This window comes from Streptomyces sp. NPDC020489 (assembly GCF_044386545.1).
Lineage (GTDB): Bacteria > Actinomycetota > Actinomycetes > Streptomycetales > Streptomycetaceae > Streptomyces.
Window position 1 is genome coordinate 57183 of record NZ_JBIRUZ010000006.1, and the last position, 114264, is coordinate 171446.

98 protein-coding genes, 2 tRNA genes, 1 pseudogene and 1 riboswitch (1 of these 102 cut by a window edge) are annotated in these 114264 nt (G+C 71.9%); of the genes and pseudogenes, 40 read left to right on the forward strand and 61 right to left on the reverse strand.

Annotation, left to right across the window (positions count from 1 at the left end; translation table 11 throughout):
- Positions 1-30 precede the first annotated feature (30 nt).
- From ACH41F_RS17385 to ACH41F_RS17405, 5 genes are all read right to left on the reverse strand, one after another.
- On the reverse strand, positions 31-1305 hold the full coding sequence (locus ACH41F_RS17385; protein WP_391231618.1) for a hypothetical protein: 1275 nt from the start codon (positions 1303-1305) through the stop codon (positions 31-33).
- Positions 1302-2363 carry a hypothetical protein gene (locus ACH41F_RS17390; RefSeq protein WP_391232327.1) on the reverse strand — a complete coding sequence of 354 codons (1062 nt, stop codon included), beginning with the start codon at positions 2361-2363 and terminating at the stop codon, positions 1302-1304. The genes ACH41F_RS17385 and ACH41F_RS17390 overlap by 4 nt, the downstream gene beginning before the upstream one ends.
- A 281-nt stretch (positions 2364-2644) precedes the next feature.
- Positions 2645-3331: an LPXTG cell wall anchor domain-containing protein gene (locus tag ACH41F_RS17395; RefSeq protein WP_391231619.1), complete on the reverse strand. Its 687-nt coding sequence runs from the start codon at positions 3329-3331 to the stop codon at positions 2645-2647.
- 297 nt (positions 3332-3628) lie between these two features.
- Complete coding sequence (locus tag ACH41F_RS17400; protein WP_391231620.1) at positions 3629-4144, reverse strand: ATP-binding protein; 516 nt, start codon at positions 4142-4144, stop codon at positions 3629-3631.
- A gap of 246 nt (positions 4145-4390) precedes the next feature.
- The gene (locus ACH41F_RS17405) at positions 4391-4768 is read right to left on the reverse strand and encodes an anti-sigma factor antagonist (protein ID WP_391231621.1); all 378 of its coding nucleotides are present in this window, start codon (positions 4766-4768) and stop codon (positions 4391-4393) included.
- Positions 4769-5007: 239 nt separating this feature from the next.
- On the opposite strand from ACH41F_RS17405, the gene ACH41F_RS17410 reads away from it, so the two are divergent.
- A complete protein-coding gene (locus ACH41F_RS17410; protein ID WP_391231623.1) occupies positions 5008-5922 on the forward strand; it encodes a SigB/SigF/SigG family RNA polymerase sigma factor in 915 nt (304 codons plus the stop codon).
- 36 nt (positions 5923-5958) lie between these two features.
- Here ACH41F_RS17410 and hutI read toward each other — a convergent pair whose 3' ends face one another.
- The 4 genes from hutI to hutU all read right to left on the reverse strand — a co-directional run bounded on the left by hutI (position 5959) and on the right by hutU (position 11457).
- Positions 5959-7131 carry an imidazolonepropionase gene (gene hutI, locus ACH41F_RS17415; protein WP_391231624.1) on the reverse strand — a complete coding sequence of 391 codons (1173 nt, stop codon included), beginning with the start codon at positions 7129-7131 and terminating at the stop codon, positions 5959-5961.
- A 20-nt stretch (positions 7132-7151) separates the two neighbouring features.
- Positions 7152-8498, reverse strand: a complete 1347-nt coding sequence (locus tag ACH41F_RS17420; protein ID WP_391231626.1) for a formimidoylglutamate deiminase — start codon at positions 8496-8498, stop codon at positions 7152-7154.
- Complete coding sequence (locus ACH41F_RS17425) at positions 8495-9697, reverse strand: allantoate amidohydrolase (RefSeq protein WP_391232328.1); 1203 nt, start codon at positions 9695-9697, stop codon at positions 8495-8497. The genes ACH41F_RS17420 and ACH41F_RS17425 overlap by 4 nt, the downstream gene beginning before the upstream one ends.
- A 95-nt stretch (positions 9698-9792) precedes the next feature.
- Positions 9793-11457: a urocanate hydratase gene (hutU, locus tag ACH41F_RS17430; RefSeq protein WP_391231627.1), complete on the reverse strand. Its 1665-nt coding sequence runs from the start codon at positions 11455-11457 to the stop codon at positions 9793-9795.
- A 188-nt stretch (positions 11458-11645) separates the two neighbouring features.
- On the opposite strand from hutU, the gene ACH41F_RS17435 reads away from it, so the two are divergent.
- The 5 genes from ACH41F_RS17435 to ACH41F_RS17455 all read left to right on the forward strand — a co-directional run bounded on the left by ACH41F_RS17435 (position 11646) and on the right by ACH41F_RS17455 (position 15413).
- A complete protein-coding gene (locus tag ACH41F_RS17435; RefSeq protein ID WP_398836457.1) occupies positions 11646-13031 on the forward strand; it encodes a diaminopimelate decarboxylase in 1386 nt (461 codons plus the stop codon).
- A gap of 188 nt (positions 13032-13219) precedes the next feature.
- Complete coding sequence (locus ACH41F_RS17440) at positions 13220-13606, forward strand: hypothetical protein (protein ID WP_391231629.1); 387 nt, start codon at positions 13220-13222, stop codon at positions 13604-13606.
- Positions 13603-14496 carry a transcriptional regulator gene (locus ACH41F_RS17445; RefSeq protein WP_391231631.1) on the forward strand — a complete coding sequence of 298 codons (894 nt, stop codon included), beginning with the start codon at positions 13603-13605 and terminating at the stop codon, positions 14494-14496. Before ACH41F_RS17440 ends, ACH41F_RS17445 begins: the two co-directional genes overlap by 4 nt.
- A 34-nt stretch (positions 14497-14530) precedes the next feature.
- A complete protein-coding gene (locus ACH41F_RS17450) occupies positions 14531-15004 on the forward strand; it encodes a roadblock/LC7 domain-containing protein (RefSeq protein WP_391231633.1) in 474 nt (157 codons plus the stop codon).
- Between the two features lie 34 nt (positions 15005-15038).
- Positions 15039-15413 carry a hypothetical protein gene (locus ACH41F_RS17455; protein WP_391231635.1) on the forward strand — a complete coding sequence of 125 codons (375 nt, stop codon included), beginning with the start codon at positions 15039-15041 and terminating at the stop codon, positions 15411-15413.
- 11 nt (positions 15414-15424) lie between these two features.
- Here ACH41F_RS17455 and ACH41F_RS17460 read toward each other — a convergent pair whose 3' ends face one another.
- The 3 genes from ACH41F_RS17460 to ACH41F_RS17470 form a co-directional block, all read right to left on the reverse strand.
- Positions 15425-16009, reverse strand: coding sequence for a hypothetical protein (locus ACH41F_RS17460; protein ID WP_391231636.1), 585 nt, complete (start codon positions 16007-16009; stop codon positions 15425-15427).
- A gap of 90 nt (positions 16010-16099) precedes the next feature.
- Positions 16100-16972: a MurR/RpiR family transcriptional regulator gene (locus tag ACH41F_RS17465; protein WP_398836462.1), complete on the reverse strand. Its 873-nt coding sequence runs from the start codon at positions 16970-16972 to the stop codon at positions 16100-16102.
- Positions 16969-18474, reverse strand: coding sequence for an aromatic amino acid ammonia-lyase (locus tag ACH41F_RS17470; RefSeq protein ID WP_398836464.1), 1506 nt, complete (start codon positions 18472-18474; stop codon positions 16969-16971). The genes ACH41F_RS17465 and ACH41F_RS17470 overlap by 4 nt, the downstream gene beginning before the upstream one ends.
- A 246-nt stretch (positions 18475-18720) precedes the next feature.
- Here ACH41F_RS17470 and ACH41F_RS17475 point away from each other — a divergent pair, with 246 nt between their 5' ends.
- Positions 18721-19158: a hypothetical protein gene (locus tag ACH41F_RS17475; RefSeq protein ID WP_391231639.1), complete on the forward strand. Its 438-nt coding sequence runs from the start codon at positions 18721-18723 to the stop codon at positions 19156-19158.
- Between the two features lie 9 nt (positions 19159-19167).
- Here the strand turns inward: ACH41F_RS17475 and ACH41F_RS17480 are convergent, their stop codons facing one another.
- Positions 19168-19929, reverse strand: a complete 762-nt coding sequence (locus ACH41F_RS17480; protein WP_398836467.1) for an SDR family oxidoreductase — start codon at positions 19927-19929, stop codon at positions 19168-19170.
- Between the two features lie 149 nt (positions 19930-20078).
- Here ACH41F_RS17480 and ACH41F_RS17485 point away from each other — a divergent pair, with 149 nt between their 5' ends.
- On the forward strand, positions 20079-20942 hold the full coding sequence (locus tag ACH41F_RS17485; protein WP_398836470.1) for a helix-turn-helix transcriptional regulator: 864 nt from the start codon (positions 20079-20081) through the stop codon (positions 20940-20942).
- Between the two features lie 295 nt (positions 20943-21237).
- Entirely contained in the window at positions 21238-23073 is a 1836-nt protein-coding gene (locus tag ACH41F_RS17490) for a recombinase family protein (RefSeq protein WP_398836472.1), read from the forward strand.
- Positions 23074-23123: 50 nt separating this feature from the next.
- Here the strand turns inward: ACH41F_RS17490 and ACH41F_RS17495 are convergent, their stop codons facing one another.
- On the reverse strand, positions 23124-24509 hold the full coding sequence (locus ACH41F_RS17495; RefSeq protein WP_398836475.1) for a cystathionine beta-synthase: 1386 nt from the start codon (positions 24507-24509) through the stop codon (positions 23124-23126).
- A 149-nt stretch (positions 24510-24658) separates the two neighbouring features.
- Here ACH41F_RS17495 and ACH41F_RS17500 point away from each other — a divergent pair, with 149 nt between their 5' ends.
- The 3 genes from ACH41F_RS17500 to ACH41F_RS17510 all read left to right on the forward strand — a co-directional run bounded on the left by ACH41F_RS17500 (position 24659) and on the right by ACH41F_RS17510 (position 28170).
- The gene (locus ACH41F_RS17500; RefSeq protein WP_391231644.1) at positions 24659-25699 is read left to right on the forward strand and encodes a GDSL-type esterase/lipase family protein; all 1041 of its coding nucleotides are present in this window, start codon (positions 24659-24661) and stop codon (positions 25697-25699) included.
- A 160-nt stretch (positions 25700-25859) separates the two neighbouring features.
- The gene (locus ACH41F_RS17505; protein WP_398836478.1) at positions 25860-27080 is read left to right on the forward strand and encodes an acetyl-CoA C-acetyltransferase; all 1221 of its coding nucleotides are present in this window, start codon (positions 25860-25862) and stop codon (positions 27078-27080) included.
- Between the two features lie 307 nt (positions 27081-27387).
- On the forward strand, positions 27388-28170 hold the full coding sequence (locus ACH41F_RS17510) for a hypothetical protein (RefSeq protein ID WP_391232329.1): 783 nt from the start codon (positions 27388-27390) through the stop codon (positions 28168-28170).
- A 1-nt stretch (position 28171) separates the two neighbouring features.
- Here the strand turns inward: ACH41F_RS17510 and ACH41F_RS17515 are convergent, their stop codons facing one another.
- On the reverse strand, positions 28172-28483 hold the full coding sequence (locus tag ACH41F_RS17515) for a hypothetical protein (RefSeq protein WP_391231646.1): 312 nt from the start codon (positions 28481-28483) through the stop codon (positions 28172-28174).
- 103 nt (positions 28484-28586) lie between these two features.
- Here ACH41F_RS17515 and ACH41F_RS17520 point away from each other — a divergent pair, with 103 nt between their 5' ends.
- Positions 28587-28817, forward strand: coding sequence for a DUF4287 domain-containing protein (locus tag ACH41F_RS17520; RefSeq protein ID WP_391231647.1), 231 nt, complete (start codon positions 28587-28589; stop codon positions 28815-28817).
- 79 nt (positions 28818-28896) lie between these two features.
- Here the strand turns inward: ACH41F_RS17520 and ACH41F_RS17525 are convergent, their stop codons facing one another.
- From ACH41F_RS17525 to ACH41F_RS17535, 3 genes are all read right to left on the reverse strand, one after another.
- Positions 28897-29808 carry a Bax inhibitor-1/YccA family protein gene (locus ACH41F_RS17525; protein ID WP_391231648.1) on the reverse strand — a complete coding sequence of 304 codons (912 nt, stop codon included), beginning with the start codon at positions 29806-29808 and terminating at the stop codon, positions 28897-28899.
- A gap of 222 nt (positions 29809-30030) precedes the next feature.
- Positions 30031-31206: a 4-hydroxybenzoate 3-monooxygenase gene (locus ACH41F_RS17530; protein ID WP_391231649.1), complete on the reverse strand. Its 1176-nt coding sequence runs from the start codon at positions 31204-31206 to the stop codon at positions 30031-30033.
- A gap of 137 nt (positions 31207-31343) precedes the next feature.
- Positions 31344-31426 (reverse strand) — tRNA-Leu (locus tag ACH41F_RS17535).
- A 417-nt stretch (positions 31427-31843) separates the two neighbouring features.
- On the opposite strand from ACH41F_RS17535, the gene ACH41F_RS17540 reads away from it, so the two are divergent.
- Together ACH41F_RS17540 and ACH41F_RS17545 are read left to right on the forward strand one after the other, a co-directional pair.
- Entirely contained in the window at positions 31844-32614 is a 771-nt protein-coding gene (locus ACH41F_RS17540) for an ATP-binding cassette domain-containing protein (protein WP_391231650.1), read from the forward strand.
- Positions 32614-35145, forward strand: coding sequence for an ABC transporter permease (locus ACH41F_RS17545; protein WP_398836482.1), 2532 nt, complete (start codon positions 32614-32616; stop codon positions 35143-35145). Before ACH41F_RS17540 ends, ACH41F_RS17545 begins: the two co-directional genes overlap by 1 nt.
- Before the next feature lie 67 nt (positions 35146-35212).
- Here the strand turns inward: ACH41F_RS17545 and ACH41F_RS17550 are convergent, their stop codons facing one another.
- The 14 genes and pseudogenes from ACH41F_RS17550 to ACH41F_RS17615 form a co-directional block, all read right to left on the reverse strand.
- The gene (locus ACH41F_RS17550) at positions 35213-36523 is read right to left on the reverse strand and encodes a class I SAM-dependent methyltransferase (RefSeq protein WP_391231652.1); all 1311 of its coding nucleotides are present in this window, start codon (positions 36521-36523) and stop codon (positions 35213-35215) included.
- A 144-nt stretch (positions 36524-36667) separates the two neighbouring features.
- Positions 36668-38050: an FAD-dependent oxidoreductase gene (locus ACH41F_RS17555; protein WP_391231653.1), complete on the reverse strand. Its 1383-nt coding sequence runs from the start codon at positions 38048-38050 to the stop codon at positions 36668-36670.
- Between the two features lie 420 nt (positions 38051-38470).
- Positions 38471-39397, reverse strand: coding sequence for an exopolyphosphatase (locus tag ACH41F_RS17560; RefSeq protein ID WP_391232330.1), 927 nt, complete (start codon positions 39395-39397; stop codon positions 38471-38473).
- Positions 39398-39655: 258 nt separating this feature from the next.
- A pseudogene (locus tag ACH41F_RS17565) lies at positions 39656-40057 on the reverse strand (DUF501 domain-containing protein); the annotation flags it as partial.
- Between the two features lie 23 nt (positions 40058-40080).
- Entirely contained in the window at positions 40081-40557 is a 477-nt protein-coding gene (locus tag ACH41F_RS17570; RefSeq protein WP_391231654.1) for a septum formation initiator family protein, read from the reverse strand.
- An 86-nt stretch (positions 40558-40643) separates the two neighbouring features.
- The gene (gene eno / locus ACH41F_RS17575; RefSeq protein ID WP_391231655.1) at positions 40644-41924 is read right to left on the reverse strand and encodes a phosphopyruvate hydratase; all 1281 of its coding nucleotides are present in this window, start codon (positions 41922-41924) and stop codon (positions 40644-40646) included.
- A gap of 362 nt (positions 41925-42286) precedes the next feature.
- Positions 42287-42979, reverse strand: coding sequence for a transglycosylase family protein (locus ACH41F_RS17580; RefSeq protein WP_391231656.1), 693 nt, complete (start codon positions 42977-42979; stop codon positions 42287-42289).
- A gap of 3 nt (positions 42980-42982) precedes the next feature.
- Positions 42983-43190: riboswitch (cyclic di-AMP (ydaO/yuaA leader) on the reverse strand.
- Positions 43191-43395: 205 nt separating this feature from the next.
- The gene (locus tag ACH41F_RS17585; RefSeq protein WP_398836485.1) at positions 43396-44355 is read right to left on the reverse strand and encodes a transglycosylase family protein; all 960 of its coding nucleotides are present in this window, start codon (positions 44353-44355) and stop codon (positions 43396-43398) included.
- A 200-nt stretch (positions 44356-44555) separates the two neighbouring features.
- Positions 44556-45818 (reverse strand): cytochrome P450, encoded by a 1263-nt coding sequence (locus ACH41F_RS17590; protein ID WP_398836487.1) that lies wholly within the window; start codon positions 45816-45818, stop codon positions 44556-44558.
- Positions 45819-46228: 410 nt separating this feature from the next.
- Positions 46229-47224 (reverse strand): nucleoside triphosphate pyrophosphohydrolase, encoded by a 996-nt coding sequence (locus tag ACH41F_RS17595; protein ID WP_398836489.1) that lies wholly within the window; start codon positions 47222-47224, stop codon positions 46229-46231.
- A gap of 88 nt (positions 47225-47312) precedes the next feature.
- Positions 47313-47957, reverse strand: coding sequence for a SurA N-terminal domain-containing protein (locus tag ACH41F_RS17600; RefSeq protein ID WP_391231660.1), 645 nt, complete (start codon positions 47955-47957; stop codon positions 47313-47315).
- A 156-nt stretch (positions 47958-48113) separates the two neighbouring features.
- Entirely contained in the window at positions 48114-49595 is a 1482-nt protein-coding gene (locus ACH41F_RS17605) for a protein kinase (protein WP_391232333.1), read from the reverse strand.
- A 50-nt stretch (positions 49596-49645) separates the two neighbouring features.
- The gene (locus tag ACH41F_RS17610; protein WP_391231661.1) at positions 49646-50290 is read right to left on the reverse strand and encodes a hypothetical protein; all 645 of its coding nucleotides are present in this window, start codon (positions 50288-50290) and stop codon (positions 49646-49648) included.
- 214 nt (positions 50291-50504) lie between these two features.
- The gene (locus ACH41F_RS17615; protein WP_398836491.1) at positions 50505-52727 is read right to left on the reverse strand and encodes an N-6 DNA methylase; all 2223 of its coding nucleotides are present in this window, start codon (positions 52725-52727) and stop codon (positions 50505-50507) included.
- A gap of 270 nt (positions 52728-52997) precedes the next feature.
- Between ACH41F_RS17615 and ACH41F_RS17620 the strand changes: the two genes are divergently transcribed.
- Both ACH41F_RS17620 and ACH41F_RS17625 read left to right on the forward strand, forming a co-directional pair.
- A complete protein-coding gene (locus ACH41F_RS17620) occupies positions 52998-53693 on the forward strand; it encodes a hypothetical protein (RefSeq protein WP_391231663.1) in 696 nt (231 codons plus the stop codon).
- 221 nt (positions 53694-53914) lie between these two features.
- Positions 53915-54691, forward strand: a complete 777-nt coding sequence (locus tag ACH41F_RS17625; RefSeq protein WP_398836493.1) for a hypothetical protein — start codon at positions 53915-53917, stop codon at positions 54689-54691.
- Positions 54692-54739: 48 nt separating this feature from the next.
- On the opposite strand, the gene ACH41F_RS17630 is transcribed toward ACH41F_RS17625, so the two are convergent.
- Positions 54740-55483, reverse strand: a complete 744-nt coding sequence (locus ACH41F_RS17630; protein WP_398836495.1) for a GNAT family N-acetyltransferase — start codon at positions 55481-55483, stop codon at positions 54740-54742.
- Between the two features lie 43 nt (positions 55484-55526).
- Complete coding sequence (locus ACH41F_RS17635) at positions 55527-56297, reverse strand: HNH endonuclease family protein (RefSeq protein ID WP_398836497.1); 771 nt, start codon at positions 56295-56297, stop codon at positions 55527-55529.
- Between the two features lie 187 nt (positions 56298-56484).
- Here ACH41F_RS17635 and ACH41F_RS17640 point away from each other — a divergent pair, with 187 nt between their 5' ends.
- Positions 56485-56670, forward strand: coding sequence for an Rv0909 family putative TA system antitoxin (locus tag ACH41F_RS17640; RefSeq protein ID WP_391231668.1), 186 nt, complete (start codon positions 56485-56487; stop codon positions 56668-56670).
- A gap of 230 nt (positions 56671-56900) precedes the next feature.
- Here the strand turns inward: ACH41F_RS17640 and ACH41F_RS17645 are convergent, their stop codons facing one another.
- On the reverse strand, positions 56901-57806 hold the full coding sequence (locus ACH41F_RS17645) for a hypothetical protein (protein WP_391231669.1): 906 nt from the start codon (positions 57804-57806) through the stop codon (positions 56901-56903).
- A 140-nt stretch (positions 57807-57946) separates the two neighbouring features.
- On the opposite strand from ACH41F_RS17645, the gene ACH41F_RS17650 reads away from it, so the two are divergent.
- Positions 57947-58540 (forward strand): WHG domain-containing protein, encoded by a 594-nt coding sequence (locus ACH41F_RS17650; RefSeq protein WP_391231670.1) that lies wholly within the window; start codon positions 57947-57949, stop codon positions 58538-58540.
- Between the two features lie 423 nt (positions 58541-58963).
- Here ACH41F_RS17650 and mfd read toward each other — a convergent pair whose 3' ends face one another.
- The 3 genes from mfd to ACH41F_RS17665 all read right to left on the reverse strand — a co-directional run bounded on the left by mfd (position 58964) and on the right by ACH41F_RS17665 (position 66052).
- On the reverse strand, positions 58964-62494 hold the full coding sequence (gene mfd / locus ACH41F_RS17655; RefSeq protein WP_391231671.1) for a transcription-repair coupling factor: 3531 nt from the start codon (positions 62492-62494) through the stop codon (positions 58964-58966).
- Between the two features lie 208 nt (positions 62495-62702).
- Positions 62703-65267 carry an FtsX-like permease family protein gene (locus ACH41F_RS17660; protein WP_391231672.1) on the reverse strand — a complete coding sequence of 855 codons (2565 nt, stop codon included), beginning with the start codon at positions 65265-65267 and terminating at the stop codon, positions 62703-62705.
- Positions 65264-66052 carry an ATP-binding cassette domain-containing protein gene (locus ACH41F_RS17665; protein ID WP_391231673.1) on the reverse strand — a complete coding sequence of 263 codons (789 nt, stop codon included), beginning with the start codon at positions 66050-66052 and terminating at the stop codon, positions 65264-65266. The genes ACH41F_RS17660 and ACH41F_RS17665 overlap by 4 nt, the downstream gene beginning before the upstream one ends.
- A gap of 476 nt (positions 66053-66528) precedes the next feature.
- On the opposite strand from ACH41F_RS17665, the gene ACH41F_RS17670 reads away from it, so the two are divergent.
- A complete protein-coding gene (locus ACH41F_RS17670; RefSeq protein WP_398836499.1) occupies positions 66529-68109 on the forward strand; it encodes an MFS transporter in 1581 nt (526 codons plus the stop codon).
- Complete coding sequence (locus tag ACH41F_RS17675; RefSeq protein ID WP_391231675.1) at positions 68106-68624, forward strand: GNAT family N-acetyltransferase; 519 nt, start codon at positions 68106-68108, stop codon at positions 68622-68624. The genes ACH41F_RS17670 and ACH41F_RS17675 overlap by 4 nt, the downstream gene beginning before the upstream one ends.
- Before the next feature lie 135 nt (positions 68625-68759).
- Here the strand turns inward: ACH41F_RS17675 and ACH41F_RS17680 are convergent, their stop codons facing one another.
- The gene (locus ACH41F_RS17680) at positions 68760-69149 is read right to left on the reverse strand and encodes a hypothetical protein (RefSeq protein ID WP_391231676.1); all 390 of its coding nucleotides are present in this window, start codon (positions 69147-69149) and stop codon (positions 68760-68762) included.
- A gap of 290 nt (positions 69150-69439) precedes the next feature.
- Here ACH41F_RS17680 and ACH41F_RS17685 point away from each other — a divergent pair, with 290 nt between their 5' ends.
- The gene (locus ACH41F_RS17685) at positions 69440-69844 is read left to right on the forward strand and encodes a DUF485 domain-containing protein (RefSeq protein ID WP_398836501.1); all 405 of its coding nucleotides are present in this window, start codon (positions 69440-69442) and stop codon (positions 69842-69844) included.
- The gene (locus tag ACH41F_RS17690; protein WP_391231679.1) at positions 69841-71451 is read left to right on the forward strand and encodes a cation acetate symporter; all 1611 of its coding nucleotides are present in this window, start codon (positions 69841-69843) and stop codon (positions 71449-71451) included. The genes ACH41F_RS17685 and ACH41F_RS17690 overlap by 4 nt, the downstream gene beginning before the upstream one ends.
- A 57-nt stretch (positions 71452-71508) precedes the next feature.
- Here ACH41F_RS17690 and ACH41F_RS17695 read toward each other — a convergent pair whose 3' ends face one another.
- From ACH41F_RS17695 to ACH41F_RS17705, 3 genes are all read right to left on the reverse strand, one after another.
- Entirely contained in the window at positions 71509-72393 is an 885-nt protein-coding gene (locus ACH41F_RS17695; protein WP_398836503.1) for a cellulose-binding protein, read from the reverse strand.
- Between the two features lie 229 nt (positions 72394-72622).
- Positions 72623-75412: an SUKH-4 family immunity protein gene (locus ACH41F_RS17700; RefSeq protein ID WP_398836504.1), complete on the reverse strand. Its 2790-nt coding sequence runs from the start codon at positions 75410-75412 to the stop codon at positions 72623-72625.
- Positions 75413-75420: 8 nt separating this feature from the next.
- Positions 75421-76446 (reverse strand): HNH endonuclease, encoded by a 1026-nt coding sequence (locus tag ACH41F_RS17705; RefSeq protein WP_391231682.1) that lies wholly within the window; start codon positions 76444-76446, stop codon positions 75421-75423.
- A gap of 312 nt (positions 76447-76758) precedes the next feature.
- Between ACH41F_RS17705 and ACH41F_RS17710 the strand changes: the two genes are divergently transcribed.
- Together ACH41F_RS17710 and ACH41F_RS17715 are read left to right on the forward strand one after the other, a co-directional pair.
- A complete protein-coding gene (locus tag ACH41F_RS17710; RefSeq protein ID WP_391231683.1) occupies positions 76759-77283 on the forward strand; it encodes a YwqJ-related putative deaminase in 525 nt (174 codons plus the stop codon).
- An 88-nt stretch (positions 77284-77371) separates the two neighbouring features.
- Entirely contained in the window at positions 77372-77866 is a 495-nt protein-coding gene (locus ACH41F_RS17715) for an SUKH-3 domain-containing protein (RefSeq protein ID WP_398836734.1), read from the forward strand.
- 173 nt (positions 77867-78039) lie between these two features.
- On the opposite strand, the gene ACH41F_RS17720 is transcribed toward ACH41F_RS17715, so the two are convergent.
- On the reverse strand, positions 78040-79347 hold the full coding sequence (locus tag ACH41F_RS17720; RefSeq protein WP_398836507.1) for a sensor histidine kinase: 1308 nt from the start codon (positions 79345-79347) through the stop codon (positions 78040-78042).
- 292 nt (positions 79348-79639) lie between these two features.
- Between ACH41F_RS17720 and ACH41F_RS17725 the strand changes: the two genes are divergently transcribed.
- From ACH41F_RS17725 to ACH41F_RS17755, 7 genes are all read left to right on the forward strand, one after another.
- Positions 79640-79713, forward strand: a tRNA-Gln gene (locus ACH41F_RS17725).
- A gap of 111 nt (positions 79714-79824) precedes the next feature.
- Positions 79825-81273 carry a bifunctional UDP-N-acetylglucosamine diphosphorylase/glucosamine-1-phosphate N-acetyltransferase GlmU gene (glmU, locus tag ACH41F_RS17730; RefSeq protein ID WP_398836509.1) on the forward strand — a complete coding sequence of 483 codons (1449 nt, stop codon included), beginning with the start codon at positions 79825-79827 and terminating at the stop codon, positions 81271-81273.
- A 133-nt stretch (positions 81274-81406) separates the two neighbouring features.
- Positions 81407-82387 carry a ribose-phosphate diphosphokinase gene (locus tag ACH41F_RS17735; RefSeq protein ID WP_398836510.1) on the forward strand — a complete coding sequence of 327 codons (981 nt, stop codon included), beginning with the start codon at positions 81407-81409 and terminating at the stop codon, positions 82385-82387.
- A 236-nt stretch (positions 82388-82623) separates the two neighbouring features.
- The gene (locus tag ACH41F_RS17740; RefSeq protein WP_391231687.1) at positions 82624-83217 is read left to right on the forward strand and encodes a 50S ribosomal protein L25/general stress protein Ctc; all 594 of its coding nucleotides are present in this window, start codon (positions 82624-82626) and stop codon (positions 83215-83217) included.
- A 72-nt stretch (positions 83218-83289) separates the two neighbouring features.
- Entirely contained in the window at positions 83290-83907 is a 618-nt protein-coding gene (gene pth / locus ACH41F_RS17745; protein WP_391231688.1) for an aminoacyl-tRNA hydrolase, read from the forward strand.
- Positions 83908-83948: 41 nt separating this feature from the next.
- Positions 83949-84452 carry a hypothetical protein gene (locus ACH41F_RS17750; protein WP_391231689.1) on the forward strand — a complete coding sequence of 168 codons (504 nt, stop codon included), beginning with the start codon at positions 83949-83951 and terminating at the stop codon, positions 84450-84452.
- A gap of 134 nt (positions 84453-84586) precedes the next feature.
- Positions 84587-85270 (forward strand): LPXTG cell wall anchor domain-containing protein, encoded by a 684-nt coding sequence (locus ACH41F_RS17755; RefSeq protein WP_398836513.1) that lies wholly within the window; start codon positions 84587-84589, stop codon positions 85268-85270.
- 70 nt (positions 85271-85340) lie between these two features.
- Here the strand turns inward: ACH41F_RS17755 and ppc are convergent, their stop codons facing one another.
- Complete coding sequence (gene ppc, locus ACH41F_RS17760) at positions 85341-88085, reverse strand: phosphoenolpyruvate carboxylase (RefSeq protein WP_391231691.1); 2745 nt, start codon at positions 88083-88085, stop codon at positions 85341-85343.
- A gap of 301 nt (positions 88086-88386) precedes the next feature.
- Here ppc and ACH41F_RS17765 point away from each other — a divergent pair, with 301 nt between their 5' ends.
- Both ACH41F_RS17765 and ACH41F_RS17770 read left to right on the forward strand, forming a co-directional pair.
- Positions 88387-89394 (forward strand): fatty acid desaturase, encoded by a 1008-nt coding sequence (locus ACH41F_RS17765; protein WP_391231692.1) that lies wholly within the window; start codon positions 88387-88389, stop codon positions 89392-89394.
- A complete protein-coding gene (locus tag ACH41F_RS17770; protein ID WP_391231693.1) occupies positions 89391-90068 on the forward strand; it encodes a TetR family transcriptional regulator in 678 nt (225 codons plus the stop codon). Before ACH41F_RS17765 ends, ACH41F_RS17770 begins: the two co-directional genes overlap by 4 nt.
- A gap of 30 nt (positions 90069-90098) precedes the next feature.
- On the opposite strand, the gene ACH41F_RS17775 is transcribed toward ACH41F_RS17770, so the two are convergent.
- From ACH41F_RS17775 to ACH41F_RS17785, 3 genes are all read right to left on the reverse strand, one after another.
- Complete coding sequence (locus tag ACH41F_RS17775) at positions 90099-90272, reverse strand: CsbD family protein (RefSeq protein ID WP_391231694.1); 174 nt, start codon at positions 90270-90272, stop codon at positions 90099-90101.
- Between the two features lie 62 nt (positions 90273-90334).
- Positions 90335-90697 (reverse strand): glyoxalase, encoded by a 363-nt coding sequence (locus ACH41F_RS17780; protein ID WP_391231695.1) that lies wholly within the window; start codon positions 90695-90697, stop codon positions 90335-90337.
- 3 nt (positions 90698-90700) lie between these two features.
- A complete protein-coding gene (locus tag ACH41F_RS17785; RefSeq protein WP_398836515.1) occupies positions 90701-91516 on the reverse strand; it encodes a trans-aconitate 2-methyltransferase in 816 nt (271 codons plus the stop codon).
- 89 nt (positions 91517-91605) lie between these two features.
- Here ACH41F_RS17785 and tamR point away from each other — a divergent pair, with 89 nt between their 5' ends.
- The gene (gene tamR, locus ACH41F_RS17790) at positions 91606-92103 is read left to right on the forward strand and encodes a MarR family transcriptional regulator TamR (RefSeq protein ID WP_391231698.1); all 498 of its coding nucleotides are present in this window, start codon (positions 91606-91608) and stop codon (positions 92101-92103) included.
- Here tamR and ACH41F_RS17795 read toward each other — a convergent pair.
- Positions 92062-92829: a LuxR C-terminal-related transcriptional regulator gene (locus tag ACH41F_RS17795; protein WP_391231699.1), complete on the reverse strand. Its 768-nt coding sequence runs from the start codon at positions 92827-92829 to the stop codon at positions 92062-92064. The two genes, tamR and ACH41F_RS17795, sit on opposite strands and share 42 nt — an antisense overlap.
- Positions 92830-93087: 258 nt before the next feature.
- Here ACH41F_RS17795 and ACH41F_RS17800 point away from each other — a divergent pair, with 258 nt between their 5' ends.
- Positions 93088-93543 (forward strand): GNAT family N-acetyltransferase, encoded by a 456-nt coding sequence (locus ACH41F_RS17800; RefSeq protein ID WP_398836517.1) that lies wholly within the window; start codon positions 93088-93090, stop codon positions 93541-93543.
- Between the two features lie 46 nt (positions 93544-93589).
- Here ACH41F_RS17800 and galK read toward each other — a convergent pair whose 3' ends face one another.
- The 3 genes from galK to galT are packed head-to-tail and all read right to left on the reverse strand — an operon-like array spanning position 93590 to position 96767.
- Positions 93590-94741 (reverse strand): galactokinase, encoded by a 1152-nt coding sequence (gene galK / locus ACH41F_RS17805; protein ID WP_391231700.1) that lies wholly within the window; start codon positions 94739-94741, stop codon positions 93590-93592.
- Entirely contained in the window at positions 94741-95709 is a 969-nt protein-coding gene (gene galE / locus ACH41F_RS17810) for a UDP-glucose 4-epimerase GalE (RefSeq protein WP_391231701.1), read from the reverse strand. The genes galK and galE overlap by 1 nt, the downstream gene beginning before the upstream one ends.
- Complete coding sequence (gene galT, locus ACH41F_RS17815) at positions 95706-96767, reverse strand: galactose-1-phosphate uridylyltransferase (protein WP_398836519.1); 1062 nt, start codon at positions 96765-96767, stop codon at positions 95706-95708. Before galT ends, galE begins: the two co-directional genes overlap by 4 nt.
- Positions 96768-96930: 163 nt before the next feature.
- Between galT and ACH41F_RS17820 the strand changes: the two genes are divergently transcribed.
- Positions 96931-98619: a sodium/solute symporter gene (locus tag ACH41F_RS17820; RefSeq protein WP_391231703.1), complete on the forward strand. Its 1689-nt coding sequence runs from the start codon at positions 96931-96933 to the stop codon at positions 98617-98619.
- 20 nt (positions 98620-98639) lie between these two features.
- On the forward strand, positions 98640-98963 hold the full coding sequence (locus ACH41F_RS17825; RefSeq protein ID WP_398836520.1) for a hypothetical protein: 324 nt from the start codon (positions 98640-98642) through the stop codon (positions 98961-98963).
- A 36-nt stretch (positions 98964-98999) separates the two neighbouring features.
- Here ACH41F_RS17825 and ACH41F_RS17830 read toward each other — a convergent pair whose 3' ends face one another.
- The 10 genes from ACH41F_RS17830 to rsmI form a co-directional block, all read right to left on the reverse strand.
- Positions 99000-99707 (reverse strand): LuxR C-terminal-related transcriptional regulator, encoded by a 708-nt coding sequence (locus ACH41F_RS17830; RefSeq protein ID WP_391231705.1) that lies wholly within the window; start codon positions 99705-99707, stop codon positions 99000-99002.
- A gap of 253 nt (positions 99708-99960) precedes the next feature.
- Positions 99961-101757, reverse strand: coding sequence for a PQQ-binding-like beta-propeller repeat protein (locus tag ACH41F_RS17835; protein WP_398836522.1), 1797 nt, complete (start codon positions 101755-101757; stop codon positions 99961-99963).
- Between the two features lie 54 nt (positions 101758-101811).
- The gene (locus ACH41F_RS17840) at positions 101812-103599 is read right to left on the reverse strand and encodes a PQQ-binding-like beta-propeller repeat protein (protein ID WP_391231707.1); all 1788 of its coding nucleotides are present in this window, start codon (positions 103597-103599) and stop codon (positions 101812-101814) included.
- A 189-nt stretch (positions 103600-103788) separates the two neighbouring features.
- The gene (locus ACH41F_RS17845) at positions 103789-105591 is read right to left on the reverse strand and encodes an ABC-F family ATP-binding cassette domain-containing protein (RefSeq protein WP_398836524.1); all 1803 of its coding nucleotides are present in this window, start codon (positions 105589-105591) and stop codon (positions 103789-103791) included.
- A gap of 135 nt (positions 105592-105726) precedes the next feature.
- The gene (locus ACH41F_RS17850) at positions 105727-106629 is read right to left on the reverse strand and encodes a 4-(cytidine 5'-diphospho)-2-C-methyl-D-erythritol kinase (protein ID WP_398836526.1); all 903 of its coding nucleotides are present in this window, start codon (positions 106627-106629) and stop codon (positions 105727-105729) included.
- A complete protein-coding gene (rsmA, locus tag ACH41F_RS17855; protein WP_391231710.1) occupies positions 106626-107531 on the reverse strand; it encodes a 16S rRNA (adenine(1518)-N(6)/adenine(1519)-N(6))-dimethyltransferase RsmA in 906 nt (301 codons plus the stop codon). The genes ACH41F_RS17850 and rsmA overlap by 4 nt, the downstream gene beginning before the upstream one ends.
- A 57-nt stretch (positions 107532-107588) precedes the next feature.
- Positions 107589-108953: a ubiquitin-like domain-containing protein gene (locus ACH41F_RS17860; protein WP_391231711.1), complete on the reverse strand. Its 1365-nt coding sequence runs from the start codon at positions 108951-108953 to the stop codon at positions 107589-107591.
- A gap of 75 nt (positions 108954-109028) precedes the next feature.
- Complete coding sequence (locus tag ACH41F_RS17865) at positions 109029-109931, reverse strand: TatD family hydrolase (RefSeq protein ID WP_398836529.1); 903 nt, start codon at positions 109929-109931, stop codon at positions 109029-109031.
- 79 nt (positions 109932-110010) lie between these two features.
- Entirely contained in the window at positions 110011-110421 is a 411-nt protein-coding gene (locus ACH41F_RS17870) for a hypothetical protein (protein WP_398836530.1), read from the reverse strand.
- Positions 110422-110669: 248 nt separating this feature from the next.
- Positions 110670-111518 (reverse strand): 16S rRNA (cytidine(1402)-2'-O)-methyltransferase, encoded by an 849-nt coding sequence (gene rsmI / locus ACH41F_RS17875; RefSeq protein ID WP_391231714.1) that lies wholly within the window; start codon positions 111516-111518, stop codon positions 110670-110672.
- Between the two features lie 62 nt (positions 111519-111580).
- On the opposite strand from rsmI, the gene ACH41F_RS17880 reads away from it, so the two are divergent.
- Positions 111581-113332 carry a phospholipid carrier-dependent glycosyltransferase gene (locus tag ACH41F_RS17880; protein WP_391231715.1) on the forward strand — a complete coding sequence of 584 codons (1752 nt, stop codon included), beginning with the start codon at positions 111581-111583 and terminating at the stop codon, positions 113330-113332.
- 107 nt (positions 113333-113439) lie between these two features.
- On the forward strand, positions 113440-114264 hold the 5' portion of the coding sequence (locus ACH41F_RS17885; protein WP_391231716.1) for a penicillin-binding transpeptidase domain-containing protein. 804 nt of this gene lie beyond the right edge of the window; the window shows 825 of its 1629 coding nt (coding positions 1-825); it begins with the start codon at positions 113440-113442; the stop codon falls past the right edge of the window.

The following is a 114264-nucleotide window of genomic DNA, read 5'->3' on the forward strand; positions in this document are numbered from 1 at the left end:
GTCACCCCCCACCCCCGGCCCCGCTGAGCCCTACCGCAGCCGACCCCGTCCCGGCAGGAAGGTGAAGACCGCCGCGCCCAGCAGGACGGTCGTGCCGGCGACCAGGGACAGCGCCTTGAGCGCGTCGTGGTCCTCGGCGCCGGTGTCGGCGAGGCCGCCGGACGAGGATGCGCCGGACGAGGAACCGCCGGTGGTGGACGAGCCGCCGGACGCTCCGCCCGCCTGTTCGGTCGTGTCCAGGGTCAGTGACACCGACGTGCTGTCCGGCGTGCAGGTCGTCGTCGTACCGAGCGCCTCGATCGTCAGCACACCCGGCGACAGCGTCGACTCCCCCGTCGCCCCCGGCTTGTAGGTGCCGGTCATGTCCGGGATCTCGATCGGGTCCCCGGCCGTGATCTCCTCGGCGTTGGTGGGGCCCTCCACCCGCACGGAACCCTGGTCGTCGCCGCCCAGGACCACCTGCATCGACGGCTTGATGGAGTCCTTCGGGAGGTTGGCCGGGCTGTCCATCGGCGACTTCTTGAACTGGACGGTGAGCCCGTAGTTCCCGCCGTCCTTCTCGGCGTTGATCTGGATCGTGGAGGTCGCCTTCTGCGTGCCGATGGGCGAGGCGCAGGTGTAGGGGATGTCGACGACCTTCCCGGTGAACGCGGTCTGCCCGCCACCGGTGTCGGACGGACTCGCGGAGGGGCTCTGCGTGGCACTCTGCGTCGGCGTGGGGGACGCGCTCCCGCTCCCCGTCGGACTCGGAGTCGGAGTCGGTGACGAACTCCCGTCCCCCGCCTCGACCTTGATGGTCGCCGCCGGCTGCACGGTCTCCGTCGGCGTGCAGTTCGTGTCCGTGCCGAAGGCGGTGATCTTGTACGCGTCCGGCGTCAGCGTCACGTCACCGGCGGTCGTCAGCTTCAGCTTGCCCTTCATCGCGGAGAGCACCATGGCACCGCCCTTGGGGATGGGCGGGTTCTCCTGCGGCCCCTCCATGGGGACGGCGGCGGTCTGGGCGCCGGCCGCCCTGAGCGTGCCGGACGGCTTCACGGAGTTGGCCGGCAGGTCGATGAGGTCGGGGTTCTTGGAGGCGGCCTGGACGAACGTCCACACCACCTCGACCTCGTCCCCGACCGTCGCGGTGGCGGGCGCGGTGATCTCCACCTTGCTGGTGCCCTCGACGGGGTCGAGCCCGGAGGCGGCGGGCGGTACGCACCTGGTGGCGAACGACACCTCGGCGGCCTGCGCGGGCGACGCGGCGGCGCCCAGGACGACACCGGCACACACGAGTACCGGTACGGCTCTCCATCGCTGTCTCACGTGGATCCCTTTCTGGTGGGGGGCGTCGGGCTGTCGTCGTGCGGTGCGGAGAGCCGACCTGCCGCGCCCGGATCGGCGTCCGGGGTGAACCACGGCAGGGTCGAGGAGGTGGGCGGCTCCTGGTCCGGGGTGCGCAACCCCGGCAGCCGCAGGGTGAGTTCGGGCCTCCGGAGCCGGGCCGGGCTCCGGCCGTGGCCGGTCCCGTGCGGTCGGCGGGGCGAGTGGGGCCGACGGATCCGGCGGGGCCGGCGGGGCCGTGTCCGGTCGACCACGGCCATCCCGGTCCGGAACAGGGCGGCGGGCACGACCAGGCAGACCAGGACCCAGAACAGGGTCACGCCCCAGGGCCGGCCCACGCCCCAGGGCTGCTCGGCGAGGACCTTGCCGCCGTACTTCAGCGACACCGTGTAGTCGCCGTGCGCGCCGCCCGCGAGCTCGACGGGCAGTTCGATGCGCGCCTTGCCGCCGGGGGCGATCGTGCCCCGCCACTGCTGCTCCTCCCAGCGGGGCGCGAACACCCCGTGCGAGGTGCCGATCTGGAAGAGGGGGTTCTTGATCTCGGAGGTGCCGGCATTGCCGACGGTGAGGACGAGGGTGCGGGCGGGCGGCGCCCCGAACCAGGTCAACAGCCCGTCGGAGCCGTCCAGTCGGGTGTCGGCGAGGACCGACAGGCGTCCGCCGGAGGCCTCCACGGGCAGCGGTTCCACGGCGTGCCCGGCGACCTGGAAGATGGCGTCGGCCTCGGCCTTCGCCCCGGTCACCGTCGCCACGTGCACCACGCACGGGCAGGGCACGGGTGGTTCGGTGACCGGAAGTCGCCTGCGGAACCGGCCGTCGGCGTCGGTGGTGACGGCCCGGCCGTCGGCGTTGGCACAGGAGTCGGTGCCCCCGGGCACCCCCCGCGACGGCACGGCCTGGCCGCAGATCAGCACCGTCAGCAGGGTCTTCGCCCGCCAGCCGCTGCCGGTGACGGTGACCGAGCCGCCGGTCCCGGCCTGCGAGGCGGAGAGCCTGACGGTCGGTCGCTCGGCGGCCGGGGCGACCGACGGCGAGGCCATGACCGACACCAGCGCCAGGAGCACCGTCAGCACCGCCACACGCACCTTCACGACACCGCTCCCGTCAACTCGTCCGCCCGGCAGCCCGGTTCGCCCGCACCGGCCCCGCGGCACCTGTGCCGTCGTACGACAAGCAGCGCGCCCCGGGCGGAGAACATCGGCGGCTCCGTGAATCCGGCGGTGCGGTACCGCCCCCGGAAGGGGCGCGGGGAACTGCGCGACAAGCCCTCACGGCGCCGCAGCCACGAGAAACCCCGGCGCGGCTGCCTCGAAGGCGCGTCTCAACCAGCGGTACGCCGATGCCTGCGGGAGAGCCACAGCGTGCCCGCCGCCCCCGCGAGCAGCACCGTGCCCCCGAGCGTCCCGAGCGCGATCGCCGAGTCCTCGGGTCCGGTCTGCGGCAGCGACGCCCCCGACCCGGAGTCGGAGCCGCTCGGGGCGGACCCGCCGGATCCGCCCGCCGCCGTCACGTCGAGGGTGAGCGAGGGTCCGGGGCTGCTGGTCGGCGTGCACGTGGTCGTCGTACCGAGGGCGATGATGGTCAGCACCCCCGCGGTGAAGGTGACCTCGCCGGACTTCGCCGGGGTGTACGTGCCGCTCAGGTCATTGATCTTGATGGGGGTGTTGGCGGGCACCACGGCCTGGTTCGCCGGTCCGGTCACCTTCAGCGTGCCCTTGTCCGCGCCGCCCAGCTGGATGACCGCGCTCGGTTTCATCGCCCCCTTGCCGAGGTCGACGGGGCTGGAGGAGACGCCCTTCTGCCAGGACATGGTGATCGTCCAGCCGCTGCCGCTCTTGACGCCCTTGATGTCGATGGGCGAGACGGCGCTCTTGTCGCCGATCGGTGTCTTGCACTGGTACGTGACGTCGACGACCTCGGCCCGGGCGGCGGGGGCGGCCATCAGCACCGCCGAGCCGGCCAGGGCCGCGGTGGACGCGAGCGCGGCGGTTCGTTTCCGGTACGACACGGTTCCGCTCCCTCTTGCTCGTTGCTGGGTTCCCTTGACTGGTTCCTGACGGCACATCAGATCGGCCGTCAAGGTACGCCCGGGCTCGCAAGGAAGGAAGACAAGAGGCGCGCCGGAGTTGTGACGATCCGTCGCGCGCGGAAGGGGCCCTGGGCAGAGGGCAGCCCTGGGTGACTCTCAGGGGGAGGTTCTCGGGCACTGCCCGGCGAAACGGAGGCAATGAGGGAACCGGGAAACGGGTCCGCCGCACAGCCGCCTCACGGGTGAGCGAGTGAGCGGGTGCGGCGGCGGGGCGGGTCAGGCCGGTGCGCCCAGTTCCGCCCAGACCTTCTTGCCCGCGGTGCCGGGACTGCGGACCACGCCCCAGTCGAGGCAGAGGCGCTGGACGATGAACATGCCGTGTCCGCCGGGGCGGCCCGCGCGGTGCGGGGTGCGGGGTGCCGGCTGGCCGGCGCCCTTGTCGGAGACCTCGACGCGGATCACCTTGTTGTCGAGGGCGATCCACAGCTCGTCCGGGCCCTCGGCGTGCAGACAGGCGTTGGTGACCAGCTCGGAGACGACGAGCAGCACGTCCTCGGCGGCGGCCCGCTGGTCGGCGGTGGCGGCGGGCAGCCAGCCCCACGCGTACAGCGCCTGGCGGGCGAAGTCGCGCGCGAGTGGCACGACACCGCTCGCGTCGTCGAAGCTCAGCCTGCGGACCTGCCGGCCCGCCGACGACTCGGGCGGCACGGCCGCACCCCCTTCGGACACCCCGGAAGCGCCGTCGGCCTCCGGGCCGCGGTCGCCCGGCGAGAAAGGCCGGGTGCTGCTCATCAGCGCTTCACCTCACCGATTCACCAGTTCACGATTCAATCGTCAGATCATTGGATCAGAGGGCAGTACGCGGCTCGACGGTGGATCCGCGACCGCGCCCGACTCCTGCTCCTGGAATGTCTCCTGCCCGACCGAACCGGCAGAACACCCCCTGTTTCGGCACACGTCCTCCGGCGAGGGGCGTGACGCGTGGGAAACCCCGGCCGCGCTGGGGCGTCCGGGGCGCCACACACCCGTCGGACCGGCTCAGCCGGTCTCGTCGGCCAAGGCCGCCTCGAGCGTGTCGTGGACCGTGAAGACCGCATCGGCCCCCGTGATCTCGAAGACACGCGCCACCACAGGCAGCATCCCGGCGAGATGCACCCCGCCGCCTGCGGCCTCCGCCTTCAGTCGTGCGCCGAGAAGTACGTTGAGCCCCGTGGAGTCGCAGAACTCCAGACGCGAGCAATCCACCACCAGCCGACTGAAGCCGTCCTCGAGGCAAGCCTCGAGTGGCTCCCGCAACAAATCGGCGGTGTGGTGATCCAACTCACCCGCCGGAGTCACGACGGCGCTGGCGCCCTCTTTCCGCACCTCGACCAGAAGCCGGCCAGACTGTGCGCTGCCGACCGTCCCGCGGTCCATGCCGTCTCTCTCTCCCGACGTCCGTGGCTGCTACTGACGCCCACGAACACTACGCCTTCTCCACACCCTTCGACACCCGAACAATCACCCACAAACAGACATAACCGCACAGAACACACTTGCGGTCGTGTCAGGAAACCGGGTAGGGCTAGTAGAGACACGTACTCGACAGGGCCGGCTTTGGAGGCGCCGCACACCGCAGTGCACGAACTGGCTTCGGCAGCCATATGCCGAGAACGATGGAGGACATCATGTCACCCCGGCTCGACGCATCGCCTACCCCGCAAGCGACGTCGGCATCCCCCACGGAACATCTGAATCCCATCGAGCAGGACGCCGAAGGCGATGTGCTCGCCGGTCTCCCGGAGATCCCGCCCTTCGAAGAGGTGGGGGCCGTCGACGCGCGCGCCCTCTCCAAGACCCTCTTCGCGCGGCTGGAGTCGCTGGAGGAGGGCACGCACGAATACTCGTACGTCCGCAACACGCTCGTCGAACTGAACCTCGCCCTGGTCAAGTTCGCCGCCTCCCGCTTCCGCTCCCGCAGTGAGCCGATGGAGGACATCATCCAGGTCGGCACCATCGGCCTGATCAAGGCGATCGACCGCTTCGAACTGAGCCGTGGTGTGGAGTTCCCCACCTTCGCGATGCCAACCATCGTCGGAGAGATCAAGCGCTTCTTCCGCGACACCTCGTGGTCCGTACGGGTGCCGCGCAGGCTCCAGGAGCTCCGGCTCGACCTGGCCAAGGCCGGTGACGAGCTGGCCCAGCAGCTGGACCGGGCCCCCACCGTCGGCGAGCTCGCCGAACGCCTCGGCCTCAGCAAGGACGAGGTCGTCGAGGGCATGGCCGCCTCCAACGCCTACACGGCCTCCTCCCTGGACGCCCAGCCCGAGGACGACGACACCGAGGGCGCCCTGGCCGACCGGATCGGCTACGAGGACCACGGCATCGAGGGCATCGAGTACGTCGAGTCCCTGAAGCCCCTGATCGCCGACCTCCCGCCCCGGGACCGCACGATCCTCTCCCTGCGGTTCGTGGCGGGCATGACCCAGTCGGAGATCGGCGACGAGCTCGGGATCTCCCAGATGCACGTGTCGCGGCTGCTGTCCCGCACGCTGGTGCGGCTGCGCAAGGGACTGACGCTGGAGGAGTGACCTCGCCCGGGCGAACTCGGAAACGGGGCGTGCGGATCAGATCTCGCGCACGCCCCGTCGCCATACCCCGGCGACCAGCGGCACGCCCGGCCGGTAGGCCAGGTGCACATGGCTCGGCGCGTCCAGCAGCAGCAGATCCGCGCGGGCGCCCGGCGTGAGACGGCCGATGTCGTCCCGGCGCAGGGCCGCAGCGCCGCCCGCCGTGGCCGACCAGACCGCCTCGTCCGGGGTCATGCCCATGTCCCGTACGGCGAGGGCGACGCAGAACGGCACCGAGGACGTGTAGGACGAGCCCGGGTTGCAGTCGGTGGACAGGGCCACGGTCACGCCGGCGTCCAGGAGACGGCGGGCGTCGGGCCACTGGGCCCGGGTGGAGAACTCGGCGCCCGGGAGCAGGGTGGCGACGGTGTCACCGCCGGCGAGGGCGTCCACGTCCGCGTCGGTGAGGTGGGTGCAGTGGTCGGCGCTGGCGGCGTCGAGTTCCACGGCCAGCTGGACGCCGGGGCCGTAGGAGAGCTGGTTGGCGTGGATGCGCGGGAGCAGCCCCTTCGCCCGGCCCGCGGTGAGGATCGCCCGGGCCTGGTCGCCGTCGAAGGCGCCCTTCTCGCAGAACACGTCGATCCAGCGGGCGTACGGGGCACAGGCGTCCAGCATCTCCCCGGTGACGAGGTCGACGTAGGCCGCCGGGTCCTCGGCGTGGTCCGGCGGGACGATGTGCGCGCCCAGGTAGGTGACCTCGTCGGTGTGCGCGGCGGCGATGCGCAGGGCTCGGGACTCGTCCTCGACGGTCAGCCCGTAGCCGGACTTCGTCTCGAAGGTCGTGGTGCCCTGGCGCAGGGCCTCGGCGAGGTGGCGGGTGAGGTTGGCCTCCAGGGCCTCGTCGCTCGCCGCCCGGGTCGCGGCGACCGTGGTGCGGATGCCGCCCGCGGTGTAGGGGCGCCCGGACATGCGGGCGTTGAACTCCTCGGTCCGGTCACCCGCGAAGACGAGGTGGGAGTGGGAGTCGACGAACCCGGGCAGGACCGCCCGGCCGCCCGCGTCGACCCGGTGGTCGGTGGCGGGTGCTCTGCTCGACTCACCGGCCCACACGACACGGTCGCCCTCGATGACGACGGCCGCGTCCCGGACCAGGCCCAGGGGGGAGCCGTCGCCGAGGGCGGGGTCGTTGGTGACCAGCGTGGCGATGTCGGTGATGACGGTGCTGCTCATGGCGTCCTTGTCGGTCGTCTTCAGGCGCGGAGGGCGTCGACGGCCCGCGCCAGCGCTTGCGGCACATCCGGTACGAGGGTGTGGGCCCCGTCGCGCACGACGTGCCGTCCGCCCACGATCGTGTGCCGTACGTCCGCCGCCGTCGCCGCGAAGACGGCCGTCTCGGCGCCGAGCCGGGGCAGCGGTCCCGCGGTCCTGACCGAGTCGAGTGTGATCGTCGTCAGGTCGGCGAGCGCGCCGGGCTCGATGGTGCCCGCCTCCTCCCAGCCGAGGGCCGCGTGTCCGTCGGCGGAGGCGGCGCGCAGGAGGGCGGCCGCCGTCCAGTGGCCCCGGGTGCGGGTGCGCAGCCGTTCGTCCAGCTCCATCGCGCGGGCCTCTTCGAGGAGGTCGATGACGGCGTGGCTGTCGGAGCCGAGGCAGAGCGGGGAGCCCGCCCTCTGGAGGGCGAGCGCGGGTCCGATGCCGTCGGCGAGGTCCCGTTCCGTCGTCGGGCACATGCAGGTGCCGGTGCCGGAGCCGCCGAGCAGGGCGATGTCCTCGTCGGTGAGGTGGGTGTTGTGGACGCCGGTGGTGCGCGGGCCGAGGACGCCGTGCTCGGCGAGCAGCCGGGTGGGCGTGCAGCCGTGGGCCTCGCGGCAGGCGTCGTTCTCGGCGGTCTGCTCGGACAGGTGCACATGGAGCGGGGCCCGCCGCTCCTCGGCCCACCGGGCGACGGTGGCCAACTGGTCGGCGGGCACGGCCCGTACGGAGTGCACGGCCGCGCCGATCCGCGCGTGGTCCCGGTCCTTGAGCGCGGCGCAGCGTTCGGCCCAGGCGTCCGCGCTGCCGTCGGAGAAGCGCAGCTGGTGGGTGTTCGGGGGCTGCCCGAAGCCGGAGGAGAGGTAGACGGTGTCGAGGAGGGTGATGCGGATGCCGGCGTCGGCCGCGGCGGCGAGGAGGGCCTCGCCCATGGCGTTGGGGTCGGCGTAGGGGGTGCCGCCGGGGGCGTGGTGCACGTAGTGGAACTCGCCGACGCTCGTCACGCCGGCCAGCGCCATCTCGGCGTAGACCGCGCGGGCGAGGGCGTGGTAGCTCTCCGGGGTCAGCCGGTCGGCCGTGGCGTACATGACCTCGCGCCAGGTCCAGAAGGTGCCGGAGCCGACCTGGACGGTGGAGCGCAGGGCGCGGTGGAAGGCGTGCGAGTGGGCGTTGGCCAGGCCCGGGAGGGTCAGGCCGCGCAGGATCTCGGCGCCGGGGGGCGGGGTGGGCGCGTCGGTGCGGACGGCGGTGAGACGGCCGTCCGCGACGTCGACCGCGACGCCCGGCTCGACGTGGGTGCCGAGCCAGGCGTGCTCGAGCCAGTACGTCCGCGTGCGCTGCTGGGTCACGTGCAGGCCAGTCCTTCCAGTACGTCGGCGAGGGCGAGCACCCCGGCCACGCAGTCGTCCTCGGCGGCGAACTCCGCCGGGGAGTGCGAGACGCCGGTGGGGTTGCGTACGAACAGCATGGCGGTCGGGATGTGCCCGGAGAGGATCCCGGCGTCGTGTCCGGCGCCGGTTCCGAGGACCGGGACGCTCAAGGGCGTGTCCGTGCCGAGGATCCGGGCGAGTTCGTCGCGCAGCGCGTGGTCGAACTCCACGACCGGGGTGAAGGACTCCCGGACCACGTCGAGGTCGATGCCGCTCTTGTGGGCGTACGCGCGGGCCGCCTCCTCGATGCCGGTGACCACGCTGTCGAGGGTCTCCTGCTCCGGCGCGCGGGAGTCGAGCCACCCGCGCACCAGGGACGGGATCGCGTTGACGCCGTTGGGCTCGACGGAGATCTTGCCGAAGGTGGCGACCGCACCGGCGAGTTCGGCCTCGCGGCGGGCGGCGAGCACGGTCTCGGCGTACGACATCATCGGGTCGCGCCGGTCGGCCAGCCGGGTGGTGCCGGCGTGGTTGGCCTCGCCCCGGAAGTCGAACCGCCACCGCCCGTGCGGCCAGATGGCACTGGCGAGCCCGACCGGGTCGCCGGAGAGGTCCAGCGCCCGCCCCTGCTCGACGTGCAGTTCGACGAAGGCGCCAATGCGCGCCAGCCGCTCGGGATCGGCGCCGAGGGCGTCGGGGTCGTAGCCGGCGGCCTCCATGGCCCTCGGGAGCGTCACCCCGTCCCCGTCGGTCAGCCGGTGCGCCTGCTCGGCGGTGAGCTGCCCGGAGGTGAGCCGTGAACCGACGCAGGCGAGGCCGAAGCGGGCGCCCTCCTCGTCACCGAAGTTGACCAGGGCGAGGGGCTTGGTGAACGTGACGTCACGGGAGCGGAGTTCGTCGAGCGCGGCGAAGGAGGACACCACCCCGAGGGGCCCGTCGAAGGCGCCCCCGTCCGGCACGGAGTCCAGGTGCGACCCGGTGACGACGGCGTCCCCGGCGGCGGGGTCTCCGAGCCAGGCCCACTGGTTGCCGTTGCGGTCCACCTCGTAGGCCAGGCCGCGGCTGTCGGCCTGCTCCTTGAACCAGGCCCGGCATTCGGCGTCGGCGCCGGTCCAGGCGTAGCGGCGGTAGCCGTGGGAGTCGGGGTGGCGGCCGATGGGGGCGAGGTCGCGCCACATGGAGTGGAAGGAGGCGCCGGGCCGCACGGCCCGCGGGCCCGCACCCCCGCCCGCTGACGAGACCTCGGCCTCCACCGGGGGTGTGCCGCGTTCCGTCACGCCGAGTCACCCTCACGCATCGGAACCCGCACACCGCGCTCGTCCGCCACCGACTCCGCGATGTCGTACCCGGCGTCCACGTGCCGGATGACGCCCATGCCGGGGTCGTTCGTCAGGACCCGGCGCACCTTCTCGCCGCCCAGCTTCGTGCCGTCGGCCACCGTGACCTGACCGGCGTGGATGGAGCGGCCCATGCCCACGCCGCCACCGTGGTGGAGGGACACCCAGGACGCCCCCGACGCCACGTTCACCATGGCGTTGAGCAGCGGCCAGTCGGCGATCGCGTCGGACCCGTCGAGCATGCCCTCGGTCTCCCGGTAGGGGGAGGCGACGGACCCGGCGTCCAGGTGGTCGCGCCCGATCGCCAGGGGCGCCGCCAGCTCGCCGCTCGCGACCATGTCGTTGAACCGCTCGCCGGCCTTGTCCCGCTCGCCGTAGCCGAGCCAGCAGATCCGGGCGGGCAGGCCCTGGAAGTGGACGCGCTCGCCGGCCATCTTGATCCAGCGGGCGAGGGACTCGTTCTCGGGGAACAGCTCCAGGATCGCCTTGTCGGTCTTGGCGATGTCGGAGGCCTCGCCCGAGAGCGCGGCCCAGCGGAAGGGGCCCTTGCCCTCGCAGAACAGCGGGCGGATGTAGGCGGGGACGAAGCCGGGGAAGGCGAAGGCGCGGTCGTAGCCGGCGAGCCGGGCCTCGCCGCGGATGGAGTTGCCGTAGTCGAAGACCTCGGCGCCGGCGTCCATGAAGCCGACCATCGCCTCGACGTGCCGGGCCATCGACTCGCGGGCGCGGGTGGTGAAGCCCGCCGGGTCCTTGGCCGCCGCGTCCGCCATGTCCTCGAAGGCCATGCCGGTCGGGAGGTAGGCCAGCGGGTCGTGCGCCGAGGTCTGGTCGGTGACGATGTCGATGGGCGCGCCTTCGGCGAGCATGCGCGGCAGCAGCTCGGCGGCGTTGCCCAGCAGGCCGATGGAGAGCGGGCGGCGGGCGTCACGGGCCTCGACGGCGAGCTGGAGGGCGTGCTCCAGGCTGTCGGCCCGCACGTCCAGGTAGCGGTGTTCGATGCGCCGCTCGATGGCGCGCGGGTCGCAGTCGATGCAGATCGCCACGCCGTCGTTCATGGTGACCGCGAGGGGCTGGGCGCCGCCCATGCCGCCGAGGCCGGCGGTGAGGGTGATGGTCCCGGCGAGGGTGCCGCCGAACTTCTTGGCGGCGACGGCGGAGAACGTCTCGTAGGTGCCCTGGAGGATGCCCTGGGTGCCGATGTAGATCCAGGAACCGGCGGTCATCTGGCCGTACATGGTCAGGCCGAGGGCCTCCAGGCGGCGGAACTCCTCCCAGTTCGCCCAGTCGCCGACGAGGTTGGAGTTGGCGATGAGGACGCGCGGGGCCCATTCGTGGGTCTGCATGACGCCGACCGGGCGGCCGGACTGGACGAGCATGGTCTCGTCCTGCTTGAGGGTGCGCAGGGTGCGGACCATGGCGTCGAAGGAGCGCCAGTCGCGGGCCGCCTTGCCGGTGCCGCCGTAGACGACGAGCTTGTCGGGGTGCTCGGCGACCTCGGGGTCGAGGTTGTTCTGGAGCATCCGCAGGGCGGCTTCCTGCTGCCATCCCAGGGCGCTCAGTTCCGTACCGCGGGGCGCTCGGACGGGGCGGGGTCCTGACATGGTCTGCCTCCTGGCGGATCGGGCTGCCGTGGATGTGGTGCCTGGGGTCGCGCGGTCGCGGGCCGTCCGGCCGGGCACGGTCCAGCCGCGCATTGTGTGGCTGTTATTCACATCCTGACTTTCTGAATAGACCTAGTCAATAGGGCGGTCCCGCGGCGCGGGCGCGGAACGGGTGTTTGGCTGGACGCATGGGCGCGGACAACGACCTCACGGGGGACGGCGTGGACGACGGCAACGGGGCGGGCAGGGCGCGCGCGGCGCGACGGGACGAGGCGGTGCGGGCCGCGGTGGAGCAGCGGCTGCTGGGCCCGGACTCCCCCATCGTGGGCCTGCTGGACGTGACGGGCATCCGGGAGTCGGCGGCGGAGCTGCGGGCGGCGTTCGACGCGGTCACCGCGCCCGGCACCCCGGTGCTGCACGCCTTCGCGGTCAAGGCCTCCCCACTGGTGCCGGTGCTGCGGCTGTTGCGGGAGGCCGGGATCGGGGCGGAGGTGGCGAGCCCCGGCGAGCTGGCGCTGGCACGGGCGGCGGGGCTGCGTCCCGAGGCGACCGTCCTGGACTCGCCCGCCAAGACGCCGGCCGAGCTGCGGGAGGCGCTGGCGCTGGGGATCGCCGTGAACGCGGACAACCCGCAGGAGCTGGCCCGCATCGACGCCCTCATGCGGTCGGCGACCAGCCGCTCACCGCTCGGGATCCGGGTCAACCCGCAGGTCGGCGGGGGCTCCATCGGGGCGACGTCGACGGCCACGGCGACCTCGAAGTTCGGGGTGGGCCTGCGGGACGCGGGCGCCCGGGAGTGGCTGGTGCGCGCCTACGCGGACCGCCCCTGGCTCACCCGACTGCACACCCACACCGGCTCCCAGGGCGTGCCGCTGTCCCTGATGGCGCGGGGCGTCGCCGAGGCGTACGCGCTCGCCGAGGAGATCAACCTCCGCCTCGGGCGGCGCCAGATCGACACGCTCGACATCGGCGGCGGGCTGCCGGTGAACTTCGGCTCGGAGGCGACGACGCCGACGTACGCGCAGTACGCGCGCCTGCTGAGCGAGGCGGTGCCGGGGCTGTTCGACGGGCGGTACGGGCTGGTGACCGAGTTCGGCCGGTCACTGCTGGCCAAGCACGGGACCGTGGTGGCCCGGGTCGAGTACACCAAGAGCGCGGGCGGCCGGCAGGTGGCGGTGACGCACGCCGGCGTGCAGGTGGCGACGCGGACCGTGTACGCGCCGGGCTCGTGGCCGCTCAGGATCGCGGCCTACGACGCGAAGGGGCGGCCCAAGGAGGGGCCCGAGGTGGTGCAGGACATCGCCGGGCCCGCCTGCTTCTCGGGCGACCTCCTCGCCGAAGGGCGCGCGCTGCCGCTCCTGGAGCAGGGCGACCACGCGGCGGCGCTGGACACGGGGGCGTACTACGTCGCGCACCACTACGCGTACAACTCCCTCGCCCGGCCCGGGATCTACGGTTTCGCGCCCGACGGGGGCGGCGGGGTCGCCTTCGCGACCGTACGGGCGCCGCAGACGCTCGACGAGATCGTGGCCGAATCGGGCGGGGCGCACGCCTCCGCGCTCACCACCCTCTGAGCAACCGCGCGCCCTTGACGCACGCCGATGGACGTATGGGTCAACTGGTCGCTGAACGAGCTCAGTTGACCCACCTTAGCCGTCGCGCGCATGTTCCACCGGAAAATGCCAGAACCCTCACCTCCCGCGCACACACTGCGTAGCTTCGGCGTCACTCAGCCGAACCCCATGCGGGAGGGGAACACGCGGTGCCCGGAATCGACGAGTGTCTACTCGAAGCCATGCAACTGCCCGGCGCCCGGGGCGTCGCCCTGGTCGACTGGACGAGCGGGCTGGCCCTGGGCACCGCAGGGGAGTCACCGGGCGGTGACCACGAGGCGGCCGCGGCGGAGGCCGCCGAGCTGGCCCGACTGGCCGCCGAACACCGGGCGTTCGCCGCCGACGACGACCTGGCCGACCCCCCGGTCGAGGACGTGATCATCAGCAACCAGGACAGCTACCACATCCTGCGTTTCGTACGGACCTCCTTCGACAGCAGCGTCTTCTTGCACCTGTGGCTGGCCCGCGTGGACGGCAACCTCGCGCTGGCCCGCATCCGGCTCGGCGAGATGACCGGACGGCTGGTGCTGGGATGACCGCGCTGAGAACGACACCGCCGCCCCGGCTGCCGGTGCGGGACAAGGCCGAGGCCCACGTCCGGGCATGGGGCGGCGTCTCCCCGATGCTGACCCGGCTCGCCGCCGAGCGGGCCACCGGCGTGCTGGTCCGCGAACGCGGCACCCTGCACCTGTCCGAGGGCCGGGTGGTGCACGCCGACAGCCCCCTCGCACCGGGCCTCGACGTGCTCCTCACCGCCCGCGGCACCCTCGACGGCGACACCTGGCGGCAGGCGGTCGCCGAGGCCGACGGCCCACCCGGCGCCGGCCTGCTGCTGGCCGGGCGCGGCCAGCTCACCCGGGGCGCCCTGGAGCTGTGCCACCTGGAGGCGCTGTACGACGCGGCCTACTTCGCCCTGGCGCCCAGCAGCAGCCCCGGACACTTCCGGTACACCGGCGCCGGCCGCCTCGGCGCCGTGCACCCGGTCACGGTCACCGCCCTGGAGCACGAGACGCTGCGCCGCCGGGACCTGCTGCACCGCATATGGCCCGACCCGGGCACCGACGAGGCGGCCCTGCTGCGCGCCGACACCCTCGCGGCCCCCGGCCTCAGCGCCCGGCAGCGGGCGGTGCTGGACCTGATCGACGGCTCCCGCACCGGGCCGGACATCGCCCGCGCGCTGGGCCGCCCGGCCTTTCACACCCTGGTGGACCTCCGGCGGATGGCGGCGGCCGGGGTCGTGACCCGCGACCCGCGGACCCCGGCCCCGGCCCCCCCGCCCCGCCCCCGCGCCGTCCCGGCCGGCGACGCCCCGATCCCCCTGGCCGTCCGCGGCCCCGCCCCGCACTCCGCGGCGACCTCACCCGAGGTCGCCGACCCCGACATCGCGTTGTTGAAGAGGCTCAGGGATGCGCTGGAGTCCCTTTGAACGGCAGCGGACACGCGCCGAGAGGAGAGACCTGATGGCCACCGACCCCGAGGTCCTCGACGAGCTGCGCCGGCTGCGCAGCCGCGTCCCGCAGCTCACCGGCGCCCTGGCGGCGAGCGTCGACGGCCTCGTGATCGCCCAGGACACCCCCGGTGTCGAGCCCGAGGGCATGGCCGCCCTGACCGCGGCCGCGCTCGGCGTCGCGCTGCGGCTGGCGGACGCCACCGGCCAGGGCGACTTCCGCGAACTGCTGGTGCGCGGGTCGTACGGCTATGTGTCGACGTACGCCGCGGGCCGTACCGCGGTCCTCACCCTGCTCGCCCCGGACGGGGTGAGCGTCGGACGCCTCCATCTGGAGGGCCGGCGCGCCGGCGCCCGGATCGGGGAGGTCGTCGACGCCCGCCCGGCCGCCGAGGCACCCGCGAAGCCCACCAGACCCGCCACCGCACGCAACCGAACGGCGCGCACCCCACGCACGACCAACCCGCGCGCATCCACGGAAAGTTGAAACCGAACAACCCCGGAAAGAGGGACAGACCGTCATGGCCAACACCGAAACCTGCCTGAAGGAAGCACTCGCCTCCATCGAGGGCGCGACCGGAGTCGCCCTCGTGGATTACACCAGCGGCATGGCGCTCGGCACGATGGGCGGCAGCAAGAGCTTCGACCTCAACGTCGCCGCCGCCGGCAACACCGACGTGGTGCGCGCCAAGCTGCGCACCATGGAGCACCTGGGCCTCAAGGGCCAGATCGAGGACATCCTGATCACACTCACCGACCAGTACCACCTGATCCGGCTGATGGCCGGACGCGGCGGCAACGGTCTGTTCCTCTACCTGGTGCTCGACGCCAAGCGCGCCAACCTGGCGATGGCCCGCCATCAGCTGAAGCGGATCGAGGAGGACCTGGAGGTCTGAGGGCCCGACGCTCAGACCAGCGCCGCGGTGCGACGGCGGGCCCCGCCCGGGGCCGCGTCGCCCGCCGCGACGCCGGTGCCGCGGTACGCCCGGACCGCCTTGCCGACCGGGCGTCCGCCGCGCGCGTCGAGCCAGTCGACCCGCACCCACAGCAGCGCCTCCCCGTCCCGCTCACGGCGCCCGATCCACCCGGCCTTCAGCCACAGCCCCACACCGGCCCCGGCGAGCAGCAGACCGCCCGCGACCGGCACGGCGAAGTTGGCGCCGAGGGCCGCCAGCCAGGCGAGCAGCACCCACCAGCGGTGCCCGTGCCGCCAGTTGCGCACGGTCACGGCCCGGTCCTGGAGCACGTCGTGCTTGCCGGCCCGGGCGACATCGCGAGAGAGAGCGGTGTAGCGCCCGCGCCGGCGGTACGCCACGAGGGCGGCGGCGACCAGGAACAGCGCCGCCCCCGCCAGCACCCCGATCCGGCGCCCGGTCAGCCCCGGCACCAGCAGTCCGACACCCGCCGCGAACACTCCGGCCCACCACAGGGGCGCGGCCCCGGCGCGGACCACGACGGCAACCCGAGCGAGCCCATGACCTCCGCGTGCCACGTCCAGCCTCCTCGTCGTCCTGGCACAGTCCTGTCGACCGGGCAGACTAACGGGCGAACGTGAGACGAGCATGAAAAGCCCGCCCGGGCCTCACTCCACGAACAGCCCGCGCGCCGCCGCCCTCGCGTCGAACTCCTCCAGCCGGGCCTGCGCCTCGGGCAGGTGGTCGCACATCGCCTCCAGCAGCACCCGCCCGAGCAGCATCGGCGCGCACGCGGTGTCGAAGGCGAGCCCGGTGCCCACGGCGGCCGGCAGCAGCAGGTCGGAGACCTTGGCGACCGGCGCGAACGCGGAGTCGGCGACGGTGACGACACTCAGCCCGGCCTCCTTGGCGTACCCGAGGGTGTCCACGACCTCGCGGGGGTGCCGGGGCAGCGCGAAGCACAGCAGCGTCGAGGCACCGGCCCGTACCGCGGCGTCGATCCGGTCGTGGATCATCGTGCCGCCCTCGTGGAGCAGCCGGACGTCCGGGTGGACCTTGGCGGCGAAGTACGCGAAGCCGTACGCCTGCGAGGCCGCCGCCCGCAGCCCCAGCACCGGCAGCGGCCGGGACGCCGCCAGCAGCCGTCCGGCCTTCCGCACGGGCCGGGGGTCGGCGAGCAGGTCCGCGAGGTGCCGGAGGTTCTCGATCTCGGCCTCGACGGCCTGCTGGTACTCGTTGCGGGCCACCGCGTCCACGCTCTGCTCGGCGGGGGCGACCTCGCGCAGGTGCCTGCGCAGGGCGGGGTAGCCGTCGAAGCCGAGGGCGACCGCGAAGCGGGTCACGGACGGCTGGCTGACCCCCGCCAGCTCCGCCAGCTCGACGCTGGACAGGAACGGCACGTCGGCCGCCCTGCGCACCATGCTGTGCGCGATGCGGCGCTGGGTCGGGGTGAGCCGGTGCCCCTCGAAGAGGGCCTGCAACCGTGCGGCCGGGCTGTCGGCCGTGCCCGTGGCCCGCCCCGCCGTGTCCTCCGCGCTCATGACGCGCTCCCCCTCCAGATGTCCGTGAACCGGTCCAGCAGCGCGGCCGCCGCCGTCACGTCGTGCGTCAGCGGCCGGTCGGCCGGGTCCTCGTCGAGCACCGACAGGGCCAGCTCCAGCGCGCGGCCCACCGGAAGGTCCGGATCGGGACCGTGGTCGCGCATGCGCAGCGCCCGTACGGCGGCGACGAGTTCGCAGCCCACCACCAGACGGTACGCACCGCACGCGCGCAGCGTCTGACGTGCGGCGAGGGAGGCGAAGCTGGCCTGTTCCTCGACGCCCCGGGAGAGTACAGCGTGCCCGAGCGACGCGGGCGCCGAGAAGGCCCGCAGATCGCCGAGGGCGGCACCGGCGGCGTACTCCAGGATCATCACGCCGGAGGAGGCGGGTTCGTGGTCGGCGAGGAAGGGGCGCAGGCGGGTGTAGGCGGGCTCGTTGAGGGTGGAGAGCCGGGACGTCGAGAGCCGGGCGACCTGGGTCAGCGACAGCCTGAAGTGGTCCAGCGCGAGCGCCAGTTGGGCCTGGTAGAAGCCGCCGTGGTGGTAGGCGGCCAGGTCCGCGGGAGCGATCAGCGGGTTCTCGGCGGCCGCGTTGATCTCGATCGCGACGACCTCCTCCAGGGCGTCGGCCGCGTCATGGGCGGGGCCGTGGATCTGCGGCAGGCAGCGGAAGCCGTACGGGTCCTGGATCCGGCCGAGCGGAGGGGTGGGCCGTTCGTCGGCGCCGATCAACTCCCGCATCCGCCGGGCCACTTCGGCGGACCCCCGGTGCGGCCGGGCGGCGTGCACGGGGGCGGCGTACGCCTCGTGCGACCCGTCGACGGCCAGCAGCGACAGCGCCCCGACGACCTGGGTGGCCTCCAGCAGCCCGCGCAGTTCATGCAGGGCGAGGGCGGACTGCCCGAGGGTGAGCGCGTTGCTGCTGATGAAGGCAAGGGCGTCGTTGTTGTCGAGGGGCTGGGGCTCGGGAGCGGGTCCCCGCCAGGGGTGCTCCCCCGTCAGCGCCAGCCCGGCCTGGGCCAGCGCCGCGATGTCCCCGGTCCCCACCGACCCGAACTCGTTGACGACCGGGTACGCCCCGCCGGCCAGCGCCTCGCACAGGGCCGTCACGACACTCGGCCGCAGCCCCGCGCCACCCGCCAGCAACTGGTTGGCCCGCACGGCCAGCATGGCCCGCACCTGCCGCGCCGGCAGCTCCGCCCCGATGGCCCCGGCGTGACTGCGCAGCAGCCGCAACCCGTGCTCGGCCGCGGCCTCGGTGGGCACGTCCTCGTTGCGGTTCGCGCCGACGCCGGTCGAGCGGCCGTAGACGCGGCCGGTCGCGGCGATCTGCCGGGCGGCGTCCCAGGACTCGGTCACCCGCTTCATCGCATCGGTCCCGGGCACCGGCCGCACCGCGCCGTCGGCGAGGCGTACGACGTCCTCGACCCCGAGTCCGATCCCGTCGAGGACGACCGGGCCGGCGTCCACCGCACCCGGCGCCTCCACGACCCGAGACGACATCACGCCCGAACTCCCCTCGCCGCGGGCATCCGATCCTGCCGCGCGGTCATCCGTCCCTCCGCGTCCAGACCCACCCGTTGACAACCTATTCAGCCACCAAGAACTCTGCATGCCGTTATACAGCCGGGCAAGGGCATCTCATGATCCGGCGCGGCACGCCCCCCGGGAAAGGCCCGGCGGCCCCGACCACGAACACGGGGGATATCCCCAGTGCGGGGGCCACGGGCGCTGCCTACCGTAAGTCCCATGACCGGAATGGACGCGCGGGACGCCGACCTGAAGAAGGAACTCGACGCCACCTTGCAGGCACGCAGGGAACTGGGCGAGGAGTACGAGTCCGCGCTGGTCGACTCCTTCCTCGAGAAGGTCGACCAGCGCATCGACGGCGCGGTGGAGCGCCGGGTACGCCGGCAGCTGGCCGAGCAGCAGATGGTGGTGGCCCGGGGCTCCCGGTCGCCGAAGCCCACGGACTCCTGGGGGGAGCGGTTCGGCTTCGGCATCGTCTCGCTGGTCCTGGCGATCCCGCTGTCCGCGATCGGCGGCGGGGTGGCCCACCTCCCGGGCCTGCTGGTCGCCTGGGCGGGCATCGTGGGGGTGAACGCCTTCCAGGCGGTGCGCTCCAACCCGGAGCTGTTCAGCGGCAGGCGCCGTCACCACAAGGGCGACGACGCCTGGGAGGACTGACCGGACGGGTCACGCCTGCCGGGTCGGCAGCACCATGATCTGCCGCAGGTTGACGTGCCGGGGACGGCTGGTGGCGTACGCGACGACGTCGGCGACCTCCTCGGCCGACAGCGTGCCCACCGCGTCGACCATCCCGCCGATCTGCTCCCGCAGCCCGTCGCTGTCGATGTGCGAGGCGAGCTCGGTCTGCGTCAGCCCCGGCTCGACGTTGGTGACCCGCACGTCGCGCGGCCCGAACTCACCCCGCAGGGACTGCGAGAGATAGGTCAGCGCGGCCTTGGTGGCCCCGTACACCGCGTAGTTGGGGAACGTGATGTGCGCGCCGATGGACGAGATGTTCACCAGGTCCGCGGTCCGCCCCTGCGCGGCGGCGCCCACCAGATCCGCCGTGAAGGCCCGGATCATCCGCAGCACCCCGGTGACATTGGTGTCGATCATCCGCTGCCACTCGTCGACCCGCCCGTCGTCGACCGGGTTCGGCAGCATCACGCCCGCCGAGTTCACCACCAGGTCGACAGCCCCGTAGGCGGCATGGACCCGCTCGACGGCCGCGTCCACCGAATCGCCGTCGGTCACGTCGGCGACCACGGCGAGCGCCTGCCCGCCATCGGCCCGGATCTTCTCCACGACGGCGTCCAGCCGCTCCTGACGGCGCGCCAGCAGCGCGACCTTCGCCCCCTGCGCGGCCAGCAGGACGGCGACGGCCTCACCGATCCCGCTCGCGGCCCCGGTGACGACGGCGGTACGGCCGGACAGGTTCTCGTACGACATTGCGGTGCTCCTCGTTGGCCGGAAGTCCGCCGGGCACCCCGGCGACGACCACCACCCTGCGCCGCCCGGCCCGCCCTACCCAGGGATGAGCTGTTCCTGGGTCTGCCAGTACCAGGTTCACGGCCCGCCGCTCCCCTACGATCGAACCCATGGACGGGGACCTCGGAGACTTTCTGCGCACACGCCGCGCTCGCATCCAGCCGGAGGACGTGGGGCTGCCCTCGCACGGGCGGCGCCGCGTACCCGGCCTGCGCCGGGAGGAGGTCGCGCAGCTGGCGGGCGTCAGCGTCGACTACTACATCCGCCTGGAACAGGGCCGAGGCCCCGGGGGCCCCTCCCGGACGAAATCCGGAGGAGTCTCCGACGCCGTCCTGGACGCCGTCGCGCGCGTCCTGCGCCTCGACGAGACGGAACACGCCTATCTGCACGCGGTGGCCCGCCCCCGCAGACAGGGCGCACGCCCGGCCGCGCCCCGGGTCCGCGCGGGCGTCCAACTGCTGCTCGACAGCATGGACCGCACCCCGGCCTTCGTCCTGGACCGCCGGATGACCGTCCTGGCCTGGAACGCCCTGGCCGACGCCGTCTTCGGCTACAGCGCCACGACGGCCGAGGCCCGCAGCATCCCGCGCCACGTCTTCCTCGACCCCGCGGCCCCCGACTTCTACCCGGAGTGGCAGGCGGTGGCCGCCCAGTGCGTGGCTCATCTGCGGGTCCAGGCCGGCCACCACCAGAACGACCCGCGACTGACCGCACTCGTCGGCGAACTCTCCCTCAAGAGCGAGGACTTCCGCCGCCTGTGGGCCGACCACCAGGTCCGGGAGTGCGCCTACGGCGTGAAGCGCGTCCAGCACCCGGTCGCGGGCCGGCTGGTCTTCCCCTACGAGACGCTGGCCCTCCCCGGGGAAGGCGACCTGACGCTGCTGGCGTACACGCCGGAGCCGGGGTCGGAGACGGCCGAGAGGCTGTCGCTGCTGGGAAGTTGGAAAGCGACGACGGCCGCAACCCCTGATTGAGGAACCACGACGGCGGGCGACCACGTCCGCGAGAGCGGCGCCGGTTCAGGCGCAAAAAGGGGCTTTCGCGGGGACCGCCGCACCCCCGTTGCCGGGGGGCGGGACGACGGCGGTCCCCGCGAGGGACGCTGACCGGGTCAGGCCGGGCCTCGCGTCCGAGGCGTCTGTGGAGGTCCGGGAGCCGCTCCGGAGGTCCTGTGACGCCGTTTGGGTGCCGGCCGGGACGGGGAGCCGCTCCCGCCCTGCCGACACCCCCTAATGTGCCGGACGCGTGTTAAGCGGGTGCTGCGCGGACGTGACACCCTCGTACCACTTCGACGAAGTCCACCACTTCGGTAGGCAACCGGAAGTCCGCCCGCCGCCCCGCCGGTTCACCGGACGTTCACCGCTCCTTCCCACCCCTGGCGAGGAAGGTTGGCTGCGACGCGGCCACGACGTCAATCAGTGCCCCTTCCTTCACCCGATCTGCGGAACCAGTTGGCCATCCACTCCCGAGTCCTGTCCCGCGCCCGCATATTTCGAGGTGTCCGAACACGTCGTCCACACTCGAAGAGGTACTCGCATGTCGGGCTGGTCCAGGAGCTTCCTCAACCCCTCGCTCGTCTCGGCGCTGGAAACCGGGGGCACCTTCGAGGAGTGGCTCGGCGGGCGGATACCCGGAGTGGACTACGCCCGCATCAGCGCCGACCAGAGCACGCGGTCCGCCGTTCTGGCCCAGGGCCGAGCGGCCGGAACGGGCGTTCGGCACCAGCATGAGGAGAACCGCGAGACGGCCGACGCGTTCGGGGTGGCCGTCGTCAAGTTCTACGAGGACAACGGGCTGACGGCTGTGCAGCCGACCATCTTGCGGCCGGCGTTCACGGAAATGACCGATGCGCTCCACTGCCGGAGGACGACCGAGGGCTTCCCGGTCCAGGCCCTCATCGCCACGGAACAGGAACGCGTATGGCGGCTGGCCCCGGACTTCGCCAGGGTCCGTCAGGCTGTCACCGTGACCGAGGAAGGGCTGTTCATCGAGCGGCGGGCCGTCTTCGACCTTCACTCGAAGCGCAGCGCCGAAGACACCGTCGCCGGCGAGGGCGAGGTGTGGAGGACGAAGGAGCGCGTCGAGCGCCACATCCGGCGGCGGGCCATCGACGGCGGGACCCCGGGCGGGCGCAGACGCTTCGGCTGGCTTCCGCCCGACCCCCGGTCGGGGATCAGGATCAACATGCGCAAGGATCCCGAGGAGTGGCCTGTTCTCCGGGAGATGATCGAATCCGCGCTGCGGGGCACGAGCTGGAACGCCATCGCCAGGCACCTCAATGCGCAGCGCGTCCCGACCGCTTCGGGAAACCGATGGAGCGGAGCGACGGTACGCCAGGCCCTGGTCAACCCTGTGATGTGCGGCTACCGGGCCATCCATGGCGCACTCGTCCGGGACCCCGCCACCGGCGCGCCGGTCGTCGGCCGGTGGGACGCCCCCGCGACCGTCGAGGAGTGGGAGGCGCTGGTGGCACTCTCCCGACAGCGCGGTTCGAAGAGAGGCACCCGTCTGACGAACGGCAGTCCGCCGCCGGGAGGCGAGCCCCAGAGCTTCCGCAAGTACCTGTTCAGTGGGTACGTGCGCTGTGGCGCCATCCGGGACGACGGCACTCCGTGCAACTCCAAGATGGGCGGTTGCGCCCGGCCGACAGCGGCCGACCCCGACAACGCCGTGTACATGTGTACCGCCCTGGACTGCGGGGGCACCGCACGCAACGTCCGTGACGTCGATCGCTGCGTCGAGGCGGTCGTGCTCTCCCTGATCGACGAGCGCCGCGCCGCCGTCGGCCCGGAACAACCGGAATGGGCCGGCACTCCACTGCTCCGGTCCCTGATCGGCAAACGGGATTCCCTCGGGCCGGAGCAGACGGCCGATCTCCAGACGCGGATCTCGGGGTTGGAAACGGCCCGTGAGGAGCACCAGCGCATCCGGCAGGAGAGCCTGACCGGCTGGGACTCGTCGCGCTGGCCCCTGATGAGTCTGGAACAGCGACGGGCGGCGACCGGCACCGTCCTGCGGTGGGTCACCGTCCTGCCGCTTCCGCCCGGTCGGTCGCGCCGCGCCGCGTTCGATCCCGGGCTCCTTCGGATCACGCCCGTGAGCTGAGCAGGAGGCTTGCGGGGGTGCCGTTCTCGAGTACGACACCCCCGTCCGCCTCACTGAGCGGGGCGCGCCATGTACGCGAGAAGGTCCTGACGCGTCACCACTCCGGTCGGCTTGCCCTCGACCAGCACGATCGCGGCGTCCGCACGGCCCAGGACCGCCATGAGGTCTTCGATCGGCTCACCCGATCCCACCTGCGGAAGAGGCGACGACATGTGCTTCTCCAGCGGGTCGGTGAGGGAGGCGCGCTGGGTGAACAGGGCGTCCAGGAGGTCCCGTTCGACGATGGAGCCGACCACCTCCGCCGCCATGACATCCGGGTGCCCGGCCCCCGGCTTGACCACCGGCATCTGGGAGACGCCGTACTCGTGCAGCACCTCGATGGCCTGGCCGACCGTCTCGTCCGGGTGCATGTGGACCAGGCTGGGAATGGCGCCCGCCTTGTACCTCAGGACATCCGCGACGCTCGCGGCCGGCTCCGACTCCTCGAGGAATCCGTAGGACGCCAGCCACTCGTCGTTGAAGATCTTCGACAGGTACCCCCGCCCGCTGTCCGGCAGGAGCACCACCACGACGTCGTCGGGGCCGAGCCGTTCGGCGACGCGCAGGGCCGCCACGACGGCCATGCCGCAGGAGCCGCCGACCAGGAGGCCCTCCTCCTTGGCGAGGCGGCGGGTCATCTGGAAGGAGTCCTTGTCGGAGACGGCGACGATCTCGTCGGCGACGGTCCGGTCGTAGGCGGTCGGCCAGAAGTCCTCGCCGACGCCCTCGACGAGGTACGGCCGTCCCGAACCGCCCGAGTACACGGATCCCTCGGGGTCGGCGCCGATGACCTTGACCTTGCCGTCGCTGGCGTCCTTCAGGTAGCGGCCGGTGCCGGAGATGGTGCCGCCGGTGCCCACGCCCGTGACGAAGTGGGTGATCCTCCCCTCGGTCTGCTCCCACAGCTCGGGGCCGGTGGAGTGGTAGTGGGAGAGCGGGTTGTTGGGGTTGGAGTACTGGTCGGGCTTCCACGCGCCCGGCGTCTCACGCACCAGCCGGTCGGAGACGTTGTAGTACGAGTCCGGGTGCTCCGGGTCGACGGCGGTCGGGCAGACCACGACCTCGGCCCCGTAGGCCCGCAGCACGTTGATCTTGTCGGTGCTCACCTTGTCGGGGCACACGAAGATGCACTTGTACCCCTTCTGCTGGGCCACGATGGCGAGGCCGACCCCGGTGTTGCCGCTGGTCGGCTCCACGATCGTGCCCCCGGGCTTGAGCGCGCCGCTCTCCTCCGCCGCCTCGATCATGCGCAGTGCGATGCGGTCCTTCACGGAACCGCCGGGGTTGAAGTACTCCACCTTGGCCAGGACGGTGGCCTGGATGCCCTTGGTGACGTTGTTGAGCCTCACCAGCGGGGTGTTGCCGACGAGGCTGATCATCGAGTCGTGGAATTGCACCGTTGTCTCCGGATGCCGCAAAAGATGTGGTCGTAGTGGTTCCGCCAGCCTAAAGCCCGCGGCGGACGTTCACTCCCCGTCGAGATTGGACGACCGCCGGTACGGGGCAAGGAGTGGGTGTACGGCTAGCACGGAGGTGGCGGCGACGTATGACGAGCATGTCGAGGGCGAGGGTGGCCCGGCGGATCGCGGCCGGCGCGGCGTACGGCGGCGGCGGGATCGGTCTGGTGGGTGCGGCGGCCGTGGGCCTGGTGCTGGCCGAGGTGCGGCTGGCCAGACGGCAGGTGGGCAACGGCCACGGCGCCGCGCCGCGGGTGCCCAACGCGCACGGCCTGTACGGCCTGTCCTACTCCACCCCGGGGGAGCCCCCCCTGCGGTTCACGATGCTGGGTGACTCCACGGCGGCGGGCCAGGGTGTGCGCCGCTCGGGTCAGACCCCGGGCGCGCTGCTGGCCTCGGGGCTGGCGGCGGTGGCGGAACGACCGGTGGACCTGCGCAATGTGGCTCTGCCGGGCGCCTGCTCCGACGACCTGGACCGCCAGGTGGCCCTGGCCCTGGCGGACCCCGAACGGGTGCCCGACATCTGCGTGATCATGATCGGCGCGAACGACGTCACCCACCGCATGCCGCCCACCCGGTCGGTGCGTCACCTCTCGGCGGCGGTGCGCCGGCTGCGTACGGCGGGCGCGGAGGTGGTGGTGGGCACCTGTCCCGACCTCGGGACGGTCGAGCAGGTCCAGCAGCCGCTGCGCTGGCTGGCGCGCCGGGCCTCCCGCCAGTTGGCGGCCGCCCAGACGATCGGCACGGTCGAGCAGGGCGGCCGTACGGTGTCGCTGGGTGACCTGCTGGGCCCGGAGTTCGCGGCGAACCCCCGTGAGCTGTTCGGCCCCGACAACTACCACCCGTCGGCGGAGGGTTACGCCACGGCGGCGATGGCGGTGCTGCCGACGGTCTGTGCGGCGCTCGGTCTGTGGCCGGCCGACGAGGAGCGCCCGGACGTGAGCCGTCGCGAGGGCTTCCTGCCGGTGGCGCAGGCGGCCGCGGAGGCGGTCGCCGAGCCCGGTACGGAGGTCGCGGCGGCGATGCCGACCGGTCCGAAGGGGCCGTGGGCGCTGCTGAAGCGCAGGCGGCGGCGGAGGGTGCAGGAAGCGGAGGCGGTGCCTTCGCCGAGCAGCCAGACCGGCGTCTGAGGCGGAGGCCGCTCCGGGAGGCGTGTCCGGTGGGCACCGAGAAAAGCAAGCGCTTAGAAAATTGCGGTCAGGGTCACACCGCCGCACCCGTGACCTGGCCCATACGTACGGGTAACTTCCCAACCAGCCCTGCCCGAAGAACCCCGCCCATGGAGCCGTGATGCCCGAAGCCGTGATCGTCTCGACCGCCCGCTCTCCCATCGGCCGCGCCTTCAAGGGCTCCCTGAAGGACCTCCGCCCGGACGACCTCACCGCCACGATCATCCAGGCGGCGCTCGCGAAGGTGCCCGAGCTGGACCCGCGCGACATCGACGACCTGATGCTCGGCTGTGGCCTGCCCGGCGGCGAGCAGGGCAACAACCTCGGCCGGATCGTCGCCGTGCAGATGGGGATGGACCACCTCCCCGGCTGCACCGTCACCCGCTACTGCTCCTCGTCGCTGCAGACGAGCCGCATGGCCCTGCACGCCATCAAGGCCGGCGAGGGCGACGTCTTCATCTCGGCCGGCGTCGAGATGGTCTCCCGCTTCACCAAGGGCAACTCCGACAGCCTGCCCGACACGCACAACCCGTTCTTCGCCGAGGCCGAGGCGCGCACCGCCGAGGTCGCCCAGCAGGAGGGCACGACCTGGCACGACCCGCGCGAGGACGGCCTGGTGCCGGACGCCTACATCGCGATGGGCCAGACCGCCGAGAACCTGGCCCGCTGGAAGGGCGTCACCCGCCAGGACATGGACGAGTTCGGCGTCCGCTCGCAGAACCTCGCCGAGGAAGCCATCAAGAACGGCTTCTGGGAGCGGGAGATCACCCCGGTCACGCTGCCCGACGGCACGGTCGTCGCCAAGGACGACGGCCCGCGCGCCGGCGTCACCCTGGACGCGGTCGGCGGCCTGAAGCCGGTCTTCCGCCCCGACGGCCTCGTCACCGCCGGCAACTGCTGTCCGCTGAACGACGGCGCCGCCGCGGTCGTCATCATGTCCGACACCAAGGCCCGCGAGCTCGGTCTCACCCCGCTCGCCCGCATCGTCTCCACCGGCGTCTCGGGCCTGTCCCCCGAGATCATGGGCCTCGGTCCGGTGGAGGCCTCGCAGCAGGCGCTGCGCCGCGCCGGTCTGACCATCGACGACATCGACCTGGTCGAGATCAACGAGGCGTTCGCCGCCCAGGTGATCCCCTCCTACCGCGACCTGAACATCCCGCTGGAGAAGCTGAACGTCAACGGCGGCGCCATCGCCGTCGGTCACCCCTTCGGCATGACCGGCGCCCGCATCACCGGCACGCTGATCAACTCCCTCCAGTTCCACGACAAGCAGTTCGGCCTGGAGACGATGTGCGTCGGCGGCGGCCAGGGCATGGCGATGGTCATCGAGCGCCTCAGCTGAGGACGTCGGGGATCCCTTCGGCGCACCGCCGAACGTAGTCGCGCGCACACCCGCCGTGACGTTGTGGCCCAGAACCCTTGAACCACCGGGGTTCTGGGCCGTTTTGTGATCCAATCTCCCCCAGGATGTGACCTATCTCCCTTCGCGAAGGGATTTGCGCAGGTCAGAGCCGATCTCACAGGAAACCTCGGGCCCAAAGTCCTGTCCGTTTCGTGACGTTACGCACTGACAGCGGGATAGTCCGCCCTTCAAGCTGATGTAGGAAGTCGGGGGTCGACTTTGAACCGGGAGTACGTCAGTGAGCGCCATGCCGATCGCCTTGCTGGTCACCACGGCCGCCACGGGTGCCGTCGCCGTCGCCGTCCTGCGCACCCTCGTGCAGCTGCGTCGGCAGGTGGCGGCCCTGCACAGCGAGCTCGCGGAGACGAACGCCGCCGCCGCGCGCGGTCGCGTGCCGGCCGCCCGTCACTCCGCCGACGCCGCTGAGATACGCGCCGCGGTGGCCGAGGCGCTCGCCGAGGAGCGGGAGCGGGAGCTCGCCGAGGCGCGCGCGTTCTGGGCCGCCCAGGAGGCCCGTGACGCCTCCGACGCGCCCACCCTGCTCGGGCTGCCGGACAGCGAGCTGTTCCTGCCCCGGCAGGCCGATTTCGTGGGCCTGGAGCCGCTGGAGCCGGTCGCCGAGTCGGCGTCCGAGGCCGACGAGTTCGCCGGGGACTCCCCGGAACTGGCCGCGGCCCGCCGCCGGCACCCCTCCCACCCGGACTTCGTCCCGGTGCAGTCGCCGGTGGTGAACGACCATGAGCGCACCGTGGCCACGCTGGAGGAACTCGCCGCCGGCCGCGTGGAGCTGGCCGACGTGCGGCCGGGTCCGCTGGGCACCCTGGACGTCTATGTCTTCGCCGACGGCACCACCCTGTGCATGACGCCGGGCCACAAGGAGACGGCGGAGCGCCTCTCGGCGGCCCTCACCGCGGGCGAGAGCCCGATACTGCTGGGCGGTTCGGGGATCTCCGGCGCCTACACCCTGACCTTCGCGTGCGGCGAGGAGAACGTCTACATCCTGGCGGACCGGGTCATAGCGTCGCTGTGACTCAGACGCCGGCCCGCCGCTGAGCCTCCTCCACCAACCGAACAGCTTCGTCGACCTGGCCCTCGTCCGTGAGTACGAGGGCCAAGTCGTGCACGGCCACGGTGATTTGGTCGGCCGCGGCGAACATCCCCGCGTCCGGCATCTCCCGGGGCCGCGCCGAGGGCTCCTCGATCAGCTGGGCCCGCCGCGCCAACTCCCTGGCCAGGCCCAGGGCCTCGGTGGCCGCGCCTCGCTGGAGGCGACTTTGGGGGGCCGCCCGCAAGCGGTCGGCGAAGTGATCCACAGCCTGGGTCAGACGCGTCGTATCCACCACGGCGCAACCGTAACGCGTCTCACCGGCACTGTTGCCAACCGGCCGACGCTCAGGCACGGTGACCTGAAGGACCGGCTCACACCCCATGCGTCCGGAGGCGCCGATGTCCCAAGTCTTCTCCGAGGAGACCCACCGCAATCTGCTCGCCCGCATCCCCCATTGCACCGGTCGTGAAGTGTCCGACTGGCTCCGCACCGTCGAGGACGGCCCGGCGCTCTTCCGCTTCGAGGAAAAGGTCAGCTGGCTCCGTCACGAACACAACCTCGCCTACGGCCACGCGAAAGCCCTCATCCACGAGTACGACCTGAGAAGGGCCGCGCGCAAGTTCCTCTAGCCGCGCCCGTACCTCCCGCCGACGACAAAGGGCCCCGGGAGAACCCGGGGCCCTTGCACGCACGCGGAGTGCGTCAGCGTCAGTCGCTGTTGAGGATCGAGATCAGCCTCAGGAACTCGAGGTAGATCCAGACCAGCGTCATCGTCAGACCGAACGCCGCCAGCCAGGCCTCTTCCTTCGGGGCGCCGTAGGCGATGCCGTCCTCGACCTGCTTGAAGTCCAGCGCCAGGAAGCACGCGCCGAGCAGGACGCCGATGACACCGAACGCGATGCCGAGGCCACCGCTGCGGAAGCCGAGGCCGTCACCGCCACCGAAGACGGCGAACAGCAGGTTCACCGTCATCAGCAGGACGAAGCCGAGCGCGGCCGCCATCACGAAGCCGTAGAAGCGGCGGTTGACGCGGATCCAGCCCGCCTTGTAGGCGACCAGCACCGCGGCGAAGACCGCGAGCGTGCCGATCACCGCCTGCATGGCCGCACCGCTGGCGATGCGGTTGTCCACGACGCTGGAGACCACGCCGAGGAAGACACCCTCGAACGCGGCGTACGAGACGATCAGCGCGGGCGAGGCCTTGCGCTTGAACGACTGGACCAGCGCCAGGACCATGCCGATCAGGGCGGCGCCGATGGCGATGCCGTAGGACCGGCCGATGTTGGCGTCGTCGACCGGCAGCGCCGCCCAGGCGACCGCGGCCGTGACGACCAGGATGCCGAGGGTGGTGCCGGTGCGCATGACGACGTCGTCCATCGTCATCCGGCCGGTGCCGGCCGGGGCCTGCGGCGGCGCGCCGTACTGCGGGTCTGTCTGGGCGTACGGGTTCTGCGCGTAGGGGTTGTCCGCCTGCGGCTGGGCATACGGGTTGCCCTGCGCGTAGGGGTGGCCCTGCGTGCCTACAGCGGCGCCCCCGGCCTGCGGCTGGGCGTTGAAGCCCGCGTAGCCGGTGTCGCGGCTGAACCCCCGTCGCGAGAAGACCGGGTTGCTGCTCCTCATTTCACTCCTCCATGGCCACGTTGCGGGCCTTGGCTCAAGAGTAATAGGTAGGCAAAGGATTGACCCTAGTGCTTGGGGAGGATCTTTCCCTCGTCGTGTCGGGCAACACGCTACGCGGCCCGTCGATTCCCAGCCACGGAGGGGCAGGTTCATGACCAAGCCGGTACATCGCCGCGACCCTCCGGAGATCACTGTCTTATGCCGACCGTACGTATGACCCGATCACCCGAAGGGAAACCCGGTGTAGCCCTCGGCCAGATCGGTCTCGGCGGCCGCCGACCCCGCTATCCGCTCCAGCCGCGCCACCTGGAGCCGGTCCTCGAAGGGGGTGGCGTCGGGGGCCCGGTGCAGCAGTGTCGTCATGTCGTACGAGAAGCGCTCGGCCTGCCAGACGCGCCGCAGACAGGTCGCGGAGTAGGCGTCGAGCAGCTCGGCGGAGCCCGTTCGCCGGTGATGCGTCAGCGCCCGGGCGAAGGTGACGACGTCCCCGACGGCGAGGTTCAGCCCCTTCGCGCCGGTCGGCGGCACGATGTGGGCGGCGTCCCCGGCGAGGAAGAGCCGCCCGTGCCGCATGGGCTCGTGGACGTAGGAACGCATCGGCGTGACGGACTTCTGGGTGATCGGGCCCCGCTGGAGGGTCCAGTCGTCGTCGGTCTCCAGGCGCCGCTCCAACTCGTCCCAGATCTCGGTGTCGCCCCAGCTGTCCGCGTCGGTGCCCTCGGGGACCTGGAGGTAGAGCCGGGAGACGGACGGCGAGCGCATGGACAGCAGGGCGAAGCCGCGGTCGTGGCGGGCGTAGACCAGCTCGTCGTGGGAGGGCGGGACGTCGGCGAGGATGCCGAGCCAGCCGAAGGGGTACGTCCGTTCGAAGACCTGGGTGAGTTCGGTGGGGATCGCCTTGCGCGCCACGCCCCAGAATCCGTCGCACCCCACGACGTAGTCGCACTCCAGGACGTCCTCGCGCCCCTCGTGGCGAAAGCGCACCCGGGGGTTGTCGGTGTCGGCGCCCTCGACGGCCAGCGCCTCGGCCTCGAAGAGCAGCGGGCCGCCGTCCTTCAGCTGGAGGGCGATGAGGTCCTTGCAGACCTCGGTCTGGGCGTAGACCATCACGGACCGGCCGCCGGTGAGGGCGGGGAAGTCGACGCGATGCCGGGTGCGCGCGTACCGCAGTTCGATCCCGTCGTGCCGCAGGCCCTCGCGGTCCATGCGCTCCCCGGCGCCGGCCGCCCGCAGCACGTCCACGGTCCCCTGCTCCAGGATCCCGGCCCGCTGCCGCTGCTCGACGTAGGCACGGTCGCGGCTCTCCAGCACGACCGCGTCGACGCCGGCAGTGTGGAGCAGCCGGGCGAGGAGGAGTCCGGCGGGGCCGGCTCCGATGATGCCGACGGTGGTGCGCATCGAGGCTCCTTCGCGTGCGACGCTGACCGCGCTTCTGTTCGCTGAGTGAAATTTCCTTCACCAAGTTCTGAACAGGAGTCTGCGCCCGTGTTCACGTGGTGTCAATGAACGGTGCAGCGATCGTCAGACGTCGGAGGTGCCCGGAACCGGACTCGAACCGGTACGCCCGCGAGGGGCAGCGAGGTTTAAGCTCGCCGTGTCTGCATTCCACCATCCGGGCAGGCCATCGGCTCCGCGTCGAGCTTCGACCCTATCGGGACGCATCCCCCGAACAGGGGCCGGGCGGACCGATGTTGTCTTATTTTATTGACGTCTGAGGGTGCATCAGCCCGTGGAACGGGCCATCCGCACTTGCCAATAGCCTTACGCGAGACGCCCGCCCGCGCATGGGGAATGACGGAATTTCACCGCCCGAACGAGGGCACTCCACCTGTTCTCGACCAGGCCTTGTGCCGGGCCCCGCGACAAGGGGTCGGTCAGGGGCTCCCGTCATCCCCAGGTATGACATGGCCGGGCCCGGTCAGTCCGAAGTCGCCCCCCGGAACCGGAACAGCGGGTGACTACATCGCCGTGGGGCACCGGGACGATGGATCACATCCCCGAGAACATGTCGTCGTCCCGTCAGGAGCACCCACCCGTGACCACCACTCCCATCGCCGGCCGGGCCACCGCCGTGGCCGCTCGCGCCACGGATCTGTCGAAGATCTACGGACAGGGCGAGACCCAGGTGGTCGCCCTCGACCGGGTCTCCGTCGAGTTCCGGCAGGCCGAGTTCACCGCGATCATGGGTCCGTCCGGCTCCGGCAAGTCCACGTTGATGCACTGTGTGGCCGGCCTGGACACGTTCTCCAGCGGTTCCGTACGGATCGGCGAGACCGAGCTGGGGTCGCTGAAGGACAAGCAGCTCACCAAGTTGCGGCGGGACAAGATCGGTTTCATCTTCCAGGCGTTCAACCTGCTGCCGACGCTGACCGCGCTGGAGAACATCACGCTGCCGATGGACATCGCGGGCCGTAAGCCCGACAAGGAGTGGCTGGAGAACGTCATCCGGATGGTGGGCCTGAAGGACCGCCTCTCGCACCGGCCCTCCCAGCTCTCCGGCGGCCAGCAGCAGCGCGTCGCCGTCGCCCGCGCGCTCGCCTCCCGGCCCGAGATCATCTTCGGCGACGAGCCCACCGGAAACCTCGACTCCCGTTCCGGCGCCGAGGTGCTGGGCTTCCTGCGCAACTCGGTACGGGAGTTGGGGCAGACCGTGGTCATGGTGACCCACGACCCGGTCGCCGCCTCCTACGCGGACCGGGTCGTCTTCCTCGCGGACGGGCGGATCGTGGACGAGATGTACCGGCCGACGGCCGACACCGTCCTCGACTTCATGAAGCAGTTCGACGCGAAGGGCCGTACCTCCTGATGTTCCGCACCGCCCTGCGCAACGTCTTCGCGCACAAGGCCCGGCTGCTCATGACCGTGCTCGCCGTCATGCTCGGCGTGGCCTTCGTGTCGGGGACGCTGGTCTTCGCCGACACCCTGTCCAACGCCTTCCGGAACCAGTCGGCGAAGAGCTACGACGACGTCGCCGTCTCCGTCTCCTCGCACGCCGACCCCGACAACCCCGAGGAAGAGCCCGGCCTCTCCCGCAAGACCGTCGATCAGATCGCGGCCCTCGACGGCGTCGCCGACGCCTACGGCCGCGTCGAGGGCTTCGCCGGGGTCGCCGACCCCGACGGGAAGCTGATCGGCGTCGGCTGGTCCAACAAGGGCTCCAACTTCGCCCCCGGCAAGGACGGCAAGGACAGCGCCTACACCTTCACCGACGGCTCCGGCCCGGTGAAGGACGATCAGATCGCGCTCGACAAGGACTCCGCCGCCAAGGGCGACTACCAGGTCGGCGACCGGGTCCGCGTCGCCACCAACGGCCCGGTGCGGGAGTTCACCCTCAGCGGTGTGTTCACCACCGAGGACGGTGCCGTGAACGCCGGCGGCAGCCTCGTCCTCTTCGACACCGCCGTCGCCCAGAAGCAGTACCTGAAGCCCGGCTACTTCGAGAGCGTCACCGTCACCGCCGCCCCGGGCGCCGATGACGCGAAGATCCTGGCCGCGGTCAAGCCGCTGCTGCCGGACACCGCCGACGCCGAGACCGGCCAGGCGCTCGCGGACGAGCAGGCCGAACAGATCGAGCAGGGCATGGGCAGCCTCAAGCAGGTCCTGCTCGGCTTCGCCGGCATCGCGCTGTTCGTCGGGGTCTTCCTGATCTCCAACACCTTCACGATGCTGGTCGCCCAGCGCACCCGGGAGATCGCCCTGATGCGCGCCGTCGGCGCCTCGCGCAGGCAGATCACCCGCTCGGTGCTCGCCGAGGCGACGGTGGTCGGCCTGGTCGCCTCGGTGATCGGCTTCGTCCTCGGCGTCGGCCTCGCCGTGGGGCTGCGCTCCGGCATGGCCGCGTTCGAGATGAAGATGCCGGACGGCCCGCTGGTGCTGTCCGCCACGCCGGTGCTCGCCGCCCTCGCGGTCGGCGTGCTGATCACCATGCTCGCCGCCTGGCTGCCCGGCCGCCGGGCCGCGAAGATCCCGCCGGTGGCGGCCATGAGCAGCCTGCACGCGGTGGCCACCACCAAGTCGCTGGTGGTGCGCAACTCCATCGGCGCGGCCATCACCGCCCTCGGCGCCGCCGCGATCGTGCTGGGCGCCTCGACCGGCGGTGACGACGGCCGGATGTACATCGGGGCGGGCGCGTTCTTCGCGCTGGTCGGCGTGATCATTCTGATCCCGCTGCTGTCCCGGCCCGTGATCGCCCTGGTGCGCCCGCTGCTCGTCGGCCCCTTCGGCGTGGCCGGCAAGCTGGCCGGACAGAACGCGGTCCGCAACCCGCGCCGTACCGGAGCCACCGCCTCGGCGCTCGCCATCGGACTGACGCTGGTGACCGGCCTGTCGGTGCTCGGCATCACGGTCGGCACGGCCATCGACAAGATGACCACCGACAACATCAAGGCCGACTACATGGTCTCGATGGCGAACGGCGGGGACCTCGACCGGTCCGCGCTGACGGCCCTGGCGAAGGCCGAGGGCGTCTCCGCGGTCTCGCCGCAGCAGGACGCCTATCTCAAGGTCGAGGACGACTACGTCTCCGCCTCCGCGATCACCCCGGGCGACATCCAGCGGGTGCTGAAGGTCGACGTCGTCAGCGGCAACGTCGACTCGCTCGCGAAGGGGCAGATCGCCGTCGCCGAGAAGACGGCGAAGAGCAGGGGCTGGAAGCCCGGCGACAGCATCCCCTTCACCTTCGCCGACGACAAGAAGGCCACGCTGACGGTCGGCGCCGTCTACAAGGACAGCGAGTTCCTCTCACCCGTCCTCGTGGACGCGAAGGTGGTCGACGAGCACGAGGCGAAGCCCTCCATCCGGCAGATCTTCGTGAAGGTCGACGGCGGCCAGTCCCCGGCGAACGAGAAGGTCCTCGTCGACGCGCTGGGCGACAACCCCGCGATCACCGTGATGGACCGTCAGGACATCCGCGACGAGTTCGGCGGCGCCATCAACACCCTGCTGAACATCATGTACGGCCTGCTGGCGATGGCCCTGATCATCGCCGTGCTGGGCGTCGTCAACACGCTCGCGATGTCGGTGTTCGAGCGGCAGCAGGAGATCGGCATGCTGCGGGCGATCGGTCTCGACCGGCGCCGCGTGAAGCGGATGGTCCGGCTGGAGGCCGTGGTCATCTCGGTGTTCGGCGCGGTGGTCGGCGTCGGTCTCGGCTCGTTCCTCGGCTGGGCGGTCGGCGAGACCTTCGCCGACCAGATCCCGGGCTACACGCTGGTGCTGCCCTGGGACCGCATCGGGATCTTCCTGGTGCTGGCCGGCCTGGTGGGCGTGCTGGCCGCGATGTGGCCGGCCCGCAACGCCGCGCGGCTGAACATGCTGAACGCGATCAAGACCGAGTAGCGTCCGCACGCACCGAAAGGGCCGGGCCCGCCGCCAAGGGGGCCCGGCCCTTTCGCCTGCGCCCGCCTCAGTGGCGTTCGGGTTCGCTCCACTCGCGGGCACGCAGCGGCATCCCGGCGGCGCCGGACTCGGGGGTGCGCACGGCGAGGACCTGGTTGACGCCGATGCGGTTGCGTTCGAAGGCCTGGGCGCTGGCCGCCATGTACAGGCGCCAGACCCGGGCCTGGCCGGGGCCCGTGCCGCGCAGGGCGCGCGGCCAGTCGGCCTCCAGGTTCGCGACCCAGCGGCGCAGGGTGAGGGCGTAGTGCTCGCGCAGGGACTCCACGTCGCGCACCTCGAACCCGGCGCGCTCCAGTTGGGTGACGGTGGTGCCGAGGGGGGCGAGCTCTCCGTCGGGGAAGACGTAGGCGTCGATGAACGCGTTGAGGTGGTAGGCGGATTCGTCGCGGTGCGGGCGGCGGGCGATCTGGTGGTTGAGGAGCCGGCCGCCGGGTGCGAGGAGCGCGTACAGGTCGCTGGCGTACTCCAGGTATCGGTCCGCGCCGACGTGTTCGGCCATCCCGATGGAGGAGATCGCGTCGTAGGGGCCGTCGGTGACGTCCCGGTAGTCCTGCACGCGGATCTCGATCCGGTCGGTGAGCCCCTCCTCGGCGACGCGCTTGCGGGCGTAGGTGGCCTGTTCCTGGGAGAGGGTGACGCCGACGACGTGCACGCCGTGCTCGCGGGCGGCGTGGATCGCCATCGAGCCCCAGCCGCAGCCCACGTCGAGCAGTCGCTGACCGGGCGTCAGGGCCAGCTTGCGGCAGACGAGTTCGAGCTTGTCGCGCTGGGCGTCCTCCAGGGTGCCGTCGGGGGACTGCCAGTAGGCGCACGAGTAGACCATCGACGGGCCGAGGACGATCTCGTAGAAGTCGTTGCCGACGTCGTAGTGGTGGCTGACGGCGCGTCGGTCGGTGCGCCGGGTGTGGAGGTGGCCGCGACGCCGGCGGACCTCCTCGGGTGGTGGGGCGGGCGGCAGCGGGAGCCCGCCGAGCCTCACCAGGCCGCGGACGGCGGCCCGTACGCCGGGGTCGCGCAGCGCGCGGGCGAGGCTCCTGCCGCTGTCCTCGTCGCGCTCCCAGACCAGGCCCGCGACGAGGCCGAGGGCGGTGTAGAGGTCGCCGTCGACGTCGAGGTCGCCCGCGACCCAGGCACGGGCGAGGCCGAGTTCACCGGGTCGGAACAGCAGCCGGCGCACGGCACGGCGGTTGCGCACGATCAGCACGGGGGCGCCCGGCGGACCCGCCTGCGAACCGTCCCAGGCGCGGATCCGGACCGGGAGCGGGGTTCCCAGCAGCCGTTCCAAGAGGGTCTTCAGCCGCGGTGCGGCATCGGCCATGGCGCACACCTCCGTGACGAGGATCGCGGATTTGTCCACCCGGGTAAACAACGACAGGCCGGGACGCCATCCCCCGCACGCCGAAGGACCTCCCGCACCACGGATGGCGGGAGGTCCTTCGGGTGGAACGGTGACCGGAGCCGGTCAGGAGGCCTTGGCCTCGGTCCGCTGCTCCTGCTTCGCGGCGGTCGGCACGGGCTTCGCGGCCTCGTAGAACTCCTCGCGCGGCGTCTCCAGGGCGCCGAGCGCGACGACCTCGCGCTTGAGGAACATGCCGAGGGTCCAGTCGGCGAAGACGCGGATCTTGCGGTTCCAGGTCGGCATCGCCATGCCGTGGTAGCCACGGTGCATGTACCAGGCGAGACGGCCCTTGAGCTTGATCTTCATCTTGCCCATGACGATCATCGCGACGCCCTTGTGGAGGCCGAGGCCCGCCACCGCGCCCTTGTTGGCGTGCGCGTACTCCTTCTGCGGGAAGCCCCGCATGCCGGAGATCACGTTGTCGCCGAGGACCTTCGCCTGACGCAGCGCGTGCTGGGCGTTCGGCGGGCACCAGGCGTTCTCGACACCGGCCTTGCGGGCGGCCAGGTCCGGGACCTGCGCGTTGTCGCCGGCGGCCCAGATGTAGTCGGTGCCCTGGACCTGGAGGGTGGCCTGGGTGTCGACGTGGCCGCGCGGGCCCAGCGGGAGGCCGTAGCGGGACAGGACCGGGTTGGGCTTGACGCCGGCGGTCCACACGATCGTGTTGGAGTCGACCTCCAGGCCGTTCTTCAACACCACGTGGCCGTCGACGCAGGAGTCCATCGAGGTGGAGAGGTAGATCTCCACGCCGCGGCTCTCCAGGTGCTCCTTGCCGTAGGTGCCCAGCTTCGGGCCGACCTCGGGAAGGATCCTGTCGGCGGCGTCGACGAGGATGAAGCGCATGTCCTCGCGGGAGACCGTCTTGTAGTACTTGGCCGCGTCGCGGGCCAGGTCCTCGACCTCACCGATGGTCTCCGCACCGGCGAAGCCGCCGCCGACGAAGACGAAGGTGAGCGCCTTGCGGCGGATCTCCTCGTCGGTGGTGGAGTCGGCCTTGTCCAGCTGCTCGAGGACGTGGTTGCGCAGGCCGATGGCCTCCTCGACGCCCTTCATGCCGATGCCCTGCTCGGCGAGGCCGGGGATCGGGAAGGTGCGGGAGACCGCGCCGAGCGCGATGACCAGGTAGTCGAAGGGCAGCTCGTACGCCTCGCCCACGAGCGGGGCGATCGTGGCGACCTTGCGGTCCTGGTCGATGGTGGTGACCCGGCCGGTCAGCACCTCCGCCTTCGGCAGCACGCGTCGCAGCGGGACGACGACATGGCGCGGCGAGATGTTGCCGGCGGCGGTTTCGGGGAGGAAGGGCTGGTAGGTCATGTACGACCGGGGGTCGACGACCGTGACGGTCGCCTCGCCGTAGCGCATCTTCTTGAGAATGCGCCGAGCTGCGTACAGGCCTACGTACCCACCGCCTACTACGAGGATCCTGGGACGCTCCGTGGTGCTCATGGCATCGAGTATCCACCCGCTCCTGGGGGGTCGCTCGTGCGCCCCTTCACAAGCTCTTCGAGAGGGTGTGTTATCCTCCGCGGCTCGCGTGATCCAGGTCATGGCGCGAACCGGGAACCCGCGTGGGGTGCGGGCCGTTGTCAATGCCGCGTGAGCTGCCTCTCTGGGCTCGGGAGGCTGGTGTGAGCCACCGGAAACACCCTCGTGCGAGAGGGTCCGGGCGGGCCGTCCCGCACCCCATCTGAACACGTTCAACAGGCCGTTCGCCCCTCGGAAGGGCCAACCGGGCCCTTTTCCCGGTTCCACAGGGCGGAATTCCTTGTGAAGAACTTCACGAACTTTCCGAGCGGCACGCGCCCGAGGGGGTCTCAGGACCCCCTCGGACACGCTCATACGCTGTCCGACCTGCTCAGCAGAGAACTACTGACCAGTAACAAAAGAGGGCCGGGCCACCGACCACGCAATGCCGTCGAGGATGTCGTGCTCGCTCACCACGACCTCCTCGGCCCCGGTCCGCTCCATGATCGACAGCAGGACGAGGGCCCCCGCGGCGATGACGTCCACCCGCCCCGGGTGCATCGAGGGCACGGCCGCCCGCTCGGCGTGGGTGGAGCCCAGCAGCCAGCCGGTGATCTCACGGACCCGCTCCAGGGAGACACGGGAGTGGTGGATACGGGCCGAGTCGTAACCGGGCAGCTCCTGCGCGATCGCCGACACGGTCGTCACCGACCCCGCGAGCCCCACCAGCGTGCGCGCCTCGCGCAACGGCACGCTCTCCTCCGCGAGGTCCAGCGCGGCCTCGATGTCGGCCCGCATCGCCGCGATCCGCTCCTCGGAGGGCGGGTCGCTCACCTCGCCGTCGCGCACCAGGTGCCGCTCGGTCAGCCGCACACAGCCGACGTCCACCGAACGCGCCGCCCGCACCCGGTCGTCGCCGACCACGAACTCGGTCGAACCGCCGCCGATGTCCACCACCAGGTAAGGCCGGGCCAGGTCGTCCCGCCCGGTCAGCTCCTTGGTCGCCCCCGTGAAGGAGAACTCCGCCTCCTGCTCCCCGGTGATCACCTCGGGCTCGACACCGAGGATGTCCACGACACCGCGCACGAAGTCGTCCCGGTTGGAGGCGTCCCGGGAGGCCGAGGTGGCCACGAACCGCACCGTCCCGGCGCCCAGTTCACGGATCACCCGCGCGTACTCGCGGCAGGCCGCGAACGTCCGCTCCAGCGCCTCGGGCGCCAGCCGGCCGGTCCGGTCCACGTCCTGGCCGAGCCGCACGATCGTCATCCGCCGGTCCAGCTCCCGCAGCTCACCGGTGGCCGGGTTCACGTCCGCGACCAGGAGCCGGATGGAGTTCGTACCGCAGTCGACCGCCGCGACCCGCCCGAAGCCCTCCGGGACGGCCGGCGCGGCGGCGAAGGAGCCGCCGCGGGCCTCGGCGGGGTCGGACACCGCACCCTCCTCGCCCGGGTGCTCCTCGGCCGGGTCGGGCGCGGCGAGCGGCTGCACGCACGGACCCTTGAGCCACCACTCCGGCAGCATCGCGATCGCCTCGTCGCCCAGCGGGTTGACGCCCGGACCCGCGGCCAGCGAATGCCCCACCAGCACGTGCAGGCACTTCACCCGGTCCGGCATGCCGCCCGCGCTCGGGAAGCCCTCCAGGACCTCGATGGCGTCCCGGCGCGCGAGGTAGTCCTCGTGCGCGGCGCGGTACGCGGCGGCCAGCTCCGGATCGCTCTGGAGCCGTTCCGTCATCTCCTTCATGACGCCGTTCGCCTCCAGCGTGCCGATCGCCGAGGCGGCACGCGGACACGTCAGGTAGTACGTCGTCGGGAAGGGCGTGCCGTCGGGCAGCCGCGGGGCCGTCTCCACCACGTCCGGCTGGCCGCACGGGCAGCGGTGCGCGATCGCGCGCAGTCCGCGCGGCGGACGCCCGAGCTGCTGCTTGAAGGCCTCGACGTCGGCGTCGGTCGGCTCGGTGCGCAAAGTGGTCGGCGGGGGCGTTTCCATGCCTGTCTTTCTCTAGGTCAGGTTCACTGGTCGGAGGCGTCGGACTTGTCGACCCCGTCCCAGACGTTCGCGTACCAGGGACGGTCGGCCGCCCCCAGATCGGCGCGCGACTGCCGCGCCGCGTCCGGGTCGACGACGATGAACCCCGTCTCCCCCGGCATCACATAGTGCAGCCGCTCCCGGATCCGCTGCTCGGCGTACGCGTCGTCCTGCCAGCGCGCCTTGGCGTCCCGCAGCTCCTCGACCCGCTGCCGGGCCTGCTCCTGCTGCCGCTGGAGGTCGGCGACCTCGGCGCGCTGGGAGACGTACTGCCGTATCGGATAGGCGAGCGCGACCACCAGCGAGCACAGCACCAGCGCGAGCAGCGCCGCGCGGCCGGTCAGCCGGGAGCGACGGGCCTGCCGCTTGGTCTGGGAGCGGTAGACGCGGGCGGCGGTCTGCTCGCCGAGCAGCCGGATCCGGGTGGCGGTGGAGAAGCGGTCACGGTCCTTGACGGCCATCTCTCTCACTCCCGTTCACACGCGCGTACGTCCCCGCACACGGTACGGGACCGAGTACGGGGACGTACGTACGACTTGGCTGTGGCTCAGCCCTTGAAGCGGGGGAAGGCCGAGCGGCCGGCGTACACCGCGGCGTCGTCGAGGATCTCCTCGATGCGCAGGAGCTGGTTGTACTTGGCGACGCGCTCGGAGCGGGCCGGGGCGCCGGTCTTGATCTGGCCGCAGTTGGTGGCGACGGCGAGGTCGGCGATCGTGACGTCCTCGGTCTCGCCGGAGCGGTGCGACATCATGCACTTGAAGCCGCTGCGCTGGGCCAGCTCGACGGCGTCGAGGGTCTCGGTGAGCGAGCCGATCTGGTTCACCTTGACGAGCAGCGCGTTGGCGGCGCCCTCCTCGATACCGCGGGCCAGACGCTCGGGGTTGGTGACGAACAGGTCGTCGCCGACGAGCTGGACCTTGTCACCGAGCTGGTCGGTGATGGTCTTCCAGCCCTCCCAGTCGTCCTCGAACAGCGGGTCCTCGATGGAGACGAGCGGGTACGCCGCGACGAGCTCGGCGTAGTACTCCGTCATCTCGGCGGCGGAGCGGTCCTTGCCCTCGAAGGAGTAGACGCCGTCCTTGTAGAACTCGGAGGCGGCGACGTCGAGCGCGAGGGCGATCTGCTCGCCGGGGGTGTAACCGGCCTCGTTGATGGCCTCGAGGATGAGGTCGAGGGCCTCACGGTTGGAGCCGAGGTTCGGGGCGAAGCCGCCCTCGTCGCCGAGGCCGGTGGACAGGCCCTTGTTCTTCAGGACCTTCTTGAGGGTGTGGTAGACCTCGGTGCCCCAGCGCAGCGCCTCGGAGAAGGACTCCGCGCCGATCGGGGCGATCATGAACTCCTGGATGTCCACGTTGGAGTCGGCGTGCGAGCCGCCGTTCAGGATGTTCATCATCGGAACGGGCAGCAGGTGCGCGTTCGGGCCGCCCAGGTAGCGGAAGAGCGGGAGGTCGCTGGCCTCGGAGGCGGCGTGGGCGACGGCGAGGGAGACGCCGAGGATGGCGTTGGCGCCGAGCGAGCCCTTGTTGTCGGTGGCGTCCAGGTCGAACATCGCCTGGTCGATCAGGCGCTGCTCGGTGGCGTCGTAGCCGACCAGCTCCGGGCCGATCTGCTCGATGACCGCGAGGACGGCCTTCTCGACACCCTTGCCCTGGTAGCGGTTCGGGTCACCGTCGCGCAGCTCGATGGCCTCGAAGGCGCCCGTGGAGGCGCCGGAGGGGACGGCGGCACGACCGGTGCTGCCGTCGTCGAGGCCGACCTCGACCTCGACCGTGGGGTTGCCTCGGGAGTCCAGGATTTCCCGGGCTACGACGACGTCGATGGACGGCACGAGCATCTCCTTCTTGGGATGTGACACGGTCCGCCGGGACCGCGGTGGGTTCTGCGAGACCGAGCCTAACCGGCTCCGGGGGATCGGCCACCGCGTGGACCGCCCCGTGGACAGAACCGAGAGTAAATTGTTTCTGAACCGAACAAACCGACGGCGGCGTCTCGGCGGCACCGCACGAAAAAACCCCGCCCCGGTGCGTACGGGGGAACACGCACCGGAGCGGGGAGCCCGTGGGGACGGGGGGCCCTCACGAGGCCCTCAGTGTGAGGGCCACGGATGTGAGGGCGCTGTGGTTCGGCCGGGACGCGGCTGTGATTCGGCCGGGGCGGCCGTGGTTCGGCCGGGGCGCGGCCGTGTCCCTCTTACTTGAGGTGCAGCTGCTGGCCCGGGTAGATGAAGTCGGCGTCGCTGACGATGTCCTTGTTCAGCTTGAACACCTTCTGCCAGCCACCCTTGACGTCGTGCTCCTCGGCGATGGAGCTGAGGGTGTCACCCTTGACGACCTTGTACTCGCCGTCGCCCTTCTTGACCTTCTTGCCGGTCGGGGTGGTGACGGTCTTCTTCGCGGCCGGACGCTCGGACGAGCGGGAGGCCTGCTGCTCGGAGGAGCGCGTGCCGGTGCTGGTGCTGCCGCTGTTGCTGTCGCTCGAGGACGACGAGCTGGAGCCACCGCCGGTGTAGCCGGCGCTGGACAGGCCCACACCACAGGTCGGCCAGGCACCCTTGCCCTGGCTCGCGAGGACCTTCTCGGCGATCTCGATCTGCTGCGCCTTGGAGGCCTGGTCGGCGGTGGAGGCGTACGCCGTGCCGCCGTACGCGGCCCAGGTGGAGGCGGAGAACTGCAGGCCGCCGTAGTAACCGTTGCCGGTGTTGATGGACCAGTCGCCGCCCGACTCGCACTGGGCGACGGCGTCCCACTCGGAGGCGGTGGCGGCCGAGGCGTTGCCGGCCGCCATCAGCGGAGCGGCGATGGCGACACCGGTGACACCGGCGAGCGCGGCGGCGCGGGTGGCCTTGGACGGACGACGGTGCTTGCCCTTGGCGGAAAACAGCATGGTGGATCCCCTCACCGACGCCTGCGAGGTGAGCTGTCGGGTTCGGGCCGGTTGAGTTGCCCGGCCGCACATCTCGCCTCTCGGCGCGCTGCGCGGCTCCACCCCAAGCCGGTTCCGGCGGCCTCTCGGCCATGAGACCCCGTGAGGCCTCAACTTCCGGACCCGGCACTTACCTTGGGTCCCCCGCTCCTGCCTACGGCGCTTGACGCGACGACTGTTCCCGTACGGCCGCTGGCAGGATTCGGCGTTGCGGCAGCCGGGGCTCGCGGTGACGAGCGGTGTTGACCGTAGACACGGAACCCGGGGGATTTCAAAGACGATCAGGGCTTCTGAGACTCATCCCACACTTTCACCAAACGGGACATTTGCGGTGAAGTACGGACGTGAACTCACGGTTTTTCCCTGGGGATTTCGCCCTATTCGCTACCTAGAGCAAGGGTCTGCCCGGGCTCGATCGCGCTCGGATCGGCGCCGATGACCTGCTCGTTCGCGGTATAGAGCCGACGCCATCCACCGTCGAGGTCAAGGGAGTCGGCGATGGAGGCGAGCGTGTCGCCGGTCCGGACGGTGTACGAGCCCTCCTCGGCGCTCGCACCCCGGTGCCGGCCGGTGCCCTCGGAGGGGGCAACGAGGGCGCCGGTGTCCACCAGGTTCGAAGAGCCGCCCTCTCGCCAGGAGTTGTCCGATTCGTCACTCTCGGTCGGCGCGGCGGACGGGCTGCCGGAGGACAGCGCACCACCCGGAGCGGAGCCGGAGTTGTCCGACTTGGCGGACTTGTCCGCTCCGGTGGTGGGCGACGAGGAGGCGCTGCCGGACGAGTCCGTCGCATCGGCCGATTCCGATTCGCCGGACGAGTTGGACAGACCCGCCGATCCGGGTGATTCGGAGGATTCGGTAGTTTCGGCTGATTCGGTGGATTCGGGCTGGGCGGACGCGTCGGAGTCGTCGCTGTCGCTCGTCGACGGCGAAGCGACGCCGGTGTCGACATCGGCGGAGCCCGAGTCCTCGCTGAGTCCGTGCAGCAGACCGCAGGTGCCCCAGACGCCGACACCCTGGTCCGCGAGGACCTTCTCGGCGACGGCTATCTGCTGGTTGCGGCTGGCGAGGTCGGGGCTCGTGGCGTAGTCGAGGCCGCCGTACTTCTCCCAGTTCTTCTGCGAGAGGTCGAGCCCGCCGTAGTGGCCGTCACCGTCGTTCGCGCTCCAGGAGCCACCGGTCTCGCACTGGGCGACCTGGTCCCAGGTGTTCCCGTCCGCCGCGCTCGCCCCGCCCGCGCCGAGCAGCGGGATCGCGATGGCGGAGCCGGTCACTCCGGCCGCAACGAGAAGTGCCGGAGCCTGACGGGGGCGACGGTGACGACCGTTCCCGGTGAGCATGCGGTGCCCTTTCGCGAGACGACAGTGCGGGCGCGGCGGGTGGTTCGGGTCGCCGCGTTGATGCGAGAACGTATCGGCAGACGATCACTTGTCACAAGTTAATGCCGCACAGATCACGTGAAGATCACAGACTTGAGGGCGTGTCATGTTTGCGTCGCCCGGCACAAGGACCGCGGGTCAGGGGCGAGTTGCCCGGCTTCCTACCGAACGGGCGTGAACTCGACCGGCAGCGTGCGCAGTCCACGCATGATGAGCCCCCCACGCCATCTCAGATCGGCCGGATCCACCGCGAGTCGGAGGTCCGGGAGCCGGGTGAGGAGTGTGGCGAGCGCGGTCTGGCCCTCGAGGCGGGCGAGCGGGGCGCCGAGGCAGTAGTGGATGCCGTGGCCGTATCCGAGGTGCTGGTTGTCCCGCCGGGACAGGTCGAGGACGTCGGGATCGGCGAACCGCTGCGGATCCCGGTCCGCCGCGGCGAGCACGACCAGGACGGGGTCGCCGGGGGCGATGTCCTGTCCGCCGATGGTGAGCGGCTGGGTGGCGAAGCGCCACGTGGCCAGTTCCACGGGGCCGTCGTAGCGGAGCAGTTCCTCGACTCCCGTCGCCAGCAGGTCGGTTCGGCCCGCGGCGAGAGAGTTCTGGAGACGGGTGCGCTGCTCGGGGTGGGTGAGGAGGGCGTACGTGCCGTTGCCGATCAGGTTGACCGTGGTCTCGAACCCGGCGAAGAGCAGGATGAAGGCCATCGCCGCGGCCTCGTTCTCGGTGAGGTGCTCGCCGTGGTCGGAGGCGCGGATCAGACCGGAGATGAGGTCCTCGCCGGGTACGGGCTCGGCGGGCAGCCCTTCGCGCTTGCGGTGGATGAGCTCCAGGAGGTACCCGCGCATCTTCTTGACCGACCGCGCGACACCGCCCCGCGGCCCTCCCCCATGTCGGATCATCATGCCCGCCCAGTCCCGGAAGTCGTCCTGGTCCTCACGCGGGACGCCCAGCAGGTCGCAGATGGCGTAGATGGGCAGCGGGAAGGCGAAGTCGTGGATGAGGTCGGCGGACCCCTTCGCCGTGAACTGGTCGATGAGGTGGTCGGTGAGTTCTTGCACGCGCGGCGCGAACTCGGCGACGCGGCGGGGTGTGAAGGCCTTGCTGACCAGTCTGCGCAGGCGGGTGTGGTCCGGGGGGTCGATGTTCAGCAGATGCGTCATCAACTCCGCCTTGCGCTCACCGGGGATACCGGTCTTGCCCTTGGCGTGCGCGGGTTCGTCATGGTGCGCCGGGTTCTTGCTGAGCCGCTGGTCGGCCAGGGCCTGCTTGGCATCGCCGTACCGGGTGACCAGCCAGGCCTCCACTCCGCTGGGGAGCCGGGTCCGGTGCACGGGGGCGTGCTCGCGGAGCCAGGCGTAGGCGGGGTAGGGGTCGGTCGCGAACTCCCAGGTGAAGAGTTCCGGGGCGGGGGTGGGGTGGTCGGTCACTCCCTGACGGTATCCGGCGGGTCGCGGGGTGCGTTGTGGGTCGGGGCCGCACCGGGGGGTGTCCGTCCTCGGTCGGGCGGTGCCGTGGGACCAAGCTGTGCTGTCGGTTGGACGCCCGACACTGCGGGCGGGCACCCCCCGGTACGTCCCCTTCCGCCGTGGCGCCGGTGGCCCGTCCGCGGGGGCGCGCCCCTGCCCTTCCCGCCGTGGCGCCGGTGCGCATCTTTTAGCCCGTCCGGCGTTTGAGGACGAGGCCCCTTCAGGGCCGATGGGGGTCTGGGGGCGCAGCCCCCAGGGTTTGGGCGGGGTCGAAGGGGCGGCAGCCCCTGGGTATGGGACGGGTAGGGGCGGCGGGGGCGAGGGACGTGCGTGTGGGGCGGCTCCCAGGCACGGGGTCGGTTGCGTTGGGGTCAGGGCTGGGGCGGGGCGGCCTCTCGTTCGCGGATCGTGTCGCGGTACACGCGTGCCGCCGCGCGCAGAGCCGCCTCGGGGTCGATGCCCTCCGCCTCGGCTCTGGTGGCCAGGGCCAACAGTTCGTAGCCGATGCCCTCGGTGCTCGGCAGCGGTACCTCCAGGCCCGCCGTCCGGGCCCGGGACGCCAGTTTGGCGGTGAGGGCGAGGGCGGGCTGGCCGAGGGGAATGCCGTCGGTGACGGACGTGCGCTGTTTTTCTGTCGCCTTGGTGCGCAGCCAGTGCTCCTTGACCTCCTCCGGGGTGGTCGCGGTCTCGTCGCCGAAGACGTGCGGGTGGCGGTGGATGAGCTTGGTGACGATGCCGCCGGCGACGTCGTCGATGGAGAAGGGGGTCTCCGGGTCCTCCTCGGCGATGCGTGCGTGGAAGACGACCTGGAGGAGGACGTCGCCGAGTTCCTCGCGGAGTTCGTCGCGGTCGCCCTCCTCGATGGCCTCCACGAGCTCGTAGGCCTCCTCGATGCCGTACTTCGCCAGGCCCTTGTGGGTCTGCTGCGAGGACCAGGGGCACTCGACGCGGATGCGGTCCATGACCTGCACGAGGTCCAGGAGGCGGGCGCCCGGCAGGTCGTAGGAGGCGGGGAGGAGTTCCAGCTCGGGCATGGACACGCGGCCCGAGCCGGCGAGGCGGGCGAGGCCGTCGGTGAGGCGGGGTTCGCCCTCGCCCGTCGCGACCACGACGACGGTGCGGCCGCCCGCGCACGCCTCGACCAGTTCCTCGGCGGCCGGGGAGTCCTCGTCCACCCGTATCCCGGCCTCGCGCAGATACGGCAGCTGCGGGTGCGCGCCGTCGGCGCACAGCACGCGGTCCGCGGCGCGCAGGGCCTGCCAGGCGGGCCAGGACAGCAGGCCGGGAGCGACACGGTGGCTGGTGGTCAGCAGGACGATGCGGCCGGGGTCGGCAGCAGGTGCGGGTTCGGGGGTGGTGGTGTTCACGGTTCGAAGCTAACGCACGGTGCCGACGGATCCGATCAGTTGTCCACAGGCCGGGCGGGGTGATCGGATCGTATGACCGGTGAGGGTGTCAGGCCGTCTCCGGCGTTGCCTTCGCCGTGACCTCACGCACCCACGGGGTCTTGGCGTCGACGCGGCTGCTCTTCGCGACGTCCCAGGTGCCGTAGCGGGGGTTGAGGTCGATGTCGAGCTTCTCGGACGCCTTGCCCAGGGCCTGCCAGAACTCGGCGGTGCTGGTGTCGGTGCCGAGCGCGGCGGCGAGTTTCTGGGCCTCCAGCTGGAGGCGGAGGTTGTCGTCGAGACGCTCGGGGGCGATGCCGTAGCGCTGGAGCCAGGCCGTCTCCAGGGCCTTGGCGCCGCCGGCCTGCTGTTCCAGGCCGGCGCGCATGTCCTGGATCTCCTTGCGGGTGACCGTCACCCCGGCGTCCTGCGCGGCCCGGTGCAGCACGCGGTCGAGGACCATGCTGTGCAGGGTGTCCCGGCTGAGGGTGCCGGTCTTGGCGATGGCCTGGGCGTACTGCTGCTCGTCCGGCACCGCCGCGCGCTGCGCGTCACGTACCTCGCTCACCCTGGTCTCCAACTGGGCGACGCTGATCCGCTGGCCGCCGACGACGGCTGCCGCGCCGGGGTGCGCGTCGTTTCCGCAGGCGGTGAGGAGGGGCGCCGCGGCGATCGCGGCGGAGAGGAGGAGCGCGGTGCGACGGCGGCGGTGCAAGGAAGCCTCCCGAGGAGATTGTGCGACGGTGCACAAGGTCTTGCGGTGATCGATGGTAGGCAGTGGGCAAGCTCTGGCCAACCCATTCGACCAACGATTCATCAGGAGTTCGGGCACCGCCGCGCCCCGGTCACGGGCTCGAGCGCGCGGCGAGACCTAGCCGCGCACCTGCCCCAGCCATTCCAGGGTGCGCCGGATCTCGACGGCGAGCGGGTGGCCGGGGCCGTGCAGGCGTTCCACGTCGTGCACGAGGCGGGCGAGGGTGCCGTGGGCCGCGGCGCGGTCGCCGAGGGCGAGCAGGAGGTGGCCTATGCGGCGGCGGACGTCGTGGGCGAGTTCCGGGTCGCCGGCCACGTACTGGTTCTCGTAGTACGGCAGGAGCGCGCGGTACTCGGCCAGCGCCGCCGCCGGTTCGCCGAGTTGTTCCAGGCACTGGGCGACGTCGTAGCGGAAGCGCAGGGACTGGGGGTCGGCCTGCCCCGCCTCGGCGGCGCGTTCGTCGGCGAGGCGGCGCAGTTCGGGCAGCGCGCGCCGGTACTGGCCGTCGTCCATGAGCGTGGCGGCGTACTGCTTGCGCAGGGTGCGCACGACCGGGGAGTTCTCGCCGTGCTGTTCGGCCGCGGCGGGCAGGATCGCGCCGAGGATGTCGACGGCCTGGGTGATGCGGCCCTCGCCGAGGAGGCGCTTGACCTCGTCCACCGCGCGGGCGACGTCGGGCTTCGCCGCGGGGGGCGCGAGCGGGCCGGCGGGCGCCGGCTGGGGCGCCGGCGTGCGGGCGCGGTCCGGCCAAGGGGCGTGCGGGCGCAGGAAGGGGCGCGTGGGGTCAAGGGGCGCCCCGGTGGGGGTGCCCCGCGCGGGCAGCAGCAGCGCCAGGTCCTCGTAGACCTCCTGCGCGCTGGCAGGGCGGTGCTGCGGGTCCTTGGCCAGCAGGCGCAGGACGAGTGCCTCCAGCGCCTCCGGCACCTCGGGGCGCACGCGCCGCACCGGGAGCGGGGGCTCGTACAGGTGCCGGTGCAGGACACCGAGCGCCGTGGACCCGGAGAACGGGACGTCACCGCTGAGGAGTTCGTGCAGGAGCACGCCGAGCGCGTACAGGTCGGTGTAGGGGCCGACCGCGCCGCCCATGGCCTGCTCCGGCGCCATGTAGGCGGGCGAGCCGATGGGGGTGCCGGTGTGGGTGAGGCGGGTGGTGTCGGCGTCCATGACGGAGGCGACGCCGAGGTCGAGGACGGTGACGGTGCCGTCCTGCTTCACCATGACGTTGCGGGGCTTGAGGTCGCGGTGGACGATCGGCACGGCGTGCACGGCGCTCAGCACGGCGCACAGCTGTGCGGCGACCGCGACGGCCCACTGCCAGGGGTACGGGTCGTGCTCGGCGAGGTGGTCGGAGAGGTCCGCGCCGTCCACGTACTGCATGACGAGGAAGAGCTCCTCGCCCTCGCTGCCCGCGTCGTGCACGGTGACCAGCCCGGGGTGGTCGACCTGTGCGGTCACCCGGCACTCGCGCACGAACCGCCGGCGCAGTTCGTCGGCCTCCTGGCCGGCCACCTTGTCGGGGCGCAGCAGCTTCACCGCCACGCGCCGGTCGAGCCGTTCGTCGTACGCCGTCCAGACCTGCCCCATGCCGCCCTGCCCGATGAGCGTGGACAGTCCGTAGCGGCCTGCGACGACACGTCCCGCCGTCACGCTCACCTTCCGCCCTCGTGGCCGCCGCGCGGGTCGCCGTCCTGGCGGCGCAGATAGTCGCTCAGTTCGTCGAGTTCGGCGCGGACCTGGTCGATCCGGGCGGGCGCGGGGCGCTGCGGCCGGGCCGGGGGCACGGGCGCGTGGGGCGTGGCGTCCCGGGGTGCGGGCGGCTGCGGCAACGGGCTGTGCGGGACGGGCGCCGGTGTCTGGGGCAGGGTGGCCGCGGTGTACGGCGACTGCTGCTGGGCCTGCGGGTAGCCGTACGCGGGGGCCGGGGCGGGCTGCGGCGGGTAGTCGCCGTAGCGGAGCTGGTGGAAGTGGCGGATGTCCGCCGAGAGGTAGTAGGCGATCGCGGCCACGAGCGTGCCGAGGAGCAGGAACAGGCCGGTCCAGCCGCCCACGGTGTGGACCTCGTCGCCGGACTCCGTGCCGAGCAGCACCAGTCCGGTGACGATCGCGACGAACGAGGCCACGAACAGGACCCAGTCGAGCCCCCGGCGCGTCACGAGCGCCAGGCGCAGCAGCATCGCCCAGGACAGCAGGCCGATGGTGAAGACCGAGATCACCACGAACAGCACGCGCAGGAAGACCAGCAACGCCGGTGAGGGCGGCTGCTTCACCGGCCGCGTGTAGCCGTGGCCATGCATGACTGCTCCTGGTGCCTGAGGTGGGCGTACGCGGGCGACCGACGCCCGGCAACCCCGTTCCTGCGATTGTCGCGTCGAGCGTATAGGCCGACAACGACATGCGGTCCAGGGTTGTACCGAACCGTTGTCGCGCTGATCACGTCGTACGGCGGCCGGGGGCCGCGCGAGACGGACGGAAGGCGGGCGTCCGGTTCGACGGGGTGTCACGCGCGGGTCAGTCGGGGGCGACCGTGCCGTCCGTGAGGCCGTCGTACATGCCGCGCACGAGCTGGTCCCCGAGCCGGCCCGCGCGCCTGAGCGCCTGCTCGAACTCGTCGAGTGCGCGGAAGCGCGCGCCGTAGCGCCGTTGTTCGTCCAGCGGGAGCCGGGGCAGTTGGAGGCGGCGCACGTCCAGGCGGGTGGCGGTGGAGGCGTAGCTGCTGGCCTGGCGGTTGTTGGCGGTGCCGCGCAGGAAGCCGGCGAGGAACCAGGTGTCGAGCGCCGCGGGATCGGGGCGCAGGAGCACGAGGTTGCGCCCGAGGGCGGCGCCTCCGCTCGCGTCGTCGATCACGCGCGCCACCGAGCCGCCGCCGAGCACGGGCACGACGACGTCACCCGGCTCCACCAGCACGGCCTCCTCGCCGCTCTCGGGGAGCGTGCCGGAGGGCGCGGTGCCGGCGAGGACGTCGTGGTCGGTGAGGACGGGTACGCGCGCGTGGCCGCCGTTCCCGCCGGTGCGCAGCACCAGGGCTCCCCCGCGCGCGAGTTCGCCGATGGTGGTGAGCGGCCAGCGCGCGGGTGGTGCGGTGTCGACGGGCGGGGGGGTGAGGTCGGTGGTCAGGCGCAGGGTCTCGCCGAGGCGCTCGCGTACCGCCGTGAGCGCCTCGGCGCCCTCGGCCGCCGCCGCGGGCGGGAGGTGGCGGGCGGGGGCGAGGTCCACGTCGTCGTCGAGGAGTTCGATGACGGGCAGGGAGCGCGCGAGCCCGGGGCGCTCCTGAAGCGTGCCCGCGCGGTCGAAGGCGCGCCAGGCGTCGAGCACCGCGTCGCGCACGGCACGCCAGTCCGGGCCGCCGCGCCCCTCACCGGCGAACCGGCCGCTGTCGGCGAGCAGAACCTCGGGCTGGGCCGGCGCCTTCTCGGTGCGGCGCAGCACCCACAGGTGGAGCGGGATGTTGTACGGGGGTGCCGCGCCGACCGGCAGGGCGACGACCGCGCGCAGCGCGCCCCGGCGCAGCAGGTCTGCGCGGATACGGCGGCCGGAGCGGCGGGAGGCGGCGGCGGGCGGCATCAGCAGGACGGCGGTGCCGCCGTCCTTGAGGCGGGCGAGCGCGTGCTGGACCCAGGCCAGCTCGGACTCGGTACGGGCCGGGAAGCCGTACTCCCAGCGGGGGTCGTACGCGAGTTCGTCGTGCCCCCAGTTGCGCTCGTTGAACGGCGGATGGCACAGCACGGCGTCGGCGCGCAGCGCCGGGAAGGCGTCGGCACGCAGGGTGTCACCGGTGGCGCTGTGCACGCCGGCGCGAGAGTGCAGGGCGAGCCGGAGCGCGGTGAGACCGGCGAGGTCGGGGGCGCTGTCCTGCGCGTACAGCTCCTGGTCGGGGCGGGCGGAGACGGCGCGCAGCAGGGTGCCGGTGCCGCAGGCCGGGTCGAGGACGGTGCGGGCGGGGCCGGCGAGGTCGGCCATGAGTTCGGCCAGTTCGGCGGGGGTGAGCGTGTACTGGCGCGGGTTGGCGTCGAGGTGGCGGCCGAGCAGGAACTCGTAGGTCTGGCGGGCGCCCAGTTCGGCCGCGAGTTCGGCTGCGCCGCGTAGGAGGGGGACGGAGGGGAGGAGTTGGGGGCCGGTGGGGGTGTGAACGGCGGGGCGGGGGTTCACGGGGGGTGCGGAGTTCACAGCGCCGGGGGTGGTCGCTGCACCGGGGGTGGCCGCCGCACCGGGGCTGGTCGCCGCACCGGGGTTGCTCAGCGCACCGGGACTGTTTGTCGCATCAGGGCGGTTCACGGCGCCCGGGGTGTTCACGGCGTTCACGGTGTTCACGGCAGCCGGGGAGTTCACAGCCGTCGCGGCGCCGAACCGTGGTGTCAGCACCTCCGCGAGCGCCCCCGACAGCACCGCCGCGAGCCGTGCGTCTGAGCCCGCGCTCGCGTCCAGCCAGACGGTGGGGCGGTCGTGGATGAGCAGCAGGACGCAGCCGGCGTGGGTGAGGGCGGTGACCGGCCCCGCGGGGTGCCCGGAGAGCTGCTGCCAGACGCGTTCACGCAGCGGCACCTCGGCGAGTTTGCCCTGGTCACGCAGCCAGGCCTCGACCTCGGCGAGGGCGAAGGAGGGGCTGGTCTCGGTGCCTCCGACGGGCTTGGGGAAGTCGGGGTGGCGGCGGCGCCAGTTGCTGACGGCGGCGCGGCCGACGCCGGCCAGCCGGGCGATCCCGGCGGCGGTCACCTCTGTGGCGTTGTCCTGCACCGGCCCGGCTCCCCTCGTCGTCCTGCGTGGCCCCGCGCGTTCCGGCACCTGCTGTACCTGGTGCACCTGCTGTAGCTGCTGCGACTGCCGTGCGGTGCGCGTGTGACGCCGAGCATAGCGGCGTCGGCGGGATCCATCCCTTCACAGTCGTGTACACGACCTAGTTCGTGAACCGTGTTGACTCGGTTCACAGGCTCTGGTCTTATTGACCCAGCGAACGAGCGGCAGCCGAAAAGCGGCTGTCACGTCGCGTTGGAGGGGGACACCGTCATGGGCATGAAGGGCAAGGTCGCGCTGGGGGCCGTCGTGGGGATCGTCGTCATCGGTGCCGTGTCGGCGAACTCCGGCGACGACGGCGGCGACACCACGAGCAGCGGCAAGGGCTCTTCGGCATCCGCCCGGGCGAAGGCCGGTGGCTCCGGAGGCTCCGGCAAGAAGGACGCGGCGAAGGCGGCCGAGGAGAAGAAGGTCGCCTTCGAGGGGGACGGCGACTTCCAGGTCGGTTCCGACATCAAGCCCGGCACCTACCGGACCACCGGCAACGACGACGGCATGTGCTACTGGGAGCGCGCCAAGGACTCCTCGGGCGAGATGGACTCGCTGCTGGCCAACGACAATGTCACCGGCACCAGTTACGTGACCGTCAAGGCCTCCGACAAGCTCTTCAAGTCGAGCGACTGCAACGACTGGGAGGCCGTCGGCGCCCAGGCGAAGGGCTCCCCGGCCGCCACGATGGCGGGCGACGGCGGCATGTTCAAGGTCGGCGCCGACATCGCGCCCGGCACGTACAAGTCCGCCGGCAACGAGGACGACATGTGCTACTGGGAGCGCACCAAGGACGCCGAGCACGGCCTCGACTCGATCATCGCGAACGACAACGTGACCGGTTCGGCCGTCGTCACGATCAGCGCCTCCGACACCTACTTCAAGACGTCCGGCTGCACGGACTGGAAGAAGACCGGCTGACGCCGGCCCCGTACGGCGGTCCGGCGGGGGCCGACCCACGGCTGCACCCCGCCGGACCGCTCCTTCCGCGCCACGCAGCGCGTCCCTGCGCGCCCCGCGCACCCGCGCCCCCTGGCTCCGTCCTACCGGCGCCCCGGCGCCCCGGCGCACCCCACCGCACCACAACTCACCGCACCACACGCACCACACTCACCACACCCCGACACCACCGAGGAACTCCCATGCGCCGTACCGCACTCGCCGCTCTCTGCCTCACCGCCGCGACCACCCTCGCCCTCACCGGTTGCCAGTCCGGCCAGGACAAGACGGACGGCAAGGGCCGCGCGTCCAGCACGCCGAGCAAGGCCAAGGAGCCGTTCGCCGGGCTGACCGGCAGCGAGATCGCCGACCGGGCCGTCGACGCCACGACCGGCGCCTCCTCCCTGCGCATGAAGGGCGACGTGCCCGACGGCGACGCCGGTGGGACCATCACCGTCGACATGGCTCTGAACAAGCAGGGCGAGTGTGCCGGCACGATGAGCATGGGCGGCGAGGGCAAGGCCGACCTGATCAAGGTCGGTGACACCGTCTACATGAAGTACGACGAGGCCTTCCTGCGCGCCCAGAGCAAGGGCGAGAAGGAGTCGGACGTCGACGCGGCCGTGGGCATGCTGGCGGGGAAGTGGACCAAGATGTCCGCGAAGGGCGAGGACGCCAAGGAGATCGCGGGCTTCTGCGACCTGGACACGGTCCTCGGCGACGCCGACGACGCCGATTCGAACGCCTCGCGCGGCAAGACCACCACCGTGGACGGCACGCCCGCGATCACGTTGAACGAGCGGGACGGCAAGGACCGCTACACGCTGTACGTCGCCACCGAGGGCAAGCCGTATCTCCTGCGGGTGGACAGCGCCTCCACGAGCGACCCGGGCACCCTGACCTTCAGCGCGTACGACGAGCCCGTGCCGGCGAAGAAGCCCAGTGGCGAGATCCTGGACCTCGACGCCCTGGGCGCCTGACCCGCCCCACACAACGCACCGGGTACCCACACCAGCCGTGCCGTGCCGCTACAGCGGATGCCGCATCCACACGTTCGGCTCGACGTACACCGCGTACCCCCGCTCCGGCTCGCACCGCACCGGCACCAGCGCCCCCGGGACCTCGACGTCGCCCTGGGTGTCGAAGGGCAGCCCCGTCCAGCGGCGCCACTGCTCCAGCGACGCGGCGACGGTCATGGACGCCGGGGCCACGGCGTGGACGGTGGCGCCGGCCCGGGCGTGGACGCGCAGCCACGGGTCGTGCGGGAGCCCGTCGGGGCGTACGCGGTGCGCGTACTCCTCGATGGGGGTGTGCGGTTCGAGGTGCTTGGCGTTGGGGCGGACCGGGGCGACGACCTCGCTGAAGCCGTGTGCGCGGGCGTTGTCGCGCATCGCCGACAGCATGCGGCCGGACAGACTGCGGCCCTGGTGGTCGGGGCGGACGATGATGGCGATCGCGCTGACCGTGTCCGGCCGCACCCCGCGGCGCAGGTCGGCGAAGGCCCACAGGAGCACCTCGTCCCAGCCCCGGACGGGCAGTTCGCCCCGGTCCTCGGTGTCGAGGGCGAAGGGCACGCTGAACGCGGTGGCGACGACCTCGCCCCGGTCGTCCTCGGCGAACAGCACGTACTCGGGGAACTCGGTGGCGATCCGGTCGTAGTGGTGGTCGCCCACCAGGTCGTGGGTGACGAACTCCGGCCAGCTGTTGTCCATGGTGGCCACCCGCCCGTGGGCGTCGGGGCGTTCGGCGAGACTCGACACCTTCAGTTCCATGCGCTCACCGTAGGCGGGTGTCGCCGGGGCCGGGAACCGGTTTTCAGCCGCCGCACTGCCGCAGCATGATCTCCTTGTCGGCCGTCGTCACGGGAAGCTCGTACTTCAGCGAGACCTGCGCGAACCGCACCGCGTACGAGCAGCGGATCCGCTTGTTCGGGGGCAGCCAGGACGCGGGCCCCGAGTCGCTCTTGGAGCCGTTGGTCGGGCCGTCCACCGGGATGAGGTTGAGCGGGTCGTTGGCGATGTCCTGACGCTTGCCCTTGTCCCAGCGCGAGGCGCCCATCTGCCAGTCGTACGACAGCGGCATCACATGGTCTATCTGCACCGACGTGGCCCGGGACTTGGCCCAGTCGATCTCCTTGCCGGTGTAGGGGTCGGCCAGCGTCATGGAGACGACGACACAGTCCGAGCCGGAACGGAGGCGGACCTCCTCGCCGTCGCGCTGGAGCAGGTCGTTGCGGGTGTCGCAGCCGTTGCGGGAGAAGGGGATGCCGCCGGGGGCGGAGTCCATCCAGGCGTAGCCGAACTCGTCCCGGTCGTAACCCGTCTTGGGGCCGCGGCCCTTGGTCTTCACCTTCTCGATCAGGGCGCGCGCCTTCGCCCTGTCGGCGTCCGAGGTGATGGCCGCGAGGCCCGGCCTGGTGCCGTCCGGGTTGTCCAGCGGGCTCACCGCGCGGCCGGATCCGACGACCGGGCCGGCAGCGGAGGGCTCGCCGTCCGCGGGCAACTCCACGCCCTCGCAACCGGCGAGCAGTACGACCATGCCGAGCATCGCCGCGGCGCCCGCCGCCCCACCCCTCCGACGCGTCACGGTGCGTCCCTCCCCTGTTCTCCTGGTTGCGCCCCCGCTCGGGCACGTCTGCCCGAACCCCGCCCGGGCACGCCTGCCCGCCCTCACCGTACTGGCCAAGGGGCCCAGGCCCTACGGCGCCTCAAGGGGCGTACCTCTCAAGTCGGGCGTATCGTCTTTGCTGAGTCACCTCCGGAAGGAGCTCTGGATGGGCATCCTCGACAGGTTCAAGAGCAACCGCATGGCGCAGGACAAGGCCAAGGGCATGTCCGACGCGGCGGAACGCAAGGTCAACGACAGGACGGGCAACAAGTACGAGAGCCAGGTCGACGACGCGCAGCAGAAGATCGAAGGCGCGATGGGCATGGACCGCGACCGGCCCCAACAGCCGTAGGACCAGCAGACCCACGGAGGAGAACGAGATCCCTGCCGGGCGACCCGCCCGGGCCGGGGTCCCCTGAACCACCATGAGACCGAGGCCGTCCGCACAGGCTCAACTCCCGCGGGCGGCTTCGTGTTTCCCGTCGGGACCCCGCGGAAACGGAACACCGGGGGCATGCCCTCCGCAGGCCGGACCCGCAGTTGAGGGCATTCCGCGCCCCGGGGTCGGGCGCGTCCCGGGTCTCAGACCTTGCCGATGCCCAGCGTCGTCTCCGAAGGAAGCAGGCCGGAGGAGAGGACTGCCACCCAGTAATCGCCGAGCAGTTCCACGAGGCGGTCGGTGTCGGTCTGGCCGAGCACCTGCCAGGGGGCGGCGGCGAGTCGGTCGGTGTCCCGCTCGACCTGGTCGCGCAGGGCGCGGCCCGCCTCCGTCGCCGTACCGTCGGCCTCGTCGACCAGGCCCCGGGCGGCGAGGCGGTCACGTGCCGCCGACCACTGCGCGCCGCTCCAGCCGCGGCTCTCGAAGCGCTCGACGGAAGCGGCGCCTGTCGCCGCGAAGGAGACGAGGGACTCGACCGGGTCGAGGTCGGCGAGCAGCAGGGCCGCGAGGTGCCCGTCGCCGCGGTGCTCGCGCAGGATCGTCGCCGCGTGCCACAGCTGGAGGTGCGGGATGGTGGGCCACTCCAGCTCGGCGTTGGCCGCGGCGAGGGGGCGGCCCGCGGTGCTCACCGCTTCGGCGGCGCGGCGGGCGAGGGCGGCGGCCTCCGCCAGCTCGGGGCTGTCGACGCCTTCGCCGAATATCGCGCGGTACGCCCCGTCGACGCCCCGCAGTCGGGCGGCCAGCACCGCCTCGGGGGTCGCGACGCCCCACGCCGAGTCGATGTGCTCGGCGACCATCCGGGGGCTGAAGCTGTAGAAGGCGGAGGTCACGCGTTCGGCGCCCACCGTCCCCAACGGGGCCGCGCGGAGCGGAAAGTAGCTCGGCCAGCGTTCCTTGGTGTCGTATCCGAGGTCCGCGGCCTCCTCGAAGACCTCGGGTGCGTAGTACAGCACCGCGTGCAGGGGTTCCAGCAGGTGCCAGAGCTGACGTACGCGTGCCGGATCGATCCCGGTGGTCTCGGCACCGGTACCGCTCTCGTCCTGTGACATGGCATGCCTCCCCATCGTGTCCGAGTCCCGTGATGCACGGCGTGACCCACTACCCGGACCCGCCCCGTAACTTGACACTGACAAGATTGACCGAGCGGCTCGAACTTGTCAATGCCTAGATTGGGCGTACCCTGGCGACCATGGCATCCGCGGACACGACGAAGACGGCCTCGCGCCGCCCCTACCACCACGGCGACCTGCGTCGCGCCGTCCTCAGCGCCGCGCTCGACGTCATCGCCGCCGACGGTCCCGCCGCGCTGAGCCTGCGCGACCTCGCCCGCCGGGCCGGGGTCTCCCACGCGGCCCCCGCGCACCACTTCGGGGACCGCACCGGTCTGCTCACGGCGATCGCGGCCGAGGGGTTCGGGCTGCTGGCGAGCACCCTCCGCGAGACGGCCGACCTCAAGGAGGCGGGCGTGCGCTACGTACGCTTCGCGCGTGAGCATCCGGCGCACTTCCAGGTGATGTTCGCGCCCGGACTGCTCCGCCCCGACGACCTCGAACTCACCACCGCCCGCGCCCTGGCCGGCGACGCCCTGCGCGAGGCCGTGTCCCAGGTCGACCCCGAGGGCCTCGGCCTGGACCCCCGCCTGGCCGGAGTCGCCGCCTGGTCCCTCGCCCACGGCTTCGCCACGCTCCTCCTGGGCCACAACCTGGACGGGCCGGTGGGCGAGAAGGATCCCGAGGACGTGTTCCGCACCCTGGCGACGATGCTGTTCCGGCCCTCCACCTGAGGCCACCGGCCACAGCACCGGCCACCCCCTGAGGCACCGGACTGCAGCACCGGCCGCAACCTGACGGCTCCAGCCACGGCAACGGCCACCGCCTGACGGCACCGGCCCACCACCTGACGGCACCAGCCACGGCACCGGCCAACCACCTGAGGCCACCAGCCACGGCACCAGCCACCCCCTGAGGCCACCGCCCCACCCCCCGGGGACACCGGCGCACCCCCGGACCCGGCGCCCCGCCCCCAGGCCCCGCGACTCAGATCCGGCGCCCCCGGGCCCCACGCCCCGCGACGCCAGGCCGGGCACCCCCGGCCACGCCCCGCACCCCCGCGACTCCAGGCCCGGCGCCCCGGCTCCACGCCCCGCGACGCCAGGCCCCGCACCCCCGCGACCCGCGCCCGCCCCCTATGACCCGCGCCCGCCCCCCTACGACCCCAACACCGAAGCCAAAAACTCCCCCACCCACCCCAGCAACTCCCGCCCGACCAGCGGCTTTCCGCCCACCTTCGCCGTCTTCGGGCGCGGCACCAGCACCTGGTGCGCCGCCGGCTTGATGACGGTCCCGGGGTAGAGCCGCTTGAGCCGCAGTTCCTGGGACTCGCGCAACTCCACGGGCGCGAAGCGGATGTTGGTGCCCTGGAGGACGATCTCGCCGACGCCGCACGCGCGGGCCAGCATCCGCAGGCCCGCGACCAGCAGCAGGTTCTCCACCGGCTCCGGCAACTTGCCGTAGCGGTCGACGAGTTCCTCGCGTACGGCCTTGATGTCGTCCTCGGTGGTGGCCGAGGCGATCGAGCGGTAGGCCTGGAGGCGGAGCCGCTCGCCGGGCGCGTAGTCGTGCGGGACGTGGGCGTCGACCGGGAGCTCGACCTTGACCTCCAGCGGCGGTTCCTCCTCCACGCCGCCGTCCAGGGCCGCCCTGTAGTCCGCGACCGCCTCGCCGACCATGCGGACGTACAGGTCGAAGCCGACGCCCGCGATGTGGCCGGACTGTTCGCCACCGAGCAGGTTGCCCGCTCCCCGGATCTCCAGGTCCTTCATCGCCACGTACATGCCCGCGCCCATCTCCGTGTGCTGGGCGATGGTCGCGAGGCGCTCGTGGGCGGTCTCCGTGAGGGGCTTCTCCGGCGGGTAGAGGAAGTAGGCGTAGCCGCGTTCCCTGCCGCGTCCCACCCGGCCGCGCAGCTGGTGCAGTTGGGAGAGGCCGAAGTTGTCGCCGCGCTCCACGATGAGGGTGTTCGCGTTGGAGATGTCGATGCCGGACTCGACGATCGTGGTCGACACGAGCACGTCGAACTTCTTCTCCCAGAAGTCGACGACGACCTGTTCGAGGGCCTGCTCCGTCATCTGGCCGTGGGCGATCGCGATGCGCGCCTCGGGGACGATCTCGCGCAGCCGGGAGGCCGCCCGGTCGATCGACTCGACCCGGTTGTGGATGTAGAAGACCTGGCCCTCGCGCAGCAGTTCACGGCGGATCGCCGCGCCGATCTGCTTCTCCTCGTACGGGCCGACGAAGGTGAGCACCGGGTGGCGCTCCTCCGGCGGGGTGGTGATCGTCGACATCTCGCGGATGCCGGTGACCGCCATCTCCAGGGTGCGCGGGATGGGGGTCGCGGACATGGTCAGGACGTCGACGTTGGCGCGGAGCTTCTTCAGCTGCTCCTTGTGCTCGACGCCGAAGCGCTGCTCCTCGTCGACGATGACCAGGCCGAGGTCCTTGAACTTGGTCTCGGAGGAGAACAGCCGGTGGGTGCCGATGACGACGTCCACGGAGCCCTCGCGCAGGCCCTCCAGGACCGCCTTCGCCTCGGTGTCGGTCTGGAAGCGGCTGAGCGCCTTCACGACGACGGGGAACTGGGAGTAGCGCTCGGAGAACGTCCCGAAGTGCTGCTGCACCAGCAGGGTCGTCGGGACGAGGACGGCGACCTGCTTGCCGTCCTGGACGGCCTTGAAGGCGGCCCGGACCGCGATCTCCGTCTTGCCGTAGCCGACGTCGCCGCAGATCAGCCGGTCCATGGGGACCGACTTCTCCATGTCCTCCTTGACCTCGGCGATGGTGGTGAGCTGGTCCGGGGTCTCCGCGTACGGGAAGGCGTCCTCCAGCTCGCGCTGCCAGGGGGTGTCCGGGCCGAAGGTGTGGCCGGGCGCCGCCATGCGCGCGCTGTACAGCTTGATCAGGTCCGCGGCGATCTCCTTGACCGCCTTCTTCGCGCGGGCCTTCGTCTTGGTCCAGTCGGCGCCGCCGAGGCGGTGCAGTGTGGGCGCCTCGCCACCGACGTACTTGGTGATCTGCTCCAGCTGGTCGGTGGGGATGTAGAGGCGGTCGCCGGGCTGGCCGCGCTTGGCGGGGGCGTACTCGACGACGAGGTACTCGCGCGTGGCGCCCTGGACGGTGCGCTGCACCATCTCGATGTAGCGGCCCACGCCGTGCTGCTCGTGGACGATGTAGTCGCCGGCCTCCAGGGTCAGCGGGTCGATCGTCTTGCGGCGTCTGGCGGGCATCCGGGCGCCGTCCTTGCCGGCCGCCTTCTGGCCGGTCAGGTCGGTCTCGGTGAGGACGGCGAGCCGCAGCGCGGCGTCGACGAAGCCGTAGTCGATCGAGCCGCACGCCACGTGCACGACCGAGGGGGTGATCTCCCCCAGCTCGGCTTCCAGACGGGCCGCGATGCCCTCGCCGCCGAGCACCTCCACAGTCCGGGCGGCCGGGCCGTGCGCCTCGGTCACGAAGACCGTGCGCCAGCCCTCGGCCAGCCAGCCCTTGGTGTCGGCGAGGGCCTTCGCGGTGTCGCCGCGGTAGGTCTCGGGGGCGTGCATGCCGAGCTGGAGGGTGTCCGCCTCCAGCTCCAGGTCCCCGGCGAACGGCGACACCGACCACCACATCATGTCCAGCTCGCGGGCCCGGTCGCGGACGTCCGCGAGCGACCACAGGGAGGCCGCGCCGACGTCGATCGGCGCCTCGCCGCCGCCCGCCGTGGCCGCCCAGGAGGCTTGCAGGAACTCCTGCGACGTCGCCACGAGATCCGCGGCACGCGTGCGTACCCGCTCGGGGTCGCAGACGACGGCCATGGCGCCCTTGGGCAGTACGTCGATCAGCAGCTCCATGTCGTCGACGAGGACCGGCGCGAGGGACTCCATGCCCTCCACAGCGATCCCCTCGGCGATCTTGCCGAGCAGCTCGCCCAGCTCAGGGTGCTCCTCGGCGAGGGCCCGCGCACGCGCGCGTACGTCGTCGGTGAGGAGCAGCTCCCGGCAGGGCGGGGCCCACAGACCGTGCTCGGCGACTTCCAGGGAGCGCTGGTCGGCGACCTTGAAGTAGCGGATCTCCTCGACGTCGTCGCCCCAGAACTCGACGCGGAGCGGGTGTTCCTCGGTGGGCGGGAAGACGTCCAGGATGCCGCCGCGGACGGCGAACTCGCCGCGCTTCTCGACGAGCTCCACGCGCGCGTAGGCGGCCGCGGCCAGCGCTTCGACGATCTCGTTCAGGTCGGCCGTCTGGCCCGTCCTCAGGGCCACCGGTTCGAGGTCGCCGAGGCCCTTCACCTGCGGCTGGAGCACCGAGCGCACGGGCGCCACGACCACCGAGACCGGGCCAGTCTCGGGGTCCTCGGGGCGCGGGTGCGCCAGGCGGCGCAGGACGGCGAGCCGACGGCCCACGGTGTCGCTGCGGGGGCTCAGGCGCTCGTGCGGGAGGGTCTCCCACGACGGGTAGTCGACGACACCCTCCGGCGGGAGCAGGGAGCGCAGGGCCGCGGCCAGGTCCTCCGCCTCGCGGCCGGTCGCGGTCACCGCCAGGACCGGGCGGCCGGCCTCGCGGGCGAGTGCGGCGATCGCGAAGGGGCGGGCCGCCGGGGGGCCGACCAGGTCGACGTGCATGCGGTTGCCGTCCGAGGCCGCGGTGATCGCTTCCGCGAGGGCGGCGTCCTTGACGACGGCGTCGAGCAGACCGTGCAGGCTCATGGAGGGGCGCTTCCATCCAGGGGGTGGGCAACACGAAGGGCCCGACACGCAGTACGGGGCGGGGGTTCCCAGGGTACGTCGCCGGGGCTCGTATCACCTTGCGGAGCGAGGACGGGCCCGGGCGGGGGGAGCGCACGACAGGGCCCGGCGCCGAGAAGCCCCCGTGACTTCTCGGCGCCGGGCCCTGGACCCCCGTTCGACGGGGCCGCTACTCGGTGGCGATCGCGTTCAGGATGTTCATGCGGCCCGCGCGGAACGCCGGGATCAGCGCGGCGAACAGGCCCACGAAGGCCGAGCCGATGAACACCCCGATGATCGTCGGCCAGGGGATGTCGAGGACCTTCAGGCCCTCCAGCGCGAGGAGCTTCTGGGCCGTGGCGCCCCAGCCCATCCCGAGCCCCAGGCCCAGCAGGGCTCCGAAGACGGCGATGACGACCGACTCCATGCGGATCATGCGGCGCAGCTGGCGGCGGGAGAGACCGATCGCCCGCATCAGACCGATCTCGCGGGTCCGCTCGACCACCGACAGGGCCAGGGTGTTCACGACGCCCAGGACGGCCACGATGATCGCGAGACCGAGCAGGCCGTAGACCATGTTGAGGAGCTGGCCGACCTGGTCCTTCAGCTCGTCCTTGTAGTCGGTCTGGTCGCGGACCTGGTACTGCGGGTAGTGGTCGAGGGCCTTCTTCAGCGCCGCGTAGGCCTGCTTCTCCTGGCCCGGCTTCGCCTTGGCGAACATGATCGTGTTCGGCGGGATCTGCTCGGCGGGGACGTACTTCTTCATCGTGTCGATGCTGACGTAGCGCACCCCCTGGTCCAGCGCGGAGCTGTCGTCGGTGATGGCGGCGACCTTGAGCTTCGCGGTCTCGCCGCCCTTGAAGGCGACGCTGATGGTGTCGCCGACGTGGACGCCGTGGGCCTTGGCGTAGTCGGAGCCGACCGACATGGAGTCCTTGCCGTAGGCGGCGGACAGGGTGCCCGCCGTCGTCGCCCGGCGCAGGTCCTGGGCGTAGGTCGGGTCGGCCGCGGTGACGCCGTCGGTGTCCTTCTTGCCGTCGGGCGAGGTCAGGGTCGCCGCCAGCTCCTTGTACGAGGTCACGTGGGCCAGGCCCGGACTCTGCTCCATCGCCTTCTCGGCCTGCGGGACGATCCGCTGGCCGCCCTGGACGATGAAGTCCGCGCCGACCGACTTGTCGAGCTCGCTGGTGGCCGAGGAGACCATCGAGGAGCCGACCACCGACAGACAGGCCACCAGGGCGAGCCCGATCATCAGGGCGGCGGCGGTGGCGCCGGTGCGGCGCGGGTTGCGCAGGGCGTTGCGCTCGGCCATGCGGCCGACCGGGCCGAAGGCCCGCAGCAGCACCGCGCTGATCACCCGGACCACCCCGCCGGCCAGCAGCGGGCCGATGACGACGAAACCGATCAGGGACAGCACCACTCCGGCGGCCAGCATCAGCGAGCCGTCCTTCGCCTTGTCGGCGTTGGCCGCGGCGAAGAGGGCGAAGCCGCCCGCACCCGTCAGCACCAGCCCGATCAGGCCGCGCACCCAGCCGGCCTTGCCGTCGGCCGGCGTACCGGCGTCGCGCAGCGCGGCCATCGGGGAGACCTTGCCGGCCCGGCGGGCGGGCAGGTAGGCGGCGAGGACGGTGACGACGACGCCGAGGATCATGCCGACCACCGGGGTGGTCGCCTTGACGGTGAGGTCCTCGGTGGAGAGGTTCATGCCGGCCATGCCCATGAGCTTCATCAGCCCGACGGCGATGCCGACTCCGGCGCCGACGCCGAGGATCGAGCCGACGAAGCCGAGGAGCAGGGACTCCACCAGCACCGAGCGGTTGACCTGCTTGCGGGAGGAACCGATGGCCCGCATCAGGCCGATCTCGCGGGTCCGCTGGGCGACCAGCATCGAGAAGGTGTTGATGATCAGGAAGATGCCGACCAGGAACGCGATCCCGGCGAAGCCGAGCATGGCGTACTTGATGACGTTCATGAACTCGCCGACGTCCGCACGGTTCTCGTCGGCGTTCTCCTTGGCCGTCTGGATCTTGTACGAGCCGTCCAGGGCCTGCGCGACGTTCTGCTTGAGCCGCTCGTCGCTGACGCCGGGCGCGGCGGTGGCGTAGACCTGGGTGAACCTGCCCTCGGAGCCGAGGAGTTCGCGCTGGGCGGTGGCGGTGTCGAAGTAGACGACCGCGGCACCGGGGTTGGTCACCTTCCAGGAGGCGATGCCGACGATCTTCGCCTTGAAGTCACCGACGACGGAGATGGTGCGCAGTTCGTCGCCGAGCTTCAGGTCGTGCTTGTCGGCGGTGTCCGCGTCGACCATCAGCTCGGTCGGCCCGCGGGGCGCGTGTCCGGAGGTGATCTCCATGGAACGCAGGTCGCTCTTGGTCCAGTTGCCCGCGAACGTGGGCGCGCCGGTCGACGAGCCCATGTTGTCGTTGTCGCTGTCGACGACGGTCACGTTCGAGGAACTGACCGCGCCCTCCACCGACTTGACGCCCTGGGCCTTGGCGACCTGCTCGACCGTGGAGGCCGGCAGCGACAGCGGCTTGCCGTTCTGCGGGGTGTCGTCGCTCTTGGCCTCCTTGGCGGAGACCGTGACGTCGGACGCGGTGGTCGCGAAGAGCTTGTCGAACGTCGTGTTCATCGTGTCGGTGAAGACGAGCGTGCCGCACACGAACGCCACCGACAGCAGCACCGCCACGGCCGAGAGGGCCATGCGGCCCTTGTGCGCGAAGAAGTTGCGCATCGAGGTCTTCAGGACGGTCATGAGGTGCGCCCCCGGGCGTCGAAGTCCTTCATGCGGTCCAGGACGGCGTCCGCGGTCGGCTTGAGCATCTCGTCGACGATCCGGCCGTCGGCGAGGTACAGCACGCGGTCGGCGTAGGAGGCGGCGACGGGGTCGTGCGTGACCATCACGATGGTCTGCCCGAGTTCGTCGACCGACGTGCGCAGGAAGCCCAGCACCTCGGCGCCGGCCCGGGAGTCGAGGTTGCCGGTCGGCTCGTCACCGAAGATGATCTCGGGCCGCGCGGCCAGCGCCCGGGCCACGGCGACGCGCTGCTGCTGACCGCCGGAGAGCTGGGTGGGCCGGTGCTTGAGCCGGTCGGAGAGTCCGACGGTGTCCACCACGCGCGAGAGCCACTGCTTGTCGGGCTTGCGCCCGGCGATGTCCATGGGCAGCGTGATGTTCTCCAGGGCGTTCAGCGTCGGCAGCAGGTTGAACGCCTGGAAGATGAACCCGATCCGGTCGCGGCGCAGTTGGGTGAGCTTCTTGTCCTTCAGCCCGGTGATCTCGGTCTCGTCCAGGTAGATCTGCCCGGAGGAGACGGTGTCGAGCCCGGCGAGGCAGTGCATGAGCGTGGACTTGCCTGAGCCGGAGGGGCCCATGATCGCGGTGAACTGTCCGCGAGCGATGTCCACGTCGACGTGGTCGAGGGCGACGACACGGGTCTCGCCGGACCCGTACGCCTTGACGACCTGCCGCGCCCGCGCGGCAACGGCCGTAGTCCCTCCAGTGCCCCCGTGCCTGGTGATGGTCACAGCCGATGTCACGGTATGTCTCCTATGTCGGTCAGTCATTGCGTCGCGTGCGTGCGGTCGGTCGATGCGTCACCCGCGCCGGTCGGCCGGTGCGTCGCGCCTGGTGCCACGTGGATGAGTCTGGTCCCGGCGGGGGGTTCGGCGCGCTGGTGCTCAGCGCAGTCTTCTGCTGGGGAAAACCCCACCCCCGCGGCTGGAGTCCACCACCCCGGACCGGCCCGGACCCCCGTCCCGGACCCGCCCTCAGCGGCGTAGAGCCAGGTTATGGACGGCACCGGTGCCCTCTCGTCCTCCGGCGGTACGAACCCTCCCCCAGCCGTAGTACGGAGGTACCCCTAGGGGCGATCCACCCGGAGGTGGAGGCGGTCTCGGGGTCCGCGCCCCTTCCGGCCCACCCGTCGGTCCCCTCAGGCTGCACCCTGCCGCGACGTGAGGGGCAAGTGAGAGGGTGTTCCGCGGCGGATAGGTGCAAGGGGAAGGGAACTCTCGTGGACCAGGGGGATGCCGGGCAGGGGGACGTGGGCCAGGGGGACAGAGCGAGCCCGGCCGGAACCGGGTCCGCGTCCGGGGCGGGGTCCGGGTCCGGGGCGGACCCCGGGGTCGGGGCGCTCCCGCCGGCCTCCCGCGCCCGCCGGGGCGCGGTCGTCGCCGCGCTGATGCTCGCCATGGCTCTCGCGGCCCTCGACTCCACGATCGTCTCCACGGCCGTCCCCCAGATCGTCGGCGACCTCGGTGGCTTCTCCGTCTTCTCGTGGCTGTTCTCCGGCTACCTGCTGGCCGTGACGGTGACCCTGCCGGTCTACGGCAAGCTCTCCGACACCTTCGGCCGCAAACCGGTGCTGATCGCGGGCGCGGCCCTGTTCCTGCTCGGCTCACTCCTGTGCGCGCTCGCCTGGGACATGGGCTCGCTGATCGCGTTCCGGATCGTGCAGGGCCTGGGCGGCGGCGCCCTCCAGGGCACTGTCCAGACGCTGGCGGCGGACCTCTACCCGCTGAAGGAACGCCCGAAGATCCAGTCCAAGCTCTCCACGGTGTGGGCGGTGTCCGCGGTGGCCGGCCCCGGGGTGGGCGGGGTGCTGGTGGCGTACGCCGACTGGCGCTGGATCTTCCTGGTCAACCTCCCGGTCGGGGCGGTGGCGTTGTGGCTGATCGTCCGCTTCCTGCACGAGCCGAAGCGGGAGCCGCGCGCGCGTCCCCGCGTCGACTGGGCGGGCGCGCTGGCCGTGTTCGCCTGCGGAGGCGTGCTGTTGACGGCGCTGGTGCAGGGCGGGGTGGCCTGGCCGTGGTTGTCGACGCCGTCCCTGTCCCTGTTCGCCGCGGGACTCGCGCTCGCTGCGGTGGTGGTCCTCGTCGAACGCCGGGCCGCCGAGCCGATCATCCCGGGCTGGGTGTGGCGCCGCCGTACGATCGCCGCGGTCAACCTCGCCCTGGGCGCGCTGGGTCTGCTGATGGTGGCTCCGACCGTGTTCCTGCCGACGTACGCCCAGTCCGTGCTCGGTCTCGCGCCGGTGGCCGCCGGATTCGTGCTGACCGTCTGGACGTTGAGCTGGCCGGTGTCGGCGGCCCTGAGCCAGCACGTGTACCGGCGCATCGGCTTCCGCAACACCGCGATGCTGGGCATGGGGACGGCCTCGCTGCTCCTGCTCGCCTTCCCCTTCCTGCCCTACCCCGGTGAGGCCTGGCAGCCGACCCTGCTGATGCTGCTGCTGGGCGGCGCGCTCGGTCTGTTCCAACTCCCGCTGATCATCGGCGTGCAGTCGACGGTGGTGTGGTCGGAGCGGGGCACGACCACCGCCTCGGTCCTCTTCTGCCGCCAGACCGGCCAGACGGTCGGCGCCGCCCTCTTCGGCGCGGTCGCCAACGGGGTCCTCGCGGCCCGGCTGGGCAGCGCGAGCGACCTGGACTCCGTGACCCGGGCGCTGGACTCGGGGACCGGCTCGGAGCCGCTGCGGCGGGCGGTGGCGGACGCGGTGCACGCGGTGTACCTGGGGGCGGCGGGGGCGGCGGCGCTGGCCTTCCTGGTCCTGCTGGTCCTGGCGCCGCGGAGGTTCCCGGTGATCACGGAATGAGGTACGGGACGGGCTGGACAGGGCTGAGGCTGGAGCGGCTGCGGGAGGACCACGCGGCCGCGCTGCTGGCCTTCGAGCGGGAGAACCGCGCGTACTTCGCGCGGATGGTGCCGGACCGGGGCGACGCGTACTTCACGCCGGCGGGGTTCGCCGAGCGTCACCGCGCGCTGCTGGCCGAACAGGAGGCGGGCATCAGCCACTTCCACGTCGTCCTGGACGAGGAGGGCACGCTTCTCGCCCGGGTCAACCTCATGGACGCGACCGGCGGTTCGGCGGAGCTGGGGTACCGGGTCGGGGAGCGGGTGGCGCGGCGCGGGGTCGCCACGGCCGCGGTGGCCGAGCTGTGCCGGGTGGCGGGGACGGCGTACGCGCTGACGTCCCTGACGGCGCGGACGACCGAGGACAACACGGCGTCCCGGACGGTGCTGGAGCGCAACGGGTTCGTGTACGTGGAGCGGATCACGCTGATGGAACGGCCCGGCGTGCGCTACGCGCGCGTGGGGCTCGTCGACTGAGGGCCACGCCTCGGCGCACCCGCGGCCAGGGGGGGCGCGACCGGGTGTGTCACCGCTCGGCGACGCCACGGCGAGGCCCCGACCAGAAGCGGGCACGACCAGCGCGTCACCGCTCGGCGGCCCCCACCGGGCGCGTCACCGCTCCCGGTCGAACCAGGCCGTCGACTCCGGCAGGAACAACAGCACGACGACGGGCACCCCGAGCGCGATCCGCACCGCCGCGTCCAGGAACAGACCGGCCGACTCCGCCTCGCCCAGGCGCGTGAGGGTCGGCAGCACCATGAACGTCATCAGTACGGCGGTCGTCGACCGCACCCCGCCGCGCGCGCTCCCGTCGTAGGTGAGCGAGAGCATCGCGCTGACCCACACCAGCAGCCAGGGCGCCAGCATCTCGCCCTGTCCGTAGGCGGTCAGGGTGTCCGAGAGGGCGAGCATCGAGACGATGCCGACGAGGGAGAGCGCGAGCAACAGGAGCTGGGCGGCCCGCAGTTGTCTCGGCATCGCGCGTTCACGTACGTCGGTCATCGGCATCATCCCCCCGGTGGAGATCGCATCGTAACCGCCCGAACGTCAGTGCGGTGCGCCGTTTCCCCGCGCACGGCGCCCCGTCGACCTCGGCGCCGCGCGCTCAAAAATCTGAGTTAATCCCGGTAACACCCCAGGTCAGAGAAGTAAGCGCATACCGACCAATCAGTTTGCCGAAGCCGTTCCCTATCCGCCTACCAGCAAGTAACGTGCGTGGCTCCGCTCAACCACCCCCCCCTCCCCCTCCCTGCGGTCCGCACCGGACCCGAGCCACGCAAGGAGCCACCGGGATGTCGTACGACCCGTCCCCGCCGCCCGACCACCCCTGGCAGCCGCACCTCGACCGCGCCCCGGACCACCCCTCGGTACGCCGCCCCGACCGGGAGGCGCTCGGGCACCACAGCGATCTGCGGATCCTGCGCGGCGCCTACCGCCGGCAACGCCGGGTCGCGACCCTCACCGCGCTCGGCTACTTCACCCTCTTCCTGATCCTGTCCGCCTTCGCCCCGTCCCTGATGACCAGCCGCGTCGGCGACGCCCCGCCCACCGGACTGCTGCTCGCCCTGGTCCAACTCCCCGTCACCTGGCTGGCGGTCGCCCTCTACGAGCGCACCGCGCGAACCTACGTCGACCCGATCGCGGACCGCATCCGCCGGCAGGCCGCCCTCGACGTCAGGCGGGGGGCGACCCGATGACGGGCTTCAGCGACTCCGCCCAGGCGATGTCCCTGGTGGCGTTCTCCGCCGTCGCCACGATCACGCTCCTGCTGTGCGTGATGACCGGACCCGACCGGGACGACCTCGACGAGTTCTACACCGGCTACGGCTCCCTGTCCCCCCTGCGCAACGGCCTCGCCATCGCCGGGGACTACATCTCCGCCGCGACCGTGCTCGGCACGGGCGGGGTGATCGCGCTGTGCGGTCACGACGGGATCGTGCTCGCCCTGAGCACCGCCCTGTCCCTGATGCTGCTGATGTTCCTGCTGGCCGAACCCCTGCGCAACGCGGGCCGGTTCACCATGGGCGACGCGCTGACCCGGCGCATGCCCGGACGTTCCGTACGCGTCGCGGCCGGCGCCGTCACCCTCGCCGCGCTGGTGCCGCTGATGCTGGTGCAGCTCGCCGGGACGGGGCAACTGCTCGCCTTCATCCTCGGCTTCTCCGGCGAGGGCCTGCAGACGGGCTGCATCGTCGGACTCGGCCTGCTGATGATCAGTTACGCGGCGATCGGCGGCATGAAGGGCACCGCGCTCATCCAGATCCTGAAGATCGTGATGCTGCTCGGTTCGGGTGCCGTGGTCGCCGTCCTGGTGCTGCGCCGCTTCGACTGGGACCCCGGCGCGCTCTTCGACGCCGCCGCCGCGCAGAGCGGGGTGGGACCCGCCTTCCTGGAGTCGGGACTGCAGTTCGCGGGCGGCCCCAACCCCCGCCTGGACATGATCACTTCGCAGCTGACCGTGGTCCTCGGCGGCGCCTGCCTGCCGCACGTCACCATGCGCATGTACACCGCCTCCAGCGCCCGCCAGGTGCGCCGCTCGATGTCCTGGGCGGTGTCGGCGGTGGTGCTGTTCGTGCTCGTCATCACGGTCGTCGGGTTCGGCGCGACCGCCCTGGTCGGGCGCGCGGTCATCGCGGAGGCGGACCCGCAGGGCAACACCGCGTATCTGCTGGGCTCCCGGGCCGTCTTCGGCGCCGACGTCTCGACGGCGGAGACCCTCCTGTTCACCACGGTCACCACCGCGATCTTCCTGACCCTGCTCGCCTCCGTCGCCGGCATGATCCTCGCCTGCGCCAACTCCCTCGCCCACGACGTGTTCGCCGGCCACCGGCGCGCCCTGTCCCCCCGCCGCGAGATGACCCTCGCCCGCCTCTCGGCCCTGGCGGTCGGCGTCCCCACGATCCTCCTGGCCACGCTGGTCCAGCACCACAGCCTGCAACCCCTGGTGACCCTCTCGTTCTGCCTCGGCGCCTCGGCCATCGCCCCCGCCCTGGTCTACAGCCTCTTCTGGCGCCGCTACACCCGGGCCGGGCTCCTGTGCACCCTCATCGGCGGCTCCCTCACGGTGCTCCTGCTGATGCCGGGCACCAACCTCGTCTCCGGCTCCCCCGCCGCCGCCTTCCCCGACGCCGACTTCACCTGGTTCCCCTTCACCACGACCGGCCTCGTCTCCATCCCGGCCGGCTTCGCCCTCGGCTGGCTCGGCACGGTCCTCTCGGGCCGCCACAAGGCGGCGGAACAGCGACGGGAGTACGAGGCGGTGGAGGCGTGGATCCTGGCGGGGGCGGTGCGCCGCGGGGAGTGAGAGACGGGAGTGCGCGCCGGGCGTGACGGGAGCGGGTGCCGGTGGGTGAGCGCGCGCCTATTCCGCCGGTGCGCGCCCTGTCAGCGTCGTCAGGCTGGTGCGGACGAGGTCCATGTGGGCCCGTACGTCGTCCCAGCGCTCCCCGTGCTCACGCAGGACGCGCTCGGTCTCGTCGGCGATCCCGTCCTCGCGCGCCCGTGCCTCGGTGAGGATCTCGGCGGCACGCGCGCGTGCGTCCTCCTGGCACTGCCGGGCGTGCGCCTCCGCGTCGGCGAAGGCCTGCTTGGCCTCGGACAGCGCGGCCTCCGCTCGCGCCACCTGTTCCGCGTGCCGGACGTCGAGCGCCGCCACGCACTCGGCCTCCCCGCGCTCCGCCTCGGCCCAGCGCTCGGCGAGCACCCGCTGCTGCTCGGCGAGCATCGCGGCGGTGCGCTGCCGTACGTCCCGCAACGCGGCGAGCGCCTCCGTGCGGGCCTCTTTCACCTCGCGCCGGGCACTGACCCGGATGTCGTCGGCTTCGGCGCGGGCGGCGAGCAGGCGCTGGCGGGCCCGCTCCTCCGCATCGGCGCGTACGGCGTCGGCGTGCGCCCGTGCCGCGTCGAGCACGCCGTTCGCGCGCTCCCGCGCCGTCTCCACCAGACGCTGCGCCTCTCGCCGTGCGCCGTCCCGTACGGCGGCCGCCTCCTCCTGCCCGAGCCGGAAGATCCGGTGCGCCCGCTCCCCGAGCGCCTCGTACGTCTGCGGGGCGAGCCGGGCGACCCGCTCGCGCCACCCGTCGAGCTCCGTCTCCATCTCCCTGGCGAGCACGGTGAGCCGGGCGGCGCGCTCCCAGGAGGCGTCACGGTCCTGGGAGAGCGCCGCGGCGAACGCGTCGACCTGTTCGGGACGGTAGCCGCGCCGTACGGCCGTGAAGCCGTGGGACGAGGCAGGTGTGCCGCTCATCCTGGGACCCCTCTCCATCAAGATGTGGCGAAATGATGATTTCGCGCACATCTTGATGTATCGGGCAGAAATGTGCATAACGCGACACTCCGCGCGAAGGTCACGGCCGTCCCTCCGCGGGCGCGCGGAGGGCGGGGGTGCCCGGAACGGCGAAGAAGCCGGGCCCGGTCGCGAGGACCGGGCCCGGCTTCTTCGAGTCGGCGTCAGGGGCGGTGCGGGCGGCGGCGCTTCAGAGCAGGCCGTCCCACATCTGCTCCAGCAGCACCGACCACCAGCTCTCCGGCGAGCCGAGCGCCGCCGGGTCGAGCGAGGCCAGCTGGGCCTGGAAGTCGACGGTCCACCGCCCCGCCTGCTCCTGGTTCAGCCCGAACCTCAGTCGCCACATCCGCCCCAGCAGCGCCAGGCACCGCTGGAACTCCGGCAGCCCCGTGTTCACGAACTGCGGCGGCACCGGCGCCCCGCCGGGCCCGGCCTCCACCGGCACGGCGACGATGTTCGCCGTCCCGTACTGGACACAGATCGCCCGGCCGAAGTCACTGCCCATCACCAGGTACGAGCCCGCGTCCGCGGCCGGCTGCACCCCGCGCTCCTGCGCCAGCTCGGCCAGCGTCGGCACCGGCCGCCCCGGCTGGGCCTGCGCCCAGAAGAAGGGGCCCATGTCCATCGGTAGCCCGGCCGCCACCAGCGAGTGCGCCACCACCGGCGGCACCCCCTGCCGGGAGACCGCGGCCTGCTCGAACCGGAAGATCCCCGGCCCGAACGCCCCCGCCAGCTCGTGTGCGACACCCTCCGGCGGAATCGGCGGCGCCGCCTGCACCGGCGGCAACGGTGCGCGCACCGGACCCGGCCGCGCCGGTCCGTCCGCCACCTGGTGCAACTCGCCCTGGTGCGCCAGCAGTTGCTGCATCCCCTGCTGCCGGCTCGCGTGGTCCGTGCCGTACGGCGCGATGCTGGCCAGCCGCGCCTGCGGCCACTGCTCCCGGATCATCCGCGCGCAGTACGCGCCCGGCAGCTCGCACGGCTCCAACTCGGTGTGCAGCTCCAGCACCTGGTCCGGCGGGATGTTCATCCCCCGCAGCTCGTGGAAGATCTGCCACTCCGGGTGCGGCGTACCCGGCGCCGAGCGCCGGATCAGCTGCTGCTCCGAGCCGTCCTGCGCGCGGTAGCGCAACACGGCCTGGTAGCCGGGACCCACGGTCGGCTGCCCCTGCTGCGGGTATCCGTAGGCCGGCGGCTGCCCCGGCCCGGGCTGCCCGGGCGGCGGCATCGCACCCGGAGGCATCCCTGCGGGCGGCATCGCACCCGGAGGCATCGGCCGCGGGGCGCCCGGAGCCATGCCCGGGGCGCCCGGGAAGCCAGGGGCGCCGGGGGCCTGCGGCGGCGGAGGCGCGCCGGGGGCGCCCACCGGGGGCGCCGCCAGCATGGTCTCCGCGTGGTGCACGGCACCCTGCGCACCCCCGGCGGAACCCGGCGCACCGGGCATTCCAGGGGCGCCCGGCGCGTGGGGTGCGCCCGGAGCGCGAGGCGGCGTCTGCGCACCGGGGGCGCCCGGAGGCTGCGGCGCGCCGGGGCCCATGCGCCCGGGGTCGGCCAGCATCGTGGCGGCGTGGTGCACACCGCCCGGAGGCGTACCGCCGGGCGGGTTCGGCGCACCCGGCGGGCCCGGAGGCTGCGGCGCCCCCGGCCCGGCGGGCGCACCCGCGGGTCCCTCGGGACCCAACGCGGAGACGAGCTGCGTCGGCACATACCCACCGGCCGGCGCACCCGGCGCGGGCGGCGGCGTGGCACCCGGCCGCGCGCCCGGCGCCCCGGGGGCACCCGGCGGAGGCGGCGCGGTCGTACCGCCACCCCGGCGCGGCGGAGGAGCCGCCTTGCTCGTGGCGGCGTCGGCGATGTCCCCGGCGTTCGGAGGGAGCGGCCGCTCCGGCGCACCGGGCCCCGCCGGAGGCTGCGGAACCCCCGGCGCACCGGCGGGCCCCTGCGGATACCCATAAGAAGGAGGCCCCGACACCGGCGGCGGCGTACTGCCCTGCGGCGCACCCGGCATCGGCGGGGCGCCCGGCGGCGGCGTACCCGGCGCGTTCGGGAAGCCGTACGCCGACCCATCCGGCGCGGGCGCACCACCCGGCACCGCACCACCCGGAGGCGGCGTACTCCCCTGCGGCACACCCGGCGTCCCGGGCGCACCCGGCGCATTGGGGTCCTGGAGCGCCGGCGCGAGTGCCGTCGGCGGCAACTGGCTGCCTCCGGAGATGAGCGCCGTCTTGGCGTCCGGCGGTGTCGCGGGCGCTGCGGGCTCGTCGTCGGCACCGCTCAACGGCGGCGCGAAGACCGTCGCGGGCAACGGCACGGAACGGTCGTCCCCCGCGTCCGCGTTGGTGTCCGTCCCGGCCCAGGGCGTGGCCCCGACCGGCACGGCGGCGCCACCCGGCACGGACGGAACGGACGGCGCACCCGGCACAGAAGGCGCCCCCGGCGCCCCGTCGGCAGCCGCCCCCACCGGCACCCCGGGCTGAGTCTCAGGAAGCCCTCCACCCCGACCGAACCCGGCACTCGAGCCCGAGCCCGAACCCGAGCCGCCCGAGTCCTCGTCGGCAGCGTCAGCGGCAGCGGCCCCGGCACCCGTACCGGTCCGCCGGTCCGGAATCCCCAACTGGTCCGCCGCCTCCTGCAACCACTCCGGCGGCGTCAGCAGGAACGAGGTCTGGTTCAGATCGATGCGGGCCGCGGGCGCCGGCGCGGTGGCGGCCTCGTCGGCGTCGCGCCCGTACTCCTCCTCGTACCGGCGAATCACCTCGCCCACCGGCAGCGAGGGCCAGAGCGTGGCCTCACCGCTGTCCCGCGCGATCACGAGCCGCTGGGCGCCGCCGTCCGAACGGGGCCCGTCCGGGCGGTCCTCCGCCCACACCACGAACCCGAGTTCGAACTCCCGTACCCGCACCTCGCGATGCTGGTACGACGGCACATCCCCGTTGATCCACTCTTCGGCGCGCTCCTGCGCCTGTGCGAACGTCACCATCGGTCAGCTCACTCCCCAGCCCCGGCCACAGCGACCGGCACGGACCGCGCGAAACCGCCGTCCACCATCAGGTTCGCCACCGTCTCCAACTCCGGCGGAGAGCCGGCCAGTCGGGACAGGAACACGTCGAAGTCCTCACCGCACGGCAGCAACAGCCGCTCCACGCGCTCCGCCGGCGGCATGGACGGGTCCACGTCCCGCGCGTCGTCGTACGCGCAGAACCACACCGACCCGATCCCCTCGCCCTTCACCTTCACGGCCAGCAGACCGCCCTGCACGAAGCCGACGCCGAGGTAGTCCTTGGTCAGATGGTCACGCAGGCACTTGTTGACGTACACCAGGTCGTTGACCGCGGCCTCGTCGCGGACCGTGAAGAACGGCTGGTCCACCAGCAGTCCCAGCTCCGGGTCCAGGGCCGTCCCCACCGGGGCGCAACCGCCCGCCGCCTTCAGGAAGGACCGGTACGCGCCCGGCAGCCGGTAGCCGAGGTCCTCCTCGACGCCCAGCACCTGCGCCTCCGACACCGCCGTACCCGACCTCGGCAGCCCGAAGTGCGCCGGCCGCGTCTCCTGCAACGGCCGCGTGCCGCGCTTGCCGTGGTCCACCGCCGCCGTGGCGATCCCGCCGTGGTGCCGCAGCAACGCCTTCACCTCGACCGGCACCAGTTCGAGCCGGCGCGAACCGACCACGTGGTGCCAGGTCCAGCCGTGCGGCGTCGCCACCGCGGGCACCGTGTCCCACAGGTCGTGACCGGACGCCGCGAGAGCCGCGTTCGCCGACACGTAGTCCGTCAGCCGCAGCTCGTCGACGCCGAAACCCTCCGGCGGATCGGCGATCTCGACGGCCGCACGCGCGTAGGCCGAGAAGTCGGGGTAGCCGCGCTCGTCCACCCGCACCCCTCGGGGATGACGGGCCGCCCGGACCGGATCCGGGAAATGCACGACCTGCCCGGCATAGGCCGCGTTCGGCGGCGCGGCGTGTCCCCCGGCCTGGCGGCCGGGAGGTGCCCCCAGCCCGAGCCGACCTGTCGTCATGGCGGTTGCCCCCTGCGGCACTCTGTACGACCCACGACGACCCGTTCCGGTAACCCGGTTCCGACCCGCCCCAGCCCGTATCGACTTCTCCGACGCGTTGACCGCATTCATGCGGGTGCCGACAGCCTATGCGGTACGACGACACCGGTCACCGGGCGCCGGTCAGCCGCCCTCCGCTTCCGTGACCAGCCGTCACCCCGCCGTGACAGCCCGCCCGGACTCGGGCGTGTCGCGCCGCCCCAGCTTCCGCACCAGCCACGGCATTTGGCACTCTGTGTCGTCCGGGGGGATGCACGGGAGGGGACGATGATCATGAACACGACGCAGACGGGACCGCACACAGGGCCGCGACCAGCCAGGTCCGGCGACCCGCGGATCGGCTGGAGTAGCGCCGAGACGCCGCACGCACCCACTCTCCGTCACCGCCGCGACGGCATACTCCCGACCGTCGCCGCCGCCCTCTCCGTCCGCGGCGCCACCCTCACCGGCACCGCCGCCCGCGGCGACCAGGCTCCGCCCCTGCACCCGCTCGTGCGGGACTTCCTCGACACCCTCACCTCCGCCCAGCGCGACCGCTTCACCGGCCGCTGCGCCGAGACGATCCTCATCTCCCGCCACCTCGCCGCCGCCGACGCCGCCCGCTCCAAACGCGCCGCCCGCAGACCCATGACCAACGGCGAGGCCCGCAAAGCGCTCAAGCACGCCAAACTCACCGCCCGCCGCATCCGCGAGGACGGCGACCCCCTGCACGGCAGCTTCGCCGCCCCCTGTCGCGCCTGCACCGCCCTGAGCGCCCACTTCGGCGTGCACATCGTCGATCCGGCGGCGGACGACTGACCCCCTGACCCCCACGTACGGCCGACAGCTCCCCGCGCGGACCACCGGCGCTCGCACCACGTCCATGACCTCGACGATCGAAGGGCAGATGCACCCCGACCGCACCAGCTCCACGCGCTTTTCCGTACCCGTCGACGCCGCCCTGCGCGCGGCCGGCTGGCAACCCGGGCGCTGGGACATCAAGCAGGCCGAGATCTGGGCCGACGCCCTGCGCGAGCACGTCTCCCCCGCGGGCCATCGCCACCGCGTCTTCCCCGCCGCCGTCGAGGCCTGGGCCGAGTTCGGCGGCCTGCACATCGTCCCCACCGGGCCGGGCCGCCAGATCGCCCCCGTCGGCCTCCACCTCGACCCCCTGCACGGCCTGCACATGGCCCGCACCCTCGGCGACCTCGGCCGCGCCCTGGACACCGAGGTCTGCCCCCTCGGCGCCGAGACCGACACCGGCGCCCTCCTCGCCATCGACGACGAGGGCCGCGTCTACGTCCTCGACCACACCGGCGACTGGTACCTCGGCCCCGACATCGACCACGCCCTCGCCACCCTGGTCACCGGCATGGAACCGGTACGGCTCACCGCGGGCTGAGACACCGCGGGCCGCGGGCCGAGGCGCGACGGACGCGGGTACGACGGCACCGGGGGCCAGAGGGCCCGACGCGATGGACGCGGGTACGACACCGGAGGCCAGAGGGCCGGACGCGGCGGACGCCGGTACGACGACACCGTGCGCCAGAGGTCAGGACGCGGGGCTCGCGGCGCTCACGCCGCCGGGATCACCGCCGACACCCGGAAGCCCCCCGAGTCCGTGGGCCCGGACACGAACACCCCGCCCAGCGCCACCACGCGCTCCTTCATCCCCACCAGGCCGTTCCCCCCGGACGGCAGCCGCGCCGACGACGCCACCGACACCTCCGGCGGCGGCTCGTTCTCCACCTGCATCGCGATCTCGGAGACCCGGTGCGCCAGCCGCACATGCGTCTTGGCGCCCGCCGCGTGCTTGTGGACGTTGGTGAGGGCCTCCTGCACCACGCGGTACGCGGTCTGCTCGATGTCGGCGCCGTACTCCCGGGCATCGCCCTCGACGGTCAGGTCCACGACCATCCCGGCCGCGCTGGACTGCCCGATCAGCTCCTCCAGTTCGGACAGACACGGCCCGTCCGGCTCCTCGACGGCCCGCGAGGCGGCGACGGCCGCGGCGACCCCGACCGCGGCGAGCGGCACGGACTCGGCCCCCGCCCGCTTCCCGCCGTCCCCGCTGCGCAGCACCCCGAGCATCTCCCGCAGCTCGGTGAGCGCCTGGCGCCCCATGTCCCCGACGAGCGCGGCGTTCTTGACCGCCTTCTCAGGATCCTTCCGGGCGACGGCCTGGAGCGCCGCCGCGTGGACGACCATCAGGCTCACCCGGTGCGCGACCACGTCGTGCATCTCCCGGGCGATGCGGGTGCGCTCCTCGTTCCGCGCCCACTGCGCCCGCTCCTCCGCCCGCTCCGCGAGCAACTGGAGCTCCCGCTCGAGACTGTCGGCCCGCTCCCGCAGACTCTCCATCAACCGGCGCCGGGCCCCGACGTACAGGCCGAGCAGCAGGGGCGGTGCCGTCAGTCCGATGGCGATGGTGGTCGCGGCGAACGGCACGAACCAGTCGCCCAGCTCCCACGACCCGCGTGAGGCGCCCTGCCGTATCCGCACGAACATCACGATCATCTGCCCCACCAGCGACATCGCCGCGAGGGAGCCGATGATCCGGCGGGGCAGCTCGGAGGCGGCGAGGGTGTAGAGACCGACGATCGCCATCAGGTAGCCCATCTGGGCCGGGGTGATGGCGATCGACACCAGCACGACGGCGATGGGCCACTTGCGCCGTACGAGCAGCGCGGAGCCGGCGAGCAGCCCGAACACGATCCCCGCGGCCCGGGGGATCCCCGCGTCCCCCGCGAACCGCCATCCCTCCGTGCCGCACTCGACGACCGACGCGAACGCCAGGCCCACGTCCAACACCGCACTGCGCCACCTGGCCCACCACCATGGCCCCGGCCGGGCCGCGGCGTGGTCTTCCCCCGTCGTGGTCATGACTCCAGCCTACGGGCGGGCGCCGCGCGTTTTCCGGTGAGTTTCCGGGATTGGCCTACACCACACAGCGTGACCGTCCGGATACGAAAGAGCCCGATATTCGTCGAACTGCTGAATCGCTCACCGTTCGACCCCGGAAGATCGGATTCCGCCCGTCGGACGCCCGTCGCCGCCCGGTCGTGAGAGTCCCCGAGGGAGCCGACTTGTACCGTCGCATCGAAGGCGGGTGGTACGGCATAGTAGGGGCTGCACGCCGCGTCGATCTACGGAATCGGACGTGGCGGACGAACCATCCCGGGTCGTCTAAAGGCAGGACAAATGGTTTTGGTCCATTGAATGAGGGTTCGATTCCTTCCCCGGGAGCCACAGTTGAGTGCGGGCCCTGACAGCTCAGTCAGGGCCCGCACCCATGTCCCCCTGGAAACGCCCCGGTATCCTGCGGATGTCACCCACCCCCTCACAGCCGAAGGGCATCCCGTGAGCGCCATTCGCCCGGCAGCCGTCGTCGTTCTCGCAGCGGGTGAGGGCACCCGTATGAAGTCGGCCACACCCAAGGTTCTGCACGAGCTCTGCGGCCGCAGCCTGGTCGGCCATGTGCTCGCCGCGGCGCGTGAGTTGGACCCGGAGCACCTCGTCGTCGTCGTCGGCCACGCACGCGAGCAGGTCACCGGGCATCTCGGCGTCATCGACCCCGGCGTCCGCACCGCCGTGCAGGCGCAGCAGAACGGCACCGGGCACGCCGTGCGGATGGGCCTCGAAGAGCTCGGCGGGGTCGTGGACGGGACCGTGGTCGTCGTCTGCGGTGACACTCCGCTGCTCACCGGCGACACCCTCCGCGCGCTCACGCAGACGCACTCCGCCGACGGCAACGCCGTCACCGTGCTGACCGCCGAGGTCCCGGACGCGACCGGCTACGGCCGGATCGTGCGCGACGGGGCCTCGGGCGCCGTCACCGCGATCGTGGAGCACAAGGACGCCTCCGAGTCGCAGCGGGCCATCCGTGAGATCAACTCGGGGGTGTTCGCGTTCGACGGGCAGCTGCTCGCCGACGCCCTGGGCAAGGTGCGCACCGACAACAGCCAGGGCGAGGAGTACCTGACGGACGTCCTCGGCATCCTGCGCGAGGCCGGTCACCGGGTGGGCGCCTCCGTCGCCGGTGACCACCGCGAGATCGCCGGGATCAACAACCGGGTGCAGCTGAGTGAGGCCCGCCGGATCCTCAACGACCGTCTCCTCACGCGCGCGATGCTCGCCGGTGTGACCGTGATCGACCCGGCGACCACCTGGGTGGACGTGACGGTCACGTTCGAACAGGACGCCCTCGTGCACCCCGGGACCCAGCTCCAGGGCGCCACGCACCTCGGTGAGGGCGCCGAGGTCGGCCCCAACTGCCGGCTGAAGGACACCGTGGTCGAACGGGGCGCCCGGGTCGACAACACCGTCTCCGACGGCGCTCACGTGGGCGCCGGCGCGACGGTGGGCCCGTACGCCTATCTGCGTCCCGGGACCCGTCTGGGCGCGAAGGGCAAGATCGGGACGTACGTCGAGACGAAGAACGCCTCGATCGGCGAGGGGACGAAGGTCCCGCACCTGTCCTACGTCGGGGACGCCACGATCGGCGAGTACACCAACATCGGTGCCGCGAGCGTGTTCGTGAACTACGACGGGCAGGACAAGCACCACACGACCGTCGGCTCGCACTGCCGCACGGGTTCGGACAATATGTTTGTGGCTCCTGTCACCATCGGGGACGGTGCGTACACCGCCGCCGGCTCGGTGATCACCAAGGACGTGCCGCCCGGTTCGCTGGCCGTGGCCCGTGGTCAGCAGCGGAATATCGAGGGTTGGGTGGCCCGTAAGCGCCCGGGGAGCGCGGCGGCGAAGGCGGCCGAGGCGTCCTCCCGGGAGTCGGAAGGCGAAGGCTGACCGGAAACAGGCGCGTCGGACACGGCGTACCGTGATAGGTGCACACCCGCACCCACCAGCTGAGACGGCCCCGTCGCGCCCAGCGGCGAGGTCTCTCGACAGCCGGCTGAGAAACCTCTGAGGAGACAGTGCTGTGACCGGGATCAAGACGACCGGCGAGAAGAAGATGATGTTCTTCTCCGGCCGCGCCCACCCCGAGCTTGCCGAGGAGGTCGCCCAGCAGCTGGGTGTCGGGGTCGTCCCGACGAAGGCCTTCGACTTCGCCAACGGCGAGATCTACGTTCGCTACCAGGAGTCGGCGCGAGGTGCGGACTGCTTCCTGATCCAGAGCCACACGGCTCCGATCAACAAGTGGATCATGGAGCAGCTCATCATGATCGACGCGCTGAAGCGGGCTTCCGCGCGGTCGATCACGGTGATCGTGCCCTTCTACGGTTACGCGCGCCAGGACAAGAAGCACCGCGGGCGTGAACCGATCTCGGCGCGTCTGATCGCGGACCTGATGAAGACGGCCGGCGCGCACCGGCTCCTGACCGTGGACCTGCACACCGACCAGATCCAGGGCTTCTTCGACGGCCCGGTGGACCACCTCTTCGCGCTGCCGCTGCTCGCGGACTACGTCGGGGCCAAGGTCGACAAGGACAAGCTGACCGTGGTCTCCCCCGACGCCGGCCGGGTGCGGGTCGCCGACCGCTGGTGCGACCGGCTCGGCGCTCCGCTGGCCATCGTGCACAAGCGGCGCGACAAGGACGTGGCGAACCAGGTCACCGTCCACGAGGTCGTGGGCGAGGTCAAGGGCCGGGTGTGTGTCCTGGTCGACGACATGATCGACACCGGTGGCACGATCTGCGCCGCCGCGGACGCGCTGTTCGCGCACGGCGCCGAGGACGTCATCGTCACCGCCACGCACGGTGTGCTGTCGGGCCCGGCCGCCGACCGGCTGAAGAACTCCCGGGTGAGCGAGTTCGTGTTCACGAACACGCTGCCGACGCCGGGTGAGCTCGCCGCGGACCTGGACAAGCTCAAGGTCCTGTCCATCGCGCCGACGATCGCGAGCGCGGTGCGCGAGGTGTTCGAGGACGGTTCGGTGACGAGCCTGTTCGACGAGCAGTGAGCTCGATCGAGCCGTAAGGCGCAGCGGAGCCGTACCGCGCCGAGAAGCCGTGAAAACGGTTCTGCATGATCGATTTTCCTGCGGCCTCCCCCGCCCAGTAGACTGCCCGGGTTGCTCGGCGAGGGAGGCCGTCCTCATGACGAGGTACGGCTGTCCGTTATCGACGCGCTCTTCGTAGCAGGCCGTTCGTGGCCGGGTGACCTGTCCGTCTCTCACCCATACGAGGAGTGATCTGCATGTCCGAGGTGAAGCTCACCGCCGAGACCCGCACCGAGTTCGGCAAGGGTGCCGCCCGTCGTATCCGCCGCGACTCCAAGGTCCCCGGCGTGCTCTACGGCCACGGTTCGGACCCGATCCACCTGACGCTGCCGGGCCACGACCTGCTGCTCGCGCTGCGCACGCCGAACGTCCTGATCTCCCTGGACATCGACGGCAAGAGCAACGAGCTGGCGATCCCGAAGTCGGTCCAGCGTGACCCGATCAAGGGCTTCCTGGAGCACGTCGACCTTCAGCTGGTCCAGCGCGGCGAGCAGGTCAACGTCGAGATCTTCGTCCACACCGAGGGCGAGCTGGCCCCGGGCGGCAACCTGCTGGAGCACGTCCTGAACGCGCTGCCGGTCGAGGCCGAGGCCACGCACATCCCCGAGTCGGTCACCGTCTCCATCGAGGGTCTGACCGCCGGCGACTCCGTTCTCGCCAAGGACATCCCGCTGCCCAAGGGCACCAAGCTGGCCGTCGACGAGGACACCGTCGTCCTCCAGGTCCTGGCCGCGCAGGCCGAGGAGGCCGGCGAGGAGTCGGCCGAGGGTGACGAGGCCGCCGAGGCCTGAGCCTCAGCCCCGTAGAAGTCCGTCAGCCGCTGCTCCCGTACGGGAGCGGCGGCTGGCGCGTATCGAGGAGACATGGACGTGACCACCCCCGCAGGCGCCGCCTCTGCCACCGCCCCCTGGCTGATCGTCGGTCTCGGCAACCCCGGGCCCGAGTACGCGGCCAACCGGCACAACGTCGGTTTCATGGTGGCCGATCTGCTGGCCGAGCGGATCGGGGGGAGGTTCAAGCGGGCCGGGAAGGCGCAGGCGCAGGTCGTGGAGGGGCGGATCGGGCCGCCGGGGCCGTTGAACCGCCGGGTGATCCTGGCGAAGCCGATGTCGTTCATGAACCTGTCCGGTGGGCCCGTCAACGCGCTCAAGGACTTCTACAAGGTGCCCGTCGCGAACATCGTGGCGGTCCATGACGAGCTGGACATCGACTACGGCACGCTGCGGCTGAAGCTCGGCGGCGGGGACAACGGGCACAACGGGCTGAAGTCGATGACGAAGGCGTTCTCCGCGGAGTACCACCGGGTGCGGTTCGGGATCGGGCGGCCGCCGGGGCGGATGCAGGTCGCCGACTTCGTGCTGAAGGACTTCTCCTCCGGCGAGCGCAAGGAGCTGGGCTACCTGGTGGACCGGGCGGCGGACGCCGTGGAGTGCCTGGTGATCGAGGGCCTGGAGCGGGCGCAAAGCACGTACAACTCCTGACTTGTCCCCAGCGGAGTTGACGGGCCGTTCAGGCATGGCCAATGATCCCGGCCATGCCTGCCCCAGCCCTCACCTCTCGTCAGGCCTCGGTCGTCGCCCTCCGGTTCGGTCGGCTCGCGGCGATGGGCACGGTCGCGGTGCTGATCCTGATCGCGGGGGTGTGGGCGTCCTGGGGCACGGCGCAGCACGTGATGCTGACCAAGGGCCGGGAGCGCGGCACGATCGAGGTGACGCGGTGCGGTGCCCGGACCTGCACCGGGCCGTACACGCCGGTGTCGCAGGGGTCGCGGCCGCGTGAGCGGGTCGTCATCGAGAAGACGGTCGCGGTCGAGCGGGGCGGGACCTACCCGGTCGTGCTGAAGCCGAGCAGCGACGACGTCGTCCGCTCCGGGCCGGCCGGGATCCTGTACGCGTGGGTGCCGCTGGGTGGCGCGCTGCTGCTGGCGTCGGTGGTGGTGGCGGGCGGGTTGGGGCGTACCCGGGGCGCGTGGGTGATGGCGGGCGCGGGGGTCGCGCTGCTGACCGCCGCCTTCGTGACGATCTGAGCTCCTTCGGCGTTCTCCACATCTGTGGAGGAGCTGAGTGTTGCCTGTTCGTGATTGACCTCGGGTCAGCGGGAGCTGGAAGCTGAGCCGCCCCCTCCACATCTTCCCTGCCACGTCTCGAAGATGGACTGCCCATGCGTACCCTCTCCCGCGCCGGCGCCCTGTCCGCCGTCGCCGCGGCCGCCCTGCTCGCGGCCCCCTCCGCCCACGCCACCCCTCCCGGTGACAACGGCACCGTCAAGATCCACGACGCCTCGACCGGCGAGGAGCTGCGCCGCAACGAACCGCACGTCTGCACCTTCTACCTGGACGCCTTCGGCTTCGACCGCGCCCAGGAGGTCGACTGGCACATCGAGGCCTGGGCCCCGGGCGCCGACGTCAAGGGCGAGACCGTGAAGTCCGGCGAGATCACCCTGGACGGCGAGGGTCACGGCCGCACGCAGGACCTGTCGCTGCCCGACGGCCACTACAAGCTGTTCTGGACCTTCGAGGGCGAGCACGGCGCCGCCAAGCACAAGGTGTTCTGGACCGACTGCGAGGACGGTGACGGCGCCAACCCCGGGACGACCCCGTCCTCGACGCCCTCGGCCTCCGCCGGCGGCTCGGCCTCCCCCAGCGCCTCGGCCTCCGCCCCCACGGGTGCGTCGACGGCTCCCTCGGCGGCCCCCTCCCCCTCCACCCAGGGCGCGGGCGGCGGCGACGGCGGTGATCTCGCCGAGACCGGCAACGGCGCCCCCGTCGGGCTGCTGGGCGGCGTGGCGGCCGCGCTGGTCGCGGCCGGCGGCTACCTGGTGTTCCGCCGGCGCAGGGCGTCGTAGGACACACGTACCGAGACGAGGGTGCCCCCGAGGTCGGACCTCGGGGGCACCCTCGTACGTGCGGCGGGCGTCAGCCGGTGTTGCGCAGGCCCGCCGCGACACCGTTGACGGTCAGCAGCAGGGCCCGGGCGAGCGTCGGGTCCGGCTCCTCGCCCGCGGCGACCGCGTCGCGCTGGCGCTTGAGCAGGGCGACCTGGAGGTAGGAGATCGGGTCCAGGTAGGCGTCGCGGATGGTGAAGGTCTGCTTCAGGACCGGCTGGGCGGCGAGCAGTTCGCTCTCGCCGGTGATCCGCAGGACCTCGGCGACGGTGAGCTCGTGCTCGGCCTCGATGGTGGCGAAGACGTGCTGGAGCTCGGCCGGGACCAGGGTCTCGACGTAGTGGCGGGCGATGCGCAGGTCGGTCTTGGCGAGCGTCATCTCGACGTTGGAGATGAAGTTCCGGAAGAAGTGCCACTGCTCGTACATCTCGTCGAGCACGGTGTCCCCTTCCTGCCGCAGGCCCGCCTCGCGCAGCGCCTTCAGGCCGGAGCCGACGCCGAACCAGCCGGGCACGATCTGCCGGGACTGGGTCCAGCCGAACACCCACGGGATGGCGCGCAGGCCGTCGAGCGAGACACCCGAGCCGGGACGGCGGGAGGGCCGCGAGCCCAGGTGCAGGTCGGCGAGCTGGTCCACGGGAGTCGACGCGAGGAAGTAGTTCGGCAGGTCCGGGTCCTCGACGAGCCTGCGGTACGCGGAGTGCGCGGCGTCCGACACCACGTCCATCGCCGCGTCCCAGCGGGCCAGGGCCTCGTCGGACTGGCGGGGGGCGGTGTGCAGGGCGGAGGCCTGGAGAGTGGCCGCGACGGTCAGCTCCAGGTTCTCGCGGGCCAGCGACGGCACCAGGTACTTGTCGGAGATGACCTCGCCCTGCTCGGTCACCTTGATCTCGCCCTCCAGGGTGCCCCAGGGCTGGGCGAGGATCGCGTCGTGCGAGGGGCCGCCGCCGCGGCCGACGGTGCCGCCCCGGCCGTGGAAGAGCCTCAGGCGCACCCCGTACCGGTGCGCCACGTCCCGCAGGCGGCGCTGGGCGCGGTGGATCTCCCACTGGGAGGTGGTGATGCCGCCGAACTTGGAGGAGTCCGAGTAGCCGAGCATGACCTCCTGCACGTCCCCGTTGAGCGCGACCAGGCGCCGGTAGGACGGGTCGGAGAGCATGTCCTCCAGGATGGTGTCCGCGGCCTTGAGCTCGTCGGTGGTCTCGAGGAGCGGCACGATGCCGATCTTGGCCCAGCCGGCATGCAGGTCGATCAGGCCGGCCTCGCGGGCCAGGACGGCCGCGGCGAAGACGTCGTCGGCGCCCTGGCACATCGAGATGATGTACGACTCGATGACCTCGGGGCCGAAGACGTCCAGGGCGCGCCTGACGGTGTGGAAGACGCCGAGGGTCTTCTCGCCGGCGGCGTCCAGCGGGGCCGGGGTGGGCGCCAGCGGGCGGCGGGACCTGAGCTCCTTGGCGAGCAGCTTGCCGCGGTAGTCGCGGGGCATGTCGGCGTAGCGCCAGGACTCCTCACCGAGGCGGTCGAAGAGCTGGCCGAGGGCGTGGTGGTGGGCGTCGGCGTGCTCGCGGACGTCCATGGTGGCGAGCTGGAGGCCGAAGGCGGCGAGGGTGCGGATCGTGCGGTTCATGCGGCCCTCGGCGAACAGGCCGCCGCGGTGTTCGCGCAGGGAGCTCTGGATGAGGGTGAGGTCCTGGAGCAGCTCGCTGGTGCCGAGGTAGTCGCGGCCGGGCTCGTGCGGGGTGTTCCTGGCGAGCCGGAGCTTGGTGTTCTCCAGCTTCTGGCGGATCGCGGTGGCCTTGAGCCGGTAGGGCTCCTCGGCGTTGAGGCGCTTGTAGCGGGGGCTGATCTCCGGCAGGCGCTCCAGGTCGTCCTGGAGGGAGGCGAGCAGTTCGTCGGTGGCGCCGGTGTAGCGGATGGAGTTCGACAGGAAGCCGCGCAGCTCGTCGATCATGTCGAGCGCGTCGTTGATGCCGTGCTCGTGCTGGAGGATCAGGACGTCCCAGGTCACCTGCGGGGTGACGTTGGGGTTGCCGTCGCGGTCGCCGCCGATCCAGGTGCCGAAGGTGAGCGGGCGGGTGTCCTCGGGGAGGGTGACGCCGACGCGCTCCAGCTCGGCGGTGAGGTCCTCCAGGACGTCGCCGACGGCGCCGGCGTGGAGTTCGTCGAGGTAGTAGATGGCGTTGCGGGACTCGTCGGTGACCTCGGGGCGTACGACGCGCAGCTCGTCGGTCTGCCAGACCAGGTCGATGTTCTCGGCCAGACGGGTGTCGTAGCGGCGGCGGTCGGTCTCCAGGACGGGGGTCTCCAGGAGCTCGGCGATGCGGCGCAGCTTGTTGAGGACCGAGCGGCGGGCGGCCTCGGTGGGGTGCGCGGTGAAGACGGGGCGCACGTTGAGGTTCTGCACGGTGGCGCGCAGGTGCTCGGGGTCGGCGTCCTTGAGGCGGTCGGCGGTGCGAGCGAGCAGACCGCCCTCGGCGGCGCGCCGGGCTCTGAGCTCGCGGCCGCGGTGGACTTGCTCGGTGACGTTGGCCAGGTGGAAGTAGGTGGAGAAGGCCCGCACCAGCTTGGCGGCGGTCTCCAGCTCGGTGCCCCGCAGCAGTTCGGCGGCGGCGTCACCGTCCTCGCGGGTGAGGCGGCGGACCTTCTCGACGAGCTCCAGGAGCTCCGGGCCCTCCTGGCGGACGAGGGTCTCACCGAGGAGGTCGCCGAGTCGCCTGATGTCGGCGCGCAGCTCACTCGAGGCGGTCGTGGTCTGGTCGTCGGCACTGCTCACAGGTGCGGCTCCTTGCAGTGTTGAAGCTCGTCCGGGAGGGAACCCGGTAGCGGTCGTGCGGCGACCGCCGCGTACCGACCGGACATCCGGGAAGAAATGAGAGCGGACCGCGCTGTCCGAACGACTCCAGGATATGTGGCGCCACGGACGCGCAGACTCGCGGGCTCTTGCCGTCGGGCGACGCGCTGCCATACTTACGATGCCGTAGGTTACGGAACCGTAGGGAAGTACCGCTCGCTCCCCGCAGGGCTCCTGTGACCTGGCCCTTGTCACAACCCTCGAACCCCACAGGGGACGCCCCATGACCTCAAGCTCCGATGTGATCCAAGACGCCTCGGAGGCGACCGACGACACCGCGACGTCCGCCACCCTGGGCGGCGAGCAGAAGCGTTCGCTCGAGCAGATCACCCTCCTGCTCTTCATCATCGTCCCCTTCCTCGCGGTGCTCGCGGCCGTGCCGCTGGCGTGGGGATGGGGGGTGAGCTGGCTGGACCTCGGCCTGCTCGTCCTCATGTACTACCTCGGCTGCCACGGCATCACCATCGGCTTCCACCGCTACTTCACGCACGGCTCCTTCAAGGCCAAGCGCCCCCTGCGGATCGCGCTGGCGATCGCGGGGTCGATGGCGGTCGAGGGGCCCCTGGTGCGCTGGGTCGCGGACCATCGCAGGCACCACAAGTTCTCCGACGCCGAGGGCGACCCGCACTCCCCGTGGCGGTTCGGCGAGACGGTTCCGGCGCTGATGAAGGGCCTGTGGTGGGCGCACATCGGCTGGATGTTCGACGAGGAGCAGACGCCGCAGGACAAGTACGCGCCGGATCTGATCAAGGACCCGGCGATCCGCCGGATCTCCCGCAGCTTCATCTTCTGGGCGATGCTGTCGCTGGCCATTCCGCCGCTGGTCGGCGGGCTGGTGACGATGTCGTGGTGGGGCGCGTTCACGGCCTTCTTCTGGGGCTCGCTGGTCCGGGTCTGCCTGCTGCACCACGTGACCTGGTCGATCAACTCGATCTGCCACGCGGTCGGCAAGCGGCCGTTCAAGTCACGGGACCGCTCGGGCAACGTGTGGTGGCTGGCGGTGCTGTCCTGCGGCGAGTCCTGGCACAACCTGCACCACGCCGACCCGACCTGCGCGCGGCACGGTGTGATGCGCGGCCAGATCGACTCCTCGGCGCGGCTGATCCGCTGGTTCGAGGCGTTCGGCTGGGCGTACGACGTCCGCTGGCCGTCACGCTCACGTATCGATTCACGCCGTAACACCGACGAAGGCGGCGCCCGGCGCGGGAAGGAGCCCGCGAAGGCGGCATGATTGACGCCGTGGCGACCGACTCAAGCAGCAACGAGAGCACTGAGAAGCCGAGGCGCACGCGCCGCACCCGGATGACGGGAGCCGAGCGCCGGCAACAGCTGCTGGAGATCGGTCGCACCCTCTTCGCCGCCAAGGGCTTCGAGGGCACGTCGGTGGAGGAGATCGCGGCGAAGGCCGGGGTGTCCAAGCCGGTGGTGTACGAGCACTTCGGCGGCAAGGAGGGCCTGTACGCGGTGGTCGTGGACCGCGAGATGCGGCGGCTGCTGGACATGGTGACCGGTTCGCTGACGGCCGGTCATCCGCGGGAACTCCTCGAACAGGCGGCGTTCGCGCTGCTCGACTACATCGAGGAGTACACCGACGGTTTCCGCATCCTGGTCCGGGACTCGCCCATCCCGCAGTCGACGGGCACCTTCGCGTCGCTGATCTCGGACATCGCCACCCAGGTGGAGGACATCCTCGGCCGCGAGTTCAAGAGCCGCGGCTTCGACCCGAAGCTGGCCCCGCTGTACGCGCAGGCGCTGGTGGGCATGGTGGCGCTCACGGGTCAGTGGTGGCTGGACGTGCGCCGCCCGAAGAAGGCGGAGGTCGCCGCGCACCTGGTGAACCTGTCGTGGCACGGACTGGACGGTCTCGAGCAGAAGCCGCACCTGATAGGGCGCCGCAAGAGCTGACTCCTGCGGCGCCCTGACAGGTGCGGTGCGTCACCGTTTGAAGGCGTCCTTGGCCTTCTCCTTGGCCTGACGCAGGTCGCCCTTGCCGGCCTCGGTGCGGCCCTCGGCGGTCTTCTGCTCGTTGCCGACCGCGCGTCCCAGGGCTTCCTTGGCCTTGCCCTTGGCCTGTTCCACCTTCGCCTGGGTCTTCTCGTCCTTCGCCACGTCACTCACTCCTGACAAGTCGTCTCCCATGTCACTGAAGCGAGTGGCCCGCACCGGCGCGCTCAAACCACCGGCTCCAGGAACTCCAGCCGGTTGCCGACGGGGTCGTGGGACCAGAAACGCCGGTGACCGGGCAGGTCGTCGTCCCAGGTGACCGTGGCTCCACGGCTCCGCAGCCGGTCGGCGTACGACGCGATGGCGACGACCCGCAGCCCGGGATGCGCCTTCAGCGCGGGCCGGAAGGCGGCGTCGACCCCCACGTGCAGCTGCGCGCCGCCCGCCCGGAACCAGCACCCCCCGCGCGCCGCGAGCCCGGGCGGCTTGGGGATCTCGGTCATCCCGAGCACCTCCACGTAGTACGCCCGCACCAGGTCCTCCGCACCCGGCGGCGCGGCGAGCTGGACGTGATCGACGGCGGTGATCATCTCTCACGCCTCCTTGCGGGCCACGGCGAAGATGCGGCGGAACGGGAAGGGCGTGCCGTGGGCTCCCGTCGGATAGGCCTTGCGCAGGGCGTCCCGGTAGCGGGCGACGAAGGTCTCCAGCGCCTCGGGGTCGTCGGCGAGGGCGGTGAGCAGGGGCCGCAGCCCGGTGCCCTTCACCCAGTCCAGGACCGGGTCCTCGCCGGGGAGGAGGTGGACGTACGTCGTCTCCCACACGTCCGCCGCGCAGCCGAGGGCGGTGAGGTGCTCCAGGTAGGCCTCGGGGGTGTGGACGGCGTCGTCGTGGCGCAGGACGTCGTCGAGACCGGCGCTGTGGGCGAGTTCGCGCATCAGCCGGTGGCTGGGGGCGCCGAAGTTCCCGGGCACCTGGAAGGCGAGGGTGCCGCCCGGCCGGAGCGCCTCGACCCAGTCGGCGAAGCGCTCCACATGCCCGGGGACCCATTGCAGGGTGGCGTTGCTGACGATGAGGTCGTGGGGCTCGGCGGGTGTCCAGGTGCGGACGTCGGCGTGGGCGAAGTCGAGGCGGCCGCCGCCGGGGGTGGGTCCGGCGTGCTCGGTGTGGGCGCGGTCGAGCATCTCGGGGGAGTTGTCGTAGCCGGTGACGTGGGCGGTGGGCCAGCGGGCGGCGAGGAGCGCGGTGACGTTGCCGGGGCCGCAGCCGAGGTCGGCGATGCGGGGCGCCGGTCCGGGGGGCGGGTCGGGGACGCGGGCGAGGAGGTCGGCGAAGGGGCGGGCGCGATGGTCGGCATGGCGGAGGTACTGGGCGGGGTCCCAGGTCGGCGTGGATCCACTGTCGGTCATGGCTCCCACTCTGGCCCTCGATTTATCTTGACGTCAAGAGACTTCACATCAAGAGACTCCACATCGACACAACCACTAGACTGATCGCCATGGAGGACGAGGTCGATCGGCTGGTCGCAGCATGGCGCCGGGAGCGCCCTGACCTCGACGTGGAACCGCTCGAGGTGCTCAGCCGGGTGAGCAGACTGGCCCGGCACCTGGACCGCGCACGCCGGCTGGCGTTCTCCGAGCACAGCCTGGAGCCCTGGGAGTTCGACGTGCTGACCGCGCTCAGGCGCGCGGGAACGCCGTATCAGCTCTCCCCCGGACAACTGCTGACGCAGACCCTGGTCACCTCGGGCACGATGACGAACCGCATCGACCGCCTGGCCAAGAAGGGCCTGGTGGAACGGCTGCCGGACCCCTCGGACCGGCGCGGTGTGCTGGTGCGGCTGACGGAGGAGGGCCAGGACCGCGCGGACCAGGCGCTCGCCGGCCTCCTCGACCAGGAGCGCGCGATCCTCGCGGAGCTCTCTCGCGCCCAGCGGGGCGAACTGGCGGCACTGCTACGCCAGTTGACCGCCCCGTTCGACAACATCCCCGGCTAGGTCGGCAGGACCCACGCCAGCCCGGCGGGCGAGCGCGACGGCGGCCAGCGTGGAGTGCACGCCGAGCTTGCCGAGGACGTTCTGCATATGGGTGCGGACGGTGTGCGGGGAGAGGAACAGCCGCTCGGCGACGGCCTTTCTGCCGAGCCCGGCGACCATGCACCGCAGCACCTCCCGCTCCCTCGGCGTGAGGGACTCCACCAGCCGCTCGCTCTCGGTGCGGTGCTTGCGCGCGGCGGTCAGCTCCCGCAGGACGCCGGTGAGCAGGGCGGGCGGCAGATGCGTCTCCTCCCGCAGCACCCCCCGTATGACGGTCAGCAGCCGGGACAGCGAGCAGTCCTTGGCCACCCACCCCGACGCCCCGGCCTGAAGGGCGAGCGCGGCACGGCGCTGGTCGTCCTTCTCGGCGAGGACGACGATCCGGACGCCGGGCTGCGCGGAGCGCACCCCGGCCACCAGCGAGATGCCGTCGACGACCCCGTCCTCGCCGCCCTCCTGCACGGGCACGGCGGGCCGGATGCCCTGGACGTTGCCGCCCAGGTCGGCGTCGACGAGCAGCACGTCGTAGCGGCGCCCCTCGGCGGCGGCGCGCTCCAGACTGCGCAGCGCGGCGGGCCCGCTGCCGGCGGCGGAGACGTCGACGTCGGGCTCGGCGGCCAGGGCGGCGGCGAGCGACTCGGCGAAGATGCGATGGTCGTCGACGACCAGGACTCGGATGCGAACCACGAAACCCCCTTCCCCAAGCTCTCCAAGAGCAGGGGATACCTCATGGCGGGAGACGGAAAGAGCAGGCGCAGGTACGACGTCCGAAGTGCGAGGGCCGCACGGCCGCCGCCGTGCTCGGACTGCTACCCCCACTTCGGGCGCCGTACCCGACTGTCTCGCCCCCTGAACAGCACCGGCCCCCACCGGTGCTGCTCATCAGGGTACGGCCGGGGGCCGGGAGGGGAAGGCAATTTGCAGAACTGGCTGTCCGCCGCGTTTATGGTGAGCCGCATGTTTCGCATTGAGGCAGAAGTCGACAGAGCCCGACGTGATCTGCTCCGGACCCGGCTCCGCGCCGACAACACCGCGGCCTCCCCGGTCCTGCGTGCCCTGCGCGGAACCCCAGGTGAACGCGAACTTCCCCTCCACGTCTGGGCCCTGCACGGCTCGGGCGAACTCGCCGGCGGACTGGTCGGCCACACCTGGACGACCTGGCTGCACGTGACCTACCTGTGGGTGGACGAGCGGTGGCGCGGGGCGGGCCTGGGTTCGCGACTGCTTGCACACGCGGAGACGCTCGCCCGCGAGGAGCGCGGGTGTCTCGACTCCCGCCTGGAGACATGGGACTTCCAGGCACCGGAGTTCTACCGGAGGCAGGGGTACGACGTGGTGTGCGTGATCCCCGACTATCCGCCGGGGATCACCGAGTACACGCTGACGAAGCGGATCGCCTGAGGCTTCAGGGCCGCGGACGGTGCCGGTGGGGGCGCCGCCGGAGCCGTCAGCCCACCCGGCGCGCCCCCGGTGCGGGCACCGCCTCGAAGACGCGGGGCGCGGTGAAGCCGGCCGCGGCGAAGGCCGCCTCGACCGCCTTGGTGACGGTCTCCACGTCGGCCTCCTCCGCCAGCACGATCGCCGAGCCGCCGAAGCCGCCGCCGGTCATCCGGGCGCCCAGCGCGCCGGACGCGAGGGCCGTGTCGACGACCAGGTCCAGCTCCGGGCAGGAGATGCGGAAGTCGTCGCGCAGGGAGGCGTGGCCCTCGACGAGGACCGGGCCGATCGCCCGGGTCTGGCCCGACTCCAGCAGCCGTACGACGCGTTCGACGCGCTCGTCCTCCGTCACCACGTGGCGGACCAGGCGCACGACCTCCTCCTCGTCGCCGAGGCGGGCCAGCGCCGCGTCCAGCTCCGCGTACGGCACGTCCCGCAGGGCGTCGACGCCGAGCAGGGCCGCGCCCTTCTCGCAGCCCGCGCGGCGCTTGCCGTACTCGCCCTCGCTGTGGGAGTGCTTGACCTGGGTGTCGACGACGAGCAGGCGCATGCCCTCGGCCGCCAGGTCGAAGGGGATCTGCTTCTGGGACAGGTCACGGGTGTCGAGGAACAGCGCGTGGCCGTCCTCGCAGCACGCGGACGCCGTCTGGTCCATGATCCCGGTGGGGGCGCCGACGTAGACGTTCTCGGCACGCTGGCACAGGCGGGCCAGCTGCCGGCGCTCCAGGCCCAGTTCGTACAGGTCGTCGAGCGCCAGGGCGATCACGACCTCCAGGGCCGCCGAGGAGGACAGGCCCGCGCCCGAGGGGACCGTCGAGGAGAGGTGGACGTCGGCGCCGGTGACCGGGTGCCCGGCCTCGCGCAGCGCCCAGACCACACCCGCCGGGTACGCCGTCCAGTTCTTGTCGGACAGCGGCGCGAGGTCGTCCAGGCGCAGTTCGACGGGGTCGCCCCCGATGTCCGCCGAGTGCAGGCGCAGGATGCCGTCGGTCCGCCGGGAGACGGCGGCGACGGCCGTGTGCGGCAGCGCGAAGGGCATCACGAAGCCGTCGTTGTAGTCGGTGTGCTCACCGATGAGGTTGACGCGGCCGGGCGCCGACCAGACACCTTCCGGAGCGGTTCCGTAGAGGTCCGTGAAACCGTCCTGCACCTGCTGCCCCACTACTGCTCCCTTGCTGTGCCGATGTGCCGCGCGAACTCCCACGCGTCCGCGACGATCCCCGCGAGGTCCGCGCGGGACGGGTTCCAGCCCAGCTTCTCGCGGGCCGCGTCGGCCGACGCCACCAGGACCGCCGGGTCGCCGCCGCGGCGGGGGGCCACGACCTCGGGGATCGGGTGGCCGGTGACCTGGCGGGCCGTCTCGATGACCTGGCGGACGGAGAAGCCCTCGCCGTTGCCCAGGTTGCAGATCAGGTGCTCGCCCGCGGTGGCGTGCTCGACGGCGAGCAGGTGGGCCTCGGCCAGGTCGGCGACGTGGATGTAGTCGCGGACGCAGGTGCCGTCCGGCGTCGGGTAGTCCTCGCCGAAGACGGAGATCGCCTCCCGGCGCCCCTGCGCGACCTGGAGGATCAGCGGGATCAGGTGCGACTCGGGGTCGTGGCGCTCGCCGAACTCGCCGTACGCGCCCGCCACGTTGAAGTAGCGCAGGGAGACCGCGCCCAGGCCGTGCGCGTGCGCCTCGCTGCTGATCATGAAGTCGACGGCGAGCTTGGAGGCGCCGTAGGGGTTGGTCGGCCTCGTGGGTGCCGTCTCGACGATCGGCACCTCCTCGGGCTCGCCGTAGGTGGCGGCGGTGGAGGAGAAGACCAGCTTGCGCACGCCGGCCTCGCGCATGGCGCCGAGCAGCGCCATGGTGCCGCCGACGTTGTTGTCCCAGTACTTCTCGGGCTTCACGACCGACTCGCCGACCTGGGAGGAGGCGGCGAAGTGCAGGACACCGTCGTAGGAGGGGTCGAGCCACTTGCCGGCGTCGCGGATGTCGCCCTCGATGAACACGGCACCGGCCGGGACGCCCTCGCGGAAGCCGGTGGAGAGGTTGTCCAGGACGGTGACGTCGTGCCCGGCCTCCAGCAGATGCTGGGCCACCACGCTGCCGACGTAACCCGCGCCACCCGTCACCAGGTACTTCATGAACTCGCTACCTCTCGCAGTCGCTGGGCCGCGGACTCCGGCCGGATGTCGTTGATGAACACGTTCATGCCGGACTCGGAACCCGCGAGGAACTTCAGCTTGCCGGAGGTGCGGCGGATGGTGAAAAGCTCGAGGTGCAGCGCGAAGTCGTCGCGGTGGACGCCGTCGAACTCCTCCAGCTGGCCGAACGGCGCCTGGTGCCAGGCGGCGATGTACGGCGTCGGAGGCTCCCCCTCGCCGAAGATCCGGTCGAAGCGCCTCAAGAGTTCCAGATAAACCTGGGGAAACTCTGAGCGCGCGTCCTCGTCGAGCCCCAGCAGGTCCGGCACCCGGCGCCTGGGGTACAGGTGGACCTCGTAGGGCCAGTGCGCGGCGTACGGCACGAAGGCCACCCAGTGCTCGCTCTCCAGGACGACCCGCTCGTCGGCCAGCTCGCGCTCCAGGACGGCGTCGAAGAGGTTCTCCCCGCCGGTCGCGTCCTTGTGGGCGGCGACCGAACGCAACATCTGGGCGGTGCGGGGGGTGGTGAAGGGGTAGGCGTAGATCTGCCCGTGCGGGTGACCCAGTGTCACGCCGATCTCGGCACCGCGGTTCTCGAAGCAGAAGACCTGTTCCACGGAGGGCAGATGAGACAGCTCCGACGTCCGGTCCGTCCACGCGTCCAGGACCAGACGCGCCTGTTCCTGCGTGAGGTCGGCGAAGGACGCGTTGTGGTCGGAGGTGAAGCAGACCACCTCGCAGCGGCCCGAGTCGCCGGCCAGCGAGGGGAAACGGTTCTCGAAGACCACGGCGTCGTAGGACGAGTCCGGGATCTCGCTGAGCCGTTCGCCCTGCGAGGGGCACAGCGGACACTCGTCGGCGGGCGGGTGGTAGGTGCGGCCCTGGCGGTGCGAGGCGATCGCCACCGAGTCGCCGAGCAGCACGTCCTGGCGCACCTCGGAGGTGGTGACGGTCCGGTCCAGCGGGCGGCGGTCCACCGCGTCCCGCACGGTGTCGTCGCGCAGGTCGTAGTAGATCAGCTCGCGACCGTCGGCCAGCCGCGTCGAGGTCTTCTTCACCGCCGGACTCCTTCACTCAAACAGAACTAAACACAAGTAACCATAACTCGACAGCGCAGTCAACATCACAATCAAACAAAGAGCATCAACAGAAGTGTTCAATATCTGAACGCGGAGGCGTAGGTTCCGCTCTGTATCGGTTCACGCAACGAAGCGAGTGCTTATGCAAACCCCCACAGCGGCCACCACCCTGGCCGCCGAGCTGCGACTCCCCACGAACTGGCTCGACTACACGATCCTCGGCATCTACTTCCTGGTGGTCCTGGGCATCGGCTTCGCCGCCCGTAGATCGGTGAAGACCAGCCTCGACTTCTTCCTCTCCGGGCGCTCCCTGCCCGCCTGGATCACCGGCCTGGCCTTCATCTCGGCCAACCTCGCCGCCACCGAGATTCTCGGCATGGCCGCGAACAGCGCGCAGTACGGCGTCTACACCGTGCACTGGTACTGGATCGGCGCCATCCCCGCCATGGTCTTCCTCGGCCTGGTGATGATGCCCTTCTACTACTCCTCGAAGGTCCGCTCCGTCCCCGAGATGCTGCTGCTGCGCTTCGACAAGTGGGCGCACCTGCTGAGCTCGGCGCTCTTCGCCCTCGCCGCGATCCTCATCTCCGGCGTCAACCTGTACGCCCTCGCGATCGTCGTCGAGGCGCTGCTGGGCTGGCCGCAGTGGGTGGCGATCGTGGTCGCCGGCGCGTTCGTGCTGGCGTACATCACCCTCGGCGGGCTGTCCTCGGCGATCTACAACGAGGTCCTGCAGTTCTTCGTGATCCTCGCGGCCCTCATCCCGATCGTGGTGCTGGGGCTGAAGAAGGCCGGCGGCTGGGACGGTCTGACGGACAAGCTCACCTCCCAGCACGGCGCCGACTTCACCACCGCCTGGGGCGGCACCGGCATCGGCAGCGACAACCCGCTCGGCGCGAACTGGCTGACGATCGTGCTGGGCCTCGGGTTCGTGTTGTCCTTCGGCTACTGGACGACGAACTTCGCCGAGGTCCAGCGCGCCCTGTCGGCGAAGAACCTGAGCGCCGCCCAGCGCACCCCGCTGATCGCCGCGTTCCCGAAGATCTTCATCGTCTTCCTGGTGATGATCCCGGGCCTGACCGCCGCGGCCCTCATCCCCGGCTTCGGCACCCCCGAGTCCGGCTACCAGTACAACGACGCCATCCCGTACCTGATGGAACAGCTGCTGCCCAACGGCGTCCTGGGCATCGCGGTGACCGGTCTGCTCGCGGCCTTCATGGCGGGCATGGCGGCCAACGTCTCGTCCTTCAACACGGTGTTCACCAACGACATCTGGGGCCGGTACGTCAAGCAGGGCCGGGAGGACGCGTACTACGTGCGCTTCGGCCGGCTCATCACGGTGATCGGCGTCTGCGCGTCCGTGGGCACGGCGTTCCTCGCCTCCTCCTTCTCCAACATCATGAGCTACCTCCAGACCCTGTTCTCCTTCTTCAACGTGCCGATGTTCGTGGTCTTCGTCGTCGGCATGTTCTGGAAGCGGGCCTCGGCGAAGTCCGGGTTCTGGGGACTGCTCGCAGGCACGGTCGCCGCGATGGTGAACTACTTCTGGATCTACAAGCAGGGCGTCGTCGACATCCCGACCGACCAGGGCGCCAACTTCGTCTCGGCGATCGTCGGCTTCGTCGCGGGCGCGGTGGTGATGGTCGCGGTGTCGCTGTTCACCGCGCCGAAGCCGGCCGCCGAGCTCCAGGGCCTGGTCTACGGCACCCGCTCCCCCGGCATGTCCGAGGCACCGGCCGAGGGCGACGACGCCTGGTACCGCAGGCCGGCCCTGCTGGGCTGGGGCGCCGTGATCCTGGCCGCCGCCTGCTACATCCCGTTCTCGTTCTGACCCGGGAGGATTGAGAGACCATGCCCGAGACTTCCGGACACTCCGAGCGCGACGTCCAGCGGGAGGTCGCCGAACTCCAGGCGAAGTCCGCCACCGCCGCCCGCATCTTCGACCTGCGCCGCATCATCGGCGGCCTGTTCGTCCTGTACGGCGTCATCGTCACGATCGCCGGCATCAACCCCTCCGACGCCACCCTCGACAAGGCCGAGGGCGTCAACATCAACCTCTGGACCGGCCTCGGGATGCTGCTGCTCGGCGTCTTCTTCCTGGTCTGGCTGAAGCTGCGGCCGACGCCGCCGCCGGTGCCGGACGCGGACGCCGAGGACAAGCCCGCCGCCGATTAGGCGCGGCCGGGTACGGGACGGGGTCCGCGGGCCGCCTCAGGCCTCCGGACCCCTCCCCGGCTCCGCCATCGAGTGCGCCACCGGCCCGGCCCGGTCCAGCAGTCCCGTGCGGGCCGCCAACGCCGCCGCCTCCAGCCGTGAGCCGACGCCCAGCTTCATCAGGACCCGCTGCACATGGGTGCGGGCCGTGGACGGCGCGATGCCCATGCCCGCCGCGATGAGCCGGGTGTCCTCCCCGTCGGCGACCCGTACCAGCACCTCCACCTCCCTCGGGGTGAGCAGCTGGAGCAGGCGCTGGCCCTCGTCGTCCGGTTGGGCCGCCGGGTTCAGCAGTTCACTGAAGGCCTGCTGCAACAGCTGCGGTGCCACCGCCGCCTCGCCCGCCCGGGCCTTCATGATCGCCCGCTCGACGCCCTCGATGCGCTCGTCGTGGCGGACGTAGCCGGAGGCGCCGGCCGCGAAGGCCGCCGCGATGCCCCGGGGGTTCGGCACCGGGCCCAGGACCAGGACAGCCACCTGCGGACGGTCCCGCTTGATCTTCACCACCGGGTCGAAGATGCCCGGCTCGGCCGGTGTCGCCGTGCCCAGCAGGCACACCTCGGGCGCCCGGGTGATCACCAGTTCCGCCGCACCCGCGGCGGGTGCCGCCGCGGCGAGCACCCGGTGCCCCCGCAGCTTCAACGCCGAGGCGAGCGCCTCCGCGAGCAGTCGGTGGTCGTCGACCACCATCAGCCGCACTCCCATCGAGCAACCCCCAGTCCCCCCAATGGATGCCCCAGCCATGGATGCCCACTGGTCCGCACGGTCGGAAGCCCCCTCCCGGCTCCCCCGCTCTTCATGCCCCCGGAAGCTACACGCTTGTTCGACGTTGCGCTCCCCCTACCGGTGAGAAGTGCCCCGGATCGACGGAATTTCCGGCATTCGAGGTTGATGGGTGGTACGCGCACGGCCCCGTCCCTGAGCAGGGACGGGGCCGTGGTCGTCGGCGGTTCCGCGGCTATTTCGCGCCGAAGGCGATCGCGAGGTACCGCTTCTCGGTCGAACCGCCTCCGAAATCGCTCGCGTAGACCTTCGACATGAACAACCGGCCGTCGTGGTAGAGGATCTCGGACGAGTCGGGGAGCATGCTGGTCTCCACGTCGCGCACCGTCTTCTCCGACGGCATCTCCAGCAGCTTCGTCTCCTTGAAGGTGCCGCCGTCGATGGTCACGATCTGACCGCCCTTGTCGTACGGCGGCCGCTTGTACGCCAGCAGGTTGCCACCGTCCATCCGCAGCGGGGTGATGGTGTAGCTGTCACCGGCGTCGGCGCGCTGGCCGGTCTGCTTGCCGGAGGCCAGGTCGAAGGCGACGATCTCGTTGGTCCGGTTGATGTACTCGCCGCCGGTGCCGTCGTGCTCCTCGGTCTGCACGTAGAGCCGGTCGTTGCCGACCACGACCTGGAAGCAGTTCTCGACCTGGTAGATGCCGTCACAGCGGGCCTCGTACCGGTCCGCCGGCAAGGAGATGCGGGAGCGCAGCTGACCGGTCTTGTTGTCGATGGCGAAGACGTCCGAGATGCCCCGGGCACCCTCGACCTCACCGACCTCGGCGGCCACGACGAGCGGCTGGGTGGAGATGACGCTCGCGTACTCGATGCCCTGCGTCATCTTGTACTCGGAGATCACCTTCCCGGAGGCCGGGTCGATGGTCTGGATGTGCAGCTGGCGCGCGTCGTAGGTGCCGCACTTGCGGACCGCGACGAGCTTCTCGCCACCGGCGTAGCCCGCGTCGTAGCAGCTGTCGGTGGGCTTGGGGGTCCACAGGGACTTGCCGGTGGAGATGTCCCAGGCGGCACCGCCGTTGGTGCTGCCCGAGGCGACCGTGTGCGCGCTGACGTTGACGTTGTCCCAGGTGATCAGCCGGTCACCGGTCTTGGCCGTCTTGGTCCACAACTTCTTGCCCGCGTCCAGGTCGATCGCCGCGACCTGGCTGCACCCCGCTGTACGGGTCTTCGTCGGCATCGCCGGCTCGTAGGCGATGGCCGTCAGGTGGTCCTCGGTCATGTGCCGGCTGGCCCGGCACACCGGACCGGGCAGCTTGACCGTCCACAGCTTCGTGCCCTTGTCGCGGTCGTAGCCGACGACCTCGGCGATGCCGCTCTTGGCGTAGACCTTGTCGGTCAGCCAGGAGCCGTCCACCGTGTAGGTGGTGTCGACCTCCAGCTCGGGCTGCGGGACCTGGAAGAGGACCGAGGCGGCCGTGTTGGAGGGGACCTTCTCCTCACCCTTGCTGGAGGTGCCGCCGGTGCCGCCCTTCTGGTCGCCGCCACCGCCGGTGCCACCGCTGGAGCTCGTGGTGTCCTTCTTGCCGTCGTCGTCGGACGAGGAGGCGTACAGGACGCCGCCGCCGACGATCAGCGCGATCGCCACGACCGCCGCGACGATGATCGCCAGCTGCGGGTTGAGCTTCCGCCCGCCGGCCGGCTGCCCGGGCTGGGGGTGCAGCGGCACGGTCGGCTGCGGGAACCCGTAGCCGGGCTGCTGCTGCTGCTGACCGTAGGGCTGCTGCTGCGCGTACGGGTTCGGCTGCTGGCCGTACGGCGGCTGCTGCTGGCCGGGGTACCCGTAGCCCGGACCCGCCGGCGGTGCCTGCGGGGGCGGGGGCGTCTGCGGCGCGCCCTGCGGGGGCGGCGGGGTCTGCGGGTAGCCGTACCCCGGCTGCGGGGCCGGGTGCTGCGGCGGCTGGTCCTGGGGCGGGCCGAAACCTCCCCCGGGCGGGGGCTGGTTGGGCGGCGGGGGCGGCGGCTGGGTCATGACGCGGGTACCTCGTAAGGGGGGACGGCGACGGGAACGGGACGGGGCGAGGGGCTACTTGCCGTAGGCGAGCATCAACTTCTCCTGCGTGTCGTCGTTGCCGGTCAGCCGGGTGGTCGAGAGGTAGAAGCGCCCGCCGACCCAGTCGATGTCCTTGGAGAAGAAGCCGTCCTCGATGTCGGCGACACCCGCCGGGTTCTGCAGCAGCTTGGCCGGCTTGTGGTCCGAGCCGGTCGTCGCGATGGAGACGACCTGGCCGCCCGCCTCGTAGGAGGGCTGGACGTACGCGATGAGCTTGCCGTTCTCGATCTTCATCGGCAGCATCGAATCGTCCGCCGGGGACTTCACGCGCCACTTCTCCTTGCCGTCGGAGAGGTTGACCGCGACGACCTCGTTGGCGCCGGTGGTGGCCTCGGTGGGCAGGTAGAGCGTGTTCGCGTCGGCGACCGCGCCCGTGCAGCCGGTGAGGTCACGCGAGAGGATCGCCCACCCGCAGACGGGCGCGAAGTCCTCGTCGAAGTCGACCTGGGAGCGGAACTTGCCGCCGGAGGTGAAGGTGGAGATGTTCCAGGCGTTCTTGTCCTCGTTGGTGCTGTAGATCACCAGCGGGTCGAGGGAGTAGGCCCGCGCGACGCGCCAGCCCTTGTCGAACTTCTGGGTCCACCTGGCCTTGCCGGTCGCGGGGTCCAGCTCCTGCACCTCGTCGTGCTCCTTGGCACCGGAGGCGTCGCAGGAGGAGACCGCGATCAGCCTGCTGCCGCCCGCGAAGGCGCTGGGGAAACAGGCGTTGCCGTACTTCTCCTTGTTCCACAGCTTCTTGCCGGTCTCCACGTCGTAGGCGGTGCCGGACATCGAGCGGCCCACCATCAGCGTCTTGCCGGTGATGGACAGGTCGATCTGGAGGGCGCTGTCGAACAGGTCACCGTCGGCGACCTCGGCGGTCCAGCCCTTGGCGCCGGTGTCGAGGTCGATCTCCTGGAGCTGGTTGCACTTCGCGCGGTCGCTGCTGCCGTTCTGGTAGGCCACGACGATCTTGCCCGCGGCCGTCTTCTGGTCGGTGGCCGCGCAGATCTTCTGGTCGAAGGTGATCGGGTCCCACGCGGGCTTGCCGTCGGCCACGGCGTAGCCGAAGAGCTGCTTGTACGCCGCCTTCACCGCGGTCTTGTCGGTGATCCACATGCCGGGGGCGTCGGCGCCGGAACCGGGCGCGTCGGGCGCGTCCTTGTACCAGAGCACCTTCGACTCGCCCGCCTGGCGGCCCTCGTTGAGGTCCTGCTGCTCCTTGCCGCCGCCACCGTCGCCGTACCCGGGGTTGGCCGGGTCGTCGGAGGCGGACGGCTTGGCGCTGCCGCTCTCCTTGGCGACCGGCTTCTTCGGGTCGTCGTCCCCGCTCGTGACCGCCCACACGGTGCCGCCGACGACCAGCAGACCGGCCACGGCCGCGGCGATGACGAGGGCGGGCTTGCCCTTGAAGGGGTTGCGCGGACCGGACGGCGGGGTGCCGGGCCCACCGGGGTACTGCGGCGGGGGCGGGTAGCCGTAGCCGGGCTGGCTGTAGGGGCCGGGCTGCTGGGGCTGCCCGTACGGACCGGGCTGGGCGTACGGGCCGGCGGGCGGCTGCTGGGGCTGGCCGTACGGACCGGCGGGCGGCTGCTGGGGCTGGCCGTACGGGCCGGCCGGCTGCTGCTGCGGATAGCCGTAACCGGGCTGCGGCGGGCCCTGCGGAGACGGCGGCGTCGGCGGCTGCCCCTGCGGGGGCGGCACGGGCGCGCCGAACCCGCCCTGCGGCGGCTGGTCCTGCGGCGCTCCGAAACCGGGCGGCTGGTTGGGCGGCTGAGTCATCAGCGTGCTCCCCCTCGTCACTGATTTTTAGCCACGCCCTGAGGTACGTACGGGCTCAGAGTCGTTCTCAGAAAGTTCTCAGACGGCCCTTTCTATCACCCGGGGCTGACGGAGCAGCGGGCCGATCAGCGCCTGTACCCAAGGGCGGACCGGCCCGTGACGCCTCCGTTATGCGCCTTCACGCGCCCTTCACGCGTCCTCGGCGAGTTCCAGCCAGCGCAGCTCCAGTTCCTCGCGCTCACCGGCCAAGTCCCGGAGGGTGGCGTCCAGTTCGGCCACCTTCGCGAAGTCCGTGGCGTTCTCGGCGATCTGGGCGTGCAGCCTGGCCTCCTTCTCGGAGACCTTGTCGAGCTGCCGCTCGATCTTCTGCAACTCCTTCTTGGCGGCGCGCTGGTCGGCGGAGCTCACCGCCGGCACGGCCTTCTGCACGACGGGCGCCGAGGCTGCCGCCGCCGCCTCCATCGCGTGGCGGCGCTCGATGTACTCGTCGATACCGCGCGGCAGCATCCGCAGGGCGGCGTCGCCGAGGAGGGCGAAGACCCGGTCGGTGGTGCGCTCGACGAAGAAGCGGTCGTGGGAGATGACGATCATCGAGCCGGGCCAGCCGTCGAGGAGGTCCTCCAGCTGGGTGAGGGTCTCGATGTCGAGGTCGTTGGTGGGCTCGTCGAGGAAGAGGACGTTGGGCTCGTCCATCAGCAGGCGCAGCAGCTGGAGCCGGCGCCGCTCACCGCCGGAGAGGTCCCCGACCGGCGTCCACTGCTTCTCCTTGTTGAAGCCGAACGTCTCGCACAGCTGACCGGCGGTCATCTCGCGGCCCTTGCCGAGGTCGACGCGCTCGCGCACCCGCTGCACGGCCTCCAGCACCCGCAGGTTCGGGTCGAGTTCGGCGACCTCCTGGGAGAGGTAGGCGAGCTTGACCGTCTTGCCGACGGCGACCTTCCCGCCCACGGGCTGCGTCTCGCCGTCGGTCCGCCAGGCCTCGGCCATGGCCCGCAGCAGCGAGGTCTTGCCGGCGCCGTTGACCCCGACGAGGCCGACGCGGTCGCCGGGTCCGAGCTGCCAGGTGACGTGCTTGAGCAGCACCTTGGGGCCGGCCTGGACGGTGACGTCCTCCAGGTCGAACACCGTCCTGCCGAGCCGCGAGGAGGCGAACTTCATCAGCTCGCTGCTGTCGCGCGGCGGCGGGACGTCCTTGATCAGCTCGTTGGCGGCCTCGACCCGGAAGCGCGGCTTGGACGTCCGGGCGGGGGCGCCGCGCCGCAGCCAGGCCAGCTCCTTGCGGACCAGGTTCTGCCGCTTGGTCTCCTCGGTGGCGGCGATCCGCTCGCGCTCGGCGCGGGCGAAGACGTAGTCGGAGTAGCCGCCCTCGTACTCGTAGACGTCGCCCTTCTGCACGTCCCACATGCGCGTGCACACCTGGTCCAGGAACCAGCGGTCGTGGGTGACGCAGACGAGCGCGGAGCGGCGCTCGCGCAGGTGCTGGGCGAGCCAGGAGATGCCCTCGACGTCGAGGTGGTTGGTGGGCTCGTCGAGGACGAGCAGGTCCTGTTCCTCGATGAGCAGCTTGGCGAGCGCGATCCGGCGGCGCTCACCGCCGGAGAGCGGGCCGATGACGGTGTCCAGGCCCTGCGGGAAGCCCGGCAGGTCCAGGCCGCCGAACAGGCCGGTCAGCACGTCGCGGATCTTGGCGTTGCCGGCCCACTCGTGGTCGGCCAGGTCCCGGATGACCTCGTGCCGCACGGTCGCGGTGGAGTCCAGGGAGTCGTGCTGGGTGAGGACGCCGCTGCGCAGCCCGCCGGAGTGGGTGACGCGGCCGCTGTCGGGCTCCTCCTGCTTGGCGAGCATCCGGATCAGGGTGGTCTTGCCGTCGCCGTTGCGGCCGACGACACCGATGCGATCGCCCTCGGAGACGCCGAGCGAGACGCCGTCGAGCAGGGCACGGGTGCCGTACACCTTGCTGACGTTCTCGACATTGACCAGGTTGACGGCCATTTCTCTCCTGACAAGGGGGATGCTCGACCCTCCAGGGTAGTCGCGCGCGCCGACAGCCCTTCCCACCCGTCGGCCGGGGCCGGAGGCGGCGCCGGTCGCCCGCCGCTCAGGGGACGGCCGGGCAGGGCGGGGTCGTCAGGTCCCGGCCACCACGGTGGCCCCCGGCGCGGGCGCCGACGCGACGCGGACCGTGCGGCAGGTGCCGGAGGCCCGCAGCGCCTCGGCCACCTTCGCCGCGGACCGCGGATCACGCACCAGGAACGCCGTCGTCGGACCCGACCCCGAGACCAGCCCGGCGAGCGCGCCGCCGGCGCTGCCCGCGGCGAGGGTGTCGGTGAGCTCGGGGAAGAGCGAGAGGGCGGCGGGCTGGAGGTCGTTGGAGACGGTGGCGGCGAGCGCGTCGGGGTCGCCCTTGGCCAGCGCGTCGAGCAGGGTCTGCGAGGCGACCGGTGCGGGGACGACGAGCCCCTCGGTCAGCCGGTCGAACTCCCGGAAGACGGCCGGGGTGGACAGCCCGCGCGCGGCCATCGCGAAGACCCAGTGGAAGGTGCCGCCGACCTCCAGCGGCCGCAGCCGCTCCCCCCGCCCGGTCCCGAGCGCGGCCCCGCCCACCAGGCTGAACGGCACGTCGCTGCCCAACTCGGCGCAGATGTCGAGCAGTTCCGCGCGGGAGGCGTGGGTGCCCCACAGGGTGTCGCAGGCGAGCAGCGCCCCGGCCCCGTCGGCGCTGCCGCCCGCCATGCCGCCGGCGACGGGGATGTCCTTGGCGATGTGCAGGTGCACGGCGGGGCTGCGGCCGTACCGCGCGGCCAGCGCCTCGGCGGCCCGCGCCGCGAGGTTCGTACGGTCGAGCGGCACCTGCGCCGCGTCCGGGCCCTCGCACGTGACGCGCAGTTCGTCGGCGGGGGTGGCCGTCACCTCGTCGTGGAGGCCGACCGCGAGGAAGACGTTGGCCAGGTCGTGGAAGCCGTCGGGGCGGGCGGCACCGACCGCGAGCTGGACGTTGACCTTGGCGGGGACGCGGACGGTGACGCTCACGGGCGGCTGTGCTCCTCGGTGTCCGGGGCGGGGGTCTCGGTGACGCGGTGCTCGGCGATGCGGGCGAACTCCTCGACGGTGAGGGACTCCCCGCGCGCCTGCGGTGAGACGCCCGCGGCGACGAGCGCGGCCTCGGCGGCGGCCGCGGACCCGGCCCATCCGGCGAGGGCGGCCCGCAGCGTCTTGCGCCGCTGGGCGAACGCGGCGTCGACGACGGCGAAGACCTCACGCCTGGACGCGGTGGTCCTGATCGGCTCGGAGCGCCTGACGAGCGACACCAGCCCGCTGTCGACGTTCGGCGCGGGCCAGAAGACCGTGCGGCCGATGGCACCGGCCCGCTTGACCTCGGCGTACCAGTTGGCCTTCACCGACGGCACGCCGTACACCCGGGAGCCGGGTCCGGCGGCGAGCCGGTCGGCGACCTCCGCCTGGACCATGACCAGGGTGCGCTCGATGGTCGGGAAGGTCTCCAGCATGTGCAGCAGCACGGGCACGGCGACGTTGTACGGCAGGTTCGCCACCAGCGCGGTGGGCGGCGGGCCCGGCAGCTCGCCGACGTGCATCGCGTCGGAGTGCACCAGCGCGAACCGGTCCGCGCGGCCGGGCATCCGCGCCGTGATCGTCGCGGGCAGCGCGGCGGCGAGCACGTCGTCGATCTCGACGGCGACGACCCGGTCGGCGGCCTCCAGCAGCGCGAGGGTGAGGGAGCCGAGCCCCGGACCGACCTCGACGACGACGTCGTCGGGGCGGACATCCGCGGTCCGGACGATCCGCCGGACCGTGTTGGCGTCGATCACGAAGTTCTGCCCGCGCTGCTTGGTCGGCCGCACACCGAGGACTTCCGCGAGTTCACGGACGTCGGCGGGGCCGAGGAGGGCGTCGGGGGTGGGGCTGCTGCTCACGGCCACAAGGGTACGGGGAGCGGAGCCGGCGGCGGACCGCGCGGCCCCGCGCCCCGCTCACCCGTGCAGTCGGCGCCCGCAGTGTGGCCAGGGGCTCGCCCCGCGCTGCACGTACAGCTTCTTCGCCCGGAACGTCTGCTCCGCCGCCGGCGCGTCCTGCGGCCGGCCGCTCCCGCCGAGCGCCTGCCAGGTCCGGGTGTCGAACTGGTACAGCCCGCCGTACGTCCCCGAGGGGTCCACCGCGTTCGGCCGGCCCCCCGACTCGCACGCCGCGAGTCCCTGCCAGTCCAGGCCGTCCGCGCCGCGCACGGAGGTCGGCATCGGCCTGGTCCCCACCTTCACCACCTGGGCGCGCGGCTCCCGGACCACCTCGGTCCTGACCCGGCGCGGCTTCTGCCGGACGCCGTTGACGGTGCGCAGGGCGTAGGTGACCCGGCGCAGGCCCGCCCGGCCGGCCTGTTCGACGACCTCGGTGCCCTGGAACAGCGTGGGGTCCTCGGTCCGCTCCACCCGGAACGGAATGGCCTCCTCGCGGACCTCCTTCGACCCGGTGATCCGCAGCACGGTGACCGTCTGGCCGTCGCGGGGGAAGCTGTCCGGCGGGACGGAGGTGGTGTCCTGGCCGCGCAGCGTGATGCCGGCCTCCTCGACGACCTCCCGCACGGTCGCGGCGTTCGTGCGCACGGTGCGGGAGCGGCCGTCCGCCATGACGGTGACCGCGCGTTCGGTGCGCACGTCCAGCGTGAGCCCCTCGCGTCCGATGGGCCGGGAGCGCAGGGCGGACAGATACGCGCCCTCCACGCGCACCCCCAGCTGTTTGAGCGCTTCCTCCACCGTGCGCGCCGTCGTCCAGACCTCGCGCCGCTGCCCGTCGAGCGTGAGCCGTACGGGGCGCCCGTAGTGCACCGCGATCTCGTCGCCGCTGGCGAGCGCGGTGCCGGGGGCCGGCGCGACCACGTCGTGCGCCCCCACGTCGACGCCCTCGGCGGCGAGCAGTTCGCTGACGTCGTCGGCGAAGGTGTGCAGGGTGCGCGGCTTGCCGTCGACGGTCAGCTCGATCGCCTTGTCCTCGGCGACGAAGGCGGTGGTGCCGCCGGCGAGGAAGGCGACGACCAGCGCCTGCGGCAGCAGCCGGCGCATGGTGCCGTCCGCTCGCTCGGCACCCCGCGCCTTCCGCCGGCGCGCGGCCCGCCGGTCCGCTCCGTCACGCGGGACCGGCGCGCGCACCTCCACGGGCAGGGGCAGGGTCGCCGGCGCCTCGTAGGCGGGCCGGTAGGTGTCCTCGTAGGACACCGGCATCGGCGGCGTCGGCGCGACCTGGACGCCGTACGCCACCGTCTCCGCGGTGTGCGGGTCGTAGCCCGCGCCGTACGGATCGATCGGGCCGTACGTCTCGTACGCCTGGTACTGGGAGTTGCTCACGCCGACACGCTCCAGGGTCCGGAGAGACCCAGAACCTAGCGGAGAGGCCGTCACTCTCCAAAGTGGCGCGGCTACTCAGAGTGGTGTTCCGTAGCCGAACGCGCGTGCCGTGTTGGCGCCGAGTGCCGTGGCCAGAGCGTCCTCGTCGATGCCCCGCACGGCGGCCATCGCGCGGACCGTGACCGGGACGAGGTAGGGCGCGTTGGGCCGTCCGCGGTACGGCGCCGGGGTCAGGAAGGGCGCGTCGGTCTCCACCAGGACCAGCTCCAGGGGGGCCACGGCGAGCGCGTCCCGCAGGTTCTGGGCGTTCTTGAAGGTGACGTTGCCGGCGAAGGACATGAAGTAGCCCTCGCGGGCGCACACCTCGGCCATCTCCGCGTCCCCGGAGTAGCAGTGGAACACCGTCCGCTCGGGGGCGCCCTCCTCCTTCAGCACCCGCAGGACGTCGTCGTGGGCGTCGCGGTCGTGGATGACGAGAGCCTTGCCGTGCCGCTTGGCGATCTCGATGTGGGCGCGGAAGGAGCGCTCCTGCGCCTCCTTGCCCTCGGGGCCGGTGCGGAAGTAGTCGAGGCCGGTCTCGCCGACGCCCTTGACCTGCGGGAGCGCGGCCAGACGGTCGATCTCGGCGAGCGCCTCGTCGAGCGCCTGCGCGCCCCCCGGCTGCCGCGCGCCCTGCCGGGACCAGCCGTCGGGGTCGCCGTGGACGATGCGCGGCGCCTCGTTGGGGTGCAGGGCGACGGTCGCGTGGACGGCGTCGTGGCGTCCCGCCGTCTCGGCGGCCCACTGCGAGCCCCGGATGTCGCAGCCGACCTGCACCACCGTGGTCACGCCCACCGACGCGGCCTTGGCGAGGGCCTCCTCCACCGTGCCGGACTGCATGTCGAGGTGGGTGTGGGAGTCGGCGACGGGCACCCGGAGGGGCTCCGGGAGCGGCGGTGCCGCGTTCTTGTCCCGGGCGCTGGAGCGTGAGGAGGGCATGCCCCGATCCTACGAAAGGGGCATGCCCTCTCCCCGAGGGGAGGCGGGGTCCAGGGGCCGGTCCGCCGTGCGGCGGGGCTCAGCCGGCCTTGCGGTGGTGGAACGGGTGCAGCAGGTCGGACAGGTGCCAGTGGTGGCGCTCCCCGGCCGGTGCGGGCACCGCCGGCGCCTCGACGGGCCCGGCCTGCGGGGCGCGGCGCTGCTGCCGGTGCGCCACGTCGAGCACCGACGAGACCTGCCCGGCCCGCATGATCCGTACGACATGTCCGTCGCAGTTGTGGCAACCGGGCCGGCTCAGCGGTGAGGGCACGACCTGGCCGTCCGCGACGTAGATGACGAAGTCGTGGCCGTCGGCGCCGGTGTGGTGCTCTATCTCGTACGACTGTTCCCAGCCGTGCCCGCACCGCATGCAGGCGAAGGAATACGACTCGTGGACGACGGCGGTGGCGCCGCTGCGCAGTGCGGCGGTCTGCCCTGCGATCTCGCTCATGCCAGCTCCTCTGGTCCGCTGGACACCGGGACGGATGCGTCCCTGTCACCCAGTGGACGCCTCCGCCGCCGCGAACGCATCAGGCCTGTCGAGTGTTGGCCCCGTCTTGGACGTTCCTTGCCGCAACGGCCCTCGCGGCGGGGTCTGCGCTTTGCCTTCCGAGCCTGCCCTTTGCCTGTCCGTGGGGCGCCCGCTCAAACGACATGCGCCCTGCTCAGAGCGGGTGTGCCCCCTCTTGCACAGACTCTTCACGCACCGGCGTTCTTCGCCGCCACGACCGCGTCGAAGACCTCCCGTTTCGGCAGCCCGGCCTCCGCCGCGACCGCCGCGATGGCCTCCTTGCGCCGCTCGCCCGCCTCCTCACGCACCCGCACCCTGCGCACCAGCTCCGCCGGGTCGAGCTCCCCGGGTGCCTTCTCCGGAGCGCCCTCCACCACGACGGTGATCTCCCCGCGCACGCCCTCGGCGGCCCACACCGCCAGCTCCCCGAGCGGGCCGCGCTTGACCTCCTCGTACGTCTTGGTCAGCTCGCGGCAGACGGCGGCCCGCCGCTCCGCGCCGAACACCTCGGCCATCGCGGCGAGGGTGTCGTCGAGCCGGTGCGGGGCCTCGAAGTAGACGAGGGTCCGCCGTTCCCCGGCGACCTCCCGCAGCCGGGTCAGCCGTTCCCCGGCCTTGCGCGGCAGGAAGCCCTCGAAGCAGAACCGGTCGACGGGCAGCCCGGACAGCGCGAGCGCGGTGAGCACGGCGGAGGGCCCGGGGACGGCGGTGACCCGGATGTCCTGCTCCACGGCCGCCGCCACCAGCCGGTAGCCGGGGTCCGACACCGACGGCATGCCGGCGTCGGTGACGAGCAGCACGCGCGCGCCGGCGACGAGTTCCTCCACCAGCTCGGGTGTGCGGGCGGCCTCGTTGCCCTCGAAGTACGACACGACCCGCCCCTTGGGCGTCACGCCGAGCGCCTGGGTCAGCCGCCGCAGCCGCCGCGTGTCCTCGGCGGCGACCACGTCCGCACCGGCCAGTTCCTCGGCGAGCCGCGGCGGGGCGTCCGCGATGTCGCCGATGGGGGTGCCTGCCAATACAAGGGTTCCTGTCACTTTTCCATCCTCGCAGGACCCATCCGCGGGACTCCCACAGGCGTCTTCCCTACGATGGCGCGGTGACCAGTACAGCGTCGTCCATGGACTCCACGGACACCCGGCGGGCCCAGGCCCCGCACGACCAGCGGCCGTCGTGGCAGCAGCGGCTGCGCCGTTTCGGCTACACGGCCGGGCCCAGAAGCGACGTGCGCGACCGGCTCGTGCCCCCGTACGCGCGCCCCAACCCGCGGATGTGGGCGGCGCTCGGACTGCCGAAGGCGCTGGTCGACCGCGTCACGCGCTGGTCGGGGTGGGGCGGCCCGCTGCTCGTCACGCTGTTCGCGGGCGTGATCCGGTTCTGGAACCTGGGCAGCCCGAAGGCGGTGATATTCGACGAGACGTACTACGCCAAGGACGCGTGGGCGCTCGTCCACCGCGGCTTCGAGGTCAACTGGGACAAGAACGCCAACGACCTGATCCTGGACATCGGCGGCAAGGTGTCGGTGCCCACGGACGCCTCGTACGTGGTGCATCCGCCGGTCGGCAAGTACGTCATCGGGCTGGGCGAGCTGATGTTCGGGTTCGACCCGTTCGGCTGGCGGTTCATGACGGCGCTGCTGGGCACGCTGTCGGTCCTGATGCTGTGCCGGATCGGCCGCCGGATCTTCCGTTCGACGTTCCTCGGCTGTCTGGCCGGCGCGCTGATGGCGGTGGACGGGCTGGCCTTCGTGATGGCCCGCACCTCACTGCTCGACGGGGTGCTGATGTTCTTCGTGCTGGCCGCGTTCGGCGCCCTGGTCGTCGACCGGGACCGGGCCCGGGAGAAACTCGCGGCCGCGCTGCCCACCGACGCCGACGGCCGGGTCCGCCCGGACGCGCACACCGCGGAGACGACCCGCCTCGGGTGGCGCCCCTGGCGCTGGACGGCCGGTCTGATGCTGGGCCTGGCCATCGGCACCAAGTGGAACGGCCTGTACATCCTGGCCGCGTTCTGTGTGATGGCGGTCCTGTGGGACGTCGGCTCCCGCAAGGTCGCCGGTGCCCGCCACCCCTACGAGGCGGTCCTCAGGCGCGACCTGGGCCTGGCCTTCGTGGCGACGGTCCCGGTGGCGATCGCCACGTACCTGCTGTCCTGGCTGGGCTGGATCCTCTCCCCCGGCGACGGCTCGGGCGGCTACTACCGCAACTGGGCCGCGACCGACGGCCGCGACAGCGACTGGTCGTGGCTGTTCCCCGACTGGCTGCGCAGCCTGTGGCACTACGAGCACCAGGTCTACGAGTTCCATGTCGGCCTGCACTCCCCGCACACCTACCAGTCCAACCCGTGGAGCTGGATCGTCGACGGCCGCCCGGTCTCGTTCTTCTACGAGTCGCCCGCCCCCGGCAACGACGGCTGCCCCACCGACGCCGCCGAGAAGTGCGCCCGCGAGGTCCTCGCCATCGGCACCCCGCTGCTGTGGTGGGCGGCCGCCTTCGCGATCCTGTACGTCCTGTGGCGCTGGTTCTTCCGCCGCGACTGGCGCGCGGGCGCCATCGCCTGCGGCATCGCGGCCGGCTACCTCCCCTGGTTCATGTACCAGGAGCGCACGATCTTCTTCTTCTACGCCGTCGTCTTCCTGCCCTTCCTGTGCCTGGCCGTCGCGATGATGCTCGGCGCGCTCATCGGCCCCCCGGGGTCGAGCGACACCCGCCGGGTGGCGGGGGCGACCGGGGCGGGCGTGCTGGTGCTGCTGATCGCCTGGAACTTCATCTACTTCTGGCCGCTGTACACCGGGACCGCCATCCCGATCGAGGACTGGCGTTCACGGATGTGGCTGGATACCTGGGTGTAGCCCCGGGGACTGATCTCTCTTCGGCCAACAAAAGGACACAGCTCTCACAGGACTCCCGCACGCCACCTACAGTTCGGAGGACTGATAACGGGGAGGGGCACGGTTCCATGGGCAAGGGGGTCAAGGCCGCCGTCATCGGCGGTGTGTTCGCCGTGATGGTGGGTGGGGCCGGGTACGGCGCGTTCAACATCGTGTCCGCACTGAACGGTGACGACGGGTCCGGCACGTCCGAGGCGAAGTCGGGGCCGCCGGGCGCGGACGAGGTGGAAAAGGCCTCGGGGGAGTTCTTCGCGGCATGGGAGAAGGGGTCGGCGGCCGCCGCCGGCCAGCACACGAACAACAACGCCGCGGCCCGGGCGCTGCTGACGGAGTACGCCGACGAGGCGCACATCACGGGCGTGCGGATCACCCCGGGGGCCGCGCGGAAGACCACCGTGCCGTTCACCGTGCGGGCGAAGGTGGTCTACAAGGGGACGTCCAAGCCCCTGGAGTACCAGAGCACCCTGACCGTCGTGCGCGGCCTGACCACCGGCGAACCGCTGGTCGACTGGAAGCCCGCCGTGGTCCATCCCGCGCTGCGGACGGACCAGGACCACCTCGTCACCGGACCGTCGTCGGCCCCGCCCATCGAGGCCGTGGACCGCTCCGGCACGGTGCTGACCAAGGACGCGTACCCCTCGCTGGGCCCGATCCTGGACGCCCTGCGGGAGAAGTACGGCAAGCGGGCGGGCGGCACTCCCGGGGCCGAACTGGTCGTCCGGCACGACGGTGACGGCAGCCCCGACACCCCGCTGCTGACACTCGCCAAGGGCACCGCGGGCAAGCTCCGGACCACGCTCAGCGCTAGCGCGCAGGCGGCGGCGGAGAAGGCGGTGACGCGGTACGCCGAGTCCTCGGTGGTGGCGGTCAAGCCGACCACCGGCGAGGTGCTG

Bases quoted from the DNA above. Each gene is read 5' to 3' on its own strand.
- ACH41F_RS17390 (WP_391232327.1), bottom strand. From the start codon at position 2,363: ATGGCCTCGCCGTCGGTCGCCCCGGCCGCCGAGCGACCGACCGTCAGG.
- ACH41F_RS17400 (WP_391231620.1), bottom strand. From the start codon at position 4,144: ATGAGCAGCACCCGGCCTTTCTCGCCGGGCGACCGCGGCCCGGAGGCC.
- ACH41F_RS17405 (WP_391231621.1), bottom strand. From the start codon at position 4,768: ATGGACCGCGGGACGGTCGGCAGCGCACAGTCTGGCCGGCTTCTGGTC.
- ACH41F_RS17410 (WP_391231623.1), top strand. From the start codon at position 5,008: ATGGAGGACATCATGTCACCCCGGCTCGACGCATCGCCTACCCCGCAA.
- hutI (WP_391231624.1), bottom strand. From the start codon at position 7,131: ATGAGCAGCACCGTCATCACCGACATCGCCACGCTGGTCACCAACGAC.
- ACH41F_RS17425 (WP_391232328.1), bottom strand. From the start codon at position 9,697: ATGTGGCGCGACCTCGCCCCCATCGGCCGCCACCCCGACTCCCACGGC.
- hutU (WP_391231627.1), bottom strand. From the start codon at position 11,457: ATGTCAGGACCCCGCCCCGTCCGAGCGCCCCGCGGTACGGAACTGAGC.
- ACH41F_RS17435 (WP_398836457.1), top strand. From the start codon at position 11,646: ATGGGCGCGGACAACGACCTCACGGGGGACGGCGTGGACGACGGCAAC.
- ACH41F_RS17445 (WP_391231631.1), top strand. From the start codon at position 13,603: ATGACCGCGCTGAGAACGACACCGCCGCCCCGGCTGCCGGTGCGGGAC.
- ACH41F_RS17450 (WP_391231633.1), top strand. From the start codon at position 14,531: ATGGCCACCGACCCCGAGGTCCTCGACGAGCTGCGCCGGCTGCGCAGC.
- ACH41F_RS17455 (WP_391231635.1), top strand. From the start codon at position 15,039: ATGGCCAACACCGAAACCTGCCTGAAGGAAGCACTCGCCTCCATCGAG.
- ACH41F_RS17465 (WP_398836462.1), bottom strand. From the start codon at position 16,972: ATGAGCGCGGAGGACACGGCGGGGCGGGCCACGGGCACGGCCGACAGC.
- ACH41F_RS17470 (WP_398836464.1), bottom strand. From the start codon at position 18,474: ATGTCGTCTCGGGTCGTGGAGGCGCCGGGTGCGGTGGACGCCGGCCCG.
- ACH41F_RS17475 (WP_391231639.1), top strand. From the start codon at position 18,721: ATGACCGGAATGGACGCGCGGGACGCCGACCTGAAGAAGGAACTCGAC.
- ACH41F_RS17480 (WP_398836467.1), bottom strand. From the start codon at position 19,929: ATGTCGTACGAGAACCTGTCCGGCCGTACCGCCGTCGTCACCGGGGCC.
- ACH41F_RS17485 (WP_398836470.1), top strand. From the start codon at position 20,079: ATGGACGGGGACCTCGGAGACTTTCTGCGCACACGCCGCGCTCGCATC.
- ACH41F_RS17500 (WP_391231644.1), top strand. From the start codon at position 24,659: ATGACGAGCATGTCGAGGGCGAGGGTGGCCCGGCGGATCGCGGCCGGC.
- ACH41F_RS17505 (WP_398836478.1), top strand. From the start codon at position 25,860: ATGCCCGAAGCCGTGATCGTCTCGACCGCCCGCTCTCCCATCGGCCGC.
- ACH41F_RS17510 (WP_391232329.1), top strand. From the start codon at position 27,388: ATGCCGATCGCCTTGCTGGTCACCACGGCCGCCACGGGTGCCGTCGCC.
- ACH41F_RS17520 (WP_391231647.1), top strand. From the start codon at position 28,587: ATGTCCCAAGTCTTCTCCGAGGAGACCCACCGCAATCTGCTCGCCCGC.
- ACH41F_RS17525 (WP_391231648.1), bottom strand. From the start codon at position 29,808: ATGAGGAGCAGCAACCCGGTCTTCTCGCGACGGGGGTTCAGCCGCGAC.
- ACH41F_RS17530 (WP_391231649.1), bottom strand. From the start codon at position 31,206: ATGCGCACCACCGTCGGCATCATCGGAGCCGGCCCCGCCGGACTCCTC.
- ACH41F_RS17545 (WP_398836482.1), top strand. From the start codon at position 32,614: ATGTTCCGCACCGCCCTGCGCAACGTCTTCGCGCACAAGGCCCGGCTG.
- ACH41F_RS17550 (WP_391231652.1), bottom strand. From the start codon at position 36,523: ATGGCCGATGCCGCACCGCGGCTGAAGACCCTCTTGGAACGGCTGCTG.
- ACH41F_RS17555 (WP_391231653.1), bottom strand. From the start codon at position 38,050: ATGAGCACCACGGAGCGTCCCAGGATCCTCGTAGTAGGCGGTGGGTAC.
- ACH41F_RS17570 (WP_391231654.1), bottom strand. From the start codon at position 40,557: ATGGCCGTCAAGGACCGTGACCGCTTCTCCACCGCCACCCGGATCCGG.
- ACH41F_RS17580 (WP_391231656.1), bottom strand. From the start codon at position 42,979: ATGCTGTTTTCCGCCAAGGGCAAGCACCGTCGTCCGTCCAAGGCCACC.
- ACH41F_RS17585 (WP_398836485.1), bottom strand. From the start codon at position 44,355: ATGCTCACCGGGAACGGTCGTCACCGTCGCCCCCGTCAGGCTCCGGCA.
- ACH41F_RS17610 (WP_391231661.1), bottom strand. From the start codon at position 50,290: ATGCATGGCCACGGCTACACGCGGCCGGTGAAGCAGCCGCCCTCACCG.
- ACH41F_RS17620 (WP_391231663.1), top strand. From the start codon at position 52,998: ATGGGCATGAAGGGCAAGGTCGCGCTGGGGGCCGTCGTGGGGATCGTC.
- ACH41F_RS17625 (WP_398836493.1), top strand. From the start codon at position 53,915: ATGCGCCGTACCGCACTCGCCGCTCTCTGCCTCACCGCCGCGACCACC.
- ACH41F_RS17630 (WP_398836495.1), bottom strand. From the start codon at position 55,483: ATGGAACTGAAGGTGTCGAGTCTCGCCGAACGCCCCGACGCCCACGGG.
- ACH41F_RS17640 (WP_391231668.1), top strand. From the start codon at position 56,485: ATGGGCATCCTCGACAGGTTCAAGAGCAACCGCATGGCGCAGGACAAG.
- ACH41F_RS17645 (WP_391231669.1), bottom strand. From the start codon at position 57,806: ATGTCACAGGACGAGAGCGGTACCGGTGCCGAGACCACCGGGATCGAT.
- ACH41F_RS17650 (WP_391231670.1), top strand. From the start codon at position 57,947: ATGGCATCCGCGGACACGACGAAGACGGCCTCGCGCCGCCCCTACCAC.
- mfd (WP_391231671.1), bottom strand. From the start codon at position 62,494: ATGAGCCTGCACGGTCTGCTCGACGCCGTCGTCAAGGACGCCGCCCTC.
- ACH41F_RS17660 (WP_391231672.1), bottom strand. From the start codon at position 65,267: ATGACCGTCCTGAAGACCTCGATGCGCAACTTCTTCGCGCACAAGGGC.
- ACH41F_RS17675 (WP_391231675.1), top strand. From the start codon at position 68,106: ATGAGGTACGGGACGGGCTGGACAGGGCTGAGGCTGGAGCGGCTGCGG.
- ACH41F_RS17680 (WP_391231676.1), bottom strand. From the start codon at position 69,149: ATGACCGACGTACGTGAACGCGCGATGCCGAGACAACTGCGGGCCGCC.
- ACH41F_RS17685 (WP_398836501.1), top strand. From the start codon at position 69,440: ATGTCGTACGACCCGTCCCCGCCGCCCGACCACCCCTGGCAGCCGCAC.
- ACH41F_RS17690 (WP_391231679.1), top strand. From the start codon at position 69,841: ATGACGGGCTTCAGCGACTCCGCCCAGGCGATGTCCCTGGTGGCGTTC.
- ACH41F_RS17695 (WP_398836503.1), bottom strand. From the start codon at position 72,393: ATGAGCGGCACACCTGCCTCGTCCCACGGCTTCACGGCCGTACGGCGC.
- ACH41F_RS17700 (WP_398836504.1), bottom strand. From the start codon at position 75,412: ATGGTGACGTTCGCACAGGCGCAGGAGCGCGCCGAAGAGTGGATCAAC.
- ACH41F_RS17705 (WP_391231682.1), bottom strand. From the start codon at position 76,446: ATGACGACAGGTCGGCTCGGGCTGGGGGCACCTCCCGGCCGCCAGGCC.
- ACH41F_RS17710 (WP_391231683.1), top strand. From the start codon at position 76,759: ATGAACACGACGCAGACGGGACCGCACACAGGGCCGCGACCAGCCAGG.
- ACH41F_RS17715 (WP_398836734.1), top strand. From the start codon at position 77,372: ATGCACCCCGACCGCACCAGCTCCACGCGCTTTTCCGTACCCGTCGAC.
- ACH41F_RS17720 (WP_398836507.1), bottom strand. From the start codon at position 79,347: ATGACCACGACGGGGGAAGACCACGCCGCGGCCCGGCCGGGGCCATGG.
- ACH41F_RS17740 (WP_391231687.1), top strand. From the start codon at position 82,624: ATGTCCGAGGTGAAGCTCACCGCCGAGACCCGCACCGAGTTCGGCAAG.
- pth (WP_391231688.1), top strand. From the start codon at position 83,290: ATGGACGTGACCACCCCCGCAGGCGCCGCCTCTGCCACCGCCCCCTGG.
- ACH41F_RS17750 (WP_391231689.1), top strand. From the start codon at position 83,949: ATGATCCCGGCCATGCCTGCCCCAGCCCTCACCTCTCGTCAGGCCTCG.
- ACH41F_RS17755 (WP_398836513.1), top strand. From the start codon at position 84,587: ATGCGTACCCTCTCCCGCGCCGGCGCCCTGTCCGCCGTCGCCGCGGCC.
- ACH41F_RS17765 (WP_391231692.1), top strand. From the start codon at position 88,387: ATGACCTCAAGCTCCGATGTGATCCAAGACGCCTCGGAGGCGACCGAC.
- ACH41F_RS17770 (WP_391231693.1), top strand. From the start codon at position 89,391: ATGATTGACGCCGTGGCGACCGACTCAAGCAGCAACGAGAGCACTGAG.
- ACH41F_RS17780 (WP_391231695.1), bottom strand. From the start codon at position 90,697: ATGATCACCGCCGTCGATCACGTCCAGCTCGCCGCGCCGCCGGGTGCG.
- ACH41F_RS17785 (WP_398836515.1), bottom strand. From the start codon at position 91,516: ATGACCGACAGTGGATCCACGCCGACCTGGGACCCCGCCCAGTACCTC.
- tamR (WP_391231698.1), top strand. From the start codon at position 91,606: ATGGAGGACGAGGTCGATCGGCTGGTCGCAGCATGGCGCCGGGAGCGC.
- ACH41F_RS17800 (WP_398836517.1), top strand. From the start codon at position 93,088: ATGGTGAGCCGCATGTTTCGCATTGAGGCAGAAGTCGACAGAGCCCGA.
- galE (WP_391231701.1), bottom strand. From the start codon at position 95,709: ATGAAGTACCTGGTGACGGGTGGCGCGGGTTACGTCGGCAGCGTGGTG.
- ACH41F_RS17820 (WP_391231703.1), top strand. From the start codon at position 96,931: ATGCAAACCCCCACAGCGGCCACCACCCTGGCCGCCGAGCTGCGACTC.
- ACH41F_RS17825 (WP_398836520.1), top strand. From the start codon at position 98,640: ATGCCCGAGACTTCCGGACACTCCGAGCGCGACGTCCAGCGGGAGGTC.
- ACH41F_RS17830 (WP_391231705.1), bottom strand. From the start codon at position 99,707: ATGGGAGTGCGGCTGATGGTGGTCGACGACCACCGACTGCTCGCGGAG.
- ACH41F_RS17835 (WP_398836522.1), bottom strand. From the start codon at position 101,757: ATGACCCAGCCGCCGCCCCCGCCGCCCAACCAGCCCCCGCCCGGGGGA.
- ACH41F_RS17840 (WP_391231707.1), bottom strand. From the start codon at position 103,599: ATGACTCAGCCGCCCAACCAGCCGCCCGGTTTCGGAGCGCCGCAGGAC.
- ACH41F_RS17845 (WP_398836524.1), bottom strand. From the start codon at position 105,591: ATGGCCGTCAACCTGGTCAATGTCGAGAACGTCAGCAAGGTGTACGGC.
- ACH41F_RS17865 (WP_398836529.1), bottom strand. From the start codon at position 109,931: ATGCCCTCCTCACGCTCCAGCGCCCGGGACAAGAACGCGGCACCGCCG.
- ACH41F_RS17870 (WP_398836530.1), bottom strand. From the start codon at position 110,421: ATGAGCGAGATCGCAGGGCAGACCGCCGCACTGCGCAGCGGCGCCACC.